General features: G+C 64.5%; 102 protein-coding genes and 1 tRNA gene (1 of these 103 only partly in view). 62 read left to right on the top strand and 41 right to left on the bottom strand.

The window, feature by feature from the left end:
* Positions 1-40 precede the first annotated feature (40 nt).
* A complete protein-coding gene (locus tag QUV11_RS01920; protein ID WP_300880271.1) occupies positions 41-604 on the bottom strand; it encodes a DUF3617 domain-containing protein in 564 nt (187 codons plus the stop codon).
* Positions 605-718: 114 nt separating this feature from the next.
* On the opposite strand from QUV11_RS01920, the gene uvrB reads away from it, so the two are divergent.
* The 4 genes from uvrB to katG all read left to right on the top strand — a co-directional run bounded on the left by uvrB (position 719) and on the right by katG (position 6,063).
* Positions 719-2,899, top strand: coding sequence for an excinuclease ABC subunit UvrB (uvrB, locus tag QUV11_RS01915; protein WP_300880270.1), 2,181 nt, complete (start codon positions 719-721; stop codon positions 2,897-2,899).
* A 72-nt stretch (positions 2,900-2,971) separates the two neighbouring features.
* Entirely contained in the window at positions 2,972-3,349 is a 378-nt protein-coding gene (locus tag QUV11_RS01910) for a type II toxin-antitoxin system RelE/ParE family toxin (protein ID WP_367279833.1), read from the top strand.
* Positions 3,324-3,614 (top strand): addiction module antidote protein, encoded by a 291-nt coding sequence (locus QUV11_RS01905; protein ID WP_300880269.1) that lies wholly within the window; start codon positions 3,324-3,326, stop codon positions 3,612-3,614. The genes QUV11_RS01910 and QUV11_RS01905 overlap by 26 nt, the downstream gene beginning before the upstream one ends.
* A gap of 205 nt (positions 3,615-3,819) precedes the next feature.
* Entirely contained in the window at positions 3,820-6,063 is a 2,244-nt protein-coding gene (gene katG, locus QUV11_RS01900; protein WP_300880268.1) for a catalase/peroxidase HPI, read from the top strand.
* Between the two features lie 67 nt (positions 6,064-6,130).
* On the opposite strand, the gene QUV11_RS01895 is transcribed toward katG, so the two are convergent.
* The 7 genes from QUV11_RS01895 to QUV11_RS01865 form a co-directional block, all read right to left on the bottom strand.
* Positions 6,131-8,266 carry an AsmA family protein gene (locus QUV11_RS01895; protein WP_300880267.1) on the bottom strand — a complete coding sequence of 712 codons (2,136 nt, stop codon included), beginning with the start codon at positions 8,264-8,266 and terminating at the stop codon, positions 6,131-6,133.
* A 160-nt stretch (positions 8,267-8,426) separates the two neighbouring features.
* The gene (locus QUV11_RS01890; RefSeq protein ID WP_300880266.1) at positions 8,427-8,711 is read right to left on the bottom strand and encodes a BrnA antitoxin family protein; all 285 of its coding nucleotides are present in this window, start codon (positions 8,709-8,711) and stop codon (positions 8,427-8,429) included.
* Positions 8,671-8,943, bottom strand: coding sequence for a BrnT family toxin (locus QUV11_RS01885; protein WP_300880265.1), 273 nt, complete (start codon positions 8,941-8,943; stop codon positions 8,671-8,673). Before QUV11_RS01885 ends, QUV11_RS01890 begins: the two co-directional genes overlap by 41 nt.
* Positions 8,944-8,987: 44 nt before the next feature.
* Positions 8,988-12,431 carry an AAA family ATPase gene (locus QUV11_RS01880; RefSeq protein WP_300880263.1) on the bottom strand — a complete coding sequence of 1,148 codons (3,444 nt, stop codon included), beginning with the start codon at positions 12,429-12,431 and terminating at the stop codon, positions 8,988-8,990.
* 109 nt (positions 12,432-12,540) lie between these two features.
* A complete protein-coding gene (locus tag QUV11_RS01875; RefSeq protein ID WP_300880261.1) occupies positions 12,541-13,287 on the bottom strand; it encodes a thioredoxin domain-containing protein in 747 nt (248 codons plus the stop codon).
* 206 nt (positions 13,288-13,493) lie between these two features.
* A complete protein-coding gene (locus tag QUV11_RS01870; protein ID WP_300880259.1) occupies positions 13,494-14,210 on the bottom strand; it encodes a thioredoxin domain-containing protein in 717 nt (238 codons plus the stop codon).
* Positions 14,210-14,875, bottom strand: a complete 666-nt coding sequence (locus QUV11_RS01865) for a DUF721 domain-containing protein (RefSeq protein WP_300880257.1) — start codon at positions 14,873-14,875, stop codon at positions 14,210-14,212. The genes QUV11_RS01870 and QUV11_RS01865 overlap by 1 nt, the downstream gene beginning before the upstream one ends.
* Before the next feature lie 14 nt (positions 14,876-14,889).
* On the opposite strand from QUV11_RS01865, the gene QUV11_RS01860 reads away from it, so the two are divergent.
* The 4 genes from QUV11_RS01860 (at position 14,890) to QUV11_RS01845 (ending at position 18,424) form a co-directional block, all read left to right on the top strand.
* The gene (locus tag QUV11_RS01860; RefSeq protein WP_300880255.1) at positions 14,890-15,993 is read left to right on the top strand and encodes an A/G-specific adenine glycosylase; all 1,104 of its coding nucleotides are present in this window, start codon (positions 14,890-14,892) and stop codon (positions 15,991-15,993) included.
* 44 nt (positions 15,994-16,037) lie between these two features.
* Entirely contained in the window at positions 16,038-17,336 is a 1,299-nt protein-coding gene (locus QUV11_RS01855; protein ID WP_300880253.1) for a serine hydrolase, read from the top strand.
* Positions 17,337-17,358: 22 nt separating this feature from the next.
* Positions 17,359-18,243 (top strand): NAD(+) diphosphatase, encoded by an 885-nt coding sequence (gene nudC, locus QUV11_RS01850; RefSeq protein WP_300880251.1) that lies wholly within the window; start codon positions 17,359-17,361, stop codon positions 18,241-18,243.
* Between the two features lie 107 nt (positions 18,244-18,350).
* A tRNA-Gly gene (locus tag QUV11_RS01845) sits at positions 18,351-18,424 on the top strand.
* A gap of 273 nt (positions 18,425-18,697) precedes the next feature.
* Here the strand turns inward: QUV11_RS01845 and QUV11_RS01840 are convergent.
* The 5 genes from QUV11_RS01840 to QUV11_RS01820 all read right to left on the bottom strand — a co-directional run bounded on the left by QUV11_RS01840 (position 18,698) and on the right by QUV11_RS01820 (position 25,616).
* Complete coding sequence (locus QUV11_RS01840) at positions 18,698-19,606, bottom strand: nitronate monooxygenase family protein (protein WP_300880249.1); 909 nt, start codon at positions 19,604-19,606, stop codon at positions 18,698-18,700.
* Complete coding sequence (locus tag QUV11_RS01835) at positions 19,603-20,754, bottom strand: beta-ketoacyl synthase N-terminal-like domain-containing protein (RefSeq protein WP_300880247.1); 1,152 nt, start codon at positions 20,752-20,754, stop codon at positions 19,603-19,605. Before QUV11_RS01835 ends, QUV11_RS01840 begins: the two co-directional genes overlap by 4 nt.
* Positions 20,751-21,812, bottom strand: coding sequence for a hypothetical protein (locus tag QUV11_RS01830; protein ID WP_300880245.1), 1,062 nt, complete (start codon positions 21,810-21,812; stop codon positions 20,751-20,753). The genes QUV11_RS01835 and QUV11_RS01830 overlap by 4 nt, the downstream gene beginning before the upstream one ends.
* Positions 21,809-23,296: a carotenoid oxygenase family protein gene (locus QUV11_RS01825; RefSeq protein WP_300880243.1), complete on the bottom strand. Its 1,488-nt coding sequence runs from the start codon at positions 23,294-23,296 to the stop codon at positions 21,809-21,811. Before QUV11_RS01825 ends, QUV11_RS01830 begins: the two co-directional genes overlap by 4 nt.
* Positions 23,297-23,363: 67 nt before the next feature.
* A complete protein-coding gene (locus QUV11_RS01820; protein ID WP_300880241.1) occupies positions 23,364-25,616 on the bottom strand; it encodes a TonB-dependent receptor in 2,253 nt (750 codons plus the stop codon).
* Between the two features lie 168 nt (positions 25,617-25,784).
* On the opposite strand from QUV11_RS01820, the gene QUV11_RS01815 reads away from it, so the two are divergent.
* From QUV11_RS01815 to QUV11_RS01770, 10 genes are all read left to right on the top strand, one after another.
* Positions 25,785-26,192: a nuclear transport factor 2 family protein gene (locus QUV11_RS01815; protein ID WP_300880239.1), complete on the top strand. Its 408-nt coding sequence runs from the start codon at positions 25,785-25,787 to the stop codon at positions 26,190-26,192.
* Positions 26,193-26,209: 17 nt separating this feature from the next.
* Positions 26,210-27,571 (top strand): MFS transporter, encoded by a 1,362-nt coding sequence (locus QUV11_RS01810; RefSeq protein ID WP_300880236.1) that lies wholly within the window; start codon positions 26,210-26,212, stop codon positions 27,569-27,571.
* The gene (locus tag QUV11_RS01805) at positions 27,568-28,788 is read left to right on the top strand and encodes an acetyl-CoA acetyltransferase (RefSeq protein WP_300880234.1); all 1,221 of its coding nucleotides are present in this window, start codon (positions 27,568-27,570) and stop codon (positions 28,786-28,788) included. The genes QUV11_RS01810 and QUV11_RS01805 overlap by 4 nt, the downstream gene beginning before the upstream one ends.
* A gap of 80 nt (positions 28,789-28,868) precedes the next feature.
* Entirely contained in the window at positions 28,869-29,297 is a 429-nt protein-coding gene (locus tag QUV11_RS01800) for a nuclear transport factor 2 family protein (protein WP_300880232.1), read from the top strand.
* Between the two features lie 14 nt (positions 29,298-29,311).
* On the top strand, positions 29,312-31,114 hold the full coding sequence (locus QUV11_RS01795; RefSeq protein ID WP_300880230.1) for an AMP-binding protein: 1,803 nt from the start codon (positions 29,312-29,314) through the stop codon (positions 31,112-31,114).
* The gene (locus QUV11_RS01790) at positions 31,111-31,641 is read left to right on the top strand and encodes a nuclear transport factor 2 family protein (RefSeq protein WP_300880228.1); all 531 of its coding nucleotides are present in this window, start codon (positions 31,111-31,113) and stop codon (positions 31,639-31,641) included. Before QUV11_RS01795 ends, QUV11_RS01790 begins: the two co-directional genes overlap by 4 nt.
* Entirely contained in the window at positions 31,641-32,405 is a 765-nt protein-coding gene (locus QUV11_RS01785) for an SDR family oxidoreductase (protein WP_300880225.1), read from the top strand. Before QUV11_RS01790 ends, QUV11_RS01785 begins: the two co-directional genes overlap by 1 nt.
* A 20-nt stretch (positions 32,406-32,425) precedes the next feature.
* Entirely contained in the window at positions 32,426-33,226 is an 801-nt protein-coding gene (locus QUV11_RS01780) for a DUF1295 domain-containing protein (protein WP_300880223.1), read from the top strand.
* A 13-nt stretch (positions 33,227-33,239) separates the two neighbouring features.
* On the top strand, positions 33,240-34,943 hold the full coding sequence (locus tag QUV11_RS01775) for a class I adenylate-forming enzyme family protein (protein WP_300880220.1): 1,704 nt from the start codon (positions 33,240-33,242) through the stop codon (positions 34,941-34,943).
* A complete protein-coding gene (locus tag QUV11_RS01770) occupies positions 34,940-35,353 on the top strand; it encodes a nuclear transport factor 2 family protein (RefSeq protein ID WP_300880218.1) in 414 nt (137 codons plus the stop codon). The genes QUV11_RS01775 and QUV11_RS01770 overlap by 4 nt, the downstream gene beginning before the upstream one ends.
* Before the next feature lie 3 nt (positions 35,354-35,356).
* Here the strand turns inward: QUV11_RS01770 and QUV11_RS01765 are convergent, their stop codons facing one another.
* From QUV11_RS01765 to proC, 4 genes are all read right to left on the bottom strand, one after another.
* Positions 35,357-36,295 (bottom strand): helix-turn-helix domain-containing protein, encoded by a 939-nt coding sequence (locus QUV11_RS01765; protein ID WP_300880217.1) that lies wholly within the window; start codon positions 36,293-36,295, stop codon positions 35,357-35,359.
* Between the two features lie 154 nt (positions 36,296-36,449).
* Positions 36,450-37,934, bottom strand: coding sequence for a sodium/proline symporter PutP (putP, locus tag QUV11_RS01760; protein WP_300880216.1), 1,485 nt, complete (start codon positions 37,932-37,934; stop codon positions 36,450-36,452).
* 51 nt (positions 37,935-37,985) lie between these two features.
* Positions 37,986-39,257 carry a glutamate-5-semialdehyde dehydrogenase gene (locus tag QUV11_RS01755; RefSeq protein WP_300880316.1) on the bottom strand — a complete coding sequence of 424 codons (1,272 nt, stop codon included), beginning with the start codon at positions 39,255-39,257 and terminating at the stop codon, positions 37,986-37,988.
* 54 nt (positions 39,258-39,311) lie between these two features.
* A complete protein-coding gene (gene proC / locus QUV11_RS01750) occupies positions 39,312-40,127 on the bottom strand; it encodes a pyrroline-5-carboxylate reductase (protein ID WP_300880213.1) in 816 nt (271 codons plus the stop codon).
* Positions 40,128-40,390: 263 nt separating this feature from the next.
* Here proC and proB point away from each other — a divergent pair, with 263 nt between their 5' ends.
* The 4 genes from proB (at position 40,391) to dut (ending at position 43,775) form a co-directional block, all read left to right on the top strand.
* Entirely contained in the window at positions 40,391-41,593 is a 1,203-nt protein-coding gene (gene proB, locus QUV11_RS01745; protein WP_300880212.1) for a glutamate 5-kinase, read from the top strand.
* A 146-nt stretch (positions 41,594-41,739) separates the two neighbouring features.
* Complete coding sequence (locus tag QUV11_RS01740; protein ID WP_300880210.1) at positions 41,740-42,063, top strand: hypothetical protein; 324 nt, start codon at positions 41,740-41,742, stop codon at positions 42,061-42,063.
* A 64-nt stretch (positions 42,064-42,127) separates the two neighbouring features.
* The gene (gene coaBC / locus QUV11_RS01735) at positions 42,128-43,324 is read left to right on the top strand and encodes a bifunctional phosphopantothenoylcysteine decarboxylase/phosphopantothenate--cysteine ligase CoaBC (RefSeq protein ID WP_300880208.1); all 1,197 of its coding nucleotides are present in this window, start codon (positions 42,128-42,130) and stop codon (positions 43,322-43,324) included.
* On the top strand, positions 43,311-43,775 hold the full coding sequence (gene dut, locus QUV11_RS01730) for a dUTP diphosphatase (protein ID WP_300880206.1): 465 nt from the start codon (positions 43,311-43,313) through the stop codon (positions 43,773-43,775). The genes coaBC and dut overlap by 14 nt, the downstream gene beginning before the upstream one ends.
* Positions 43,776-43,917: 142 nt before the next feature.
* On the opposite strand, the gene QUV11_RS01725 is transcribed toward dut, so the two are convergent.
* The 4 genes from QUV11_RS01725 to QUV11_RS01710 form a co-directional block, all read right to left on the bottom strand.
* Positions 43,918-44,607 (bottom strand): DUF4136 domain-containing protein, encoded by a 690-nt coding sequence (locus QUV11_RS01725; protein ID WP_300880205.1) that lies wholly within the window; start codon positions 44,605-44,607, stop codon positions 43,918-43,920.
* 169 nt (positions 44,608-44,776) lie between these two features.
* Positions 44,777-45,781, bottom strand: coding sequence for a tryptophan--tRNA ligase (trpS, locus tag QUV11_RS01720; RefSeq protein WP_300880204.1), 1,005 nt, complete (start codon positions 45,779-45,781; stop codon positions 44,777-44,779).
* A 42-nt stretch (positions 45,782-45,823) separates the two neighbouring features.
* Positions 45,824-47,401 (bottom strand): murein biosynthesis integral membrane protein MurJ, encoded by a 1,578-nt coding sequence (murJ, locus tag QUV11_RS01715; RefSeq protein WP_300880202.1) that lies wholly within the window; start codon positions 47,399-47,401, stop codon positions 45,824-45,826.
* 28 nt (positions 47,402-47,429) lie between these two features.
* A complete protein-coding gene (locus QUV11_RS01710; RefSeq protein ID WP_300880201.1) occupies positions 47,430-47,936 on the bottom strand; it encodes a protein-export chaperone SecB in 507 nt (168 codons plus the stop codon).
* A gap of 228 nt (positions 47,937-48,164) precedes the next feature.
* Between QUV11_RS01710 and QUV11_RS01705 the strand changes: the two genes are divergently transcribed.
* The 3 genes from QUV11_RS01705 to QUV11_RS17170 all read left to right on the top strand — a co-directional run bounded on the left by QUV11_RS01705 (position 48,165) and on the right by QUV11_RS17170 (position 50,797).
* Complete coding sequence (locus QUV11_RS01705; RefSeq protein ID WP_300880200.1) at positions 48,165-48,827, top strand: Tim44/TimA family putative adaptor protein; 663 nt, start codon at positions 48,165-48,167, stop codon at positions 48,825-48,827.
* The gene (locus QUV11_RS01700) at positions 48,827-50,164 is read left to right on the top strand and encodes an MltA domain-containing protein (protein ID WP_300880198.1); all 1,338 of its coding nucleotides are present in this window, start codon (positions 48,827-48,829) and stop codon (positions 50,162-50,164) included. Before QUV11_RS01705 ends, QUV11_RS01700 begins: the two co-directional genes overlap by 1 nt.
* Positions 50,165-50,407: 243 nt before the next feature.
* Positions 50,408-50,797, top strand: a complete 390-nt coding sequence (locus QUV11_RS17170; protein WP_367279832.1) for a Smr/MutS family protein — start codon at positions 50,408-50,410, stop codon at positions 50,795-50,797.
* Positions 50,798-50,902: 105 nt separating this feature from the next.
* Here QUV11_RS17170 and msrB read toward each other — a convergent pair whose 3' ends face one another.
* The 5 genes from msrB to QUV11_RS01670 form a co-directional block, all read right to left on the bottom strand.
* Entirely contained in the window at positions 50,903-51,301 is a 399-nt protein-coding gene (gene msrB, locus QUV11_RS01690) for a peptide-methionine (R)-S-oxide reductase MsrB (RefSeq protein WP_300880193.1), read from the bottom strand.
* 46 nt (positions 51,302-51,347) lie between these two features.
* On the bottom strand, positions 51,348-52,385 hold the full coding sequence (gene holA, locus QUV11_RS01685) for a DNA polymerase III subunit delta (RefSeq protein ID WP_300880191.1): 1,038 nt from the start codon (positions 52,383-52,385) through the stop codon (positions 51,348-51,350).
* The gene (gene lptE / locus QUV11_RS01680) at positions 52,382-52,879 is read right to left on the bottom strand and encodes an LPS assembly lipoprotein LptE (RefSeq protein ID WP_300880188.1); all 498 of its coding nucleotides are present in this window, start codon (positions 52,877-52,879) and stop codon (positions 52,382-52,384) included. The genes holA and lptE overlap by 4 nt, the downstream gene beginning before the upstream one ends.
* Before the next feature lie 148 nt (positions 52,880-53,027).
* On the bottom strand, positions 53,028-55,538 hold the full coding sequence (leuS, locus tag QUV11_RS01675; RefSeq protein WP_300880186.1) for a leucine--tRNA ligase: 2,511 nt from the start codon (positions 55,536-55,538) through the stop codon (positions 53,028-53,030).
* A gap of 24 nt (positions 55,539-55,562) precedes the next feature.
* Positions 55,563-56,006, bottom strand: coding sequence for a DUF3576 domain-containing protein (locus tag QUV11_RS01670; protein WP_289618334.1), 444 nt, complete (start codon positions 56,004-56,006; stop codon positions 55,563-55,565).
* Between the two features lie 305 nt (positions 56,007-56,311).
* On the opposite strand from QUV11_RS01670, the gene QUV11_RS01665 reads away from it, so the two are divergent.
* The 4 genes from QUV11_RS01665 to QUV11_RS01650 all read left to right on the top strand — a co-directional run bounded on the left by QUV11_RS01665 (position 56,312) and on the right by QUV11_RS01650 (position 58,925).
* Positions 56,312-57,046, top strand: coding sequence for a hypothetical protein (locus QUV11_RS01665; RefSeq protein WP_300880182.1), 735 nt, complete (start codon positions 56,312-56,314; stop codon positions 57,044-57,046).
* A 446-nt stretch (positions 57,047-57,492) separates the two neighbouring features.
* Positions 57,493-57,876 (top strand): hypothetical protein, encoded by a 384-nt coding sequence (locus QUV11_RS01660; protein ID WP_300880180.1) that lies wholly within the window; start codon positions 57,493-57,495, stop codon positions 57,874-57,876.
* Positions 57,873-58,073 carry a helix-turn-helix transcriptional regulator gene (locus QUV11_RS01655; RefSeq protein ID WP_300880177.1) on the top strand — a complete coding sequence of 67 codons (201 nt, stop codon included), beginning with the start codon at positions 57,873-57,875 and terminating at the stop codon, positions 58,071-58,073. The genes QUV11_RS01660 and QUV11_RS01655 overlap by 4 nt, the downstream gene beginning before the upstream one ends.
* Positions 58,074-58,154: 81 nt before the next feature.
* A complete protein-coding gene (locus QUV11_RS01650) occupies positions 58,155-58,925 on the top strand; it encodes a hypothetical protein (RefSeq protein ID WP_300880175.1) in 771 nt (256 codons plus the stop codon).
* A gap of 91 nt (positions 58,926-59,016) precedes the next feature.
* Here the strand turns inward: QUV11_RS01650 and QUV11_RS01645 are convergent, their stop codons facing one another.
* Positions 59,017-59,574: a thiamine phosphate synthase gene (locus QUV11_RS01645; protein WP_300880172.1), complete on the bottom strand. Its 558-nt coding sequence runs from the start codon at positions 59,572-59,574 to the stop codon at positions 59,017-59,019.
* Positions 59,575-59,603: 29 nt separating this feature from the next.
* On the opposite strand from QUV11_RS01645, the gene QUV11_RS01640 reads away from it, so the two are divergent.
* Both QUV11_RS01640 and QUV11_RS01635 read left to right on the top strand, forming a co-directional pair.
* Positions 59,604-60,269 carry a YggS family pyridoxal phosphate-dependent enzyme gene (locus QUV11_RS01640; RefSeq protein WP_300880315.1) on the top strand — a complete coding sequence of 222 codons (666 nt, stop codon included), beginning with the start codon at positions 59,604-59,606 and terminating at the stop codon, positions 60,267-60,269.
* Between the two features lie 92 nt (positions 60,270-60,361).
* Positions 60,362-61,336, top strand: a complete 975-nt coding sequence (locus QUV11_RS01635; RefSeq protein ID WP_300880171.1) for a glutathione S-transferase family protein — start codon at positions 60,362-60,364, stop codon at positions 61,334-61,336.
* 12 nt (positions 61,337-61,348) lie between these two features.
* On the opposite strand, the gene QUV11_RS01630 is transcribed toward QUV11_RS01635, so the two are convergent.
* Together QUV11_RS01630 and QUV11_RS01625 are read right to left on the bottom strand one after the other, a co-directional pair.
* On the bottom strand, positions 61,349-62,101 hold the full coding sequence (locus QUV11_RS01630) for a LuxR family transcriptional regulator (protein ID WP_300880170.1): 753 nt from the start codon (positions 62,099-62,101) through the stop codon (positions 61,349-61,351).
* A 185-nt stretch (positions 62,102-62,286) separates the two neighbouring features.
* Positions 62,287-63,303: a tetratricopeptide repeat protein gene (locus QUV11_RS01625; RefSeq protein ID WP_300880168.1), complete on the bottom strand. Its 1,017-nt coding sequence runs from the start codon at positions 63,301-63,303 to the stop codon at positions 62,287-62,289.
* 267 nt (positions 63,304-63,570) lie between these two features.
* On the opposite strand from QUV11_RS01625, the gene QUV11_RS01620 reads away from it, so the two are divergent.
* From QUV11_RS01620 to QUV11_RS01500, 25 genes are all read left to right on the top strand, one after another.
* Complete coding sequence (locus QUV11_RS01620; protein ID WP_300880167.1) at positions 63,571-66,126, top strand: cyclic nucleotide-binding domain-containing protein; 2,556 nt, start codon at positions 63,571-63,573, stop codon at positions 66,124-66,126.
* Between the two features lie 3 nt (positions 66,127-66,129).
* On the top strand, positions 66,130-67,041 hold the full coding sequence (locus tag QUV11_RS01615) for a hypothetical protein (RefSeq protein ID WP_300880166.1): 912 nt from the start codon (positions 66,130-66,132) through the stop codon (positions 67,039-67,041).
* A 43-nt stretch (positions 67,042-67,084) separates the two neighbouring features.
* Positions 67,085-68,956, top strand: coding sequence for a cytochrome c3 family protein (locus tag QUV11_RS01610; protein WP_300880165.1), 1,872 nt, complete (start codon positions 67,085-67,087; stop codon positions 68,954-68,956).
* A 44-nt stretch (positions 68,957-69,000) separates the two neighbouring features.
* Entirely contained in the window at positions 69,001-69,849 is an 849-nt protein-coding gene (locus QUV11_RS01605; protein WP_300880164.1) for a phosphodiesterase, read from the top strand.
* Between the two features lie 156 nt (positions 69,850-70,005).
* Positions 70,006-72,183, top strand: coding sequence for a M3 family metallopeptidase (locus QUV11_RS01600; RefSeq protein ID WP_300880163.1), 2,178 nt, complete (start codon positions 70,006-70,008; stop codon positions 72,181-72,183).
* A gap of 113 nt (positions 72,184-72,296) precedes the next feature.
* Positions 72,297-73,286, top strand: coding sequence for a cysteine synthase A (locus QUV11_RS01595; protein ID WP_300880162.1), 990 nt, complete (start codon positions 72,297-72,299; stop codon positions 73,284-73,286).
* A gap of 69 nt (positions 73,287-73,355) precedes the next feature.
* Positions 73,356-73,670 carry a hypothetical protein gene (locus QUV11_RS01590; protein ID WP_300880161.1) on the top strand — a complete coding sequence of 105 codons (315 nt, stop codon included), beginning with the start codon at positions 73,356-73,358 and terminating at the stop codon, positions 73,668-73,670.
* Positions 73,667-74,455 (top strand): hypothetical protein, encoded by a 789-nt coding sequence (locus QUV11_RS01585; protein WP_300880159.1) that lies wholly within the window; start codon positions 73,667-73,669, stop codon positions 74,453-74,455. Before QUV11_RS01590 ends, QUV11_RS01585 begins: the two co-directional genes overlap by 4 nt.
* 297 nt (positions 74,456-74,752) lie before the next feature.
* Complete coding sequence (locus tag QUV11_RS01580; protein WP_300880158.1) at positions 74,753-75,247, top strand: hypothetical protein; 495 nt, start codon at positions 74,753-74,755, stop codon at positions 75,245-75,247.
* 26 nt (positions 75,248-75,273) lie between these two features.
* Positions 75,274-76,248 carry a 16S rRNA (cytosine(1402)-N(4))-methyltransferase RsmH gene (gene rsmH, locus QUV11_RS01575; protein WP_300880157.1) on the top strand — a complete coding sequence of 325 codons (975 nt, stop codon included), beginning with the start codon at positions 75,274-75,276 and terminating at the stop codon, positions 76,246-76,248.
* Positions 76,245-76,853, top strand: coding sequence for a hypothetical protein (locus QUV11_RS01570; protein ID WP_300880156.1), 609 nt, complete (start codon positions 76,245-76,247; stop codon positions 76,851-76,853). Before rsmH ends, QUV11_RS01570 begins: the two co-directional genes overlap by 4 nt.
* Entirely contained in the window at positions 76,850-78,574 is a 1,725-nt protein-coding gene (locus QUV11_RS01565; protein ID WP_300880155.1) for a penicillin-binding protein 2, read from the top strand. Before QUV11_RS01570 ends, QUV11_RS01565 begins: the two co-directional genes overlap by 4 nt.
* 97 nt (positions 78,575-78,671) lie before the next feature.
* Positions 78,672-80,099, top strand: a complete 1,428-nt coding sequence (locus QUV11_RS01560; protein ID WP_300880154.1) for a UDP-N-acetylmuramoyl-L-alanyl-D-glutamate--2,6-diaminopimelate ligase — start codon at positions 78,672-78,674, stop codon at positions 80,097-80,099.
* 202 nt (positions 80,100-80,301) lie between these two features.
* Entirely contained in the window at positions 80,302-81,720 is a 1,419-nt protein-coding gene (gene murF, locus QUV11_RS01555; RefSeq protein WP_300880152.1) for a UDP-N-acetylmuramoyl-tripeptide--D-alanyl-D-alanine ligase, read from the top strand.
* Positions 81,720-82,790 (top strand): phospho-N-acetylmuramoyl-pentapeptide-transferase, encoded by a 1,071-nt coding sequence (gene mraY, locus QUV11_RS01550; RefSeq protein WP_300880150.1) that lies wholly within the window; start codon positions 81,720-81,722, stop codon positions 82,788-82,790. Before murF ends, mraY begins: the two co-directional genes overlap by 1 nt.
* Positions 82,787-84,112, top strand: coding sequence for a UDP-N-acetylmuramoyl-L-alanine--D-glutamate ligase (gene murD / locus QUV11_RS01545; RefSeq protein WP_300880149.1), 1,326 nt, complete (start codon positions 82,787-82,789; stop codon positions 84,110-84,112). The genes mraY and murD overlap by 4 nt, the downstream gene beginning before the upstream one ends.
* On the top strand, positions 84,109-85,341 hold the full coding sequence (locus tag QUV11_RS01540) for an FtsW/RodA/SpoVE family cell cycle protein (protein WP_300880147.1): 1,233 nt from the start codon (positions 84,109-84,111) through the stop codon (positions 85,339-85,341). The genes murD and QUV11_RS01540 overlap by 4 nt, the downstream gene beginning before the upstream one ends.
* Complete coding sequence (gene murG, locus QUV11_RS01535; protein ID WP_300880145.1) at positions 85,338-86,528, top strand: undecaprenyldiphospho-muramoylpentapeptide beta-N-acetylglucosaminyltransferase; 1,191 nt, start codon at positions 85,338-85,340, stop codon at positions 86,526-86,528. The genes QUV11_RS01540 and murG overlap by 4 nt, the downstream gene beginning before the upstream one ends.
* Positions 86,525-87,937: a UDP-N-acetylmuramate--L-alanine ligase gene (gene murC / locus QUV11_RS01530; protein ID WP_300880144.1), complete on the top strand. Its 1,413-nt coding sequence runs from the start codon at positions 86,525-86,527 to the stop codon at positions 87,935-87,937. The genes murG and murC overlap by 4 nt, the downstream gene beginning before the upstream one ends.
* Before the next feature lie 110 nt (positions 87,938-88,047).
* A complete protein-coding gene (gene murB / locus QUV11_RS01525; protein WP_300880143.1) occupies positions 88,048-88,974 on the top strand; it encodes a UDP-N-acetylmuramate dehydrogenase in 927 nt (308 codons plus the stop codon).
* 74 nt (positions 88,975-89,048) lie between these two features.
* Entirely contained in the window at positions 89,049-89,984 is a 936-nt protein-coding gene (locus QUV11_RS01520) for a D-alanine--D-alanine ligase (RefSeq protein WP_300880142.1), read from the top strand.
* Positions 89,968-90,861, top strand: a complete 894-nt coding sequence (locus QUV11_RS01515) for a cell division protein FtsQ/DivIB (protein ID WP_300880141.1) — start codon at positions 89,968-89,970, stop codon at positions 90,859-90,861. The genes QUV11_RS01520 and QUV11_RS01515 overlap by 17 nt, the downstream gene beginning before the upstream one ends.
* Positions 90,858-92,171: a cell division protein FtsA gene (ftsA, locus tag QUV11_RS01510; RefSeq protein ID WP_300880138.1), complete on the top strand. Its 1,314-nt coding sequence runs from the start codon at positions 90,858-90,860 to the stop codon at positions 92,169-92,171. Before QUV11_RS01515 ends, ftsA begins: the two co-directional genes overlap by 4 nt.
* Before the next feature lie 137 nt (positions 92,172-92,308).
* On the top strand, positions 92,309-93,763 hold the full coding sequence (gene ftsZ, locus QUV11_RS01505) for a cell division protein FtsZ (RefSeq protein WP_300880137.1): 1,455 nt from the start codon (positions 92,309-92,311) through the stop codon (positions 93,761-93,763).
* Positions 93,764-93,898: 135 nt separating this feature from the next.
* The gene (locus tag QUV11_RS01500; protein ID WP_300880136.1) at positions 93,899-96,196 is read left to right on the top strand and encodes an SPOR domain-containing protein; all 2,298 of its coding nucleotides are present in this window, start codon (positions 93,899-93,901) and stop codon (positions 96,194-96,196) included.
* Between the two features lie 24 nt (positions 96,197-96,220).
* Here the strand turns inward: QUV11_RS01500 and QUV11_RS01495 are convergent, their stop codons facing one another.
* From QUV11_RS01495 to QUV11_RS01485, 3 genes are all read right to left on the bottom strand, one after another.
* Positions 96,221-97,465 carry an AarF/ABC1/UbiB kinase family protein gene (locus tag QUV11_RS01495; RefSeq protein WP_300880134.1) on the bottom strand — a complete coding sequence of 415 codons (1,245 nt, stop codon included), beginning with the start codon at positions 97,463-97,465 and terminating at the stop codon, positions 96,221-96,223.
* Positions 97,466-97,642: 177 nt separating this feature from the next.
* On the bottom strand, positions 97,643-98,605 hold the full coding sequence (locus QUV11_RS01490) for a radical SAM protein (RefSeq protein WP_300880132.1): 963 nt from the start codon (positions 98,603-98,605) through the stop codon (positions 97,643-97,645).
* A gap of 45 nt (positions 98,606-98,650) precedes the next feature.
* Positions 98,651-99,634, bottom strand: coding sequence for a bile acid:sodium symporter family protein (locus tag QUV11_RS01485; RefSeq protein WP_300880131.1), 984 nt, complete (start codon positions 99,632-99,634; stop codon positions 98,651-98,653).
* Between the two features lie 99 nt (positions 99,635-99,733).
* Here QUV11_RS01485 and QUV11_RS01480 point away from each other — a divergent pair, with 99 nt between their 5' ends.
* Both QUV11_RS01480 and QUV11_RS01475 read left to right on the top strand, forming a co-directional pair.
* Positions 99,734-100,657: a glutaminase gene (locus tag QUV11_RS01480; RefSeq protein WP_300880130.1), complete on the top strand. Its 924-nt coding sequence runs from the start codon at positions 99,734-99,736 to the stop codon at positions 100,655-100,657.
* Positions 100,658-100,708: 51 nt separating this feature from the next.
* Positions 100,709-101,287: a hypothetical protein gene (locus tag QUV11_RS01475; RefSeq protein WP_300880129.1), complete on the top strand. Its 579-nt coding sequence runs from the start codon at positions 100,709-100,711 to the stop codon at positions 101,285-101,287.
* On the opposite strand, the gene QUV11_RS01470 is transcribed toward QUV11_RS01475, so the two are convergent.
* Positions 101,250-102,299 carry a CaiB/BaiF CoA-transferase family protein gene (locus QUV11_RS01470; protein WP_300880128.1) on the bottom strand — a complete coding sequence of 350 codons (1,050 nt, stop codon included), beginning with the start codon at positions 102,297-102,299 and terminating at the stop codon, positions 101,250-101,252. The genes QUV11_RS01475 and QUV11_RS01470 overlap by 38 nt on opposite strands.
* Positions 102,300-102,688: 389 nt before the next feature.
* Between QUV11_RS01470 and QUV11_RS01465 the strand changes: the two genes are divergently transcribed.
* Positions 102,689-105,178, top strand: a complete 2,490-nt coding sequence (locus tag QUV11_RS01465) for a TonB-dependent receptor (RefSeq protein ID WP_300880127.1) — start codon at positions 102,689-102,691, stop codon at positions 105,176-105,178.
* 133 nt (positions 105,179-105,311) lie between these two features.
* Here QUV11_RS01465 and QUV11_RS01460 read toward each other — a convergent pair whose 3' ends face one another.
* Genes QUV11_RS01460 through QUV11_RS01430 form a run of 7 tightly spaced genes read right to left on the bottom strand, consistent with a single transcriptional unit; the run spans position 105,312 to position 112,550 of the window.
* Positions 105,312-106,283 carry a type II secretion system F family protein gene (locus QUV11_RS01460; RefSeq protein ID WP_300880126.1) on the bottom strand — a complete coding sequence of 324 codons (972 nt, stop codon included), beginning with the start codon at positions 106,281-106,283 and terminating at the stop codon, positions 105,312-105,314.
* Between the two features lie 45 nt (positions 106,284-106,328).
* Entirely contained in the window at positions 106,329-107,300 is a 972-nt protein-coding gene (locus tag QUV11_RS01455) for a type II secretion system F family protein (RefSeq protein WP_300880125.1), read from the bottom strand.
* A gap of 58 nt (positions 107,301-107,358) precedes the next feature.
* Complete coding sequence (locus QUV11_RS01450) at positions 107,359-108,636, bottom strand: P-loop NTPase (RefSeq protein WP_300880124.1); 1,278 nt, start codon at positions 108,634-108,636, stop codon at positions 107,359-107,361.
* On the bottom strand, positions 108,633-109,274 hold the full coding sequence (locus QUV11_RS01445) for a CpaD family pilus assembly protein (protein ID WP_300880123.1): 642 nt from the start codon (positions 109,272-109,274) through the stop codon (positions 108,633-108,635). The genes QUV11_RS01450 and QUV11_RS01445 overlap by 4 nt, the downstream gene beginning before the upstream one ends.
* A gap of 29 nt (positions 109,275-109,303) precedes the next feature.
* Positions 109,304-111,004 (bottom strand): type II and III secretion system protein family protein, encoded by a 1,701-nt coding sequence (locus QUV11_RS01440; RefSeq protein ID WP_300880122.1) that lies wholly within the window; start codon positions 111,002-111,004, stop codon positions 109,304-109,306.
* A complete protein-coding gene (gene cpaB / locus QUV11_RS01435) occupies positions 111,001-112,035 on the bottom strand; it encodes a Flp pilus assembly protein CpaB (RefSeq protein ID WP_300880121.1) in 1,035 nt (344 codons plus the stop codon). Before cpaB ends, QUV11_RS01440 begins: the two co-directional genes overlap by 4 nt.
* Before the next feature lie 41 nt (positions 112,036-112,076).
* Positions 112,077-112,550: a prepilin peptidase gene (locus QUV11_RS01430; protein ID WP_300880120.1), complete on the bottom strand. Its 474-nt coding sequence runs from the start codon at positions 112,548-112,550 to the stop codon at positions 112,077-112,079.
* Positions 112,551-112,571: 21 nt separating this feature from the next.
* Between QUV11_RS01430 and QUV11_RS01425 the strand changes: the two genes are divergently transcribed.
* The 3 genes from QUV11_RS01425 (at position 112,572) to QUV11_RS01415 (ending at position 114,921) form a co-directional block, all read left to right on the top strand.
* Positions 112,572-113,555, top strand: a complete 984-nt coding sequence (locus tag QUV11_RS01425; protein ID WP_300880119.1) for an alpha/beta fold hydrolase — start codon at positions 112,572-112,574, stop codon at positions 113,553-113,555.
* Between the two features lie 15 nt (positions 113,556-113,570).
* Entirely contained in the window at positions 113,571-114,683 is a 1,113-nt protein-coding gene (locus tag QUV11_RS01420) for an FAD-binding oxidoreductase (RefSeq protein ID WP_300880314.1), read from the top strand.
* A 61-nt stretch (positions 114,684-114,744) separates the two neighbouring features.
* On the top strand, positions 114,745-114,921 hold the full coding sequence (locus QUV11_RS01415) for a YegP family protein (protein ID WP_300880118.1): 177 nt from the start codon (positions 114,745-114,747) through the stop codon (positions 114,919-114,921).
* A 139-nt stretch (positions 114,922-115,060) separates the two neighbouring features.
* On the opposite strand, the gene rnhA is transcribed toward QUV11_RS01415, so the two are convergent.
* Positions 115,061-115,343, bottom strand: the 3' portion of a protein-coding gene (gene rnhA, locus QUV11_RS01410; protein ID WP_300880117.1) for a ribonuclease HI. The gene runs 155 nt beyond the window's last position; the window shows 283 of its 438 coding nt (coding positions 156-438); the start codon falls outside the window, past its right edge; it ends in the stop codon at positions 115,061-115,063.

Below are 115,343 nucleotides of genomic sequence, written 5' to 3'. Positions count from 1 at the left end.
TGCGCGGGGGTGACGATGAAGGAAGCATGATGAACCGCGTTCAGCCCTTGCATTCGCCGATGCGCTTGGCGCTGTTCTTCGCCTTGATCGTCATCGAACCGCTCTGCGGAGAGGCCATTTCCATCGCCATCTGCATGTCATAGCTGGTCGAGGTATAGGTACCGGTCAGCTTGATATCGCCCTCTTGTCCGGCTTCCTCGCCCTTGCAGGTGATATCGGCATCGATCTTGCCGCCCGACAGGTCGAACTTCTTGTAGGTGCACTCGTCGTTTTCGGCACCGGCGAGGAAATCCGCGCCCGGCTTTTCAGCTTCTTCCTTGGTCAGGCAGTTCTTGGTGGTCTGCACCTGACCGACCATCTGCTTGACGATCGCCGCGGTCATGCCCTTGGCTTCGGGGGGCAATTTGCTCTCGTCGAACTTCACGTCGACGATCTCGACCTTGTTTTCCCACTCGCCCGCGCTGAACTTGATCGACGACGCTTCGGCAGCAACCTCTTCCTTGCTGATCGTGCCGTCGCCATCCTTGTCCGCGCCACCGCCGCTGCAGGCGGCCAGCGCCATCAGGGGGAGCGCCAGGATCGATACAGTCTGCAACACCTTCATCATCTCATCTCCAAGTATCGGTTCATGAATGCGCGACCGCATGTCCTGCCATCCACCCTTAAAGAGCCGCCCGGGCGATTGCAATTGCCCCCCACGCTGCGCATATCTTGCTGCATGGCAGAACTGGTAATCCGACGCGGGCTTGAAGAGCCGCAAACCGATGGCACGTTCGTGCCGCACAAGCCGCAGCGGCCCGAAAAGGCCGAGGGCGGGCGCGCGTTCAAGCTGGTCAGCGAATACACCCCCTCGGGCGACCAGCCGACCGCGATCAAGGAGCTGGTCGAGGGTATTCGCGCGCAGGATCAGGACCAGGTGCTGCTCGGCGTCACTGGCTCGGGCAAGACCTTCACCATGGCCAAGATCATCGAGGCGACGCAGCGCCCCGCGCTGGTGCTTGCCCCCAACAAGATCCTCGCCGCGCAGCTCTATGGCGAGTTCAAGAGCTTCTTCCCCGAAAACGCGGTCGAGTATTTCGTCAGCTACTACGATTATTACCAGCCCGAAGCCTATGTCCCGCGCTCGGACACGTACATCGAGAAGGAAAGCTCGGTAAACGAGGCGATCGACCGGATGCGGCACTCGGCCACCCGCTCGCTGCTCGAGCGCGACGATGTGATCATCGTGGCGTCGGTGTCGTGCATCTATGGCATCGGCTCGGTCGAGACCTATTCGGCGATGATCTTCGATATCAAGGCGGGCGAGAGCGTCGATCAGCGCGAGCTGATCCGCAAGCTCGTCGCGTTGCAGTACAAGCGCAACGATGCGAGCTTCACGCGCGGCAATTTCCGCGTGCGCGGCGATACGCTCGAGCTGTTTCCCTCGCACTATGAGGACGTCGCCTGGCGGATCTCGTTCTTCGGCGACGAGGTCGAATCGATCGTCGAGTTCGATCCGCTGACCGGCAGGCCGGGCGACAAATTGGAGCGGGTGCGCGTCTACGCCAACTCGCACTACGTCACGCCGGGTCCGACGATGCAGCAGGCGGCCGCCGCAATCCGTTTCGAGCTGACCGAGCGGCTCAAGGAACTCGAGATCGAGGGCCGGTTGCTTGAGGCGCAAAGGCTCGAGCAGCGCACAAATTTCGACCTCGAGATGATCGCGGCGACCGGAAGCTGCGCAGGCATCGAAAACTATTCGCGCTTCCTCACCGGACGTCTGCCCGGCGAGCCACCGCCGACGTTGTTCGAATATCTGCCCGAAAATTCGCTGCTGTTCCTCGATGAAAGCCACCAGACGGTGCCACAGATCGGCGCGATGGCGCGCGGCGATCACCGCCGCAAGCTGACGCTCGCCGAATACGGCTTCCGCCTGCCCAGCTGCATCGACAACCGCCCGTTGCGCTTCAACGAATGGGACGCGATGCGCCCGCAGACCGTCAGCGTCTCGGCAACGCCGGGCAACTGGGAGATGGAGCAGACCGGCGGGGTGTTCACCGAACAGGTCATCCGCCCCACCGGGCTGATCGATCCCCCGGTCGAGATCAAGCCGGTCGAGGAGCAGGTCGACGATCTGATCAACGAGTGCAAGAAGGTCGCCGCAGCAGGCTACCGCACGCTGGTCACCACGCTGACCAAGCGCATGGCCGAGGATCTGACCGAGTACATGCACGAGGCGGGGATACGGGTGCGCTACATGCATTCGGACGTCGAGACCTTGGAGCGCATCGAGCTGATCCGCGATCTGCGGCTGGGCGTCTATGACGTGCTGATCGGCATCAACCTGCTGCGCGAGGGGCTCGACATCCCGGAATGCGGACTGGTTGCGATCCTGGACGCGGACAAGGAGGGCTTCCTGCGCTCCGAAACCTCGCTGATCCAGACCATCGGCCGCGCCGCGCGCAACGTCGAGGGCCGCGTCATCCTCTATGCCGACAGGATCACCGGCAGCATGGAACGCGCGCTCAACGAGACTGATCGGAGGCGCGAAAAGCAGATCGCGTACAACGAAGAGCACGGCATCACGCCCACGACGATCAAGCGCAACATCGGCGATATCATCGCGCATGTCGCGAGCAAGGACAGCGTGCTGGTCGACACCGGCGATGAAAACCGCCCGCACATGGTCGGCCACAACCTGCGTGGCTATATCGAAGAGCTCGAAAAGAAGATGCGCGCGGCCGCGGCCGATCTCGAGTTCGAGGAGGCAGGCCGCCTGCGCGACGAGATCCGCAAGCTCGAGGCGGAGGAACTGGGGCTGCCACATGAGCAACGGGTTGCATCGCCCAAAGGCAGGGCGACCGAAGGCAAGCCTGGTACGCGCAAGATGCGCTACGGGAAGACGCAGCGGAAGTTTTGAGGATGGCTGAAAACGTTAAATAGCGACAGCCGACGAGGGAATGCATAAGCTTGGCTTTGCGGAGAAACACCGATGGCCAAGCCCAAGAACGCCCAAGTTGACGAAAGTCATTCTGTCCTTTATAGAGGACAGGCGTATAGCATCGAGCAAACGGCCCCGTTCGGAAAGTGGCTGAAGGCTTTGCGCGACGTCGAAGGACGAAGTCGTATCCTCAAGCGCCTGCGGCGGCTGGCAGACGGCAATTTCGGCGATTGCAAGTCAGTGGGCGACGGGGTGTCTGAGATCCGTATGTTCTTCGGCCCCGGTTACCGCGCGTATTTCATGATGCGCGGCGAAACGATCGTCCTGTTGCTGGCTGGCGGAGACAAGGATAGCCAGTCGCACGATATTGCACTGGCACAGGAACTCGCACGGAAGGTTCGAGATGACAGTGGAAACAAAGGCTTTTGATCCTGCCGAATTCCTCGAATCCGAAGCTGATGTCGTCAGCTATCTGAACGTCTGGATGGAAGACGGCAGCCCTCAGGAAATCGCCCGTGCCTTGGGCGATGTCGCTCGCTCAAAAGGCATGACCGAGATTGCCCGTCGCACGGGCCTCGGCCGTCAGGCACTTTACAATGCCCTGTCAGAAAATGGAAATCCGACATTGGAAACGCTGTTGGCTGTCGTTTCCGCCCTTGGCCTTCGTCTTTCTGTAACTCGCGACGCAGCCTGACTGATCACCAAATCTGGCCGCGATTGTGAACGTGCCAGCGCCCGGTCGCGCAGGGCGATTCAAACAACAGCAAACCTGCACCTCGGCCCCGCCTGATCTAGTTTGTCACTAACATAGATCATAAAAATCGGTTTTCTAAATCGGGCGGCTTGGGCTTAACCTCTGGTGAACGGCGAATTCGCCGATTTGCAGGAGACCTTCAGCCATGAACCGCACATCCGTATCCGTATTTGCCCTTATCGCCTTCAGCCTGTCCGCGCCCGCGGCGCTGGCTCAGGCTGACAGCGCACCCACCGTCACCGATGCCCCCGCGCGCTCGGCGGCGATGAGCAATCAGGATTGGTGGCCCGAGCGCCTCGACCTGACGCCGCTGCGCCAGCACGCCGCAGAATCGAACCCGATGGGCGATGACTTCGACTACGCAGCCGAATTCCAGACGCTGGATATCGCCGCGGTAAAGAAGGACATCGAAACCCTGATGACCACCTCTCAGGATTGGTGGCCGGCAGATTATGGCCATTACGGTCCGTTCTTCATCCGCATGGCCTGGCACAGCGCGGGCACCTATCGCGTGACCGATGGCCGCGGCGGTGCGGGCGGTGGCCAGCAGCGTTTCGAGCCGCTCAACAGCTGGCCTGACAACGTCAATCTCGATCGCGCCCGCCGTCTGTTGTGGCCGATCAAGCAGAAGTACGGCCGCAAGATCAGCTGGGCCGATCTGATGGTGCTGACCGGCAACGTCGCACTGGAATCGATGGGCTTCAAGACGTTCGGATTTGCCGGTGGCCGCAAGGACGACTGGGAAGCCGACAAGGTCTATTGGGGCCGCGAGAAGAAGTTCCTCGCCGCCGATCGCTATCATGGCGATCGCCAGCTCGAAAAGCCGCTGGCCGCGGTGCAGATGGGCCTGATCTACGTCAACCCCGAAGGCCCCAACGGCAATCCCGATCCGCTGGCAGCCGCCAAGGATATCCGTGAGACCTTCGGCCGGATGGCGATGAACGACGAGGAAACCGTCGCGCTGATCGCGGGTGGCCACACCTTCGGCAAGGCGCATGGCGCGCACAAGCCCGAAGAGTGCATGGGCGCCGATCCGGCAGGCTCTGCCATCGAGCAGCAGGGCATCGGCTGGGTCAACAAGTGCGGCACCGGCAAGGGTGTCGACACCATCACCAGCGGCCTCGAGGGCGCATGGTCGGTCAACCCGATCGCCTGGACCAGCCAGTATTTCGACAACCTCTACGCCTTCGACTGGGTGCAGACCCGCAGCCCCGCAGGCGCGATCCAGTGGATCCCCAGCGACAAGAACGCGGCCAACCTGGTCCCCGATGCGCATGACAAGACCAAGCGCCATGCGCCGATCATGTTCACCACCGATCTGTCGATGAAGATGGACCCGGGCTATGGCGCGGTGTCCGAGCGGTTCCACAAGGATCCGGATGCGTTCGCCGACGCCTTTGCCCGCGCGTGGTTCAAGTTGACCCACCGCGACATGGGACCGCGCACCCGCTATCTGGGAGCGGAAGCGCCCAAGGTTGATCTGATCTGGCAGGACCCTGTGCCTGCGGTCAATCACCCGCTGGTTGATGCGAACGATGTCGCATCGCTCAAGTCGCAGGTGCTCGCCAGCGGTCTGACCGGGCCCGAGCTGATCCGTGCCGCATGGGCGGCTGCGGCAAGCTATCGTGACACCGACATGCGCGGCGGCACCAATGGCGGCCGCGTCCGGCTCGCCCCGCAAAAGGACTGGGCGGTCAACAATCCGGCGGAAATCAGCAAGGTGGTGAGCAGGCTGGAGGCGGTGCAGGCATCGTTCAACAGGGCGCAGAAGGGCGGCAAGCAGATCTCGCTCGCCGATCTGATCGTGCTGGGCGGCAATGCCGCGATCGAACAGGCCGCAGCATCGGCCGGGCACAACATCACCGTTCCGTTCACCCCGGGCCGCGGCGATGCCACCCAGGTGCAGACCGATGTCAGCTCGTTCGTCCAGCTTGAACCGACTGCCGATGGCTTCCGCAACTACTACAGCCCGGCGAGCGAGATGGCTCCGGTGGACATGCTGATCGACCGGGCAAGCCTGCTCAGCCTCACCGTGCCGGAAATGACCGTGCTGGTCGGCGGGCTGCGCGCGCTGAATGCCAATACCGGCGGGGCAAAGCATGGCGTGTTCACCACCACGCCGGGCCAGCTCAACAACGCTTTCTTCGTCAACCTGCTCGACATGAACAACAAGTGGGCGAAGTCGGCGAGCGATGCGGGGCTTTATGAAGGTCGCGACATGAAGACCGGCACACTCAAGTGGACCGCTACCCCGGTCGATCTGGTGTTCGGTTCCAATTCGGAGCTTCGCGCGGTTGCGGAGGTCTATGCCGCGAGCGATGGCGACAAGAAGTTTGCGGACGACTTCGTGGCGGCATGGACCAAGGTGATGAACCTCGGCCTGATGTAAGCCTTGCTGACCTGAAACAAAGCGGCGGCGCTAGGATATTCCTGGCGCCGCCGTTTTTGTGTTCGGATCAGAAGATGCCGAGAAACTTCTTGCGCTTGGGCCGCTCTTCTTCGGTCGTGGCGGCCTTGCCGGTGCCGACATCGTCGCGCGGCTTGCCCTTGGTGGTGCGCTGGCCGGCGGCTCTCGCGCCCTGCAACACCGGTCCGCAGTCAGCCGATTTGGCATCGCCTACGTCAACGAATGCCAGCAGAGCAGCTGGCGGTGCGGCAAGAACCGCCAGCCCCAGACCGGCGCCGGCGCGGGTCAGCAGCTCGGGGCTGATCACGTTGAGCTTCGCAGTCGAGAACGTGCCGCCGATCTGCACCGGGGATTGCCCCGAAATCAGGCTGAACTTCTTGCCATCGGCGAGAAACGCGACATCCATCTGCTCGGTGTCGAAGCTGAAACCGCCGCGTCCGGTGATGACGTTCTTGGTGGTGTCGATCAGGATCGGATCGGCTGCCGCCGCCCCGTTGCGGACGGTGAACGCGACGAGCCCGCAGTTGATCTGTACCGGGTCCTTGAGCTTGTCCTCGAACATCTTCTGCACGAACGTTCCGAAATCGAGCTCGGCCAGTTGGACGTTGCGGGTCCAGAACGTGCCCTTGGGAATGACGAACGCCATGCGCCCGGTAGACGTGGCGAGCGAATCGTGCAGCGTGTCACCATCGCCGGTCAGCTGGACGCGGCCTTTGACCGTTCCCGTCGTTCCGGCTTCCGCCACGCCGAAGCCACCAAGCAATTGCGCCAGCGGGGTCGGGGAGAGGCGGATGTCATATTGCGTGCGCGCCGGGCGGCGGCGCCAGTCGATCGCGATATCGGAGGTCAGCTTGCCACGCGCCATGGTGAGCGCGAAGGGAGACAGCTTGAGCATACCGTCGTCGAGACCGACGGTGACCGAAAGGTCGCTCAGCGGGATGGCGTCCGACCGCAGCTTTGCCGCAGTGTAGCGCACATCGGCGTCAAAGGCGCGCAACCCTTCGGCGCGCAGGGTGGCATTGGGCAGCAGCCGGGCAGGAGCCGCTCCGCTGGCGGCGGCCGCAGCCTGCACTCCGCGCGCGGCGACGACGTCAGGGTTGTAACCGATAAACGGCGACACATCGATGATGTCGAGTGTCCTGGTCGCCAGGTCAGCATCGATGTGGACCCGCTCGCGGCCCATATCGACCGTGAACTTGCCGGCGATATCGCTCGCGCCAAACGTGCCCTTCAGGTCTGTAAAGCGATAGTAGCGGCCTTCCTTCACGAGTTGCGCATTGAGCTGGTATTTGCGCGTCTGCGGGATCACAACCCCGATGATGGCGAGCAGTTCAGCGGCATTGCGCCCACGCGCCTTGGTCGCCAGTGGTACGCCCTCGATATCGGCAAGGCTGGGCAGGGTGCCCGCGATGTCGATGATGTTATTGGCCGCACGCGCCTGCAGCTCAAGCTTGTTCTGGCCGCGCTGCACCGTCGCATCGGGGGTCAGCAGCGCCCCTTTGAGCGTGAAGGGGGTCTCGCGCAACGTGCCGTCGCCGGTGAAGCGCACCGCTTCGCCAATCTCGGCGTCGTTGGAGACGACCGAGGCGAAATCGAGATCGGTCAGCAGCTGCAGCACCGGATCGCGGTAACGGACCTGGGTGTCGCGCAATGACGCGCGATCGATCGTCGGTAGCTCGAGAGGTTCGGCGTCTCCGCTGTTGTCGAAGGTCCAGGTGTTCGCGGTGCGTGCCTCGTTCCATTCCAGATCGACCGCGGCATCGGTCATGTCGAGCCAGTAGAGGCGCCAGTTGCCGAACAATGCCGACAGCGGCGCGATGCGGGTGTCCACCCGTTGCGCAGTGAACAGATAGGGACGCGTGGCCCATCGCGGGTTCGATACGGTGAGGCCCTCGGCCAGAAACTTGATTCTGAATGGCGCGAAATAGAGCTGGAAGTCACCCTTTACGGCAACCTCGCGCTCGGTCATCGACGAAGCAATCGCTTCGACCGGGCTTTTGAGGAACCGTCCCTTGGTGATGAACAGGATCAGCCAAACCGCAATCAACGTGCCCAGCACACCGATGGCGACATTGCGCGCGATACGCAGCCTGCGTTTGCGGCGATCATCATCAGAGAATGGTTTTGCAACGCCGGGCGCTTCGGGGTGGGCCGGATCATTTGCGTCGTGCGGTGTTGGGGTCATTGTTGCGCCTAGCACGATTGGCCCAAGGCTCACCCCAGATTATTCCTTGCAGGAAAAATGGACGCGGCTGCGGACACCAGAAATTGGCTTTCCAAAGCATACCCACGAACGGTGATATCGTTGCTGCCGCCAGCGCAACGGCTGCGGCGAACGGGGCTGGTCAGCCGTCGAGCTTGAGCGCCTTGCGCAATTCCGCGTTGATCCGGCTCTGCCATCCCGGGCCCGTGGCGCGGAAGCCTTCGAGCACCGCACTGTCCAGCCGCAGGGTTACCTGCTGCTTGGGGTTGTCGGATTTTGGGCGGCCAGGCTTGGTGAGGGTGCCATCGGCGGGACGGATGAGTTTGCCGCCGATTCGGAACTCTGCGCGATCGAATTGATCGTCGGTCCATTCCGGCAGATCATCGTCATCCCAGTCGGCCGTTGAATTTTGCCTGTTCTCGCTCATTGCATTTCCTCATCGAAATGACGCGGACACCACCTCTTATGGGTGTCCAGGCTGCCATGACCAAGCGCCCGTCCAGCAGTCCATACGTCTGAAATCTCGGTTCGGGATAATCAAAGTGGGTGTCTTGCTGAGTAAATGTCGGGCCGTCGTTCAATTCACCGAACCGAGCAAAATCCAACCCTCGCTCCGCGAGCGTTACCCGTTGCTTGGTTTTGTCGAACTCGATGTTCATCGACAACCGGCCTTTATGTAACTACATAAACTCCTTGCGTCAACCTATTCCGCCGCCAGCAGATCGACAGCGCCGCCCAGATCCACCGACACCAGCCGGCTCACCCCCTGTTCGATCATCGTCACGCCAAACAGCCGGTGCATGCGGCTCATCGTCACCGCGTTGTGCGTGACGATCAGGTAGCGGGTGTCGGTAAGGCGGGCCATGTGGTCGAGCAGGTCGCAGAAACGGTCGATATTGGCGTCATCAAGCGGCGCATCGACTTCGTCGAGCACGCAGATGGGGGCCGGGTTGGTGAGGAACAGGCCGAAGATCAGCGCGACCGCGGTCAGTGCCTGTTCGCCGCCCGACAGCAACGTCAGCGACGACAGCCGCTTGCCCGGCGGCTGCGCCATGATCTCGAGCCCCGCCTCCAGCGGATCGTCGCTGTCGATCAGCTCGAGATGCGCCTTGCCACCGTTGAACAGCCGCGCGAACAGCTCGCGAAAATGCCCATCCACCGCCGCAAAGGCCGCGAGCAGCCGCTGGCGCCCCTCGCGGTTGAGCGCGCCGATCGAGCCGCGCAGCCGCGCGATCGCCTCGACCAGCTCGTCGTGCTCGGCGCGGATCGTCGCCATGTCGGTTTCCAGCGTGGCGAGTTCGTCGGCGGCGATCAGGTTGACCGCGCCCAGCCGCTCGCGGGCCTGTGCCAGACGGTCATGCTCGGAAGCTTCGGTCTCTGCGCTGTCGATGTCGGCGGGATCGAAGCCGAAGCGCTCGGGCAACACCGGGGGCGGGCACTGGAAGCGCTCGCCGCAACCCTGGGCTAGCTCGATGCGGCGCTGGTCCTGGTGCTCGGCGCGCGCCGTTGCGCCCGCGCGCTGCTCGCGCGCCAGCGCCAGGGTTTCGGCAGTGGCGGCGGCGATGCGTTCGGCTTCGACGAGTGCCTTTTCGGCATCGCCCGCGTCGATCTCGGCCTGCGCCTGGTTCGTGCGCGCCGCGTTCGCTGCCTGCTCCAGAGCAGCAATCTGCCCGCCTAGCGCCTCAGGCTTTCCGACGATGGCTTCGCGCTCAGCGGCGAGTTCGGCGGCGCGCATCTGCATGTCGCGCAGCCGCTGCGCCGCCTCGCCTGAGCGGCCCTGCCAGCCCCTGATCTCGGCGCGCACCGTGGCGCGGCGCTCGCGCAGCGCGGCCAGCGCCTGACCCTGTGCGGCCAGTGCGGCGTGGGCGGAGCGCAACGCGGTCTGCGCAGCCTGTGTCCGTTCGGCAAGCAGGGTCACCTGCTCACGCTGCGCGGCGCCATCGGGCAGGGCGGCCCGCGCTGCCTGCGCTGCGGCGTGCTCGGTCAGCGCCGCAGCAGCGTCCTGGCTCAACCGCTCGATCCGCTCGGCCAGATCGTCGCGGCGCTCGGCATCGCGGGTGAGCGCGTGCTCGGCCTGGTCGCGGTCGCGCAGCGCCTGGCGTTCGGCGACCTCGGCGGCGTTGAGCGCGGCGGTTCCGGAGGCGATCCGGGTCTGCAGATCTGCAAGCCGCTGCTGGCTTTCGGACAGCATTGCTTCGGCGGACTGCACGCTCGCTTCGAGCGCGGGCCGAGCCGCCTCGAGCTCGGTCAGCCGGGTGCGCCGTTCGAGCCGTTCGGCAGCGCCCGCGCCGTCGCCTGACGAAACGAAACCGTCCCAGCGCCGCATCCGCCCATCGCGGGTGACCAGCCGCATGCCAGCATCCAGCGGCTGGCCGGTATCGGTGTCGCACACCATGATCAGCGCCAGCCGGGCGTGCAGCGCACCAGGCGCGCGGACATGATCGCTCAGCCAGACGCAACCTTCCGGCAAAGTGCCATGCCCGGGCACATCAATACACCCGGTCCAGAAATGCCCGTCGCCCGTGGCATCGCCGATGACCGCGGCCAGATCGTCCCCCAAGGCCGCCGCCAGCGCCTTCTCGAAGCCCTTGTCGGCCTCCACTTGATCAAGCGCGCGGTCGCCGCTGCCCGACCGTTTGGCGAGGTCGCGCGCGAGCGCGTCGATCTCGCGGACCATCGCGTTGGTCTCCGCGCGCAAGGTGGCGAGATCGGACTGGGCGATATCGCGGGCCGATACCAGCGCGTCGCGGCCCGATTGCGCCTCGGCCAGCGCCCTGGCCGCGGCCTCGCGATCCGCAGTCGCGCGGGCGCAGTCCGCCAGCGCCTCGTCGCGCAGCCCGGCCAGCGCGGTCGCATCGCCAAGGTTGGCAAGCTGCGCGCGGGTCCGGTCGAGCTCTTCGGTTGCGCGGCGTTCGCGCGTCTGCGCGGTCACGAGGGCGGCGTCTGCCACCTTGATGTCGGCATCGGCGCGCGCCAGCTCGGCGCGGGCCTCGGCGAGCGCTACCTCCGCCTCGCGCACCGCGCGTTCGGCACCATCCTGCGCCTGGGCCAGCGCCGGACCGCGTGCCTCTTCGCCGGCAACGTCCGACTGGACGCGCGCGTTTTCGGCCTCAAGCCGCTCGAGCGCGGCGGTGGCATCGTGGGTGAGCCGGTCCTCGCGCGCGCTGTCCTCGGAGATGCGTGTCTGCTGCCGGTCAAGATCGGCCAGCCGCTGCGTCGCGGCATCGCGCTCTGCGGTCAGCGTCGTCAGCTGGTGCCCCAGCGACTGGCTGGTTTCGCGCGCGGTCTGCAACGTGGTGCGGACGGTCGCCAGCGTCTCGATCGCGGTTCGCTGGCTGGCCTGTGCGTCGGTCTGGGCCTGATGTGCGGCATGGACCTGTGCCTCTGCTGCGGCCGCCTCGTCGCGCGCCTGCTTGGCTGCCTCGGCTGCAGACCGCCAGCGCGCGAACAGCGCACGCGCTTCGGCGACCGCGATCTCGCGGCTGAGCGCACGATAGCGTTCGGCGGCGCGTGCCTGCTTGGCCAGCGTGAGCGCACGCGCCTCCATGTCGCCCAGCACCTGTTGCAACCGCTCGAGATTGGCCTCGGTCGCGCGCAGTTTTTGCTCGGCATCCTTGCGGCGGACATGAAGGCCCGCGATGCCGGCGGCTTCCTCGAGCATCTGGCGGCGCTCGGCTGGCCTTGCGGAAATGACGGCGGCAATCCGTCCCTGGCTGACCAGGGCCGGGCTGTGCGCGCCGGTGGCGGCATCGGCGAACAGCAAGGCGACATCCTTGGCGCGCACGTCGCGGCCGTTGGCGCGATAGGCGCTGCCCGCGCCGCGTTCGATCCGGCGGACCACTTCGAGTTCGCCGTCCTCGACCGAGACCGCCGCCAGCACCGGCTGGCTGACCTCGGTGAGCAGCGCAACCTCGGCGAAGTTGCGTGCCGGGCGGGTGGCGGTTCCGGCGAAGATCACGTCTTCCATGCCGCCGCCGCGCATCGACTTGGCGGAGCTTTCGCCCATCACCCAGCGGATCGCCTCGAGCAGGTTGGACTTGCCGCAGCCATTGGGGCCGACGATGCCGGTCAGTCCCGGCTCGATCCTGAGTTCGGCCGGTTCGACGAAGCTCTTGAAGCCGCTCAGCTTGAGCCGCTTGAACCGCATCGGCGCACTGATAACTTGGGGCGCACTGATGACCGGGGGGGCGCCGACCGTCGTGCCGGAAGTCGCCGCCCGGTCGTCGTCCGTGTCGATCAGCCCCCCTTGGTCCAGCTTAACGCGCTCCCATAGCCTGGATTTCTGCTTCCAATGCCGGCCAGCCGGTGAAGCTCACCTGACGGCCGTTGAGGAAGAAGGTCGGCGTGCCCTGGATATTGTCCTCGCGTGTCGCCTTGCCGGTAGCATCGGCCATCGCGCGTGCGGCGTCGATGTTGGTCAGGCACTGGTTGGACTGATCGCGCGAGATGCCGCGCTGGGCAAAAAAGTCGGTGAGGCCCGTGGCTTCGGCGAGCGCGACATAGCGCTGGTTGTCGGGGAGCGCCAGCACTTGATCGAAGCGCTGCTGGCCCATCGCCTGCGCCTTGGTGAAGATGTCCGCCTGGTTCTCGAGCACCTGCTCGGTGAGAGCGAAATAGCTTTCCTGCGGGCCGCAGCGAGTCAGCATCGATGCGGTGAGATCGAGCGGCTCACGGACGAAGTTGCGCAGTTCGAAGCTTACCCGGCCGCTGGCGACATATTTGTCGCGAATGGTGGCAAAGGCGGTCTCGGCAAAATCGGCACAATGGCTGCAGGTCAGCGAGGCGTATTCGACCAGCTTGATCGGGGCTTCGGGGTTGCCCAGAACATAATAGCCGTCGGGCGTCTTGGTGACCGTTTCGGCCCAGGCCTTGTCTGCGGGCGCCGGAATCGCCGCGATCGGCTCGCTGGTGGCGGCACCTTCCGCTGTCGTGTCCGCTTCGCCGCCACATGCGGCAAGCGACAGCATCAGGGGCAGGGCAATCAGGCTGGCAATACGCTTCATAGGGGCAGGGTCCTTGCGGTTTGGCTTGAAAATCCTCCCCGGTTACGGGGAGGGGGACCATCCGTCAGGATGGTGGAGGGGCAGCGGGGTCGCGCGCACATCTGCGATAGCAACCAGAACGCTTCCCCTCCGTCAGCCCTGCGGGCTGCCACCTCCCCGTTCCGGGAGAGGATTTTCAGGGTAGGAATATTCGATCTCGCCCCGCTTTAGCGGCTGGCCAGCAGCGGTTCCAGACTTTTCCAGTCATACACGTTCGGCAGCAATTTGCCGCCGAGCGTGAAGCTTGGCGTGCCTGTGACCTTGACCGTGTCGGTGGCGAACTTGGTCATCGCCAGCACCTTGGTCTGCTCGGCCTTGTTGGCAAGGCAGGCGTTGATCTGCGCATCGGTGGCGAGCGGCGCGTGACGGCGCAGTTCGTCGTAAAGGCCAAGATCGCTGGCGATGCGCTGCAGCCGGGTGTTGGTATCGCCCTGATACCAGGCGGCCTGGCCATCGCGGCCCATGCTGCCCGCCTTGCCCAGCCAGGTCTTCTGGCTGCCGAGCAGGCCCTTGTGGCGGCGGAAGAAGCTGCGCGGTTCGCCGCAGCGTGCCAGCAATGCGACGGTGAGGTCGACCGGATCGCGGATGAAATTGCGTACCTCGAGGCTGGTCTTGCCGCCCGCGATAAAGCCACTGGCCAGTGCCGGGTTCGAATCCTGCTCGAACGCCGCGCAGTGGGGGCAGGTATAGCTCATATACTCGACGATTTTCTGCGGTGCGGCGGTGTTGCCCAGCACATGGCCGCCGACATCCGACTGGCTGACCTTCTCGGTCCAGGCGGCGGTTGCGGTTTGCGCGCTCCCGGCCGTGCTCAGCAGCGCAGCAGAGGTAGCAGTGAGGGCAAAAACAGTCAAAGCGATCAGGGGGCGCAGGGGCGCGTTCATCAATGGGCCTCGTCGGATATTGGGGGCGCAAACAGGCGCACGGGTTTGAGATTGTCGCTTTTGATCTGAACCGGGGCTGCACGAGGCTTTTGCGCGGCATCCTCGCGCGCCTCTTTCTCGGCCATCGAGCGCGCCAGCGATTCGAGCACCGTCTGCAGTTCGGGATCGCCAATCGGCTTCAGCCCGTCGGCGGGGGCAATGCTGATCGGCTTGAGCGAGGGCGGCGCTGCGGGGCGCGGTTCGGGCCGCAGCGGACGGCTGAGCGCGCCGTGGCGGTATTTGACCCGCACCACCGCTTCATAGCCGAAAAAGCGGTTCACCCGGGATATGATCTCGGGCTCGGCATGCTGCATGAAGATCGCGGTCGCGCTGGTGACGACGAGGTTGAGCGTGCCTTGCGCCTTCTGGCCGCGCGGGAAGGCGATCGATTCGGGGCTGGCCATCGCGGCATAGCGGGGTCCGGCGATCTCCGCCCAGCGGCTGACCAGATTGCTCTGGACGAAGCCGAAGCGCCGGAAGCTGGTCTCGCCGATCGCCGGAATCAGGTCGGCGATGCCGCGCGCCTCGCCGCCGCGCCGTTTGACGGGGCGTGCGGGTGGCGGTGCGGCCTTTTTGCACGGCTTGGTAGCAAGGGGCTTATCGCGTTCCATATCGCTGCCGACCATGGCATAGCCGGACCATGCCCGTCGAGTGTCGCGAGAAAATTGTGGATGAGCGCAAGCCGTCGCCGATCGCGTCGGCGCTGCTCGCGCATTATGATCTGCACGCGCGCACGCTTGCCTGGCGCATAGCGCCGCAGCAGAGCAGGCAGGGCATCCGGCCCGATCCCTACCGGGTGTGGCTGTCCGAGGTGATGCTCCAGCAGACGACCGTTGCTGCCGTCACCCGCTATTTCAACGCCTTTACCGCTCGCTGGCCGACGGTGGCGGCATTGGCTGCCGCGCCTGCCGAGGATGTCCTCGCCGCCTGGGCCGGGCTTGGCTATTATGCCCGCGCACGCAACCTGATTGACTGCGCGCGTGCGGTCGCAGGCGATCATCAAGGGCACTTTCCGGATACCGAGGCAGGGCTGCGGCTGCTTCCGGGCGTGGGCGACTATACGGCCGCAGCCGTCGCGGCGATCGCCTTCAACCAGCCCTCGGCGGTGGTCGATGCCAATGTCGAGCGGGTGACTGCGCGGCTGTTTGCGATCCAAACCCCGCTCCCGGCTGCCAAATCCGCAATCCGCGAGAAAGTCGCACAGATGGTGCCTGCCGATCGCCCCGGTGACTTTGCCCAGGCGATGATGGATCTGGGCGCTACCCTGTGCACCCCGCGCGCGCCTTCGTGCCTGCTGTGCCCGCTGGCGTCGTACTGCGAGGCACGGGCGCGCGGCACCGCCGAATCTCTCCCGGTCAAGCCGCCCAAAAAGGCAAAGCCGCAGCGCACCGGCACCGCCTGGTGGATCGAGCAGGACGGGCATGTGCTGCTGGTCCAGCGCGGCGACAAAGGAATGCTCGGCGGGATGCGCGCGCTTCCCGACGATGGCTGGTCGGCACGCCGTGACGGCGATGCGGCGGCGCCCCTTGCTGGCCAGTGGACGCACGTCGAGGCCGCCGTCGCGCATGTCTTCACACATTTTTCGCTCGAGCTGTCATTGGCGCTTTATCGCGGCCCCCAAATCGATAAGGTTGCCATTGAAAACCTGAGTGGCGCCTTCTGGTGGCCGGTCGAACGGATCGAGGAGGCAGGATTGCCCACCGTGTTCGCCAAGGCCGCCCGCGCCGCCATTCAGCACCGATAAAGCCGCGTGGCCCGAGGTCGCGGCAAAATGAACCGGAGTAGATCATGTCGAAGCTATTAAACCTGATGCCCAACCTCAGCCGCCGCCATGTCCTGGGGTCTGCCGGACTGCTCGGCCTGTTCGCAGCGATGCCCGGCTATGCCCGTGCGATGGAAACCGGCGATTTCGCGGTCATCCGCAAGGAAGTGGAAGGCTATGTCTCCAGCAAGAAGGTCGCCGGGATGCTGGTGTCGCTGGGCTTCGGCGCGCAAGCCCCGGCGCTGATCGGTGCGGGCAATCTGGCGCTCGATATTCCGACGCCGGTCGATGCCAACTCTTTGTGGCGCGTCTATTCGATGACCAAGCCGATCGCCGGCATGGCCGCGATGCTGTTGATCGAGCAGGGCAAGCTCGGGCTCGATCAGCCGATCGCCGATTTCATCCCCGAATTTGCCAACATGAAGGTGCTGACCGATGTGGCCAACAGCCTGGATGCGGTGCCCGCCAAGACGATGATCACCCCGCGCCATCTGATGACGCACACCGCTGGCCTGGGCTACAACATCGTCACCAAGGGGCCGCTGCTCGAAGAATACAACCGTCTCGGCATCAACCCCGCGGCGGTCAGCAAGACGCCGATCCCCGGCTTCCCGATGCCCGCGCCGACTCCGCCGATCGACGAATTCGCCCGCCGCGTCGCCGCGCTGCCGCTGGTCGCCGAACCCGGCACGATCTGGAGCTATTCGATCGGGCTCGATCTTCTGGGCTATGTCATCCAGGTCGCCAGCGGCATGGAGCTGGGCGCCTATCTGCAGCAGAACCTGTTCGGTCCGCTGGGCATGACCAGCAGCTACTGGACCGTGCCGCAAAGCGAAGTGCCCCGGCTGAGCACCAATTACGTTCCCTTTTCGGGCGCCCTGATCCCGATCGACCCCGCGCAGGACAGCATCTTCTCCACGCCGCCGGCGTTTCCGTTCGGCGGGGCAGGGCTTGTCAGCAGCGCGCGCGACTACGACCGCTTCCTGGCGATGCTGGTGGGCAAGGGTCAGTTGGACGGCACCCGGGTGATGTCCGAGCGCACCGCGCTGATGGGCATGTCCAATCTGTTGCCGGATACCGCCGTCACCAAGGGCACCTGGGTGGAAGACCAGGGCTTTGGCGCGGGCGGACGCGTGGGCCTGGGCAATGCCAAGGGCCCGGCCGGGACCTATGGCTGGGGCGGCGCTGCCGGAACGGTGGCGTTCGTCGATCACATCCGCGGCATCCGTGCATCGGGCTATACCCAGTATATGCCGGCCGAAGCCTATCCCTTCCAGCGCGAGTTCCCCAAGATGGTCTATGACCAGCTTCAGGCGATGAGCTGATCCGTCGGTCGGGGAGAGCACAATGTCCTTGTCGCTGATTGCTCCGGCGCTGACCGGGGGGCGGATAGACCGCGCCGATCAGGTTCGCGTCGATCCCGAGCAGCTTGCCGGATACATCAACTGGAAGGCGCGGCTGCTCAGGCTCAACGGGCTTGAGCCCGAGGTCGGTATCGAGGGGCGGCTGGTCTGGCACAGCCTTGCCGATGCCGCGCCCGACAGCGAGCTGATCTTTCTGGGTCTGATGGACGGCAAGGCGCATTTTGCCGAGCTCAAGCGCAGCGAGCCGGGGTCGAGCCTGCATTACAACCCGCGCGTGTGGCAGATGCTCGCCAGCCTGCCTGCCGACGAACTGGCATTATATGGCGGTGCGCGCACTCTGGTCGATTGGCACGCCCGGCACCGCTTCTGCTCTTTGTGCGGCGCTGGCAGCACGATGTCCAAGGGCGGCTGGTCGCGCACCTGTTCGAGCTGTGGCGCCGAGCATTTCCCGCGCGTCGATCCGGTGACGATCATGCTGTCGGAATTTGACGGCAAGGTGTTGCTCGGTCGTCAGCCGCGCTTTCCCGCGCGCCGCCTGTCGGCGCTGGCGGGCTTCGTCGAGCCGGGCGAAAGCATCGAAGAAGCGGTCGCGCGCGAATTGTGGGAAGAAGCGGGAATCCGGGTGCGCAACGTGCGCTATGTCGCCAGCCAGCCCTGGCCGTTTCCGTCCTCGCTGATGATCGCCTGCACCAGCGAGGCGCTGAGCGACGAACTCACCCTCGACACCACCGAGATCGAGGAGGCCGCGTGGTTCAGCGCCGCCGAAGTCCGCGCCGCGATGGCGGGCGACGAGACCGCGCCGTTCATCGCTCCGCCGCCGTTCGCGATCGCGCATGATCTGCTCAAGCACTGGCTGGATGCGCAATAAGCGCAAGGGGCTGGGCGCTCGGTTCGGCGTTTTGCAGGCAAACCAGATATTGACGCTCCGATTGCCAAGTGGCATGAGCGCCTTCGCATCGCACACGCGACCTGAGCGCGGGTATAGCTTAGTGGTAAAGCTCCAGCCTTCCAAGCTGGCTATGAGGGTTCGATTCCCTCTACCCGCTCCAAGGCCTCTATCAGGAGGTCCGAAAGCGTCGCTCAAGCAGCTGTTGTTAGCGCTTTTGACGAGATGTGTTCCCAGACGTCCCAGTAATGTGCCGTTGCACACCGGTCATCGGATGGACCTGCAGCCGAACGTTGCTGTCGAAATGGCCATCATGATGGCGGGGAAAGCCGGGCAGGGGCCGCAGCGCCAAAGGTCTGGCATAACCCATCCCGGTGCGCGCCGCGCCGCATTGCAGCCCGGCCATAGGCAACGCCCCTTCCGGCCGGGATGGAGATCAGCTCTGCAGTCTTGCTGCAGCTTTACGAAATGCCGTGTCCAACTGATCGACGATTTCTGCAACCGGCTCGATCGCACGGACAGAGCCGACAGCTTGGCCTGCCGACCAGATGTCGCGCCACCGGCGATGCGCGTCGTTTGCCGATCCATAATCGCGTGCGGCGTCGGCAGTGTCCGGATCAAGATAGCCGGCTGCGGCAAGGCTTTCGCGCAGCCAGAGCGCCGTCGTCCCGGTGACCCGGTCGCTGGCGACAATATCGCCGATGGACGCGGCAACGACGGCCTGCTTGTATTCGTCCGATGCCAGGCTCTCACTGGCGCCTAAGAACCGCGTTCCCATACACGCGATATCGGCGCCTGCGGCGATAGCTGCCGCCACGCCCTCACCGTCGCTGATGCCTCCCCCGATCGACAGGGGGCCGCGGTGAAATGCGCGGACTGCCGAAATGAAGGCAAATGGAGACAAGTGTCCGGTATGGCCACCTGCACCCGTTGCAAGGCAGGCGAGCCCGTCCGCGCCTGCTGCAAGAGCCTTTTTGGCGAGTGCAGGATCAGGCACGTCGGCCATGACCATGCCGCCATAGGCATGGACCCGGGCAACGACCGGGGCCGGGCTGCCCAGCGCCGTGATGACCATGGCCGGTTGATATTTCTCGAGGATCGCCAGATCGTCACCCAGCCGCGCATTGGTCGAATGGGTGATCAGATTGACCGCCCATGGTCGACCCTCGACCCGGGCGTTGATCTGATTCATCCAGTCATCGAGTTCGGCTGGCGTGCGGCAATTGGGGGTAGGGAAGGCGCCGAGTATGCCGGCGTGTGCGGCCGCCACCACCATCTCGACACCGGACACCAGGAACATCGGCGCAACCAGTACCGGCAGTCGCAGATCGCGGGTGATCTTCATGCGGCCAGCCGTTCGACGATCATGGCCGCCCCTATTCCCGATGCCCCGGTCACAACCACCATCCCGAACCGGCCGTCACGCGCATCCAGTGCATCGAGCAGGCTGGAGAGCAGGATCGCGCCGGTCGCACCCATCGGATGCCCTTTGGCAAGATGACCGCCGCCTATGTTGACCCGCGCAGGATCGACATCCCGGTCGCGCAGGAATTTGGCGATCACCACGGCGAATGCCTCCATGAACTCGACCACATCAATGTCGGATAGGCTCAGGCCCGCATCAGCGAGCGCGCGGTCCATTGCCGTGAAGCCGGCGAGCAGCGAGTCCTCGACCGAGCCTCCGGCCTGGGCATAGGCGACGACCCGCGCGCGTGCGCCTGCGCTGTCTGCCGACACCAGCGCCAATCCGGCGCCGTCGCACATCGGTGGCGCATGGGCCACGGTCAGCCGCGGTTCGACAGTCTCCCCGCCCATCGCCTCACGATAGCCGGCATGCATTTCGGCGAAAGCGGGCGGCATCGCGGCGAGCTTGGCCTCGGTCATGCCGGCACGGATGCATTCGTCTTGCGACAGCTCGCCCACCGCTATGCGCGACCGTATCAGCGCGGGCGAATCCTCAGCTGCAGCGCTTGCGGTTTGCGAGCGGAACGCGGCTGCGTCCAGCGCGGCCCGATCGATGGCCTCACGTCCGGCAAGCCGGTCGGCGGCCAGTGCAACCGGGATATAGCGGGCGGGTGGCTCGAACGCGGTGTCGGTGTAATAGCTTGCTCTGTCCGCCATGAAAGGCACCTGCGACATCATCTCGACACCGCCGGCGAGCGCGTTCTTGGCGACTCCGGCCTCGATCAGCGCAGCGGCCTGGCCGATCGCCATGAGTCCCGATGCGCAATAGGAGTTGATGGTCTGCGCGGCAACGGCATCAGGTAGCCCCGCGGCCAGCTTGGCAACTTCGGCGATGTTTCCGCCCTGGGCACCGACCTGGCCGACACAGCCAAGGATCAGCGCCTCGGCATCATCGGTCTGCGCGCCGCGCGCCTTGAGCGCATCGACCAACGCTGCAATCAGCCCATGCGGGGTGTGAGCCGCCAGCCCGCCATCGGGCCGGGCCTTGCCGCGCGGCGTGCGCAGCGCATCCTGGATGAAAACGTTCATGCGGAAGGCTCCGTTAATCTGGCTCGCCATGCGGGAGGGTGGGGATAGGCGAAAAAGCCCTGCGGCGCCCGCACGACATGCGGAATGGCGGCGATCGCCACCGCGACGGTGGCGTCGGTCAGTGCCCGCGCGCGCGGCATCGCAGGATCGGCTTCGTCAATCGACAGGGTCAGCGTGACATTGGGCCGTCCTTCGATGGCGATGGTCCAGTGGGCTGCGCCCAGCTCGGGGTGCAAAGCCGGATCCGCGGTCCACAGGATCGTCAGATCGATCGTCGGCCCGGTGTCGAGCGTCGCGATCCAGCGCCAATGCGTCGCGGCCACCGTGCCTTCGGCAATGGTGCCTGCGGCGGTCTCGATCGTGCGCGGCGCAGGTGTCAGTGTGTGCGCGGGCTCGATCGCCAAGATGTTCGCGCCGAGTCCCTGCGCTGCCAGATGGAGCACCTCGGAAAACAGCTGCGTATACAGCTCGGCGAGCGGCCCCTTGGTGATGTCATTGGCGATTGGATCGCTGCCAAAGCCCATCAGCCCGAACACAAACCCCTTCGACGCCATGGACGATGCGTCGACAGTTTCGTGCACCGCAATCCGGTCGATGTGCGAGCAAAGCCCGGAGGCGGCGAGCGCGATCCGCTCGACGATCACCCCGGGATTGACCCCAAGGCCGGCAAGCGTGGCATGCCCCTCGGCACATGCGGCGCGCAGCGGTTCGCAATACGCCGCATCCTGCGCCCATGGCGCGTGGAAGCCGGCCAGCGAGATGACGTTCTTGCCCGCGGCCAGCAAGCGTTCGACATCTCGGTTAAGCGCCGAATAGGGCAGGCTGATACGCGGCATGTGCAGCACGACATCGGCATCCAGTGCCAGGATGGCCTCGATATCGTTGGTTGCGATAACCCCGGTGCTTTCGCGCCCGGCAATCGCCCCGGCATCCTGACCCGCCTTTTTGTCCGAATAGACATAGCAGCCGACAAGCTCGAGATCGGGATGATCGATCGTCCGGCGCAAGGCGGTGCGGCCCATCGATCCCGTCGCCCATTGCACTACGCGGAAGGTCATGCTTGGCTGGCGGCCTTGCCGGCGTCGATGATGCTGCGATCAGCCCATACCGAATGGGTGCCGCTGCTGATCTTGTGCGGCAGCGCGATGCGGCAGACCGGTCCCGCGGCGAAATTCTTGGCGTCGATCAGGATGCACTCGGACGTTCCGCTGTTTTCGTCGATGACGAAGCTGACCAGATAGCCGTCGTCCTCTTCGGTCGATCCGATCCGCGGTGCGAACGGCGCCTCGCTGGCAAAGCAGCCTTCGCCGAGCGTCAGCTCGGTCGATTCACCGGTCTCCAGATCGTGTTTGACGAAGCTGTTGAACAGGAACCAGCCGGGCTTGGCCCCCACCGAATAGACGTAGCGATAAGGTTTGCCGGCAAGGCGCGTGTTGATCATGCCGAACTCGACAATGCGATCGCACAGCCGCTCTTCGCGCGTCTCGCCGGTCTTCAGGTTGAAGCGCCAGCGGTGCAGGCGGCTGCGGAAGCTGTGCATGTCGAGATAGGCCATCAGATGTTCATAGCCTTCGACCGCGCCTTCGCTCAGCGGTGGCGGCGTCGGGTCTTCCTGGAAATAGCCATCGACGATCAGTTCGTCGCCATCCTCAAAGGCGTTGACGAAGTGCAACGCGTAGCAGGGCGCTGCTTCGAACCAGCGAATGTCCTCGGCGGTGCCGTGGCGGGGGATAATGGCAAAACGCGACGGCAGATCCTTGCGGAACCGCACCGCATGGATGTTGCGCTCGAGCAGTTTCTCGTCCCAGAACACGGGCATGTCGTTGAGGATCGAGTAATTCTCGCTGAATGCCATGTCGTGCGGCAGCCGCGGGCCGGGCAGTTCGACCGGGACGTAGGATTTGAGCCGCCCATCGGCGCCGACCACGCCGTAATGCATGTAGGGCGCGTGCTTGGAGTAATTGAAGAACATCAGTTCGCCGGTCGACTCGTCGACCTTGCAGTGCGCAGACACCCCGTCGATCGGTACCCAGGGGGCGACGCCGAGCCCGTCGAGCGTGTCGGGATCGACCTGATACGCCTCGCCGCACTGATAAAAGGTCGCGAGTATCTTGCCCGCGTGCACAACCACATCGGTCGATGCGCTGTCCTTGAGCGCGCCGTGGGCGCCGAACCCGGGGCGCTTGGCGGTCTGGACCGGGTCGGCCAGCCCACCCCAGAGCGAGGCGCCGGCTTCCTGCTCTGCTGCAAAGCAGCGGGTGCGCACGAAGCGGTTGCCATACCGCACTTTGCCGTTGGAAAATTCGATCCGGTGCACCATCGCATCGCCATCGAAGGGGTGGTGGCTGCCCAAGGGTTGATGCACTTGGTTTTCGGTATTCCGCACATAGATGCCGGCGATGTCAGACGGCACCGTGCCCTCGATCACCTCCAGATCTTCTGCATCGACTTCTTCGTGCAGCGGAGTCCAGGGACCCGTCAGATAGGGGTGATTGGTCGGTCCCAGACTGGTGACAACCGGCGGATGGCGAAACAGCTTCATATACTTCCCTTGCTTGTGGGGCCCCGCTGTCGGCACGCGCCGACAGCGGGGGTTCTCGGCGCCAACGTCAGAACCGGCTCGCGAGGCGCACGCCATAAGTGCGCGGGGTCCCGTACAGCGACGCTTCGTCGCCGAGGAACGGGATCACGCTGACACGGTAGAGGCGGTTGGTAAGATTCTTGCCCCAGAGCGATACCGTCCAGCTGCCGTCCTCGGCACCGATGCCGATGCGGGCGTTGAGCAGGCCATAACCCGGTTCCACATTGGTGTTGTCGGGACCGTAGAAGAACGAGTCCTGATAAACATAGTCCACATGCGACTTGATCGCGAGATCTTCTCCCACCGGCAAGACATGATCGGCCGCGATCGAGAACTGGTAATCGGACGTTCGCGGCAGTTTGTTTCCGGTAAAGTCGAGCCCGCGGCCCACGTCGATGTATTCCAGATACTTTGCGTCAAGGATCGAGCCGGAACCGGAAAGCGTCAGTCCTTCGGTGACGGCCAACGTCAATTCGCCTTCGACACCGCGGATCTTGGCATTGGCGGCATTGGCGACGACCGTCGTCAGCAGCACGTCGTCCAGCTGTTCGACCTGGAGATCCTTGAAGTCCATCTGGAAGACGGACAGGTTCAGGCGGACCCGACGGTCGAAGAAGTCACTCTTCACGCCGGCTTCGTAGTTCCAGGCGGTTTCGGGGTTGAACGCCAGCAAGGCGGTCGCCTCGTCGGGGGTTGCCGATTGCCAGCCGCCGCCCTTGAATCCGCGTGCCGCCGATGCATACAGCAGCACATCGGGCGTGGCGCGGAATTCGAGCGCAAAGCGAGGCGTCAGCTTGCGCCATTTGCGTTCGACATCGATCGAATATGGCGACCTGAGCGGCGCGGGCGACAGGATATCGCCTGCCGGCCCGAAGCTGAGAATCCGCGCAGAGGCTTCCATCTGCTTGTCGTCGATCGTGTAGCGGGCACCTGCCGACAACGTCAGCTGCGGCGTGATCTCATAGGAGACTTCGCCGAAGGCAGCATAGTTCTGCACGATGCCAAGCTGTTCGAAGATGTTGTCGCCGTCCAGGCTGTCGCGCGTGCCGCCCGGGCCACCGGCCAGGAAGCTGTTGGCGGTGTTGCGCGAACTGCGATCGGTTTCTTCGCGAAGGTAATACAGTCCGGTCAACCAGCGAAGCGGCCCCGTGCTGTTCGAGGCGATACGCAATTCCTGCGTGATGCCCTGATACTCTTCTTGCTGGGTGAGCACCGAGTCGGTGAAGGAAGGCGGAGAGCCCGCGCCTGCCTGGCTGTAACGTTGCCCCGAATCGCCGCCGCGCAGCGCTGCGAGATAGGTGATGCTGGCGAAGCTCGTCTCGTAGTCGGCTCGCGCGGTGATGCCGTAGGTCTTGCGCCGATTGAACTGCTGGAATGGCGTCTCGGTTGTCCGCGGATCCTTCGAAATCTGGCCCGTGGTGATCGGGCCTACGCCCGGCCGGGTCGGATCATCGACCGCATGCCGCGCCTGGCCACCGCCACTGTCGTTGCTGTAATCGGCGATCAGGCTGAGCGTCAGATCGCTGCTCGGCTGGGCGAGCAGCGAGATGCGGCCGGCATAGCTATCGAGATCGTCGAGTTCCTGGCCGTTGACGACATTGCGGCTATAGCCGTCGTGCCGGTTGGTCATGAACGACACGCGCGCCGCGACGGTATCGCTCAGCCCGCCGGTGACATGGGCTTCGGTCAATATGCTGTCGTAATTGCCTAGCGACAGCGAGACGCCGCCGCCCGTGGTGAAGCTGGGTTTCGCGGTGACGAGGCTGATTGCGCCACCCACGACGTTCTTGCCGAAAATGGTGCCTTGCGGGCCGCGAAGCACTTCGACACGCTCAAGGTCGAAGATCGGCGGCGAGGCAGAACCGCGGCGGCCGACATACACTTCGTTCAGAAACAGGCCGATCGACGGATCGGCGGTCGCGCTGTTGAGGCGCAATGTGCCGACACCGCGGATAAACGCTTCCTGCTCGAGCGAGCTTTGCTGCTGGAAGGTGAAGCTGGGCGTGCGCCCGGCAAATTCGGAGAGATCGACGATCTGGGCATCGCGAATAGCGGCCCCGTCATAGGCCGTGATGGCGATGGGCACATCCTGCAGGCTTTCTTCGCGTTTGCGAGCGGTCACGACGATGTCCACGATCTGCGGGCCGCTGGCCTGTGCGGTGGCCGTTTCACCGGAAACTTCGGCATCCTGCGCAATGGCGGGCGCCGCCAGTGTTGCCAGCGCAAGGCCGGTTGTCGTCAACAGTGCCCGAGTCAACGTCGTTCGCAATCCGTTAGCCATTATAGTTTTTCCCTCTCCAGTTCACCCGGCATTTTGCCGTAGCACGCTTTAAGTCGCGTTATGCAAGTATGATCGGGGCAGGTCGCTTGCATGTCAAGACTTACTTGTTGACAGACCCGATCGAAGAACGCAACTTGCTTGCATAAACAGACCAAGGAGAGAGATGTGATGGCTTCGGACGAGACGAAGATTGCGGTTGGGCGCGCGATGATCGACGCCTGGAACGCAATGGATTGGGATCTGGCAGCATCCATGCTCACCGAAGATTCGGTGCTGCATTCGATGATGATCGATCCGATCGAGGGGCGCGATGCGATCCACAAACGCATTTCCGGACTCGGGGCGCTGGCCGAAAGCATCGACCTGAAACTGAACAACATCGGTGTGATCAACGGAACGCTTTATATGGAGCGTCTCGATACCTTCGTGTGCAATGGCAAGCCGGGCGCCACGCCGGTGTGCGGCGCGCTTGAATTCGAGGGCGACAAGATCAAGGTCTGGCGCGAATATTACGACCGCCACCATCTGCTCAGCGAGATGGGTATTGCGCAGGATTTTGATTCGGGAACACGTTGAGGATGGTGCGTTAGGTCATGGCCACCGTCCCGCTCCCCGCCACACCGCAGGCCGACTGGCCGAGTTCAGGCCGCAGCTGGTTCGCGGTGGCTGTGCTGACTTTGGGGTATGTGTTTTCGTTCATCGATCGCACGATCCTCAGCCTGATGGTCGATCCGATCAAGGCGGATCTTGGGCTCAGCGATACCGAGATCGCCTTGCTGCAGGGGCTGGCCTTCGGATTGTTTTTCACGGTGATGGCATTGCCGATCGGCTGGCTGGTTGATCGCGTATCGCGCAAGCGGGTGATCGGGGCGGGTGTGACGGTGTGGTGTCTCGCCACTGCGGCATGCGGGCTGGCAAGCAGTTTCTGGCATTTGTTCTTCGCCCGGATGGCAGTGGGCGCGGGCGAGGCCTGTCTGTCGCCGTCGGCGATCTCGATGATCGGCGACAATTTTCCTCCGGAGAAGCGCGCGTTCCCGATCAGCGTGTATTCGACGGCGAGTTCGGTAGGTGCCGGCTTGGCCCTGATGGTCGGGGGGACGGTGATCGGACTGATCGATTCGAGCCCTGAAGTGACCTTGCCGTTCATCGGCGCGGTTGCGCCCTGGCAGGCGACCTTCATCATCGTCGGGCTCGCCGGGCTTGTCGTGGTGCTGCTGTTGATGCTGGTCACCGAACCGGTGCGCCGTGAAATCCCGATCAAGGGCGAGGTCGGTGGCGGGATGATTGCGCATGTCAGGCGTCATCCGGCATTTCACATGCGGCATCTGGGCGGCATGGCGCTGTATTGCGTGCTGATTTACGGCGTTCTTTCGTGGATGCCGGCCTATTTCATGCGCAGCTTCGGCTGGGGCGCTGCCGAAGTTGGCCTGCGCTACGGCTTCGTCGTCCTAGTGTTCGGCGGTTTCGGGCTCTCCGCGGCGGGATGGCTGGCGTCGCATCTGGCGCTGCGCGGAGTGCAGGCGGCTGCCCTGAAGGTCACCGGCTGGTCGATCCTGCTGGTAACCCCGTTCATGATCGCGGCGTGTCTGGCCCCATCGGGATGGATCGCGCTTGCAATATTGGCGCCCGGCATGGTGTTATTTACCGCTTCGGGCGGGATAGCGGTCGCCGCGCTGTGCGAGGCCGCGCCAGGGACGCTGCGGGGCCAGGTGGCGGCGCTGTATTTCTTCACGCTCGGCGTCGTCGGGCTGTCGATCGGTCCGGTCAGCGTTGCGCTGATCACGGAATATGTGTTCGATGATCCCGATGCGCTGGGCGCGGCGATCGCGGTCGCAGCAGGCATTTTCGGGCCGCTCGCAGGCTTGCTCGTTCTCTCGGCGATCAAGCCGTTCAATCGTGCGGCGCTGGCGCTTGCGGCGAGCACCACCACCAAAACGCAAGGAACTGTGCAATGACTTACATCCTCGGCGGCTGGCAGAGCGATTTCTCCGAGAACTGGGCGCGCGGCGACGAAGACATGGCCGCCGCCTTCGGGCGCACGCTGCACTCCGGCCTCGCGGCAACCCAGCTCGATGCGGATGAAATCGAAGTCGGGCATGTCGGCAATTTCGTCGGCGAGCTGTTTGCCGGCCAGGGGTTGATGGGTGGCTTGTTCGCTCAGGTCGACCCCGCGCTCAACGGCGTTCCCACCTCGCGGCACGAAGCGGCCTGCGCCTCGGGGTCGGTGGCGATCATGGCGGCGATGGCCGATCTCGAATCGGGCCGGTACGATCTGGCGTGCGTGCTGGGGCTCGAACTGATGCGCAACGTGCCGGGGCTCACCGCCGCGCAGCATCTGGGCGCTGCCGCCTGGGCGGGGCACGAGCTGGGCGATGCGACCTATGTCTGGCCGCGCGCCTTCTCGAACCTGACCGACGAATATGATCGCCGTTATGGCATCGATCCGCGCCATCTGTGGCGGATCGCCGAAATCAACTTCGCCAATGCGCGCAGCAATCCCAACGCCCAGACGCGTGGCTGGCAGTTCGGCCCCGAAAGCTTCACCGCCGACGATCAGGCCAATCCGGTTGTCGAGGGCCGCATCCGCAAGACGGATTGCGGGCAGGTGACCGACGGCGCGAGTGTCATCTTCCTGGCATCGCCCAAACGCGCTGCGGAATATGCTGCCAAGCGCGGGATCGCGGTCGACCAGCTGTCGCGCATCACCGGCTGGGGGCACCGCTCCGCGCCGATTTCCTACGCCACCAAGATCGCCGATTCGGCTGCCGAGAGCCACGTGTTCCCGCAGGTGAAGCACACCGTCGATCAGGCGCGGGCGCGCGCAGGCCTCGCGCTCGACGCCATCGATGCCTTCGAGGTCCATGACTGTTTCACCACCACCGAATATATGGCGATCGACCATCTTGGCCTCACCGCACCGGGCGAGGCGTGGAAGGCCATCGAATCGGGTGCGATCGAGCGCGGTGGAGCAACTCCGGTCAATCCATCAGGCGGGCTCATTGGCTGCGGGCATCCGGTGGGCGCCACCGGCATCCGCATGGCGCTCGACGCCCACAAACAGGTCACCGGGACCGCAGGCGATTATCAGGTCGAAGGCGCCCGCGCGCTGCAGACGCTCAACATCGGCGGATCCACCACCACGACGGTCAGTCTGATCGTCGAGCGCGGATGATCAATCGCAGAAGAATGATGATCGGAAGCGCCGCAACTGTCGTTGTGTGCAGCGTTCCGGCACTAGGAGAGAACAATATCATGACGGACCATATCGCAACGCTCAAGCGCGTGATCGAAAGCTGGCATCGCAGCGATGTCGAGGGCGTGCTCGCCTGTCTGCACGAGGATGTCATCTGGAACAATTCGGGGGGCATCCGCGCGCCGATCATGGGCCGCGAAGCGATGCGCGCGGCGCTGGAATCGATGAAGGGCCGGATCACCAACAATCGCTGGCGCCTGTTCGATTTCGCGCAGGCCGGCGACACCGTATGGATGGAGGGCGTCGACGAATTCGACTCCACCGACGGCATCCGCGTCGCCATCCCCTATTGCGGTATCCTCGAATATGAAGACGGCGTGATCCGCCACTGGCGCGAATATTTCGATGGCCGGCTGCAGGAAGACCAGCTCGCGGGGAAGGGTGTCAGCCCGCATGTCGATGCCATGCTCGATCGCCCGACGGTTTGACGATGGCTAGCGTTTTGCCAACTGAAAACCCCGCAGCGCCGCCGCCCTATCGCGAAGCCAAGCTGATGGACGTCGATCTTTCGGTCGATCGGCGTGACGACGGCAGCATCATACTTGCGACCAATATCCCGCTGGCCGATTTCGATCCTAATCTGCCCGCCGCCTTTGCGCGGATGGCGACCGAAAAGGGCGATAAGGCTGCGCTGGCGTGGCGCGAAGCAGGGCGCGAGGGCTGGCGCACGGTCAGCTATGCCGAGCTGAAGGCGCAGGTCGATTCCGCCACCCAGTGGCTGATCGATCATGCGCCTGCCGCGCGGCCGCTTTTGTTGATCGCGGACAACAGCCTCGCGTTCGTGGTGATGAGCTTTGCCGGCTGGGCCGCAGGGCTGCCGGTGGTGCCGGTGAGCAGCGCTTACGCGTCGCTGGGGGGGGATTACGGTCGCCTGGCCCATGTGATCGCCAAGACCCGCCCGGGCGTCGTGGTCGCCGGCAAGGCCGCGCGCATGGCGCCAGCGCTGGCCGCGCTGGATCTGGGCGACGCGCGCATCGTGACCGATGATCCATCGGCGGTCGAGGCTGATGCGACCTCGCTCGAGACATTGTACGGCACCCCCGCAACCCAGGCGGTGCAGGCCGCCATCAACGCTATCGGTTCCGACGATATCGCAGCGTTCATGCTGACCTCCGGGTCGACCGGAATGCCCAAGCTGGTGGAAATCACCTTCGACAATCTGGGCACCAATTCGATCCAGTGCCGCCAGATGGTCGGCGAGGCGGCGGGCTGGCAGGATGCCATGCTCGACTGGCTGCCGTGGCATCACGCCGCGGGGGCTTCGGTGCTGCGCACCACCCTGACCGAAGGTGGCACGCTGTATATCGACGACGGCAAGCCGGTGCCCGGCCTGTTCGACGAGTCCATCCGCAACATGCGCGAGGTCGCGGTCGGCTTCTATAACAACGTGCCGATGGGCTATGGCATGCTGGTCGAGGCGCTGGAGAGCGATCCCGTCCTGCGCAAGCGCTTCTTCTCCAAGCTGCGCGTGATGCTCTATGGCGGCGCCGGGCTCAGCCAGCCGGTGTACGACCGGCTTCAGGCAGCCGCGATCGCCGAAACCGGGCATCGCATCATGCTGACATCGGGCTATGGCGCGACCGAGACGGTGTCGGCGTTCATGGCGATCTATTTCGAGACCGAGCGCGTCGGGATCGGGCTTCCCGCCCCGGGCGCAACGGTCAAGCTGGTGCCGCAGGGCGACCGCTATGAGGTCCGCGTCAAGGGCCGCATGGTCACTCGGGGCTATCTCGACGAACCCGAAAAGACCGCCGAAGCCTTTGACGAGGAAGGCTTCTACAGAACCGGCGACATGGCGGTGTTCAACGATCCCGATCGGCCTGAGGCCGGGCTGGCATTTGCCGGCAGGCTTGCCGAGGAGTTCAAGCTATCCAGTGGCGCGTGGGTCTATGGCGGCGCGTTGCGCGATCAGCTGATCAAGGCGCTGTCGCCGCTGGTGCAGGATGTTGTGCTGTGCGACGCCGACCGACCCTATCTGGGTCTGCTCGCCTGGCCTGCCAAGGGCGCAACGCGGGCGCAGGTCGCCGATGCGCTGGCGGCCTTCAATGCCGGCCAGCAGGGAGGATCGTCGCGCATTCGCCGCGCGCTGCTGCTGAGCGAACCGCCAAGCGCGAATGCACACGAAGTGTCGGACAAGGGCACGATCAATCGGCGGGTGGTGATTGATCGCCGCGCTGACGAGATCGCGCGCCTGTATGCCGAAACGCCCGATTCCGAAATCATCGACCTTGGAGAGAACACGTGACCGAAGCCGCCATACAAGCCCTGATCGACAAGCAGGCGATCACCGATGTCATCAACCTGTATCTCCGCGGGGCAGACCGCGCCGACGCCGACCTGATCGCGGCGGCCTATCATCCCGATGCGATCGAGGACCATGGCGGGGTGTATAACGGCCCGGCCAGCGATTATGTCGCGCTGATGGCCAAGATGCTGCCCAAGGCAGGCATCATGAACCATCTCGCCACCAACCTCGTGATCGAGCTCGATGGCGATGTCGCGCATGCCGAACATTACATCCTCGCCTTTGCGCGGATGAAGAAGGACGGTGAGAAGTTCGACACGCTGACGCTGGCCCGCGCGATCGACCGGTTCGAGCGCCGCGACGGCGCATGGAAGATCGCGCACCGCCAGCTTGTCTGGGAATGGAACCACGAAATGCCGCTGGCCGAAACCTGGGGCCGCGGCACGATGTTCCCGGCGGGCACCGAACTGGTGATGGGCGCAAAGAAGCCCGACGATCTGGTCTATGCCGCGCGGGCTGCCGGCTGATGGCGACCGAGATTGCAGGGTCGGTCGCGCTGGTCACCGGCGGGAATCGCGGCATCGGCGAAGCCTTCGTTCGCGCCTTTCTCGCCGCCGGCGCCGCCAAGGTCTATGTCGGCACGCGCGATCCCGACAATGCGCGCCATCTGGCCGAAGAGGGCGGCGACCGCGTCGTCGTGCTCGCGCTGGACGTCGCCGACCCGGCGCAGATCGCAGCGGCGGCCGCAGTGGCGCAGGATGTGTCGGTGGTGGTCAACAACGCGGGCGCATTCCTCAACCAGCGGTTGATCGGTGCCGAAACCATGGACGCGGCCCGCGCGGAAATGGAGGTCAATTTCTTCGGCCTGCTCGGCATGTGCCGCGCGTTTGCGCCGATCCTGAAAGCCAATGGCGGCGGCGCGATCGTCAATGTGCTGTCGTCGGGCGGTGTCGTCGCTGTTCCGGCAATGGGCGGATACAGCCCATCCAAGTTCGCCGCGCGTGCTGCCAGCACCTCGATCCGCGCCGAGCTTGCCAAGCAGGGTACCTCGGTGACCGCGCTGATCGTCGGCTCGGTCGACACGCGGATGGCGGCGCATGTGGATGGCGCCAAGGAGCGGCCAGAAGACATCGCGCGCATCGGCCTGTCTGCGATCAAGCGCGGTGCCGACGAGATCGATACCGACCGGATGGCGATGGAAGTCCGCGCCGCTATGGCGCGCGACCCCAAGGCGCAGGAACGCGCGCTGGCGCGGATGCTCGACATGGAAACAATTTCGACCGGGCGATGATCCGGCGAGGGGAGAGGTAGATGGACGTGTTGCAGATTCTGGCGATCGACGCGGTAACCGTGGTGATCGCTTTCACATTGCTCTGGGCGATTTGCGCATCGATCCGCGATGTCACGATGGTCGATGCGTGGTGGGCGCTGGGCATGGCGCTGCTTGCGCTGGCGACTTTTGTCCAGGTCGGCGGAGGCACCGACCGACGGGTGCTGCTGCTGTCGCTCAGTGCGCTGTGGGCGCTCCGGCTGGGCGGCTATCTGTTCTGGCGCTGGCGCGACCACGGACCCGATCGGCGCTATGTGCGGATGATGGAAAAGGCGCTCGAAAAGCGCGGCTGGTCCTATGGCAAGGCCTCGTTCTGGCTGGTGTTCGCCACCCAGGCGCCGCTGCAGTTCATCGTTGCACTGCCGGTGATGCTGGGCCAGATCCAGGCCGACCCGGTGGAATTGGGGACATTGGCCTATATCGGTGCGGGCCTGGCGGTCTTCGGGATCCTGTTCGAAAGCATCGGCGATTACCAGCTGACGCGCTTCCGCAAGAACCCCGCCAATCAGGGCCAGGTCCTGTCCACCGGGTTGTGGCGCTACACCCGGCACCCCAATTACTTCGGCGATGCCTGCGTATGGTGGGGCCTCTTCATGATCGGCGCGGAGACGCAGCTGGGATGGCTGGCGCTGCCAGGGCCGCTGTTGCTGACCTGGACGCTGATGAAATGGTCGGGCGCACCGACGCTTGAGTTCCGCATGCGCAAGACCAAGCCCGGCTATGCCGAGTACATCGCGCGCACGTCGAGCTTCGTGCCTTGGCCACCCAAGCGCGCCCGCTGAACGGAGAGCCAGCATGCAACTGACGCCGCAAGACCGTATCGACGATTATACTGCCAAGGGCTGGTGGGGCGAGCTGACGCTAGACGATTGGCTCCAGCGCAACCGGCGCGAGGTGGGTGACCGCACCGCGCTGGTTGACCCTGCCAATCGCGCCGATCTCGACGGCACGCCGCCTCGTCGCTTGAGCTGGTCGGCGCTGGGCGACGATGTCGATCGCGTTGGCGCCGCGTTGCTCGACTGCGGGCTGAAGAAGGACGATGTTCTCACCTACCAGTTGCCCAATGTCGCCGACACGGTGATCCTGGCGCTGGCGGCATCGCGCATCGGGCTGATGATTTCGCCGGTGGTGACGCCCTATCGCAAGCACGAGCTTTCGTACGTGGTCGACACCGTCCGCCCGCGCGCGATCGTCACGCTGGCGCAGTTTGCCGGGTTCGATCATGCGGCGATGGCGCTGGATGTGGCCCAGGGTCGCGACTGCCAGGTGTTGATCATCGGCGGCAACGTGCCCGATGGGGCCGTCGACTTCGATGCCGCCATCGCGGCCGCCGATCCGAGCCGCGCCGCAGCCTATCACACCGCGCAGCCGAGCGGGCCGGGCGAAGTCTTCACGATCTTCTGGACCTCCGGCACCGAAGCCCGGCCAAAGGGTGTCCCGCGCGATCACAGCCAGTGGATCGTCAACGGCCAGATGGTCGCCGAAGCCGCCGACATTCGCGAAGGCGAAGTGCTGCTCAACCCGTTTCCGCTGGTGAACATCGGATCCTTCGGGCTGGTGACACCGTGGCTGATGCACCGCGGCACATTGGTGCTCCACCACCCGTTCGACCTCGAGCTGTTCCTGCGCCAGATCGTCGAGGAGCGCGTGAACTACACCATCGCCGCGCCTGCGATCCTCACCGCGCTGCTCAAGGCGCCGGGATTGCTCGACAGCATGGATCTTTCCTCCCTGCGCGCGATCGGGTCGGGCTCGGCGCCGCTATCCCCGTTCACGATCAAGGGCTTTGCCGAGGATTACGGGATCGAACTGTGCAACATCTATGGGTCCAACGAAGGCGCGTCGCTGTTCAGCGACGCCCGCTCGATGCCCGACCATACCGAGCGCGCCCGCTATTTTCCGCGCATGGGTGTCGAAGGGATCGAGTGGCCCGACAGTCTGGCGAGCACCATGATCCAGACGCGCCTGGTTGATCTGGAAACCGAGCAGGACATCACCGAACCCGGCAAGCCCGGCGAGCTGCGCTTTCAGGGTGCGGCGACGTTCGGCGGCTATTGGGAGAACCCCGAAACGACCGCCAATGCGTTCGATGCGCAGGGCTTCTATCGCACCGGTGACCTGTTCGAGATCGCCGGTGACGGTCCGGTGCCGCGCTTCTATCGTTTCGTGGGACGGTGCAAGGAGATCATCGTGCGGGGCGGCGTGAACATCTCGCCTGCCGAAATCGACGATATGCTGGCCGGCCATCCGGCGATCCGTGAAGCGGCCGTGGTCGGCGTGCCCGATGACCGGCTGGGCGAACGGATGTGTGCGGTTGTGGTGCCGGTCGACGGGGAAGCGGTCGAACTGTCTGCGCTCACCCAATGGCTGGAGAATCTGGGTCTCGCGCGGTTCAAGCTGCCGCAACAGATGGTCACGATGGACGCGCTGCCGCGCAATGCGATGAACAAGGTCTCGCGCCGTGAGCTGCGCGAGCAGGTGCTGGAGATGCTCGGATGAGCCGGATCGCCATATTCGAGCAGCTGGTCCAGTGGTGGAATGCCGGAGAGATCGACGGCGTGCTGGACCTGATGACCGACGATGTCCGCTGGCATGTCGCCGCCGGGGCGTTCGGCCCGATATCGGGAAAGCCTGCCGTACGCTCGTTTCTGGCGCAACTGCGCACAGACATGGCCGAAACGCAGTGGCGGATCCTGCGTCACGCCGAGGCCCCCGGGCTGTTGTTCGTCGAGGGCGTCGACGGCTACCGCATGCACAGCGGCGTCACGGTTGAAATGCCCTATGCCGCGGTGATCGAATTTGACGGCGACTGCATCGCAGCATGGCGCGATTATCTCGATACGCGGCGGATGGAAAAGCTGCGCGAAGGCAAGCCCGCGCCCGATCACGTGCGTGCACTGGTCGCCTGATCCTCAGCCGATCCTGGTCGAGGTCACCGTGACCACTTCGTGGCAATGGTCGCAGGTGATCCGCGGCACCAGCGGCTGACCGCACGGTCGATGCGTCAGGATCTGCGGCGGCCCCTTGTCCGTTGCCAGCCAACGGTCGCCCCAACGGATCAGCTCGACAATCAGAGGGAACAGGTCGCGTCCCACCGGGGTCAGCCGGTATTCGAACCGCTCGGGCTTTTCCTGATAGCGCTGCCGCTCGAATATGCCCAGATCGATCAGCCGCGCCAGACGCTCCGACAGGATATTGGGGGCGACCCCCAGCTCGCTCTGGAAGGCGCCGAAGCGCCGCACACCGGTAAAGGCTGATGCGATGGTATGAGTGATCCAGCGATCGCCGATCACCTCGAGCGCGCGCTCCAGCATCTTCTCGTGCGGATCGGGATCGATCCGCGCCACGCGCGAGCGACGCTGGACGCGCGGCATTTGCGGCGGATCGAACCCGGCACCGGGGCCATCCTCGGCAACGACGTCGCGGGCGACCACCTCGCGATCGCACGCGCTGCAGCGCAGTTCGGGAAGGAACACGTTGCCGCATGCGTGTTCCAACCAGTGGATCGGGGCCTCGGGATCGGGGAACCACAGTTTTTCCCATCGAATGATCATCAGCGACGCGCCGAACAGGTCTAGGCCCATCGGGGTGAGGCGGTATTCATGGCGCACCGGCCGCTTTTGGTACTCGACGCGGCAAAAAACGCCGACATCGACGAGGCGCGCCAGCCGGTTGGCCAGCAGGCTGCGCGCCATCTTGGTGCGGGTCTGGAACACGTCGAAGCGGCGGACACGGTCGAAAGCCAGAAACAGGATCATCAGCGTCCAGCGATCCCCCAGAACGTCGAGCGATCGCCTGGCCGAGTTTGATGGCAGCCGGTGGGGCTGCTTGTCGTCGGTCGGCAAGTTCACAGATAAGCATCCAGAGGCATCTAGAAACTTGGTAACGACAAAGTCTATTAATGCAACCAGCCCGTCGCGACCAACGGCCGTCTGGCGGGCGGCCCAGAGCGGGTCTCACCTGTGCCCCGCACCCCCTTAGGCCCCGCGCCCTAGGACGTCCCGGTTATTGTTCGGCGAGCATCGCGGTGAAGTTCTTTTCCAGCGTGGTCGGTGCAGCCTTGCCGAAATGGCTGACCGCGACTGCCGCGATCAGGCTGACGAGGAAGCCGGGGACGATCTCATAGATCACATCGCTCGGGGCCTGACCGCCGATGGTGAACGGTGCGTAGAGCCAGATCAGCACCGTTGCAGCGCCGCCGACGATCCCGGCCAGCGCACCCTGGCGGGTCATGCGCCGCCAGTGCAGGCTGAGCAGGATGACCGGGCCGAACGCCGCGCCGAAGCCTGCCCAGGCATTGCCGACCAGCGAAAGGATGCTGCTCGACCGGTCGAGCGCCAGGAAGATCGCGACGATCGCCACCACCAGCGTAGCTGCCCTGCCGACCATCACCAGCTCGGTCTGGCTGGCGGACTGGCGGTAGAACGTCTTGTAGAAATCCTCGGTCAGCGAACTCGACGACACCAGCAGCTGCGAAGAGATCGTGCTCATGATCGCCGCCAGAATCGCCGCCAGCAGGAAGCCGGTGATGTACGGGTGGAACAGCGTCTGCGACAGGACGATGAAGATCGTCTCTGGATCCGCCAAGGCGATGTTGTTCTGCGCCACATAGGCAAGCCCGCCGATGCCGCACAGCACCGCACCGATGACCGTGACGATCATCCAAGACATGCCGATCCGGCGGGTCGCGGGCATGTCCTTGACCGAGCGCACCGCCATGAACCGCACGATGATGTGCGGCTGGCCGAAATAGCCCAGCCCCCAAGCGAGGCTCGAGATGATTCCCAGCGTACCGATCCCTGCGAACCAGTCGAAATAATCCGGATGGATGGCGGTCGCTGCGGCCTGGGTGTCCGACCAGCCGCCCACCGCGGCAATCGCCACGATCGGCACCAGCACCAGGGCGATGAACATGATGCAGCCCTGGACGAAATCGGTCAGGCTCACAGCCAGAAAGCCGCCGAACAGGGTGTAAAGCACCACCACCGAGGCGGTCAGCACCAGCCCGAAGCGGTAATCATAGCCGAACGAGGCTTCGAACAACTTGCCCCCGGCGACGAGGCCGGCTGAAGTGTACAGCGTAAAGAATATCACGATCACCAGCGAGGCGATGACCCTGATGTTGCGGCTGCGATCATCGAAGCGCTTTTCGAGATAATCGGGAATGGTCACCGCATCGTCGGCTATTTCGGTATAGGCGCGCAGCCGCGGCGCGACGAGGCGATAGTTGGCCCACGCGCCGATGGTCAGCCCGACCGCGATCCACACCGCGCTGAAGCCGCCGAGAAAGACCGCGCCCGGAAGCCCCATCAGCATCCAGCCGCTCATGTCCGACGCGCCGGCCGAGAGCGCCGCGACCGCGGGCGGCAGGTTGCGCCCGCCCAGCATGAACTCGGACACGTTGCTGGTCGATTTGCGCCAGGCATACAGGCCGATGCCGATCATCAGCACAAAATAGGCGCCCAGCGAAACGGCGGTTTCCGAGTTCATGGCAGTATTCCGTTCGGCGTGGGGTTGCGGTCAGGGGCAGGAGCGACGGGGTCAGTCGCGAATCTGGCCGTCACCATGGACGAGATATTTGAAGCTGGTAAGCTGTTCGAGACCGACGGGGCCGCGCGCATGCATTTTTCCGGTCGCAATGCCGATCTCTGCGCCCATGCCGAACTCTCCGCCGTCCGAAAACTGGGTCGAGGCATTGTGCATCACCACCGCGCTGTCGATCGCCACCAGGAACGTGCGGGCCGCATCGGCATTGCGCGTGAGAATGGCATCGGTGTGCCCCGAGGAATGTTCGGCGATAAAGTCGATGGCGGCATCGAGCCCGTCGACCAGCTTTACCGAAGCGATGGCATCGAGATATTCGGTGTTCCAGTCCTCAGTGCTGGCGGACGACAGCCTTGGCTCGATGGCGATCGCGTCGGAATCGCCGCGCAGTTCGCAGTCGGGGAGGGCGTCGGCCAACGCAGGCAGCACCTGGGCGGCGATCGCACGGTCGATGACGATGCTTTCGGTCGCGCCGCATACGCCGGTCCGCCGCAATTTGGCGTTGCGGATGATCCGCACCGCCTGATCGATATCCGCATCGGCATGGACATAGCTGTGGCAGTTGCCGTCAAGATGCAGCAGCGTCGGTACGCGCGCCTCGCGCCGGACCAGCTCGACAAGCCCGCGTCCGCCCCTTGGAATGACGAGATCGACATGATCGACCGCGTGCAGCAGTTCTGTCACCGCCGAGCGGTCGGTGGTGCCGACGGTCTGCACGCAATCGGGAGACAGGCCGGCCTCGACCAGTCCCGCCTGCATGCACCCGACGATCGCCGCGGTCGAACGGATGCTTTCGGATCCGCCGCGCAGGATGATGGCATTGCCCGACTTGATGCACAGAGCGCTGGCATCCGCGCCGACATTGGGGCGCGATTCATAGATCATCGCGATCACGCCGATCGGCACCGCGACCCGGCGGATATCCAGGCCGTTGGGGCGATCGAAATGCGCAAGCTCGCGCCCTACCGGGTCGGGCAGATCGGCGATCGCGTCAAGCGCGTCGGCCAGCGCGGCGACCCGGCCCTCGTCCAGCCGCAGCCGGTCGATGAACGAGGCCGGCTTGCTGTCTCCCAGGCTCGCGATATCCGCTTCATTCGCCGCGATCAGTTCGGGGCTGGCGGCGCGCAGTGCCCGGGCAGCCGCGCGCAGCGCCGTGTTCTTGGTCGCGGTATCGGCGGTGGCAAGCTGGCGGGTGGCGGCCTTGGCCGATGCGCAGAGCGCAGCGATATGGGCGCCGACATCGCCCGAGGTTTTCTCGATCGGTTGCATCAGGGTCATGGTTCGTCTTTCCGGCCACGCGGGCCAATAGGATAAGGGGGGCTCTCAGCGCAGCTCGACCGCGCGGTCATACGCAGCATCGAGGGTCGCCCGGAAGCGTTGCCCGAGCGCGCCATCGCCGTTGAGCGCATCGAGGCCAGCTGCGGTGGTGCCGTTCTTGCTGGTGACGCTGGTCCGAAGGTCCTCGAGGCTCGAAGACGACCCCTGCGCCATGGCGATGGTGCCTGCCATGGTGCCCAGCACGAGCTGGCGCGCCTCGGCGGGCGAAAAGCCCAGCTCCTCGGCCGCAGCGACATAGGTGCGGGCGATTTCGAAGACATAGCCCGGACCCGATCCAGCGACCGCGGTCAGCCGGTCGAGCATGTCCTCGTCCGGCACCCACAAGGTGGTTCCCACCGCTGCCATCAGCGCTTCGATGGTTGCGCGCTGCTCCGGTGTTGCGCTGTCGTCGGCGCACAGCCCGCTGACGCCAGCTCCTATCGCCGCCGACAGATTGGGCATCACGCGCACCACGGGCGCGCCGCCCGACAGGGCGCTGAGCCGCTCGATCGAGCAGCCTGCTGCAATCGAGGCGACAAAGCCGTCCGGGGCCATCCGTGCAGCATAATCGGGCAGAACCTCGGCCACCACCTGCGGCTTTACCGCGACGATCACCAGATCAAAGCCACACGCCTCCACCGGCGGTGGTTCGCGCAGATAAGCAACCCGGTCTGACTGTTCCAAAGAATCGCCATCGCTCATCGGATCGATGACAAAAAATCTCGTATCCGGAAAGTCCCGTGCAGCGACAGCACGCCATTGGGTGAGCAAAGCTCCACCCATCTTACCATGACCAACCAATGCAATACGCAATTCTATCACCTTCTATTTCATTCATCAGCGATGCCCATGTTCGCGATGATTCAGCAGGATTGGAGCGCGAGCCTGTCTGGGGCGCAAACAGCCCGGAATGAGCCGACAACAGGATGGAAACCTCTGCGGGTTGCCATATGTTAATGTCATCGATATACGGCCCTATGTCAAAATTGGTTTGGAGTGTCAAACCGATGGGCGATTCACAGCATGGGCATTGCCTTTGGAAAATCCCCATGCGCTGTTCTGTTAATAAAAGAGTTGAATAAATCGTGAGTAAAACACAACGTATTGTTATAAAAGTCGGATCGAGTCTTTTAACCGATCAGAATAAGCTTGTCCCAAGATGGGCATTTCTTCAACGACTGATGGAAGATATTGGAGTTTTGACGGCAAGAGGGTATGAAGTTATCCTGTGCTCGTCGGGGGCGGTGTCGTTGGGCATGAAGATGATCGGCCTCACGCCCGCGACTGCGGGTCTGCGCGACAAGCAGGCAGCGGCGGCCTGCGGAATGCCGTTGCTGCTCAACGCCTACAAGCAGATCGGGCACGAGCATGATCTCAACATCGCGCAGATTCTGGTGACGCTGGGCGACTTTGGCGACCACCGCCGTTTCCTCAACACCAAGAACACGCTGCACCGGTTGCTCGAGTCGGGTGTGCTGCCGATCATCAACGAAAACGACACGATCACCACCGAAGAAATCCGGGTCGGGGACAACGACCGACTGGCCGCAAAGGTCGCGCAGATGGTTCAGGCGCAGCATCTGGTCATCCTGACCGGCGTCGATGGCCTGTACGACCGCAATCCGTCCGAGCCCGGAGCGCAACTGGTCGAAACGGTGCACGATGTCAGCCAGTATCTTGCGGTGACAAGCGAAGTGAGCACGCTGGGTACCGGCGGTATGCTGACCAAGATGCAGGCGGCCAACATGGCGCAGAACGCTGGCTGCACGACCCTGATTGCCAATGGCGAGGCCGACAATCCGATCACTTCAGTGCTCGATGGTGCACGCCCCTGCACGACCTGTGTCGCGCATGCCGAGCCCGCCGACAGCTGGGCGGCGTGGCTGACCGATCGTCTGCAGATGGACGGCAGCATCGTCATCTCGAACAAGGCCGCCGATGCCATGGCCGACAGCGGACAGGGGATCGATCGCAACGCCGTGATCTCGATTTGCGGCAGCTATGTGAAGGGTGATGTGATCCACATCTATGACGAGACCGGGACCGAGCGGGCCCGCGGGATGACCGATTTCTCGTCCGAGGAAACCGCGATCCTGGTCCGCAACCGCGACATTCCGGTCAAGCAGCTGATCGGCTATCACTCGCGCGCGACACTGGTCGAGTTCGAGAACCTGATCTGCCTCGATGATCGCCATATCCTGTGGGAACCGCAGGAGGCGGAGGCACCCGATACCACGCACGCCCGAGACAATTCCCGTGCCAGTAGCCACGCGATGCAACCTGCCTGACGCCTGACGCCTGACACCTGACGCCTGACGCCTGACGCCACGGCCCGATGGCGGCTCGCCGAAGGTGCGCATGCAGACAGCGTTTTTCTGCCGAACTGCGATCTGTCGCACAGCGCAGGCAGTTCGGTGGATGTAAGGCGGGTGGCATGACCCGACATGGCATCACCCCCAGGCTACGCGACCATCTGGCGGCTTTGCTCGCCGCTCTTGCGTCGGCCTATGCCATCGGACTTGCTGATCTGGCGGGATATCTTCCGCAAGGCGTCGCTGCATTGGACCGGCCATCGGGACAGATCATCGGTACGGCAGTGTGCCTGCTGGTCTACGCCCTGGTGCTGACGTGGGCCTGTCGGCGACGGCTGGTGGCCGGGCCGCTATACCATTGCGGCGAGAGCCGGCCTGCGAGGGATTATGGCTCACGCTACGAGCCCGGCCCCGACCGCCTGCTGGAAGGCTGGCAATATCGCTGACCGGCAGCTGCCAGGCTGCCAGCGTCGTTGACCGGGGGGCGCGCAGCAATTACCGCTGCTGCCCATGAAACAACCCCATATCCTGCTGGTCGTCGGCGGCGGCATCGCGGCCTACAAGGCGTGCGAACTGATCCGGCTGATCCGCAAGGCGGGGATGACCGTGCGCTGCGTGCTGACCGACGGTGGCGCGCAGTTCATCACCCCGATGACGCTGGCCGCCTTGAGCGAGAACGAGGTGTCCACGACCCTGTGGGACCTCAAGAACGAAACCGAGATGGGGCACATCCAGCTCAGCCGCGAAGCCGACCTGATCGTGGTCTGCCCGGCGACCGCCGACCTGCTCGCCAAGATGGCGGCGGGAATTTCGGACAGCCTGGCGACCACCGTGCTGCTGGCGACCGACACACCGGTGCTGGCCGTGCCTGCTATGAACGTGCGGATGTGGCAGCACACCGCGACGCAGCGCAATGTAACGCGGCTGCGCGGCGACGGGGTGACCGTGATCGATCCCGACGACGGCGCGATGGCGTGCGGCGAGTATGGCCCGGGCAGGCTGCCCGAGCCGGTGGCGATCATGGAGCGCATCGAAGCGGCGCTGTCTTTCCCCTCCCGCCTGCGGGAGGGGTTGAAAGGCAAGCGTGTGCTGATCACCGCAGGCCCCACGCACGAGCCGATCGATCCGGTGCGGTATATCGCCAACCGGTCGAGCGGACGCCAAGGCTTTGCGATCGCCGCCGCTGCCGCGCAGATGGGCGCCGAGGTGCATCTCGTCGCAGGGCCGGTCCACTTGCCGACACCGCCGGGGGTGACCCGGATCGATGTCGAGACCGCGCGCGACATGGCCGCCGCGGTCGAGGCTGCGTTGCCCGCCGATATCGCAATTCTGGTCGCAGCGGTGGCCGACTGGCGTACCGCCGATGCTGCAAATCAGAAGATCAAGAAGACCGGCGGGGCGCTGCCCGCGCTGCAGCTGGCCGAAAACCCTGACATTCTCGCCGGTCTTGCCCGCGACCCTCGCCGCCCGGCGGTGCTGGTCGGATTTGCCGCGGAAACCGAGAATGTGATCGAACACGCTCAGGCCAAGCTGGCCCGCAAAGGCTGCGACTGGATCGTCGCCAATGATGTGTCGGGTGAGGTCATGGGCGGCGCCGACAACGCGGTGCATATCGTCACCGCCGACGGCGTGGAAAGCTGGGCCAACCTGCCCAAGGATCAGGTTGCGCGCAAACTCATGGAGAAAATCGCAGATGCCGTCCGCTGAACACCCACCCGGGCCCATCACCATCCGGCTCAAGCGGCTCGAGCATGGTGCAGGCTTGCCGGTACCCGCTTATGCGACCCAGGGCGCGGCGGGGATGGACGTCGTCGCAGCCGAGGAACTCGACCTGATGCCGGGGCAGCGGCATGCGATCGCCACCGGCTTTGCGATGGCTATTCCCGATGGGTATGAGGTGCAGGTGCGTCCCCGCTCGGGCCTCGCGCTCAAGCACGGCATCACCGTGCCGAATACGCCGGGCACCATCGACAGCGACTATCGCGGCGAACTCAAGGTGATCCTGATCAACCATGGCGATGCGCCGTTCCCGATCCGACGTGGCGACCGCATCGCGCAACTGGTGGCGGCGCCCGTGCAGCGCGCAGCGTTCGAAGAGGTCACCGATCTCGAGGCTACCGCGCGCGGGGCAGGGGGATTCGGCTCGACGGGGGTGTAAGCTTGCACTTTCCCCTACCGCTTGCGGGAGGGGTGGCCGAAGGCCGGGGTGGGCCTGAAGTTCCAGAGGTTACAGGCCCACCCCGGCTTCGGCTTCGCCTCAGCCTCCCCTCCCGCATGCGGGAGGGGAGAAGAGCGCACTATCACCGCCGCTGGCGAGCAGGCCTGACAGTCTTTTCGCCTTCAGGAGCGATCGAGATCTGGACGGCTTCGCCTGAACGGCCCGGGAAATCGGTGAAGATTGCCTCGACCAGATTGGGTACCAGATACTGCAGGTTCTTGCTGCGTGACTGGGCTTCGGCGCGGCCTTCGAACAGGCGCGAATTATCGGCGGTGCGATCGATCTTCAGATCTATCTCGCTGGTATAGACCGTGTAGCTGCGAACATCGTTGTTCCAGCCATTGCCGAAGATGAACGGGTCGTTGAACCCCCAACCGAAGCCACGGCGACCATAGAAACCACCGCGTCCCCAGGGACCGAACCCGCCACCAAAGCCGCCGCCGAAATTGTCCGAGACGACCTTTTCACGGCCGTTGTCGACGGTGTAGGCAAAGCTCACCACCATATCGGCGCGGGACGGATCACTGGCGGGCACATAGCCGAGCTGCGACATTTGCTGGGTGACGAGGCCGGCATACTGCCCAAATTCCAGCCCGCCCTGCAGGCGAGGATCGGAGGCAGTGACGACGAAGCTTTGTCCCTGGGGAGCGGGCAAAGCCTGGAAGCGGGCGACGTCCGCCTTGAAAGGGGTGGCACATGCCGAAAGCGCGAGCGCCAGCGCAGGCACCGCAATCAAGGCAGCACGGCGTGAAAAGCGGCTGCGAACAGTCATGAATATCTCTCCATCGCGGACCCGCGCGACTCTGCGCGGTCCGTGTAATGGATATAGGTCTAGTCTGTCGCGAATGAACCCCGTTTGAACGCATTTGCGATGGTCGGACTCAGATTGCCCGCAATGTTAGCATGGATCAATTGCAACCAAACTCCGGAATCGGGGTGGCTCAGCGCATCAACCCCAGCGCGTCATAGGCACGGGCCAGCGTCGGCGCGGCCACCGCGCGGGCCTTGGCAGCACCCTTGTCGAGAATTGCATCGAGCGCCACGTCGTCGTCCTTCAAGGCGACAAAGCGTTGCCGAATCGGGCGGAGCGTTTCGACCAGAACTTCGGCCAACGCTGGCTTGAACGCGCCGAAACCCTGGCCTGCAAACCGTGCGCACACCGAATCCGGGGTCGCTTCCGTCATCGTCGCGTAGATTCCGACAAGGTTGAGCGCCTCGGGACGGCCTGCCAGATCGGCCGCGACCTCGGGAAGCGGCTCCGGATCGGTCTTGGCCTTGCGCACCTTCTGCGCGATCGCGTCGTCGTCGTCGGTCAGGCTGATCCGGCTCATCTCCGACGGGTCCGACTTAGACATCTTGGCGGTACCATCGCGCAAGCTCATGATCCGCGCCGATTCCTTGGGAATGTATGGCTCCGGAAGGGCGAACACCTCGACCCCGAAATCGGTGTTGAACTTGGTGGCGATGTCGCGGGTTAGTTCCAGATGCTGCTTCTGGTCTTCGCCCACCGGAACGTGCGTTGCCTGGTACAGCAGAATGTCGGCGGCCTGCAGCACCGGATAGACGAACAGGCCGATGCTGGCGCCTTCGCGGTTCTTGCCGGCCTTGTCCTTGAACTGGGTCATCCGGTTGAGCCAGCCGATGCGGGCGGTGCCGTTGAGCAGCCAGGCAAGTTCCGCGTGCGCAGGCACCCGCGCCTGGTTGAACAGCACGCTGCGGTCCGCGTCGATGCCGCAGGCGATCAGCGCGGCGGCCATCTCGCGCACGTTGCGGATGCGGGTCTCGCGTTCTTCGTGCACGGTGATCGAGTGCAGGTCGGCGAGGAAGAAGAAGCAGGCGCTGTCGGCATCCATCTCGTCCTGCATCTTCACCCAGTTGCGGATCGCACCCAGATAATTGCCCAGGTGCAGATTGCCGGTCGGCTGGATGCCGGAAAGGACACGCATGATGATCTTCTCTTTCGCTTTTGCGGGAGGGGGTTAAGCTGGCTACGCCTTGCGGCGCAGCATCGCCTTGATCTCGCCGGGCCGGTAGGTCCCCAGCGCCAGCGCCGCCAGCCCATACAACGCTGCGCCGCCGCCGCACAAGACGGCAAGTGCCGCGATCCGCTCGATCAGCCTGCCATCCATGAAGCTGTCCGCCAGCCGCGAACCCAGCCACAGCCCTGCGCCCATGATCGCAGCGGCCACCAGCATGCGCCACAGCTTGGCGATCAGCCGGGGATCTGGCTGGATATGACCGCGCTTGTAGAGCACGCCGAACAGCAGGGCGACATTGACCCAGGCCGAAATCGCCGTCGCCACGCCAACCCCGACATGCCCCAGCGGCCAGATAAGGATGAGGTTGCCCACCAGATTGACCACCATCGCGATCAGCGCCAGCCGCACCGGGGTCTTGGTGTCGGCGCGGGCGTAAAAGCCCGGGGTCAGCACCTTGATCAGCACATAGGCCGGCACCCCGCACGAGAAGGCCGCAAGCACCCGCGCGGTTGCGATGGTATCAGCGGCGCTGAACGCGCCATACTGGAACACGCCGTGTATGATCGGCACGGCCGCCACCACCAGCGCAACGGCGGCTGGCAGCGCCAGGAACAGCGCCAGCTCCAGCGCGCGGTTCTGGGTGTTGTGGGCCGCCGTGGGATCGCCGCTGCCGATCTGACGCGAGAGCAAGGGCAGGATGACGGTGCCGACGCCGATACCGATCAGCCCCAGCGGCAACTGGTTCAGCCGGTCGGCATAATAAATCCACGACACCGCGCCTTCGCCCAGATAGCGCGCGGCGAGCGAGGTCGAAATCAGCAGGTTGAACTGGATCGCGCCCTGGCCGATCGCGGCCGGCGCGATCAGCACCAGCATCGCCTTGACGTCGGGCGAGAGCCGCGGGCGCGAGAGCTTGAGGACGACGCCGCTCTGGCGGCAGGCCAGGATCAGCCACGCCAGCTGCAGCACGCCAGACACGGTCACGGCGACTGCCTGGGTTACCGCAGTGTCCGCCTCGCTCTGTCCGCGAAACAGCACCAGTGCCGCGATCATGCAGATGTTGAGCAGGATCGGCGCTGCAGCATTGACCCAGAAGCGGTTGATCGAATTGAGGATCCCGCCGAGCAGCGACACCAAAGAGATCAGCCCCAGATAGGGGAAGGTGATGATCGTCAGATGCCGGGCGAGCGCGAACTTCTCGGGCCCGCCATCGGGGAAGCCGCCGGTCATCGCATAGACCACAGGGCCTGCTGCCAGCATCATGATCGCGGTGAACACGATCAGGAAGGGGACGAGCACCGAAAGCACCTGGCCGGCAAAGGCACGCGCGACGTCCATGCCGCTGCCGGGCTCGGCGATTTCGCCCTCCGCCAGCTTGCGGTTGAACATCGGTACGAAGACCGCTGCGAACGCGCCTTCGGCAAACAGCGCGCGGAACAGATTGGGCAGCCGCCAGGCGATCAGGAAGGCGTCGGCGGCCATCCCCGCGCCGATATAGCGTGCCATCAGCATGTCGCGCGCCATACCCAGCACACGGCTTACCAGAGTGAGGCCGCCGATGGTGGATACGGCGCGGAGCAGGTTCATGCCGGATGCGCCCTAGCGCTGCCGGGCGTCAGGCGTTGCCTTCTGCCGGGGGCATCGGGGCGCCGAAATTGGGGTCTTGGCTCTGCTGTTCGTAAAGCGCGGCAAAATCGATCGGCTCGAGCACCAGCGGCGGATAGCCGGCATCGCGGATGACATTGCCCAGGATCAGCCGGATGTTGGGAAAAACCATCCGTGGGGTATCGGCAAACAGGAAACGGCGAACCTGTTCCTCATCCATTCCGCGAATGCCCAGCAACGCGCCATAGGCCAGCTCGACCAGATAGGCGGTGCCCTGCTCGGCCTTGGCCGCGATGGTATAGGTGCAGATCATCTCGTGCACTTCTTCGCTCAGCTGGCGCGATTCGGCGCGGAACTGCACATCGAACGCCAGCTGGCCCGGCCACTGATAGCTGTCGGGCGCATTGGGGTTCTCGACCGAGAGGTCTTTGACATATTGCGAGATCAGGCCCGCCTGGGGGCCGGATGCGCCATTCAGCGCCGGGTTCTGCGAGCTCACGGTGCCGTCTTCGGCCATGGATAATCCCTTTCATTGATCGGCGCTGCCAGCGCGTCTTGCGCGGCGCTCTAATGCCGCTTCCCGTGCGGTGCAAGCGCCGCGAATGCACAGCGCCCAACGACTCCGCGATGCAAGTTTTTGTCCCCCAAAGCAATTTGCATATTGGCCGACATGCCCTATGTTAGGCATTCGCGCTGACCTTTTAGCAGCATTGTGGTTGAAGCGGGCGGGCAAACGGGAAGACTTGTGACGGTAGAAATCATCATCTTGGCCATGGTTGCAGCGTTTTTGGGCCTTCGCCTCTATTCGGTCCTGGGTAAACGCACCGGGCACGAGCAGGAACCCCTGACGCGCGGCATGGACACGCCGGTGGCCAAACGTCCGACCTCGATCGAGCGCCCGCAGCTTGACGACAAGCCTGCTGCGATGACACCTGGCACGTCGACCGTGTTCGACATCGCCGCCGAGCCCGGCATCCGCCAGATGCTCGCTGCCGACCGGACCTTCGACGTCGCACGCTTCCGCGATGGCGCCAAGGCGGCCTATGGCATGATCCTCGAAGCCTTTTGGGCGGGCAATCGTGAAGACCTGCGCACTTTCTGCGACGACGAAGTCTACGAGAGTTTCTCGAGCTCGATCGAGCAGCGCACCACGCGCGGCGAAACGCTGGAAAACCGTCTCGTGCGGATCGATGAGGCACGGATTGTCGATGCCGAATACGATGCCCCGATGGCGCGGATCACGGTGCGTTTCGATGCGGACATCGCAGCTGTCGTTCGCGGCCCCGATGGCGAACTCGTCGCCGGGTCGCTGACCGATGCGGTTGCCACCCACGACCTGTGGACCTTTGCCCGCGACCTGCGCAGCAATGATCCCAACTGGATTCTGGTCGAAACCGATCAGGCCTGATGTCGGCTCGCCGGGGGATCGTCACGCGCCGGCTCGCGATCGGTCTGCTGCCGCTGGCGCTGGCCGGCTGCGCAGGCGTAGTCCCCTCGGGCGGCGCCAACTCCACGCAGCCACCATCGCGGCTTCCCTATGAGAACGAGCCTCCTGCAGCTGGTCCGGTTCGGCCGGCGCCAGCCCCGACGCCTTCGGGCGCATCTTCCAGCTATGCGATCCCTCGTGCGGTGCCGCTGCCGGCGCTGACCGGGTCTGCAATCACCGCGAGCGCGGATAGCACACAGGCTGCGGGCCAGATGCTGCGGCGCGGCCCCGCCATCGCCAGCCTGCCGATTGCCCCGGATGATGCCCGCGCAGCGCTGGTCGCCTTCCGCCTGACCTGTCCTGCGGTCACCAAGCGCACCGATGCCAGCGGCCTGACCCGGCCCGAGGACTGGCGCGGCGCATGCGATGCTGCGGCGCGCTGGTCTGACAGCGATGCCGCGCGGTTTTTTGCAGATCAGTTCGAGGCGGTGCAGGTGGGCGAGGGGGCAGGCTTTGCCACCGGCTATTTCGAACCCGAAATCGCCGGATCGCGCACGCGCCGCCCGGGCTTCGAGGTGCCGGTCTATGGCCGCCCATCGGACCTGGTCGATGTCGACCTGTCGCCATTTTCGTCCGAATGGGCTGGCAAGCGCGTGCGCGGCAAGCTCAAGGGCACCGATCTTGTCCCCTATGATGATCGCACCCAGATCGAACAGGGATCGCTTGATGGTCGCGCGCCGGTCATCGCCTGGGCGGCGGACGCGATCGATTTCTTCTTCCTGCAGGTGCAGGGATCGGGCCGGTTGCGCGCGGCCGACGGATCGGTGGTGCGGATTGGTTATGCCAGCCAGAACGGCCGCGACTATACCGGCATCGGCGCGCTGATGCGCGACCGGGGATTGCTCGCGCCGGGGCAGGCCAGCATGCAGGGCATCGTCGCCTATTTGCGCGCCAACCCCGAAGAAGGCCGCGCGATCATGCGCGAGAACAAGAGCTTCGTGTTCTTCCGCGAACTCACCGGGCCTGGCCCGTTGGGCGCATTGGGCTATCAGGTCGAAGCCGGCAGCAGCGTTGCCGCCGACCCCAAGTTCGTGCCCCTGGGCGCGCCAGTGTTCCTTTCGATGGACCGCGCCGAGCCCAACGGGCTGTGGATCGCGCAGGACACCGGCGGCGCAATCAAGGGGGCGAACCGCTTCGACACCTTCTGGGGCGCGGGTGAGCAGGCCAAGGTTATCGCCGGCGGCATGTCCGCGCGCGGCCTCGCGCTGATCCTGCTGCCGCGCGGCAGCTACGACCGGCTGGCGCGGCAGGCGCGCTGACTCATGAGCCGACGGCCGCTTTCTGATGCGGAAGCGGCCCTGTGGAAGCGGGTGATCGCCACCGTCGAGCCGTTCAAGGACAAGGTGCAACCTTCTCCCCTTCCGCCTGCGGGAGGGGCAGGGATGTCCGGCAAGGCCGGTCAGCCCGGGGGTGGGCCTGTAAAGTCCGGCTTGCCGATCAGGCCCACCCCCGGCGCAAAGCCTGCGGCTTTGGCCGACCCCTCCCGCTTGCGGGAGGGGAGAGTGACCAAACCCACGCCATCCTGGACCTTCACCGAGGCCCCGCGGCCCTCGGTCGCGGGCAATCTCGATGGTCACTGGGACCGGCGGATGGCCAAAGGCGGGGTGCAGCCGGATGTGACGATCGACCTGCACGGCCATACCCTGTCGAGCGCCTATGCGCGGCTCGACATGGCGCTGGGCCAGGCCAAGGCGGCGGACATGCGGCTGATGCTGCTGATCACCGGCAAGGCGCGTGCGCCCGACAGCGGTCGCGGCGCGATCCGCGGGGCGGTATCAGACTGGCTGCAATCCTCGCGCCACGCGGGCGACATCGCCGCAGTGCGCAATGCCCATCCCCGGCACGGCGGGGACGGGGCCTTGTACATCGTGCTGAGGCGGCGGCGGGGCTGAGTTCACAACCCTAAGTCGTCACCCCCGCGCACGCGGGGGTCCCGCTGCTTCCTGTAGGTCAGCGCAAAAGCGGGATTCCCGCGTTCGCGGGAATAACGAAGATGCTCAATCCTCCTTGGGGTCGAACTCGAGCGACGCGCTGTTCATGCAATAGCGCAGGCCTTCGGGTCCCGGACCATCGGGGAAGACATGGCCCAGATGCCCTTCGCAGCGCGCGCAGCGCACCTCGGTGCGGATCATGCCGTGGCTCGAATCGACGATCTCGGTGACCGCCTCGCCTTCGACCGGTGCGGTGAAGCTGGGCCAGCCAGAGCCGCTGTTGTACTTGGCGTCCGATTCGAACAACGGCGCGCCGCAGCCTGCGCAGCGGTACATGCCGTCGCCCTTGTGGTCGTTGTACTTGCCGGTGAAGGCGCGCTCGGTGCCGCCTTCGCGCAGCACGTGATATTGCTCGGGGCTGAGCTTTGCGCGCCAATCGGTTTCGCTGTTTTTGCTGTCTGCCATGGGTCTCTCCTGGGGAGCTAACAACATGGGCCGACTGCAGGCACAGTCAAGACGCGCGAGCGGCGACCCGCGCGATTTCCAGCAGTTCCTGCTCCAGCAGCAGCGCCGGGCCGGGGGTGGCCCGCATCATCGCCTGCTGCAGCGCGAGCAGCCGTTCGATCAGCCGCGCCATATGCTGCGGCCGGCCCCAGGCGCGCAGCTGGCGGGTCCAGTCCTGCTGGCTTCCACCGCCCCATAAGCGGCGGCTGCGCATTTCCTGGGTGACCCAGCCACCAACGTCGCGCGCATTGCCCATGCGCTGCGCGGCGGCGGCCAGCTGCATCACCTGCCGTTGCATGACGATGACGAGACCGACTTCTGACACCGCCTGTTCCCGCATCCGCTTGAGCTCTTCGGGAAGGCGCTTCAGATCACCCGACAGCGCAGCAGAGATGATCGGTTGCATCGCATCGTCTTCGGCATCGGCGCGCAGCGCGGCGATCGCTTCGCGGGTCACTGCCTTGGGCTCCTGAACGCTTGAATCGAGATACAGCGAGAGCTTCTCGATCTCCTGCGCCGCCAGCCTGCGATCGGCGGCGGTGAACCCCGCGATGACGTGCGCCAGATCGGGCTCGATGGTCAGTCCGGCCTCGCGCCCCAGTTCGATGACGATTTTTGCCATGTCGTCGGGCCCGGGCAATTTTGTCTGTACCGCCAGAGCGTTGGGCGCGGCGAGCACCGCCTTGGCGATGCGTGATTTCTCGCTGATGCCGCTTGCCAGCATGACCACGGGGTTGATCGCGTTGTCCGACGCCAGCAGCGCCTCGACCGCGGCCAGGCTTTCCTCGCCGCTGGTGGTGACTCGGATATAGCGAGTGTCGCCGAACAGCGACATCGAGGCAGCTTCTCCCGCCAGCAGCGAGGGGTCGCGCGACAGTTGCGGTCCGTCGAGTTCGGTACGCTCGATGCCCTTGCCAAAGCCCGCGATCAGGTCGGCTGCGAGCGCGGCATTGCCGCCGTCATCGGTGCCGAAGATCAGGTACAGGCGGATTTCGGGGCGCGGCCTGCGCGCCAGGGCACGGATCGATGCGGCGTCCGCCTTCATTGCGCGGGCGCAACCTCACGCGCGAACAGCGACAGCCGGGTGACGATCTGGTCGGCGATCTCGAGCGACAGGTTCTCCAGAGCGCGGTTTTCCGCGGCGATGGTTGCATACTCGCTGCTGACGATGTCGATACCTGCGTCCGATGCGGCGGTGGCATCGAGCACCACTTCACCGGTGGCAGCTTCCACCAGCTGATAGCGCGCGCGCAATGTCCGCCGCTCACGCGTCACCTGGTCGTTCGCGAGCAGGCCGAACCCGGTGATCTGGTCATCCAGCACCACCTGCAGCTGGAACCGGCTGGTGCCGCCGCCCAGTGCGTCGAGTCTGTCGTCGAGCGCGTTTCTGACCAGCCAGCCGGCACGGCCCTGGATCGGCGCGACGCTGACATCGCCGAGCGTCGTGGCGACGGCGCCCTGCGTGCCCGAGGAATACAGCGGCTGCATTCCGCAGGCGGACAGCGTGGCGAGCAGCGCGAGCGGCAAAAGGCGGCGCATCATCAAAATCCTCCCCTGCAAGGGGAGGGGGACCACGAAGTGGTGGAGGGGTGACACCCCATCGCCGAAGGGGACACCCCTCCGTCAGCCCTGCGGGCTGCCACCTCCCCTTGCTGGGGAGGATTTGAAAGGGCATTCCACATCACCATCACACCACCAGATTGACCAGCCGGTCAGGCACCACGATCACCTTGCGGATCTCGGCGCCGTCAAGGCTACGCTGCACTTTGTCGGATGCCAGCGCAAGCCGTTCGAGCTCCTCGTTGGGCAGCCCCTTGGCCACGGTCAGCGTATCGCGGAGCTTGCCCTTGATCTGCACCGCAATGGTGACCTCGTCCTCGACCAGCAAGGCCGGATCGACCTCGGGCCAGCTCGCATCGGCGACCAAGCCATGGCCTTCCATCAGGTTCCAGGCCTCTTCGGCCAAATGCGGCACCATCGGCGCGACCAGCTTGGCCAGCGTGCGGATCGCGATGTTGCGGCTGGCGGATTTCTCGGCCTTTTCGATGGCGTTGGTGAGCTCGTACAACCGCGCCACCGCCTTGTTGAAGGCCAGCGCCTCGATGTCCTTGCCGATCAGATCGATCGTCTGGTGCAGCTTGCGCTCCAGAGACTTGTCTTCGCCTTCGGCCGCCTCGATCGAGTTGAACACCCGCCACAGCCGCTGGACGAAGCGCCAGCAGCCTTCGATGCCCGCCTCGCTCCACGGCAGATCGCGCTCGGGCGGGCTGTCCGACAGCATGAACCAGCGCACCGCATCCGCGCCATACTGGTCGACGATGGCATCGGGATCGACCACGTTCTTCTTGGACTTGGACATCTTCTCGACGCGCCCGGCAACCGCCGCCTCGCCGGTGTCGGTGATGATCCAGTCGTCGCCGCGCTTTTCAACCTGATCGGGGCTCAGCCATTTGCCGCTGGTATCCTGCCAGGTCTGGTGCGTGACCATGCCTTGGGTGAACAGGCTGGCAAACGGCTCGGTGACATCGAGCTTGCCGATCCGCGCGAGCGCACGGGTCCAGAAGCGGGCGTAGAGCAGATGCAGAATCGCATGCTCGACCCCGCCGATATACTGGCCAACCGGCATCCATTTGGCGATCTCGTCGCGGTCGAACGGCTTGTCGTCGGGCTGGCTGGCAAAGCGCAGGAAGTACCAGCTGGAATCGACGAAGGTATCGAGCGTGTCGGTCTCGCGCAGCGCAGCCTTGCCGCATTTGGGGCAATCGACATGCTTCCAGGTCGGGTGGCGTTCGAGCGGATTGCCGGGGATGTCGAAGCTGACGTCCTCGGGCAGCACCACTGGCAACTGGTCCTTGGGCACCGAAACCACGCCGCAATCCTCGCAGTGGATGAACGGGATCGGCGTGCCCCAGTACCGCTGGCGCGAGACGCCCCAGTCGCGCAGCCGCCACACGGTGGTGCCTTCGCCCCAGCCTTCGCTTTCGGCGCGTGCGATCACCGCGGCCTTGGCCTCGTCGACACCCATGCCGTCGAGGAACGACGAATTGATGATCTTGCCGGGGCCGGTATACGCCTCGCTCTGGATCGGGATGGCTTCGTCACCTTCGGCTGCGACGACGCGGGGCACCGGCAGCATGTATTTGCGCGCGAAATCAAGATCGCGCTGGTCGTGCGCGGGCACGCCCATCACCGCGCCGGTGCCATAGTCCATCAGCACGAAATTGGCGATGAACACCGGCAGTTCCCAGGTGATGTCGAACGGATGCAGCGCGCGCAGCCCGGTGTCGAAGCCCAGCTTTTCCGCGGTTTCCAGCTCGGCGGCGGTGGTGCCGCCGGCCTTGCAGCGTTCGATGAATGCGGCAGCTTCAGGGTTGTCCGCTGCAATCTTCTGCGCGATCGGATGATCCGCCGCGATCGCGACAAAGCTCGCGCCGAAGATGGTGTCGGGGCGGGTGGAATAGACGGGGATCGTCAAAGAGCCCGTCACGTTGAAGCTGAACGTGAGTCCTTGCGACTTGCCGATCCAGTTGGCCTGCATCGAACGGACCTTTTCGGGCCAGTCGCCCAGCGTATCGAGGCCCTCGAGCAGCTCGTCGGCAAAGTCGGTGATCTTAAGGAACCACTGGCTCAATTTGCGGCGCTCGACCTGCGCACCCGAGCGCCAGCCCTTGCCGTCGATGACCTGTTCGTTGGCAAGCACGGTCTGGTCGACCGGGTCCCAGTTGACCGCGCTCTCCTTGCGATAGACCAGACCCGCTTCATACAGATCGACGAACAGCGCCTGTTCGTGGCCGTAATATTCGGGCTCGCAGGTGGCGATCTCGCGGCTCCAGTCGAGCGCGAAGCCCAGCCGCTTCAGTTGCTTGCGCATCGATGCGATGTTGTCGCGGGTCCAGCCGCCCGGATGCACGCCCTTTTCCATCGCGGCGTTCTCAGCCGGCATGCCGAACGCGTCCCAGCCCATCGGGTGCAGCACCTCAAAGCCCTGCATCCGGCGATAGCGCGCGATGACATCGCCCATGGTGTAGTTGCGCACATGGCCGATGTGGATGCGTCCCGATGGATAGGGAAACATCTCGAGCACATACGCCTTCTTCTTGGCGCTGTTGCTGTCCGCCTTGAAGGACTGACGTTCTTCCCACACCGATTGCCAGCGGGAATCGGCGGCCAGCGGATTGAACCGCGTTGTCTCGTTCATGGTATCGCCTCTGGAACTCGCAGGTTATTCGCGAATAGCGGACTGGCGCAGATCGCGGGCCTTGGTGAGGATGATTTCTTCCAGCTTCTGCACCGTGGCAGCGCCGACTGCGGCATCGACCCACTGGCCGTTCTGGCTGACCTGGCGGCTGGCGGCGACGCGCAACGCATCGGCGCGCAGATCCTGGTCGAGGATCGACACCGTGACCTTCATCCGCTCGCCCGGAGTCTGCGGGTTGGCATACCAATCGGTGACGATGACGCCGCCGGCGCTGTCTGCCTGCAACAAGGGCATGAACGACAAGGCGTCGAGTGAAGCGCGCCACAAATAGCTGTTGACGCCGATGGTGGTGACCTGGCTGGCGGCGATGTCCGCATCTGCCCGCTTGTTGCCGCCGCCGCATGCGGACAGCAATGCCAAGGTGCCGACAGCGCAGATCGCGGCGCGGGCGAAAGGAAGAACAGGCATGGCGGAATCCTTACACAACTGACGCATGAAACAGCGGCCTTCTATAGTTGCTTTGCAGGCTTGGGCAAGCACTTGCGCGCGGGCGTCAGCGTTCATGCAGCAGCAAGTTGGAGCGCGCTATTATCTTCATCGGGGAGTCACCCCTCAGGCGCTGGGAACCAAAGCCGGGGTGCTATGTAAGCTTCCTATTGTGGATTGTGTGCAACGGTTTCAGATTATTTTTGCTGGACCTGCCTAGGGGCATTCAAGCCCCCGGAATTGTGGTAACACTCCAGGCAAGGGACAGGTGGGGTCGGAAAAAAGACATGAACGCGGGAGTTGTTAAAAAACTGGCGATTTCGGGGCTTTTGCTCGGGGCTGCGGCATTGGTGCCGTCGATCGCCCTGGCATTTTCCTCCGGGTTCGACTCGCGTCCGGTATCGATTGATGCGCGTGGCGGCATCGGGTCGTTCACCCCTGCGTCGGTTGATCCGCGGCTTGCCGAAAGGCTCAAATTCTCTGCGCTGCGCGGAGACAAGATGTTCCGCTTCACGCCCGCCGCCTCCGCTGCCAACGGCACCCGCGCGTTGACCATCGCGGTCCGCGTGCGTCCCGACTCGGCCAAGGCGATCAACATCCGTCCTGATCTAGCCAGCGATGGCGGTCAGGGTGCTGGTCTGGTCCAGATCACGCCGACCGCGTTCAGCCTGGGCGTCGCCAAGGGCTTCACCAAGTTCGCTCTGCCTTCCAGCATCCGCCATCAGGATGAATCGCTGCCCGATCTGGCCCAGCTTGGCCAGGGCAAGGCCTCCGGCCGCAAGAGCCGCTTCAGCCCGCGGATCGAGCTGGACGAAATTCAGGCGCCCACCACCCGTGCGGTCCGCCCGTTCAACGACCAGGGCAGCTATTCGCTCGACGTTGGCGGCGCTTACAAGGTCACCCGCAATCTCGACGTCACTGCCGGCATCCGCCTGCGCAGCGAGCGCGACCGCCTGACCGGCCTCACCAACGAGCAGTTTGACAGCCAGGCTGTCTATGTCGGAACCGAATTCCGCTTCTGACCCCGTTGGTCTACCCAATTCCCCGGTAACGGATCCCCTGTGAAGGCAGGGGCCCATCTCCTGTGGCCAGTGTTCGGCGCGCCCGTATATGCGCGCGCCGAACCAATCCCCTTCGTGCAGGTTGAGCCCGTCGCAAGTCCCTCGGCAGCTTCCACACGCACTCGCTCCCCGGCAGTCGCGGGTGTCGAGGGGCCTCGGTCCGCACACACCATCTTCGCGCCATCGCGTCTTCGGGTGTAGCATTCCAGCGCACGCGAAGCCGCGAAGGGCAGGGGGACATGCCGGACGCAACCCCGTCTGGTTTCCGACACTCGTGGCAAGGCAAAGCGCCGGCAAACCGGATTGCGCTGATCACCGAATGTTAAAAGAGTTTGACATTTTTTGTAAAATGTCAAAAGGTCTGAACATCTGTCGTGATCAAGGGGCCGCGGACCGTGTCTTATCGAATGAAATATTGGTCGTTGTTCGCCCTGGCGATCGGCGTGGCGGCGTTGGCCGGAATCGTTATCGGCAAAGCGGTCCCCACCCAGACAGGCGTTGGGAACCCTGTGGTGATGGCTCCGCTTTTGCTCGGTGTGTGGGGCCTTGTCTTCGCCTCGACCTGGCTTTGGTGGAAGCGCACCGACGATCTGCAGCAGCAGGGCCAGCTCGTCAGCTGGTGGTGGGGCGGCATGTCCGGCACCGTTGCGATAATGGTCTATCTGCTGATGTTCTATGGTCGGCACAGCGAACTCACCCTTGGAGCGAGCTACTTGGTCTTTGGGCAAGGTGCCGGCTTCGTCATGGCGTGGCTGATCTGGCGCTTTCGCGGTCGAGGCGAGCCAGAGTGAAGAACTGTCTGAAAGACCTGCGCAAGGAGCGTGGCCTCAGACAGGCCGAGCTTGCCGATGCGCTCGAGATATCCCGCCAGACGATCATCGCGATCGAGGCCGACAAATATGATCCGTCACTGCCGATGGCGTATCGGCTTGCGGCCTATTTCGATGTGCCCGTCGAAGCGATTTTCTTCAATCCATGGCGCGAATGACCTGCGTCAACCTTATCCAATGGCGGTTCAAGCCCCGTCTCTGCGATCCCATGCGTGGCGCAGCAAGCAGAGGATTGCACAGTGCTGATATCCGACATCAAATCGATTTACCGCTGGGCGTGGGCGTTCGCCTTTGCCTGCCCCATCCTGTTTTGCATTCCAGTGCTGGTCGAATTCGCGCAGCATGTGGCCGAGATGCAAGGCGGCATGTACGCCAGTCCGGCAGGCGCTGCGGCCTTTGCGGATGACCCGCTGCGCATGCAGTTCGGCTTTGCCAAGGTCTTGGTACTGCTGCTGCCCGGTTACTGGCTGACACGCTTCGTGTTGTTCGGGAATGATGCGGCCGCAGCGCGGCGTGTGGAATGGCCCGCCGCCGGACTTTGGTCGGTGATTTTTCTGCTCAGTGCCGGACAGGCCTATTGGGGGCTGTTCGGATCACCATGGAGCGAACTCCTCGGTGTGACCGATGAAGCGATTGCTAGCGCGGTCGATGTATCAATCGGCCTGGTTGGCAGCGTCCTGGGCATCTATCTCGTGGCATGGGGCGTGGCCTGGGCATTGGGCAACGCCGCCATCGGCCCCTTGCGGTCGATCCGCATCATGCACGGGTCGTTCTGGCGAACGGTGGTGTTGATGATCGCCGGCGCGCTCCCGTTGATGGCGTTACACTATGCCCTTGGATATGCCGCAATCCATTATGGTGCCTCCGCTTTCGATTGGACCGTCATGGTCGTGGATTCGATCGTGACCGGCTTCCTGGCACTTACCATAACGGGGAGTTGGGTCGCAGCTGTCCGACACGCAGCCGCAAAGTCGGGGGTGTCGCTGCTGCCAAACGGCCATAGCGGATAGACCATGGCAATCGGCGTCCCGATCGGTTTCTGATCGGGGCAGTCCCGCACAAGGGCCCTGCCGTCTGCGGATCCGTGACCGGCTGGGCGGCTTAACCCGACAGACCGTCGATCGCGGCCCAGCCGTCGATGGTATGTGCGATCTGCCGGGCACGGGTGCGGGTCATTCCGCCCAAGGCGATGACGGGCAGGCGCGACAATCGCGCCAGCGCTGCAAATCGCGGCACACCCAGCGTTGCGCCGCCTGGATGGGTTTGTGTTTCGAATGCGGGCGAGATCAGCGCCTGGGTGCCGCGACTGTGCAACGCATTTGCCCGTCGCAGTTCGCGCAGGTCGTGCACCGTGACCAGACGGATCAGCGTGCCGGCTGCCCCGCCACAGGGCGCGCCATACCATCCATCCGCCCGCCAGCGCCGTGCGGCCCCGGCATCGCCTGCTAGCACGATCACGCCGTCGCGCATGCGGATCAGCCTTGCCAGCCGGTCAAACCGCGCGCGCCGTTCCTCCGGCGGCAGGTGGTAGTGGCGGAACACCAGCCCTGATCCGCTGGGCATCCGGGCAATCGCGCGCTCCAGAACCGCATCGTTGCGCGCGTCGCTGATCAGCCACAGGCGGGGCGGGGCTGATTTTCCGGGCTGGCGGCGGCGCATGACCGGGCTTATAGCCGCGACCCATGAATATGCCCAGCCACACCACCGCAACGCCGCTGACCACGATCCGCGCCGCCATCGCCCAGTCCGAAAAGATCGCCGGTCGCCCGGCAGGATCGACCACGCTGATCGCGATTTCCAAGACCAAGCCCGTCGAGGCTATCGAGGCGCTGGTCGGCGAGGGCCAGAGGGTGTTCGGCGAAAACCGGGTGCAGGAGGCCGAAGCCAAGTTCCCCGATCTGCGCGCGCGCTACCCCGATCTCGAACTGCACATGGTTGGCCAGTTGCAGTCGAACAAGGCGGATGAGGCGGTCGCGCTGTTCGACTTCATCCATTCGCTCGACCGGATGTCGCTCGCCAAGGCGCTGGCCACCGCGATGGACAAGGCGGGGCGGCAGGTGCCGTGCTTCGTCCAGGTCAACATCGGCGAAGAAGAGCAGAAGGGCGGCTGTGCGATCGCCGATCTGCCGCAGTTTCTGGAACAGGTACGCGCGCTTGGTCTTCCGGTGATCGGCCTGATGGCGGTGCCGCCCGCCGATGTCGAACCCGCCCCGTATTTCGCGTTGCTGGCCAAGCTGGCGCGCGAGGCAGGGCTCGAGCAGCTGAGCATCGGCATGTCGGGTGATTTCGAGACAGCGGTGCGCATCGGCGCGACGCATGTCCGGATCGGCTCCGCGCTGTTCGGCGCACGATAGCTGCCGACGCAAAGAAACCGCGCCAGGAGGGAACACAAACGCGCGCGCTTCGCTCTTTGTCTGAACACAGATCAAGCAAGGGTTGATACGCGATGGGTTTTCTCAAGGACGGCAAATGGCACGACGGATGGGATTATGGCGACGGCGATGACGGCGCGTTCGAGCGCGACGACAGCATTTTTCGCAACTGGATTACGCCCGATGGAGCGCCGGGGCCCACCGGCGAGGGCGGCTTTGAAGCTGAGCCGGGCCGGTATCGGCTGTATATCAGCCTGGCCTGTCCATGGGCGCACCGCGCCAATATTGCACGCCATCTGAAAGGACTGGCCGGCGCGATCGAGCTCGTGGTGGTACACTGGCGGATGCAGGAAGGCGGCTGGTCCTTCCGCGAGGGTGAGTGCGTGACCCCCGATCCGCTGTGCGGCGCGGACAATATGCACCAGATCTACACCCGGGCCAAACCCGACTATTCGGGGCATGTCACGGTGCCGGTTTTGTGGGACACCAAGACCGGAACGATCGTCAACAACGAGAGCGCGGATATCCTGCGCATGCTCGGTACCGCCTTCGATGCCTGCGGCGCAAACGATCTCGATCTCTATCCCGAGGGCCATCGCGACGAGATCGACGCGCTCAACGACCGGGTCTATGACGCGGTGAACAACGGCGTCTACAAGGCGGGCTTTGCCACCACGCAAAAGGCATATGAAGACGCGGTCGTACCGGTGTTCGACATGCTCGACGAGCTCGAGACGCGATTGGAGGGCAAGGACTGGCTGGTCGGCGAGCAGCTCACCGAAGCCGATATCCGGCTCTGGACCACGCTGATCCGCTTCGACCCGGTGTATCACGGCCACTTCAAGTGCAACATCCGCCGGATTGCAGACTACCCCAACCTCGCGGCCTTTACGCGCCGACTATACCAGCTCGACGGTCTATCGGAGACGGTGAACTTCAAGCACATCCGGCATCATTATTATGAAAGCCACGACACCATCAATCCGACTGGGGTGGTCCCTGTGGGTCCAGATCCCATGATCCCGGGGTGGCAGGCGCAACGGGCATAGCCAGCGGCCTGCCTATTCGGTGACATCGTCCAGCGTGAAATAGCCCTGCTTCAGTGCCTTGAGCACCAGTTGCGCGCGGTTGGATACGGCAAGGCGGCGGCGGGCGTCGGTCAGGTATTCGCTGACGGTCTGGTCGGATATGCCCAGCACGCTGGCGATTTCCCAGCTCGTCATGCCGCGCGCCACCAGCTTGATGCAATCGACCTGACGCGGCGATAGTTTTTCGGCCAGTTCGGCCGCGGCGTCGGGCAGCGCCGATTGCCACAAGGAGCGTGCCTGTTGTCCTGCGGCGGTGCCGAGCAGGATCGCCAGCATGAACGCGCGCGGGTTGAGCGCGCCGTTGTCACGAACCACGAAATGCACCGAAACGGTCGGCCTGTCGGGCATATGGCTGGCGACGGTGCACCCCGAGGCCAGGCCCAGCCTGCGCAGTTCGTCGAGATATTCGCGTTGGATGCGGGTGAGCGGGATGATGGCGTCGAGCTCGCTCCAGCGGATCGCGCCGCCCCTGCGCTGGCACGCGGCCAGAATGGGGCTGGACAGGCTGTAGTCGCGGCGCCGGAACACGTCCTGCCATTCGGTGGGATAGTTGCTTTTGATCTCAGGCAGCATCAGCCCGGATTGCACATGGACGTGACGCGCAACGGCTCCGTATTCGAACCCGATATGGCGCGCGGCAGCCACCATCACGTGCAGCAGAAGGTCGAGCGTCGACGCAGACTCGATCGCGCGCCAGCTCTGCTCGATATGATCCAGCTCCGGCATAAAGCGTCCCGGCTTAGGTTGATGGGTAAGATAGGGTGCGCCAGAGACGCGAGCGCCCATGCCACGACTTGGCTAATGGCGTGCAAACCATTGAGAGCAAACTATTTGCTCCCCACGTTTCAAGCAATCATTATACGGTTACATTGGTCCAAATCGGAGCCATTGGTGACTCCTTAGCCCCAGGGTCAGGCCCCCGGTACGCCCAGTGCCGACGCCGCTTCGCGCACGCGGCGCTGATCGGCGGCGTTGTTCTTCAAAGCTGCGGTCGCATCGCGCAACGCGGCCTGCGCCTTTCCGGTCTCACCCAACTGCATCCGGCTGCGCAGCAGCATGATCCAGCCATCGGTATCGCCCGGCTCGCGCTTCAGCCGATCGGCAAGGCCGTCGACCATCTGTGCGACCATCATATCCTGCTGGCCCTGCGGCAGCGCTGCGGCGGCGGCCATCTGGTCAGGGCTTGGGCCGGGGATGCCTGCGGTCGCGGCCTGCGCCCCATCGGTCTGGAACCCGCCTGCGGGCGGTGCAAACTTCGCCGAGGCGAGCCGCTTCTCGACCTCGATCCCGCGTTCCTTGCCGACATTGCGGATCACGTCGCGGATGTCGTTGGCGTAAGGCGCATCGGCAGGGGTCTCGGCGAGCAGCCCGAACCAGTCCTCGATCGCCTCGGCATGCTGGCCGTCGATGTCCTTGGCGGCGGCAAGGAAATACCGTGCACGCGCATCCTTGGGGTCGATCTCCACCGCGCGCTTGAATGCAGCGCGGGCATCGGGGCTGATCGCCGAGTCCTTGCTGGCCATCACCAACGCCTCACCCAACATCGAGTGAAACTCCGAATTGCCCGGAGCCAACTGGATCGCTCGCCGCATCGCGGTGGCGGATTCAGCAAAGCGCCCGGTTTCGAAATATGACCAGCCCAGCATCCGCCAGCCTTCGGCGTCATCGGGATTGTCCTGCAGCTTGACCTCGAGCGCGGCGATCACCTGATCGACCGAGGCGGGTGCGCCATCGGCGGCGAGGGGCGCAGTTGGCGCGGCGTTGGTCGGCGCCTGATCGGTGTAGACCTTGTAACCCACCGCTCCGGCGGCGATCAGCGCCGCAGCAAACAATGCGATGCGGGCGATGCCGAATCCTCCGCGCGGGCGTGCTGCCGGGGCGGGGCCCTCGGGCGGCGCGGCGGGAGATATCGGAGTGCTCTGGGTCATCTGGGTGTCTCTTCGTCCGCGTGTCAGGGGCTCATGCTAGCCGATCACCCGAAATTTCCAATTTCTAAGTGGTAAAGATCACATTCTTTGCTAGAAATATCGGCATAGGGTTCGCAACCGAATTTTGGGCAAGTTCTTGCGGCTGCGGAGCAATCTGGCGTTGGCGGTACCGATCGGGGAGAGATCGGGCAGCACGATGCCAGGCTGGTCTGCCACAGCCATGCAAGCGCGGACGCGTGTGCGTCCGCAAATGGGGGACGCGAACCTGTGAGCGAGATTTTCCGCGTTGCTATCATCGGGTCGGGCCCGGCGGGCAAGAGCGCCGCCGGTCGCGCCGCGAGTCTTGGCTTGAGCCACATCCTGCTCGAAAAGACCGACCACCTTTCCGATACGATCTACAAGTACCAGAAGGGCAAGCACGTGATGGCGACGCCATCGCAGCTCGTCCTGCGTTCGGACCAGGAATTCGAGGCCGGCAAGCGCGAGGCGATTCTGGAAAATTGGAACCAGCGCACCAAGGAACTCGGCGTCAACGTCAAGTTCAATGCGGAAGCCAAGGCGATCCGCGGCACCGGCCCCGCCATCGAGGGCAGCGTCCATGTCATCGAGATGCGCGGACGCGATGGCACGATCACCAAGAAGGAAATCCAGCGCTACGCGCCGCCGTACGAGATCGAGCTGACCAACGGCGAGAAGATCATGGCGGAAAACGTCGTGTTCGCGATCGGCACCCAGGGCAACCCCAACCGCATGCGCTGCCCCGGCGGCGACCTGCCGCATGTCCAGTATCAGCTCGACGATCCCACCGAATATGTCGACGAGCATATCGTGGTCATCGGTGCGGGCGATGCGGGGATAGAGAACGCGCGCGGCCTTGCCGAGGATGCGGCGCAGGGCAATGTCGTCACCATCGTCAGCCGTGGCCCCGAAGCGCCAAGCCCCAAGGAATCCTTCCCCACCGCCAAGGAGGCCAACGCGCTGGCGCTGCTCGGCGATCGCAATGCCGGCAAGCTATTCATCCGCTTCGAGACCGATACTGCCAGCGTCGAGCCGGGCTGGATTACCTTCAGCACCCGCGATGGTGAGGAACGCGTGCGCTGCGACCGGATCATCGCCCGCATCGGTTCTGCCCCGCCGCGCGCCTTCATCGAGGAATGCGGCATCGCGTTCACCAGCGCGGATCGCCTGGCATTTCCGCAGCTGTCGCCGGTGTTCGAATCGACCGCGCCGGGAATCTTCGTCATCGGCGCGCTGGCGGGCTATCCGCTGATCAAGCACTGCATGAACCAGGGCTATGATGTCATCGAGTTCATCAACGGCAACACCGAGCTGAAGCCGGCGGACGAGCCCATCCTCGAAGCCAAGTTCAGGGACCTTCCGGGGCGCAAGTCGGTTGCCGAGTGGCTCGACCTGCTGCGCGAGAACGTCACCATCCTCAACGGCATGAACCCGCTGCAGATGCGCGAATTCATGCTCGATTCCGATGCCAAGTTCTACCGCAAGGGGGATGTGATCTTCGAACGCGCCGCGCCCGGATCATCGCTGTTCGCGATCGCGCAAGGTTCGGTCGCGGTGCAGATCGATCCCAGTGACACCAGCAAGATCGTTCCGATCGGGCAGGGATCGATCTTCGGCGAAGTCGGGCTGATCTCGGGGCGGCGGCGCGGGGCGACCGTGGTGGCGGCCGAGGACACGATCTGCGTCGAAATCTCGCGCAATGCGGCGCTCAAGCTGCAGAGCCAGGTGCCGACCGCGAAAAAGGCGATCGAGCGGATTTCGACCGAGCGGCTGCTGCTGCAGATGTTCGGTTCGGGCCTGAAACCGGACGACATCGCCGAAGTGGTCGAGACCAGCAAGATCCGTCAGGTCAAGCCGGGCGAGGCGATCCTCAAGGAAGGCGACGAGGGCAACGAGATCTATGTGATCCGCGTGGGATCGATGATCGTCGAGAAGGAAATCGGCGGCAAGCCGGTGTTCCTGTCGTATCTGCCGGCAGGCAGTTACGTCGGCGAAATGGCGCTGATCGCGGGCGGAAGGCGCACCGCAACGGTGAAGGCCGCGATCAAGTCCGAGGTCATCCGTATCGACGGCGATGCCTTCAAGAAGGTGCTCGAGGCCAATCCCGAACTGCTCAAGCGCGCCAAGCGCGACATGGCCAGCCGCCAGGACATCAACGCTTTCATCGAGGCCAAGAAGGACAGCTTCTCGGGCGTGGTCGACATGTATTCGGGCGTCGCCAACTTCCTCGTCGAGAACGGCATCGGCGAGGCGACCGACGTGCTGCTGATCGACGAGAGCCTGTGCGTGGGCTGCGACAATTGCGAAAAGGCGTGCGCCGACAGCCATGACGGGCTCTCGCGGCTCGACCGCGAGGCCGGGCGGTCCTATGCCCATCTGCACGTGCCGACCAGTTGCCGCCATTGCGAGCACCCGCACTGCATGGCCGATTGCCCGCCCAACGCGATCAACCGCGGTCCCGATGGCGAGGTCTATATCAACGACACCTGCATCGGTTGCGGCAACTGCCAGCGCAACTGCCCCTATGGCGTGATCCGCATGGACAAGGTGCCGCCCAAGAAGCCCAGCCTGCTCTCCTGGCTGTTCTTCGGCTTCGGCCCCGGCCCGGGCGAGCCGAGCAAGAAATGGGCCTATGCCAACAGCGATCCCGGTGTCGAGAAGCCCAAAAAGGCGATCAAGTGCGACATGTGCGCCGGGATCGAGGGCGGTCCGAGCTGTGTGCGCGCCTGCCCGACGGGAGCGGCGATCCGCGTCGCGCCCGACGAATTCCTGACCGTCGCACGGCTCGAGCAGGAAGAGGCTTAAGCCATGGCCACCCAAGCACAGCCCGCTGCACCTGCGGTCCGCAAGAAGACCACGGGTCGCCAGCGCAATTCGATGCACGATGGCTTTCTGCGGCATCGCAACTTCCGCTGGATGAAGATCGCCACGGTGCTGTCGATCACCTGTCTGGTGAGCTATTTCCTGGTCGATGTGCAGCCGCGCCACAATGGCGGCTCGTGGTACGGCTATACGCTGGGCACCATCGGTGCGCTGCTGATCCTGTGGTTGACCTGCCTGGGCCTGCGCAAGCGCGCGATCACGCCGGGGGGCTGGTCGCTCAAGGCCTGGACCAGCGCGCATGTCTATCTGGGCCTGAGCCTGATCGTCATCGGCACACTGCACACCGGCTTCCAGCTCGGCTGGAACGTCCACACACTGGCGTGGTCGCTGATGATGATCGTGATCATATCGGGGATCTTCGGCATCTATTTCTATGCCACGCTGCCCGACAACCTGTCGAACAATCGCGCCGACAGCGATGGCGCGGTGACCGAGCGGATGATGATCGAGCAATTGCGCTCGCTCGACCGGCAGCTGCACGATGCTGCACAGCCGCTCGATCCGGCGCAGGCGGCGCTGGTGCAGGCCTCGCTCGAGCAGGACCCGTTCGATGGCAATTTCTTCCAGCGCATCGGCAACAGCTATCGCGGCTGCGAGACTCGCGCGGCAATCGCCGAATTGCGGCGGATGCGCGCCTATCAGCCACGGATGGGAGACGATCCGCTCGACAAGGTCGACGGACTTTTGCAGCGCAAGGAATCGACGCTGGCCCGGCTGCGCAAGCATCTGCAGATCAAGTCGATGCTCCAGGTGTGGCTGTTCGTCCATGTGCCGATGACATTCGCGCTGCTCGCAGCCTTGTCGGCGCATATTTTCAGCGTGTTCTTCTATTGGTGACGCGCCACCGGGGGCAGGGTTTACGGGTTTTGGGGGCAGTTGAATGATGTTTATCGTCCGCCAGGTCGCCTTGAAGGCAGATGGCAGCGAGATTGTCCGCCAGACCGAGGTGGCGGGCGACGAGATCTTCATCGGTCGCAATGCCAGCAATGGCGTTCACCTGCCCGATCTGGCGGTGAACCCGGTTCACGCGCGGGTTGATCGGCGCGGCAACGACCTGATCGTGACCGCGCAATCGCAGCAGCCGTTCGATGTCGACGGTCGCAGCGTGGAAACGGCGACGATCGACATCGCGCGCGGTGCCGAGCTGCGCTTTGGCGGCCATATCATTGCGGTTGGTTCCGAGGGCGAGGGGGTCACCCTTACCGTGCGCCGGGTCGAGGCGGTGTCCGACAGCGCCGAGGACAAGGACGAGGGTGCGATCTATTCGCTCAAGGGCCTGCTGCCCGGCAAGCGGATGAGCGCGTGGGGCTTTGCGTTGCTGATCCTGATCGCGTGCCTGGCCTGGCCGATCTATACCTGGTCGAGCTACAAGGACCTGGCGTACAAGGAAAAAGTCTCGCGCCCTGATGGCTTCCACGCCGACAGCCTGTGGTCGTCGGGCAAGCTGAGCCTCGCGCACAAGACGCTCAAGGACGATTGCCAGTCGTGCCATGTCGATGCCTTCGTCTCGGTCCGCGACAACGCCTGCATGACCTGCCACGAAAAGGATGCAGGCCCTCATGCGCCGATGCAGCGCCAGCTCACCGCGCGCGGCGACCCCACCGGATTTGCCGCCTTCACCCGATTCGTGGCCGCCAGTTTCAACAAACCGGCAGGACGCTGTGTCGAATGTCACACCGAGCATGAGGGGGCAGGTGCTATGCAGGCTACTCAGCAGCGATTCTGTGCTGAATGCCATGACGGGATGGACACGCGCTTGACCAACACCAAGCTCGACAATGCCGCCGATTTCGGCACTGCGCATCCGCAGTTCCAGCCCGCCGTGCTGGTGCGTCCGCTCGCGGGCGACGATGCCAAGGCGCCGCGCAAGCGCATCTCGCTCGACAAGAAGCCGAAGGAAAACAACGGCCTCAAATTCCCGCACGACCTGCACCTCAACAAGACCGGCGGTGTTGCGCAGATGGGGCGGCGGCTCTCGGCGAAATACGATTTCGGTGATGCCCTCGAATGCTCCGATTGCCATGAGGCGGACAAGAACAACGTCGGTTTTGTCGCGGTCGACATGGAGAAGAGCTGTGCGATGTGCCACAGCCTGTCGTTCGACAAGGTCGGCGGCACCTTCCGCACGCTGCGCCATGGCGAACCCGAGCAGGTGAAGGCCGATCTTCGCGCCTTCTATCGCTCGACCGCGCCGACCCGGCCGATCAACCTGGGCAGTCTGGCGCGCCAGCGGCCTGGCATCGTCAATTCCAGGCGGACCGCGGCGGACTATGCCCGCGCGGTGAACTTCCGCGGCACCCGCGCCGATCAGGCGATCCGCCAGGTCTTCAGCCGCGGCGGCGCCTGCTATGATTGCCATGTCGTCGTTCCGCCATCGTCTTCGGGCGGAATGGACTACAAGATTGCTCCGGTCGCGCAGACCAGCCGCTATCTGCAGAAGGGCTGGTTCACGCACGACGCGCACGACAAGGAAGAGTGCACCAGCTGCCACCTTGCCGAAAAATCCAGCGCGGCGTCCGACCTGCTGCTTCCCGGGATCAAGGATTGCCGCACCTGCCATGTGGGTGAAACCGGTGATGCGCTGATCAAGGTCAAGAAACCTGTCGAATCCACCTGCGCAATGTGTCACGATTACCACGCCGACAAGGGGGCTCCATGGCTGCTTCGCGAGCAAGACAAGAAGAAAAAGCGGCCAGAGAACACGGCGGCCATGGCACATCCAGCGGTCGCAATGGCCCGATTGCGACCATAGCCGGCGAGACCGACCTGACCCACAATCGAGGACCAGCACGCCGGATGTTGATTGCCCAGATCACCGATATTCATCTGGGCTTTGATCCGGACAATCCTGCCGAATTCAACCGCAAGCGGCTGGATCAGGTGGTCAACATGCTGTGCGACCTCGATCCGCTGCCCGATATGCTGCTGGCGACCGGGGATCTGATCGACCGGGGTGACGAGGACAGCTATCGCCGGCTGAAGAATGCGCTCTCGGTATGTCCGTTCCCGGTGCATATGTGCCTGGGCAATCACGACCAGCGCAACACGTTCCGCGCGCAATTCCCCGACGTCCCGGTCGTCGACGGATTCGTCCAGTATGAGGTCGACGCCGGCCCGATCCGGTTGCTGGTGCTCGATACGCTGGAGGACGGGCGCCATGGCGGGGCTTTCTGCGAGGTTCGGGCGCGCTGGCTGCGAGCGCGGCTGGCCGAGCAGACCGATCGCCCGACGCTGATCGTTCAGCACCATCCGCCGATCGAGGTGGGGATCGAATGGATGAACACCCATCCCGAGGAACCCTGGGTCGAACGGCTGCGCGACTGCTTTGCGGGCCACTCGAACATCATCGGCATGGTCTGCGGCCATATCCATCGCGCGATCGTCAGCAGCTGGAGCGGTTTTCCGGTCGCGATCTGCCCGTCGAGCGCGCCGCAGGTGGCGCTCGAGCTCGCGCCGATCGACCCCGATGTGCCCGATGGCCGCAACATGATCATCGCCGATCCGCCCGCCTTCGCGCTGCACTGGTGGAACGGTCGCGAGCTGATCACGCATTACGAGACAGCCGACGACCATGTGATGCTGGCGCGTTACGACGAAAAGATGCAGCCGCTGGTGCGCAGCCTGCTGGCCGAGCGGCCGGCTTAACCGGGCGCGGTTGGTCGCCTGCCGCTGGCAATTCGATAGAGGACATGCCAACACGCTCCATCGGCACGGGGCGCGCACGCTTGCGCCTGCCCCTTGCGACCAACTCCGCGCTGCCCACATGGGAAAGCAGCGGGGGCCAGAGACAAAGGGAACAAGATGGTAAAGACAGTTCTGCTGATGGCGGCATCGGCGCTTGCAATGGGTTTGGCAGGGGGTCCGGCGATGGCACAACAGGCTGCCCCGGTCTCCGCGGATGCACAGGCGAAGCTGATCTATCAGGAGTGGTCCGGCCCCTATGAAGGTGTTCCGCCTTGGGATCAGGTCAGCACCGAAGCGTTCCCCATGGCGATCCAGGCTGCGATGGACGAACTCAAGGCCGAGTATGAAGCGGTTGCCAGCAACACGGCTGCGCCGACCTTCGAGAACACCAACCTTGCGCTCGAGCTGGCCGGCGACCGGATGAACCGCGTGTTCGCGATGTGGGGTGTCTATACCAGCAACCTCGCCGACAAGCAGGTTCGCGCGATGCAGGCCGAATGGGCGCCCAAGATATCCAAGTTCTACAACGAACTAACGCTGGACCCGCGCATCCTGGTACGGATCAAATCGGTCTATGACCGTCGCGACCGTTTGGACCTCGATGCGCAGCAGAAGCGGCTGGTCGAGCGCAATTATGACAGCCTGGTGCGCGGCGGCGCGCTGCTCGACGATGCCGCCAAGGCGCAGTTGATCACGATCAACGGTCAGCTGGCCGGGCTGTATTCGACCTTCAACGAAAAGCTGCAGGCCGATGAGGAAAAGTACATCGTCGTCACCGACAAGGCGGAGTTGGCCGGGCTTCCCGACAGCTTCGTCGGTTCGCTCAAATCGGCGGCGGAAGAGCGCAAGGTCGATGGCTGGGTGCTGGTCAACACCCGCTCGGTGATGCAGCCGGTGCTGGAGAACGCCACCAACCGCGCGCTGCGCGAGAAGGTGTACCGCTCGTATGTCATGCGCGGCGACAACAACGACGCCAACGATACCAACGCCACGATCGCGCAGATCCTCAAGCTGCGCCAGCAGCGTGCCGAACTGCTGGGCTTCAAGACCCACGCCCATCTGCGGATGGACGACACCATGGCCAAGGACCCCGAACGGGCGATGGACCTGATGATGAAGGTCTGGCCCGCTGCGGTGGCACGCGTCAACCAGGAGGTTGCCGACATGCAGGCGGTCGCGGATGCCGAAGGCGCGGGTCTGAAGATCGAGCCCTGGGACTATCGCTTCTATTCGGAGAAGGTTCGCAAGGCAAAGTACGATCTCGACCAGAACGAGATCAAGCCTTACTTCCAGCTTTCCAAGATGATCCAGGGCATGTTCGACGCTGCGGGCAAGCTGTATGATCTGGAGTTCAAGGAAAACACCGGCGAGGTGCCGGTCTTCCACCCCGACATCACCACCTATGTCGTCACCAACAAGCTGACCGGCGAGAATGTCGGGCTGTTCTACATGGATGCCTATGCGCGCACCGGCAAGCGGTCGGGCGCATGGGCGACATCGTACCGCGCGCAGCAACGGCTGGGCGGGGATCGCAACGTGCTGGCCTCGAACAACAACAACTTCGTCAAGCCTGCGGCTGGCGAGGTCGCGCTGATCAGCCTCGACGATGCTGCCACCCTGTTCCACGAGTTCGGCCACGCGCTGCATTCGCTGGTGACCGATGTCGAGTATCCCGGCCTGCGCGGCACGCCGCGCGATTTTGTCGAGTATCCCAGCCAGGTCAATGAGAACTGGCTGCTGACGCCCTACATCCTGGAAAACTACGCAACGCACTATCAGACCGGCAAGCCGATCCCGGCGGAGCTGGTGCAGAAGATCAACGCCAGCGAGACCTTCAACCAGGGCTTCTCGACAGTCGAATATCTCGCCTCGGCAATCGTCGACATGAAGCTGCACTATCGGACCGACCCGGTCGCCGATCCGCGCGCTTTCGAGAAGGATACGCTGGCGGAAATCGGCATGCCTTCGCAGATGGTGATGCGTCACCGTCTGCCGCAGTTCGGGCATCTGTTCTCGTCGGACAGCTATTCGGCGGGCTATTACAGCTATCTGTGGTCCGAGACGATGGACGCGGACACCTGGGCAGCGTTCGAGGAATCGGGTGACGTCTGGAACCGCGAGATCGCAGACCGCTTCCGCAAGGAACTGCTGTCGACCGGCAACGAGACCGAGCGGGTCGAGGCGTACCGTGCGTTCCGGGGCCGCGATCCCGACGTGAATGCGTTGCTCAAGCGGCGCGGCTTCCCGACCGGGGTGGCGGCTGTCGGCGGAACACCATCGGGCGATCGCGATTGATCACCGGTTAATGAGGTCGGACCGGTGCGGGTGTTATCCTGCCTGCATCGGTCCGTCCTGCCGCGGCACACCAATGCTTGCCGCTGCGCAGCCGCATAGCTATCTAGCGTGCGATGAAAACGACACCCAGCACGCTCGACCTGATCGGCAACACCCCGCTCGTGCGGCTCGCAGGCCCCAGCGAGGCGGCTGGGTGCGATATCTTCGGAAAATGCGAGTACGCCAATCCCGGCGCGTCGGTGAAGGATCGCGCTGCACTTTACATCGTGCGCGATGCCGAGGAGCGCGGCACGCTGCTGCCCGGCGGCACGATCGTCGAAGGCACCGCGGGCAACACCGGGATCGGGATTGCGCTGGTCGCCAATGCCAAGGGCTACAAGACGATCATCGTCATGCCCGAGACCCAGTCCAAGGAAAAGATGGACACCTTGCGCGCTCTGGGGGCCGAGCTGGTGCTGGTGCCAGCCGCGCCCTATTCCAACCCCGGCCATTTCGTCCACACCTCGCGCCGCCTGGCCGAGGAAACGCCGGGCGCGGTGTGGGCGCAGCAGTTCGACAACATCGCCAACCGCCGCGCGCATATCGAGGGGACGGCGGAAGAAATCTGGGCGCAGATGGAAGGCCGCATCGACGGCTTCACCTGCGCAGCGGGCACCGGCGGCACGATTGCGGGCGTCAGCATGGGGCTCAAGGCCAAGGACGAGAACGTCACCATCGCGCTCACCGATCCGCATGGCGCGGCGCTGTTCAATTATTACGCCACCGGCGAACTCAAGGCCGAAGGATCCTCGGTCGCCGAAGGCATCGGCCAGGGTCGGATCACCGGCAACCTCGAAGATGCGCCGATCGATACCCAATTCCGCATTTCCGACGAGGTCGGATTGTACTGGGTGCAGCGGCTGCTCAAGGAAGAGGGGCTTTGCCTCGGCCTGTCGTCGGGAATAAATGTCGCCGGCGCGGTCGAACTGGGGCGGACGCTGGGACCCGGCGCGCGCGTCGTCACCATCCTGTGCGATACCGGCTTTCGCTATCTGTCGACATTGTACAATCCCGAGTGGCTGCGCGCCAAGGGATTGCCGGTCTTCCCCTGGCTGGCGGATTGACCTATATTGCCCCGCATGGTCGCTGAAAAAGCTCGCAATCCGGCCCGCAATCCAGCGGGCAACCCTATCATGCACCGCCTGCAGATCGGCATTGCAGGCATCTTCGCCGTGCTGGTGATGGTGGCATTGGCCGATATGCTGCTGCAGCGCGCCGGCGGCGACGTCCCTGTGGAAGATGTCGCAGCGACGGTGCCAGGCACGCTCGAGCCCGCAGCGCCCCCCGTGGTGCAGGCACCGGCAGCCAGCGAGCCGTTGGTCGATCTGGGCGTTGTGCCCGACCTGCCTGCAGAAGGCACGCAGCACAGCGCTGGCGGACAGACCCCGGTGGTGGGCGAATTGCAACCCGATCCGCAATCCGGGACCCGCCCCGCACCCCAACAGTGATCAGTCGGACGCTTGCCGCCTGTTTGGCGGTGGCCCTGGCGACCGGCTGTTCGGCTGCGCCCTCGGCCGAAGCCGACAGTCCGCAGCCTGCGCCGGAGGCCGCGCCACTGGTGCCGGATATGCCCCGCATGCGCGTGGTGCTGATGAGCAGCCTGCCGCTGGTGCACGGCGATGGCGTGGATATGACCGCCATGCTGGCGGGGCAGAGCAATCCCCATCCGTTGCATGAAGAACTGAACGCGGCGCATGATCTGGTGGTCGCCGATGCGCTGGCGGACGAGACGCTGGCAGGCGCGGACCTGGTGATCCTGGTGCAGCCGCGCATGTTGCCTCCCGAAGCTCTGGTTGCGCTCGACGGTTATGTTCGGCGCGGCGGAAGGCTGTTGCTGTTCACCGATCCGGTGCTCGATTGGCCTGGCGGCAAAGGGCTTGGCGATCCGCTGGGCCCGCAGCGCACCGGCCTGCTCTCGCCGCTGCTCGCACATTGGGGACTCGTGCTGGTCGATCCGGTGATTGAATCGGTCCGGCTGCAGCCATCGGGGGCGCTGCTCGCGCATCCCGGGGTATTCACGCCTGCGCCGGGGAAAATTGGGGACGTGGCATGCCGTATCGAACGCGAGGGCCATGTTGCACACTGCCAGCCGGGCGAGGGCAGGGCCATTCTGGTTGGCGATGCCGATGTGCTTGATCCGGCATTGATCAGCCAATCCGCCGATTCGGGGCGTGCCAACCGGCGTTTCGTATCTGTTCTGATCAGCGACCTGATGCGCAAGGATACATCATGACCAGCAGCAGTGCGGCATCTTCGGTTCGTCCCGCTTTTCAAGTAATGACCCGGCCAATGCCCCTCTAACCCCAAAAAAACCCTTTCATCCCCAAATCTCCCCTGTTAAGGATGTCCTTAATCGGGGTTCATATCATTTGTCATGCCTGACCGGCCTGCAGCGCGTCCGCGCGGTGGGTGGCTGACGCCTTTGCCCTTTTCCGGCTGGCCGGAGGGAGAGGCAGGGTCAGGCAGGTGATCGGGAACCTCGAAACGGTCAGGGAAACGCAACGGCGCGGCACAAGGGGTTCATTTACTAGTGGCGGAAATCAGTGCCTTTCTCGGTTCTGCACTGACGACCATCGACCCCAAGGGCCGGATGGCCATCCCTGCCAACTTCCGCAATCCGCTCATTCACGGCAGCAAGGGCGAGAGCATCGCCGTGCTCAGCTTCAACGCCGATGGCCAGTGCCTGCAGGGCTGCGGCACCGCGCGGCTCGATTCGCTGCTCGCCCAGATGCAGCACCGCGAGGACCTGGCGAGCGAGCAGGGCAGCGAGTTCCGCACCGAACTGTTCGGCGGACCCCGCTTCAACACCACCTTCCGCATCACCTTCGATGGCAGCGGCCGGTTGATCCTGCCCAAATTGCTGGTCGCGATGGCGCGGATCGACAAGCACGTGTTCTTCAGCGGCAACGGCACCGATTTCAGCGTCTGGGGCGTCGAGCACCTGTTGTCGCTCGACGATACGCGCCTGGCCTCGCAGCAATATGTCGCCCGTTTCATGATGGACGAACTGGGGGGCAAGGCGTGATGGCGCGCCGCGAAGCTCCATCGCCCATGATCGGCGCCGATGACGCCCCGCACGTCCCGGTGCTGCTCGCCGAGGTCCTCGAAGGTCTCGCCATCGCCGACGGCGAAGTGCATGTCGATGCGACCTTCGGCGCGGGCGGATACAGCCGCGCGATGCTCGCTGCTGGTGCAAAGGTCCACGGCCTGGACCGCGATCCTGATGCGGCGCCAGCGGGCGCTGCGCTTGTCGCCGAGAGCGACGGCCGCTTTGCCTTCCACGCCGCACGTTTTTCGCAGCTCGCGCAGGTGCTGCGTGATGCCGGGGTTCCCCAGGTCGATGGCATCGTCTTCGATATCGGCGTGTCGTCGATGCAGCTCGATCAGGCCGAGCGCGGCTTCTCGTTCCAGTCGGATGGACCGCTCGACATGCGCATGGGGCAGGAAGGGCTGAGCGCGGCGGACTTCGTCAACACCGCCGACGAAGCCGATATCGCCGACATCCTGTATCTCTACGGCGAGGAGCGCCAGTCGCGGCGCATCGCCCGCGCGATCGTTGCCGCGCGCCCGCTTGTGCGCACGCTCGAGCTCGCAGCCGTGGTCCGCAAGGCTTTGGGCTATCGCCCTGGGGCACCCAAGGACCCGGCAACCCGCACCTTCCAGGCGATCCGCATCCATGTGAACGGCGAACTCGACGAACTGCGCGAGGGTTTGGTCGCAGCCGAAGCGATGCTCGCGCCCGGCGGAAGGCTTGCCGTGGTCTGCTTCCACAGCCTCGAGGACCGCATCGTCAAGCGCTTCCTGAAGGCGCGCAGCGGCAGCGAAGGCGCCGGATCGCGCCACCTTCCCGATTTGTCCGACCAGCGCCGGACCCCCAGTTTCGAGAAACCCGCCAGGCCGACCCGGGCGGGCGAGGCCGAATGCGCGCGTAACCCCCGCGCGCGTTCGGCCACCTTGCGGGTCGCAGTTCGCAGCGAAGCGCCGGCCTGGGGCCGTGACGACGACGCGGAAAGGCGGGCAGCATGATCCTGGCCGTCAAGCGCCTCAAGACCATCGGCTGGATCGCGCTGATCTTCATCGTGGCGATTGCGCTGTATCCTTTGTCGCTGTCCGTGGCGACGCTGCGCAGCGACCTCACGCGTACCGAGCGTGAGATCCTCAACACCCGTGCCGAAATCCGGTATCTCGAAACCGAATTCGCCACCCGCGCCAGCCTGACCCAGCTCGCGATGTGGAACGATCTGGAATATGGCTATGAGGCGCCGAGTGCCGCGCAATATCTCGATGGCGAGCGCGAGCTGGCCAATCTGGGGGATGACATGCGTCAGCTCGACAGGCCGGTGCGGGTCGCGGCGATGACCATCAAGCCGCAGGCCGAGCCCGAAGCGATCAAGCCTGCCGAGCTCGCGGCCTCCACCGTCCGCACTCCCGAGCCTCTGTCGGTTTCGGCGAGCGTTGCGATCATCAGTCCGGCGCGCGCCGCCACCGCGGCGACGACCTCGCCCAAGGCTGCAATCAGCGGCGCAGGCGCGACCGAAAGCAAGTCCGAAGGACGCCGCCTGCTCGACGACCGGCTGCTCGACCGGATCAACAAACAGGCCGAGGCCGAAATGAAGAAGTCAGGCCAATGACCGCGCTCGCATCCGGTAGCCACAGGGTCCGCCTCGCCAGCAAGCGCCAGCATATGACGCTGACCGCGCAGGTGCGGCTGGTGGCCGTGCTCGCACTGTTCGGCATCGGCGTCGGCGCCATCCTGCTGCGGCTGACCTTCATCGGCGTGTTTGGCGAACAGGCGCAGGCGGCAACCCGCTCGGCGCTGGTCGATCCGGGCCGGGGTGACATCGTCGATCGCAACGGCGTGCCGCTGGCGCGCACGATCGACGGCTATGCCATTCGCGTGGTGCCCGAACGGCTGATCGGCGACCGCAAGGTGCTGGCCGGCGAACTGGCGCAGATTTTCCCCGACACCAGCGAGGCTCGCTTCTTCGAGCTGCTCAGCCGCAAGAAGCCGACCTACCTGCGTCACCGTGCGGTGCCCGAAGAGGTCAACCGCGTCCATGCGCTGGGTGAAGTGGGGATCGAGTTTCCGCGCGAGAAGGAACGCTTCTACCCGCAGTTGCAGCTTGCGGCGCATGTGCTGGGTTATGTCCACCCCGATGGCCACGGCGTTTCGGGAATGGAGCGCGCGCTCGATGCCGAATTGATGGATCCCAAGATGCGGCTGACGCCTTCGGCGCTGTCGGTCGATATCCGCGTCCAGGCAGCCCTCGAGGACGAGCTGGGCCGCGCGATGAAATCCTATGATGCCAAGGCCGCGGCAGGGATCGTGCTCGATGTGGAAACGGGCGAGGTGATGGGAATGACATCGCTGCCCAGCTTCAACCCCAATCAGTTCGACGCCAGCAGCGCCGCGTTCGAGGCGAACCAGGTCACCTACCGCTTCTTCGAGCTCGGATCGACGTTCAAGCCGCTGACGGTCGCCGCAGCTATCGATGCCGGCACCGTCACCAGCATGGCGCGCCGCTATGATGCCAGCCGCCCGCTCAGAGTCGCCGGCTTCCAGATCCGCGATTCCCACTCGTCGGGCCGCTGGCTCAATGTGCCCGAGACTTTGGTGCACAGCTCGAACATCGTTACCGCACAGATTGCCGATGAGCTGGGCCCCGAGCGGCTGCAGGCGGTGATGCGCAAGCTGCACTTCGACCGTCCCGCCGAAATCAACCTGCGCGAGACCGTCAAGCCGCTGTGGCCCGCGAACTGGGGTCGTCTGACCAACATGACCGTGGGCTATGGCCACGGCATCGCGGTCAGCCCGCTGCATCTGGCCAGCGCCTATGCCGCGATGGTCAACGGCGGGGTGTATCGCCCCGCAACCCTGGTCAAGCTCAAGCCCAACGAAGTGCCCCGCGGCGAGCGGGTTTTCAAGGCATCGACCAGCGCGCGGATGAACCAGTTGCTCCGGATGATCGTGCGCGACGGTACCGGGCGCAAGGCCGAGGCTCCGGGCTTCCGCGTTGGCGGCAAGACGGGCTCGGCGGAAAAGCCGGGTGCCGGCGGATACAAGCGCAGCTCGGTGGTCGCGACCTTCGCCGCCGTGTTCCCGATGGATGCCCCGCGCTTCGTGGTACTGATCATGATCGACGAGCCCGCAGGCAACCAGGCCTCGTCGTTCCAGCGTACCGCCGGGTGGACGGCAGCACCGGTGGTGGCACGGCTGGTGCCGCGCATCGGCCCGATGCTGGGAATCATCCCCGACGATCGCCGCGATGTCGATGTGTCCGAACTGATGCCGCTGCTCTGGAAGGCCCCGGTCAAGGCCGCGAGCAAGTCCAAATCGGACGATCCGGCATAGGCGATTATACAATCTGACGCGCAGCAGGGGTCTTGCATCTGCGCAGGGCAGACATAGAGGAGGCAGGAATTTACAGGGTCGGCAAAAGGGTTGAGCAATGAAACTGGGTGAACTGGCCTCTGGCCTTTCCGGCGCGGATTCCGCCCGGACTGTGACCGGATTTGCCATCGATCACCGCAAGGTTGCCCCTGGCACTGTGTTCGGTGCCTTTGTCGGTGCGCGCTTTAATGGCGAGGATTTTATCGCCGACGCGATCGCCGCTGGCGCTGTCGCCATCGTCGCTGCGCCTGGCGCGGTCGTGAATGGTGCGGTGCACATCGCCGATGTCGAGCCCCGCCGCGCCTTCGCGCAGATCGCCGCGCGCTTCTTCACGCCCTTTCCCGCCCATGTCGCTGCCGTCACCGGCACCAACGGCAAGACCTCGACCGCCGAAATGACCCGCCAATTGTGGCGGATGGCGGGGCACAATGCCGCCTCGATCGGTACGCTGGGGGTCACCACCTCGGTGGATCAGGCCTCTACCGGGCTTACGACGCCCGACATCGTCACCTTTCTCGGCAACATGTCCGGCCTGGCGCGCGAGGGTGTAAGCCATGCGATCTTCGAGGCATCGAGCCACGGCCTGTCGCAGTTCCGCACCGAGGGGCTGCCGGTGCAGGTGGCTGCGTTCACCAACCTCAGCCGCGATCACCTCGATTATCACGGCACGATGGAGGCCTATTTCGAGGCCAAGATGCGGCTCATCGACGAGGTCGTCGTCGAGGACGGCGATGTTGTCGTCTGGGCGGATGATGCCTGGTCCGACAAGGTGATCGAGCGTGCGCAGGCGCGCGGTCTCAACGTGATGACCGTCGGCGCGGCAGGCGAGGCGATCCGGCTGATCAGCCGCACCCCGACGCAACTGGGGCAGTCGCTCGTGCTGCAGCACGACGGCAAAGAGGTAAAGGTCACCCTGCCGCTGATCGGCGCGTATCAGGCCGCCAATGCTTTGGTGTCGGCCGGTATCGTCATCGCTGCGGGTGGCGACGCCAAGCAGGTGTTCGATCATATGGGCCGGTTGCAGCCGGTGCGCGGACGGCTCGAGCGCGCGGTCATCACCCGCGCCGGCGCGCCGGTCTATGTCGATTACGCGCACACCCCCGATGGCCTGCAGGCCGCGATCGAGGCGTTGCGCGCGCATGTCACCGGAAGGCTGATCACGCTGTTCGGCGCGGGCGGCGACCGCGACACCGGCAAGCGCCCCGAGATGGGCAAGGTGGCCAGCGACCTGTCCGATGTCGTGATCGTCACCGACGACAATCCGCGGTCTGAAGATCCTGCCGCGATCCGCGCCGCAATCATGGCCGCAGCGCCGGGTGCGACCGAAATCGGCGGGCGCCGCGAGGCGATTGCCGCCGCGGTGGCGATGGCGGGCGCGAACGATATCGTGCTGCTCGCGGGCAAGGGTCACGAACAGGGCCAGATTGTCGGAGACCGCGTTCTGCCGTTCGACGATGTGCAGGTCGCACGGGAGTGTGCGGCGTGACGCCTATCTGCTCGATCTTTCCCTCTCCCTTGACGGGAGAGGGTTGCGCAGACTTGGCAGCTTTGCTGCCTAGTCGAAGCTGGGAGAGGGTGAGTGCGCGCAAGCGCAAATGTCGTGTTGCTCTCGCTCCCCCCTCTCCAAGACTTGCTAGGCAGCAAGCTGCCAAGCCAAGTCTTTCCTCTCCCGCAAGGGGAGAGGATACATGACTCTCTGGACCTCTTCTGAAATCGCGGCAGCGACCGGCGGCACGGCTTCGGCTGACTTCACCGTCACCGGGGTGGCATTCGATTCGCGCGAAATCATGCCCGGTGATCTGTTCATCGCGATGCGCGGCGAGGAGACCGATGGCCACCGGTTCATCGACCGCGCGGTGGCAGCGGGTGCTGCAGGCGTGATCACCGAGCAGCCGATCGATCAACCCCATGTGCTGGTGGCCGACAGCGCCGCTGCACTCACCGCGCTGGGCCGCGCCGCGCGCGCACGCAGCAGCGCAACGATCATCGGCGTCACCGGCTCCGCGGGCAAGACGGGGACCAAGGAGGCGCTGTTCCACGCGCTCGACCGGATGGCGCCGGGCAGCGCGCACCGCTCGGTCAAAAGCTACAACAACCATGTCGGCGTGCCACTGAGCCTCGCCCGGATGCCGCGCGACGCGCGCTTCGGCGTGTTCGAGATGGGGATGAACCACAGCGGCGAAATGGCCGAACTGACCCGCATCGTCCGCCCGCATATCGCGATCATCACCACCATCGCGCCAGCGCATATCGGCAACTTCGTCCATGGCGAGGAAGGCATTGCCGATGCCAAGGCCGAAATCTTTGAAGGGCTGGAAGCGGGCGGCGCTGCGATCCTGCCGCACGACAACCGCCATTTCGCGCGCCTGTACGCCGCAGCGAAGGACTGCACCGATGCCGTCGTTCGCTTCGGCACCCAAGCCGACAGCGAGGCACGGCTGATCGACAGCATCTCGGCGATCGAGGGCGGTTCTTTGGTCACCGCGCAGATCGGTGAGGGCCGATTGTGCTTCCGCATCGCCGCGCCCGGCGAACACTGGGTCATGAACGCACTGGCGGTGATGGCCGCGATCAATGCGGCAGGCGGCGACCTTGCAATCGCAGGGCTTGCGCTTGCCAACTTGCCCGGCCTTGCGGGACGCGGCGAGCGGCAGACGGTTGCCACGCCCGATGGCGGCACCGCGCTGCTGATCGACGAGGCGTATAATGCCAACCCTGCCTCTATGGCGGCCACCCTTGCGCAACTGTCCAAGGAAACGGCCCCGCGCCGCATCGCTGTCCTCGGCGCGATGAAGGAGATGGGCGAGACGTCCGACCAGTATCACGCGGCGCTGGCTGGTCCGGTGATCGCGGCCAAAATCGCCTCGGTCATTCTGGTCGGCGATGAAATGGCACCCCTTGCCGATGCGCTTACCAATTCGCTTGAGTGGCACGGGCAGATCGCGCATGTGCCCGCCGCCGATGCGGCGCTTGCAGCGTTGCAGGCACAACTGACCGATGGCGACGCGGTGCTCGTCAAGGGGTCCAATTCCGTGGGATTATCTGCGCTGGTGCGCGCGCTGGCACAGCCGCCAGCAGGCGCCGCTGTGGCGCAGAAGGGGGTTTGATGCTGTATCTTCTGGCGCAATATCTGGATTTTGAGGGTCCTCTGAACCTCATCCGCTACTTGAGCTTCCGCTCGGGGGCTGCGATCGTCACGGCGTTGCTGATCGGGCTGCTCATCGGCCCGCGCTTCATCCTGATGCTGCGCACGCGCCAGGGCAAGGGTCAGCCGATCCGCACCGATGGCCCGCAGACGCATCTCGCCAAGCGCGGCACGCCGACGATGGGCGGGCTGATGATCCTGATCGCCCTCACCATATCGGTGCTGTTGTGGATGGACCTTTCGAGCAGCTTCGTCTGGGCGTGTCTGGCCGTCACGCTGGGCTTTGGCCTCATTGGCTTCCTCGATGACTTCGACAAGGTGCGCAAAGCCAGCCACAAGGGTGTGTCGGGCAAGGTCCGCCTGCTGGGCGAGTTCGTCATCGCAGGCGTCGCCAGCTGGATCATTCTTCGCGAGACCGGCACGTTGCTCTATGTGCCATTCATCAATTATCCGCCGTTCGACCTTGGGCTGTTCTACATCCCGTTTGCCGCGTTCACCATTGTCGCGTTTGGCAATGCGGTGAACCTGACCGACGGTCTCGACGGTCTCGCTACCTTTCCGGTGATCATCGCCAGCCTCACCTTCCTGCTGATCGTCTATATGGTCGGCAACGCCAGGTTCGCAGACTATCTCGGCATCCCGCACGTCCCGGGCGCGGGCGAGCTGGCGATCTATTGCGGGTGCATCATCGGGGCATGCCTCGCCTTCCTGTGGTTCAACGCGCCGCCGGCGGCGGTGTTCATGGGCGATACCGGTTCGCTGGCACTGGGCGGCGCGCTCGGCGCGATCGCTGTCGCATCGCACCACGAGATCGTGCTCGGCATCGTCGGCGGGCTGTTCGTGGTCGAAGCGATGTCAGTGATCATCCAGGTGTTCTTTTTCAAGCGTACCGGCAAGCGGGTGTTCCGCATGGCGCCGATCCACCACCATTTCGAACAGCTGGGCTGGCCCGAATCGACCGTGGTGGTGCGCTTTTGGATCATTGCGCTGGTGCTGGCGCTTGCCGGTCTTGCGACGTTGAAGATCCGTTGATCGTTTCGCCCGCCTTTGCCGCGAAACGCTATTGCATCCTCGGGCTGGCCCGCTCGGGGCTTGCCACGCTCGACGCGCTGATGGCCTCGGGCGCGCAGTGCACCGCGTGGGACAACCGCGAGGAAGCGCGCGAGACGGCGATTGCCAGCCATCCCGATGTCGCAATCGGCGATCCGATGGAGATCGATCTTGCAGGCTTTGACGGGCTGATCGTCTCGCCCGGGGTTCCGCTCAACCGGCATCCGGTCGCGGACCGCGCGCGCGCTGCCAATATACCGATCATCGGCGATATCGAGCTGTTCGCGCTCGCCCGCCCCAGCCTGCCGCCGCACCGCGTGGTCGGCATCACCGGCACCAACGGCAAGTCCACGACCACCGCGCTGATCCACCATATCCTGCGCGAGGCGGGTGTGCCGACGATCATGGGCGGAAATATCGGCCTGCCAATCCTGTCGCAGCCGCCGCTGCCAGAAGGCGGCGTCTATGTCCTCGAGCTGTCGAGCTATCAGATCGACCTGACCTTCAGCCTCGATTGCGACGTCGCGGTGCTGCTTAACATCACCCCTGACCATCTTGACCGCTATGACGGCTTTGCCGGCTATTGCGCCGCCAAGGCGCGGCTGTTTGCGATGCAGGGCACAGATCATGCCGCGGTGATCGCGACGGACGACGCGCAGACCCGCGCGATTGCCACAGGCCTTGCGAACGCGATCGAGGTTCACGCCGCCGATATTCCCGCCGCCGACCAGTCCGCCTGGCCGACGCTGCAGGGCCCGCACAACGCGCAGAACGTCGCGGTGGCGCTCGCCGTCGCAGCCGCGCTGGGGCTGGACGAGGCCCAGACCCGCCGGTCGCTCGCCACCTATTCCAGCCTGCCGCACCGCATGGAGCAGATCGCGCAGCACAAGGGCGTGCTCTATGTCAACGACAGCAAGGCGACCAACCCCGCCTCGACCGCGCCTGCGCTCGGTGCTTTTGCGCGCATCCACTGGATCGTCGGCGGACTGCCCAAGGGCGACAGCCTCGAGGAATGCGCCGAGCACTTCGATCATGTCGTCCACGCCTACACCATCGGCGAGGCGGGTCCTGTCTTTGCAGACCAGCTCGAAAAGGTCATGCCGGTCACCCGCGCCGAGATGATGGCCAACGCCGTCCGCAGCGCGATGGCCAATGCGCATGGCGGCGATGTCGTGCTGCTGTCGCCAGCCTGTGCCTCTTTCGACCAGTTCCGCGATTTCGAAGCGCGCGGCGATTCCTTCCGCAAGATCGTCGATGCGTTGATCGCCAATGATCACACACAGCAGGAGGAAGCCGCGCAATGAGCGATCTGGCCGCCACAGCTCCCGCCGCCGCCCCTTCGGCCCCGCGCGCCTACAAATTGCCGCGCAACCTGAGCCGACGCCTGGGGCGCAGTGACCGCTCGCAGCTGGCGATCTGGTTCTGGGAACTCGACCGCGTCCTGCTCGCGCTGATGCTGATGCTGATCGCGATCGGATTGATCGCGGTGCAGGCGGCTTCGCCCGCCACCGCGCGGCGCCTGTCCACAGCAACCGAAATCCTGAGCCCGCTGTACTTCTTCTATCGCCAGCTTGGCTGGGTGATCGTCGGGCTGGGCTTTATGTTCGTGGTCTCGATGTTGCCCAAGCGCGAGGCACGGCGGCTGGCGATCATCATTGCGTGCGGCTGCCTCGTGCTGCTGATGCTGGTGCCGATCTTCGGCAACACCGTCAACGGCGCCAAGCGCTGGATCGGTTATGGCATCGGTATCCAGCCGTCCGAGTTCCTCAAGCCTGCATTTGCCGTGACGCTGGCGTGGATCATCTCGCTCAGGATCAAGGACCCGACGCTGCCGGTGCTGCGCCTGTCGATGCTGCTGACCGGATTTATCGCCTTCCTGCTGATGCGCCAGCCCGATCTGGGTCAGACGATCATGTTCATCGGCATCTGGTTCACGCTGATGCTGCTGGCAGGGCTGTCGATGCAGGTGGTCGCAGCCGGTATCGGTGCGGGCGCGCTGGGCATGACGGCAGCGTATTTCTTCTATCCGGTTGCGACCCAGCGCATCAACGGCTGGCTGTTCGGCGCGGGCGAATACGACCAGGTGATGTTCGCGCACAAGACGCTGACCGGCGGCGGCCTGATCGGCACCGGGCCGGGATTGGGCACGCACAAGTTCAACCTGCCCGAAGCGCACACCGATTACATCTTCTCGGTAATCGGCGAGGAATTCGGCCTGCTCGCCTGCGCGGCGATCGCCTTGGTCTATTTCGCGATCATCGTGCGGGTGTGCATGCGGCTGCTCGACGAGCGCGATCTGTTCACCATCCTCGCGGTGACCGGCCTGACGGCGCAATTGGGCGGTCAGGCGTTCATCAACATTGCCGTGAACCTGCAGCTTTTCCCGTCCAAGGGCATGACCTTGCCGTTCATCAGCTATGGCGGATCGTCGATGATCGCGCTGAGCATCGGCGCGGGATTGCTGTTGTCGCTCACCCGGCGTAACCCGTTCGAGGACCGTACTCTGCTCGGTCAGGACTGGAGCCGGACATGACCGTTTCACGCCATTATGTGCTCGCAGCAGGCGGCACCGGCGGGCACCTGATTCCTGCCTTCGCGCTCGCGCGCGAGCTGCAGCAACGCGGGCATCACATCGCCCTGGTCACCGACGAGCGCGGCGCCAAGATCCCGGGAATCTTCGAGGGCGATCAGGTTCACATCCTGCCGCCGGGACGGATCGCAGGCGGGCCCCTGGGCTGGCTGCGGGGCATCAAGGGCATCTGGGCCGGACGCGCTATGGCGCTCAACCTGTTCGAGACCTTCCAGCCGAGCGCGGTGGTCGGCTTTGGCGGCTATCCTGCCTTGCCGACGCTGCTGGCCGCGCAGAAGGCCGACATTCCCACGATCATTCATGAACAGAACGCCGTGCTGGGCCGGGTCAACCGCTTCATGGCGGGCCGGGTCAATGCGATCGCCACCGCCTACAAGCAGGTCGACCGGTTGAACCCCAAGCTGGCCGACCGGGTGCACATCGTCGGCAATCCGGTACGCGAGGAAGTGCTGGCGCTGCGCGGCGAGAATTATCCGCCGCTGCTCGAGGACGGCATCTTCCGTGTGCTCGTCACCGGCGGCAGCCAGGGCGCGCGCGTGCTGTCCGAGGTCGTGCCCGATGGTCTGGCGATGCTGCCGGTCAATCTGCGCCGCCGGCTGCAGGTCGTCCAGCAGTGCCGCGAGGAAGACATCGAGGGCGTCCGCGCCAAATATGCAGAGCATGGCATCCCGGCAGAGCTCGCCACCTATATGAACGACCTGCCCGAAAAATTGGGCTGGGCGCACCTGTTCATCGGCCGCGCTGGCGCCTCGACGATTGCCGAGCTGACCGCCTCTGGACGCCCCGCGATCCTGGTGCCGCTGCCAATCGCCACCGATGACCACCAGACCGCCAACGCGCGCGAGATGGTCAAGGCCGGCGGCGCACGCTCGATCCGGCAGGAAGGGTTCACCCCCAAGGAGCTGGCCAAGCAGATCCAGAAGATGGCGCTCGACCCGCACGCGCTCGAGAACGCCGCGCTGGCCGCGCACAAATGCGGCTATCCGCACGCGGTGCGCGATCTGGCCGACCTGGTCGAAAGTTTTGGCGGTGCGCCGCTGGTCGATGTCATCCGCGTGGCGCCTGCCGCCAAGGGCCATGCCATCGGCGGCGAGGCGCTCGCGCGCGATACGGAAAGAGCAGAAGCATGAAGGGCGTCGGAGTCGACATCGGGACCATCCATTTCATCGGTATCGGCGGCATCGGCATGTCCGGTATCGCCGAGGTGATGGCCAATCTGGGCTACAAGGTGCAAGGGTCCGACATCGCCGAAAGCTATGTCATCGACGGCCTGCGCAAGCGTGGCATCAAGGTGATGATCGGCCACAAGGCGGAGAACCTGGGCGATGCGGCGGTGGTGGTCACCTCGACCGCGATCAAGCGCGGCAACCCAGAGGTCGATCTGGCGCTCGAAACCCGCGTCCCCGTGGTCCGCCGCGCCGAGATGCTCGCCGAGCTGATGCGGCTCAAGTCCACCGTCGCGGTCGCCGGGACGCATGGCAAGACCACGACCACCTCGATGATCGCCGCGATGCTCGATGCCGGTGGTATCGACCCCACCGTGATCAACGGCGGTATCATCAACAGCTATGGCTCGAACGCGCGCCTCGGTGCGAGCGAATGGATGGTGGTCGAGGCCGACGAAAGCGACGGCAGCTTCCTGCGGCTCGACGGCACGATCGCGGTCGTCACCAACATCGATCCCGAACATCTCGACCATTATGGCAGCTTCGATGCGGTCAAGGATGCGTTCGTCGAGTTCGTCCAGAATGTGCCTTTCTACGGCGCGGCGATCCTGTGTCTCGACCATCCCGAGGTCCAGGCGATCTTGCCGAGGGTCAAGGACCGCCGGATCGTCACTTATGGGTTCAGCGCGCAGGCCGATATCCGCGGCGACAATGTCGTCTCGATCCCCGGCGGCAACCGCTTCGACGTCACGGTGCGCGAGCGCGATGGCTCGACCCGTCAGATTTCGGGCATCGAGCTGCCGATGCCGGGCCGGCACAATGTGCAGAACGCCATCGCCGCGATCGCGGTCGGGCTGCAGATGGGGATGGACGACAACGACATCGTCACCGGCTTTGCCAAGTTCGGCGGGGTCAAGCGCCGCTTCACCAACGTGGGCATCGTCGACGGCGTCACGATCATCGACGATTACGGCCATCACCCGGTCGAAATCCGCGCGGTGCTCGCCGCCGCGCGCGAGGGTGTGCAGAACCGCATCATCGCGGTGGTCCAGCCGCACCGCTATTCGCGCCTGGGCGATCTGATGGACGAGTTCCAGCAGGCGTTCAACGATGCCGATATCGTCTATGTCGCGCCGGTCTACGCCGCGGGCGAGGACCCGGTCGAGGGCGTCAGCGCCGAGGCTCTGGCCAGCGGGTTGAAGGCACGCGGCCACCGCCAGGCGCGCACGATCAGCGGGCCGGATGAGCTGGCTGATTTGCTCGCGGACGAAGCGCAGGACGGCGACATGGTCGTCTGCCTGGGCGCGGGCGATATCACCAAATGGGCGGCGGGCCTCGCCGATGCGATCGGGTCGCGGAGGGTGCCTGCGTGAGCGTTTCCGCACCTTCTCCCTCTGTACCAGATGCCCCCCATCCGTTTGTCCCGAGCGAAGTCGAGGGACGTGTGCACGACGTCCCTCGACTTCGCTCGGGACAAACGGGGGTGGCGGTGCGGGGGAAATTGACTCCTGATGCCCCTCTCGCTCCGCTGTTGTGGTTCAAAACCGGAGGCGCGGCCGACTGGCTGTTCGAGCCGAAGGATGCCGACGATCTGGCGCAGTTCCTGGCAGCGCTCGACCCGTCGGTCCCGGTGATGGCACTCGGATTGGGATCGAACCTGATCGTCCGCGATGGCGGCGTTCCCGGCGTCGTCGTGCGGCTGGGCAAGGCGTTCGCGCAGGTCGAGCGCACAGACGACATGATCCTGCGCTGCGGGGCAGGGGCCTCGGGCATCCTCGTTTCCTCCACCGCGCGCGATGCAGGCATCGGCGGGTTGGAATTCCTGCGCTCGATCCCCGGCACCGTCGGCGGTTTCGTACGCATGAACGGCGGCGCCTATGGCCGCGAGGTCAAGGATGTGCTGATCGACTGCGACGTGGTGCTGCGCGATGGCTCGCGGCGCACGCTCGCGCGCGCCGACCTGCAATACACTTATCGCCATTCCGAATTGCCCGAAGGCGCGATCGTCATCGGCGCGACCTTCAAGGGATCGCCCGCCGAACCTGCTGCCATCCAGGCCGAGATGGACCGCATCGCCGCCTCGCGCGAGGCGAGCCAGCCGCTGCGCAGCAAGACCGGCGGATCGACCTTCAAGAACCCGGAAGGGCACAAAGCCTGGCAGCTGGTCGATCAGGCGGGCTGCCGCGGTCTGACGATCGGCGGCGCGCAGGTCAGCGAGAAGCACACCAATTTCCTGATCAACACCGGCACCGCCACCAGCGCCGACATCGAAGCGCTCGGCGAGGAAGTCCGCGCGCGGGTCAAGGCGCAGTCGGGTGTCGAGCTCGAATGGGAAATCCAGCGGATAGGCAATGAATCTCCCTCTCCCCTTCAGGGGAGAGGGCCGGGGAGAGGGGGAGTCATTTCATGACCACCTCAATACAATCCCCTCTCCCTTCGCCGCTGCGCGGCTCTTCCCTCTCCCCTGAAGGGGAGAGGGGGCGGTTGCACATCGCCGTCCTCATGGGCGGCTGGTCGGCCGAGCGCGAGGTCTCGCTGATGAGCGGCGCGGGCGTCGCCAAGGCGCTCGAATCGCGCGGGCACACCGTGACCCGCGTCGACATGGACCGCAATGTCGCAGCCGTGCTCGCCGGTATCCGTCCCGATGTGGTGTTCAACGCGCTGCACGGAACGCCCGGCGAGGATGGCAGCGTGCAGGGCATGCTCGATCTGATGCAGATCCCGTACACGCATTCTGGCATGGCGACCTCGGTGATCGCGATCGACAAGGTGCTGACCAAACAGGCGCTGCTGCCGCACGGCATCCCGATGCCCGGCGGGCATATCGTGCGCTCCGAAAGCCTGTACACGGGCGATCCGCTGCCGCGCCCCTATGTGCTCAAGCCGGTCAACGAAGGTTCGTCTGTCGGCGTCGCCATCGTCAAGGCCGAAAGCAACTACGGCGATCCGATCAGCCCCGACGCCACCGGCCCCTGGCAGAAGTTCGACGAACTGCTCGCCGAGCCCTTCATCAAGGGCCGCGAACTGACCACTGCCGTGCTGGGCGACCGCGCGCTGGGCGTCACCGAACTGCAGACCAAGTCGGGCTTCTACGATTACGACGCCAAGTACACCGATGGCCTGACGCTGCACATCTGCCCGGCCGATATCCCCGAGGATATCGCCGCGATGTGCATGGACCTCGCCTTGCGCGCGCACGCCATCCTCGGCTGCAAGGGCGCATCGCGCTCCGACTTCCGCTGGGATGACGAGAAGGGCGCCGACGGGCTGTATCTGCTCGAGGTCAACACCCAGCCGGGCATGACACCGCTCAGCCTGGTTCCCGAACAGGCGGCGCAGATCGGCATCAGCTATGCCGATCTGGTCGAGATTATCGTTGAACAGGCTTTGGGGGGCACCCGGCATGACGACACGGATTAAACGCGGCACATCGGCCAAGCGCGGATCGACGCGCGCCAAGCCGCGCACCGCGCAACGATCGCGCGCCAACGCGGCGCTGGCGCGTCTGCCGTTCACCGAAGCGCAGCTGCAGAAGGGCGCGACCATCGGCGTGCTCGGGCTGCTCGCGCTCGCGGGCGTGATCACCGCGCAGTTCATGGGGCTGCCCGGAATGGTGCAGAACGAGATGGCGCTGGCGGCTGGACGCGCGGGCTTCGAGGTCAAGAAGGTCGAGGTGCGCAACGTCGACAAGATGAACGAGCTCAAGGTCTACGAGATTGTTCTGGCCCAGAAGGACCGCTCGATGCCGCAGGTCGATCTCGAGGAATTGCGGCGCGAGCTCACCGCGTTCTCGTGGATCGCCGATGCGCGCATTTCGCGCCAGCTGCCCGATACGCTGATCGTCGACATCGTCGAGCGCGAACCGCTGGCGGTGTGGGAGGATCGCGGCAAGGTGATGCTGGTCGATGCCGAGGGCGTCGCGCTCGAGCCCAGCCCCGGCCAGATCGATCCCAAGATGCTGCGCATCGTCGGCAAGAGCGCCAACGCAAAGATCGGTGATCTCACCGAACTGCTCGATGCCGCCCCTGCGCTCACCCCGCAGGTGCGCGAGGCCGAATGGGTCGGCAACCGCCGCTGGAACCTGACCTTCCACACCGGCGAGGTGCTGGCTTTGCCCGAGGGCGAGCAGCTTTCCGAAGCCGCTTTGGTCAACTTCGCGCGGATGGACGGAGTCAACCGGCTGCTCGGCAAGGGCGTAACCTATTTCGATTTGCGTGACCCAGAACGCGCGTACCTGCGCAAACCGCGCAACCCGGCCAAGCCTGAAGGCGATGCGATCGCATCGGCTGCACAATGAGCGGCAAGGCGCGCAAGGGCGGGGCCGCTGTCCCGCGGATCGAAAAGACCTTCGGCGCGCTCGATATCGGTTCGTCCAAGGTCTGCGCGATGATTGTCGGGCGCACCGAGACCGGCGAACTGCTGGTGCTGGGCACCGGGCAGCGCGCCAGCGACGGGGTCAAGCGCGGCTACATCACCGACATGCAGGCGACCGAGCTCGCGGTGCGCGAGGCGGTCGAGCAGGCCGAGCGGATCGCCGGGCTGAACATCGATCATGTCCATGTCAGCTGCTCTTCGGGCGGCCTGACCAGCACGATTGCGCGCGTCGAGATCGATCTGGGCGGCGGCCGTATCGACGAGGATGATGTCGATCACCTGCTCGCCGCCGGACGCGAGACGATCCAGCCGGGCGGCCGGATGGTGCTGCACGCGCAGCCCGCGCTCTACACGCTCGACGGCGCCACCGGGGTCAAGAAGCCGATCGGGCTCCACGCCGAGCGGCTGGGGGTCGATATCCACGTCGTGTTCGCCGATGGCGCGCCGGTGCGCAACATCGACCAGACCGTGGCAGCGGCGTATCTCGGCGTCAGCGGCATCGTTGCAGCACCCATCGCGGCGGGCACCGCGTGCCTCGGCGAGGAAGAGCGCGAGCTTGGCGTTGCGCTGATCGAGATGGGTGCGGCGGTCACCAACATCTCGCTGTATGCCGGCGGCATGCTGGTCGGGCTGTTCACCATCCCCTTTGGCGGCGCGGACATCACCGATGCGATCGCGTCCGCCTTCGGACTGCGGCGGGCAGAGGCTGAGCGGATCAAGTGCTTCCACGGCGCGGCGACCTCGTCGCCGCGCGATAACCACGACATGATCGACCTGCGCCTGCCCGAAGAGGACAGCAAGCTGGTCGGCGCTGGCGGACGCGCGCCCGATGACAAGCATTCGATCAGCCGCGCGCAATTGGTCTCGGTGATCCGCCAGCCGCTCGATTATCTGATCGGCGAGATCACCAAGGGATTGAAGGAGCTGGGCTTTACCGGCGCGCAGGGCCAGCGGATCGTGCTGACCGGCGGGTGCGCGGAATTGCGGGGTCTTGCCGATCACATGCAGGTGGCATTGGGCCGCACGGTGCGGATTGGACGGCCTTCGGGGCTCGCGGGTCTGCCCGATGCGCATGCCGGGCCTGCCTTCTCGACGCTGGCCGGGCTCGCGCTGTTTGCCGCCGACGAACCGGTCGATATCCGCAGCATCGCCTCAAGCTATCAGCAGGTTCACAAGCACTCGGGTGCGGCCGTGCTGCAGCGGCTATGGCGTGCCTTGGTCGGCAATTTCTGATCATGGACGGCCAAAGGCGCGATGAACCGCATGAAGTGGTGGAAAAACCCGATTTTTTACGTGAATTCGCGAATCAATCTGTGCAATGTGCACTATGTAATTTGCTTCAAATTTATGAAGCAGGGGAGAATTAAGGCATGAGCATCACCATTGGACCGCCCACCGTCGACGAACTGCGTCCGCGGATCGCGGTGATCGGTATCGGCGGCGCGGGCGGCAACGCGATTGCCAACATGATCGCGGCGCATGTGGAAGGCGTCGATTTCATCGTCGCCAACACCGACGCGCAGGCGTTGAACTCGTCGACCGCCGAACAGCGGATCCAACTGGGTCCCGATGTCACCCAGGGTCTGGGCGCGGGATCGCGGCCCGAAGTAGGCCGCGCGGCGGCGGAAGAAACCGTCGGTGATATCGAGGCGATCCTTGAAGGCACGCATATGTGCTTTATCGCCGCGGGCATGGGCGGTGGTACCGGCACGGGCGCCGCGCCCGTCGTCGCCAAGGCGGCGCGCGATCGCGGTATCCTGACCGTCGGCGTCGTCACCAAGCCGTTCACCTTCGAAGGCACCCGCCGCATGCGCGCGGCCGAGGCCGGCATCGCCGAGCTGCAGAAGAACGTCGACACCCTGATCGTCATCCCCAACCAGAACCTGTTCCTGGTCGCCAACCCCAACACGACCTTCAAGGAAGCCTTCCAGCTCGCCGACGAAGTGCTGCAGCAGGGCGTTCGCTCGATCACCGACCTGATCGTCAATCCCGGCCTGATCAACCTCGACTTTGCCGATATCCGTTCGGTGATGCGCGAGATGGGCAAGGCGATGATGGGCACCGGCGAAGCCGAAGGCGATGGCCGCGCACTCGAAGCTGCCGAGCGCGCGATCGCCAATCCGCTGCTCGATGGCGTGTCGATGAAGGGCGCCAAGGGCGTCATCGTCTCGATCACCGGCGGCGACGACATGCGCCTGATGGAGGTCGACGAAGCCGCCAACCACATCAAGGAACTGGTCGATCCCGACGCCAACATCATCTGGGGAAGCGCGTTCAATCCCGATCTCGAAGGCAAGATCCGCGTCTCCGTGGTCGCCACCGGCATCGATGGCGAAGCGCTGCAGAACACCGAGGACAGCCGCCCGTTCTCGCTGGCGCAGGGTGGAACCCGCAGCTTCACCGCTCCGGTTTCCGCGCCGGCTCCAACCCCTGCATCGACTCCGACACCATCGTTCACCCCTGCACCGGCGCCTGTCGCGGCAGACCCTGCCGATGCGCTCGATCTGGGTGTGGCGGCGCAATCGCTGGATGATGACGATACTGCGGGCGACGAGCTTCTGCTCGACAACGCCAGTGTCGACGACGAGAGCTCCAACCGGGCCAGCCAATCGGCGCCTGCACCTGCTGCGGCGCAGGCTGCCGAGCCCGCCGCGCCCGTTGCCAAGGCGCCCCGGGTATCGACCGGTGGCGGCACATTGTTCGAGCGCATGTCCAGCCTGTCGCGGGGCGGGGCCCGCAGCGAAGAAGACGAAGAGGGCGAAAACAACGCAGACGCGCCGCCGCTCAACATTCCGCGCTTCCTGGGCCGTCAGAACAATCAGTAACACCTCTGGCCGACTGCCGCTACACGGCGGTCGGCCCAAGGTTCCCGCAAGCTGTCGAATACCCGCCACGCTCTGCCGTGGAGCGTCAATCGTTACGCTTGCAATCAGCCGTTCAAGCGCCGACTGACGGGACATATGGCTTTGATCCGTTATTCCCGTCTGCGCTGCTTCACTTCGGTCACGGCCCTGCTGGTGGCAATCACAACAGTGGGGCCCACGCCCGCTTATGCGCAGGAAGAAGGCCCCGATGCACCCGACACGGGTGACACGGGCTATTCCTCGCTCAATGTTTCGCAGCCTCGAGGCACCCGCGAGCTGCAGAACGCCCTGCAGCGTTTGGCGCTCAACCCTGCCGATATCGATGCGCTGATCGATGGCGGCAATGCGGCGTTGCTGCTGGGCGATCCGCAGGCGGCGATCGGCTTTTTCGCGCGCGCCGACGAGATGTCGCCGGGCAATGGCCGGGTCAAGGCCGGGCTGGGTTCGGGTCTGCTGCTCAACGAAAACCCCTATGAGGCGCTTCGCCTGTTCGAAGAAGCCAAGAAGCTGGGCGTTCCGGAAACGGTGTTCGCCGCAGATCGCGGGCTGGCCTATGATCTGGTCGGCAATTCCGGGGCCGCGCAGGCGGACTACGAGCTCGCGCTGCGGCGCGGCAACGACGACGAGACGATCCGGCGCTATGCCTTGTCGCTGGCGATCGCTGGCGATCGCACTGCCGCCGAGGCCCAGCTTGATCCGCTGCTGCGCCGACGCGACGCCGCCGCCTGGCGGACGCGTGCCTTTGTGCTGGCGGTGTCGGGCGACCCGCAGGGCGCCATCGCAATCGCCGATGCGACGATGCCCAAGCGCATGGCGGCATCGATCGAACCCTTTTTCCGCTTCATGGGACGGCTGACGCCAGCGCAACAGGCAGCGGCCGCGCATTTTGGCCAGTTTCCGCAAACGGCTGCGATCGGCAAGGACGATCCACGCAACCGTCAGTACGCTTCCGCCGGGGTGCCTCGCGTGAGAGCTGGCCGTGCGGATTCCGGCCTGATCCCCGCGGGCGACCCCCTCGGCCCGACAACCGAGAGCAAGACGCGCAAAACAGCGCAGGTCGACAAGTCGAGCCGGCGCAGGCCTGGCAAGCTGTCCAAGAAAGAACGCGCCCAGATCGCATCCGCGCAGGCGGCGGCGGCAGCCGCACCGGTGCCGGTCGATACCCGTCCGCCAGGACCGGTGCCGCCGCCGGATCTGCTGATCCCCGGTCGCGGCGTGGCGACACAGTCCGCATCCGCGCAGCCTGCGCCCGGGACCGTGCAACCGCTCCCCGGAGCATCGCAGCCGAGGCTGGGAACCGTGCAGGCTCTGCCCGGATCAGCGCCGCGATCGGTGGCCACGGTGCAGCCGCTGCCAGGGGCAACCGCGCCAACGAGCAGCGGTCAGAGTGCACCGCTCGTCCAGCCGACCCCGCGCGCCGATGTCGCTGCGTCGCGGCAGGCAGCCGCCACTGCAACGCCTCCTGTCGCCGTCACGCCGCCTACTTCGGCATCGCGCACGCCATCTGTCGGATCTCCGCTTATTCCGGACGGAACCACGGCGGTGGTGCTTGCCGGAGTGACCGAATTGCCCCGGCCGGGGTTCAGGTCGGTTCCGCCTGTGAGCAACGGTGCATCGGCAGCCTCTGCCGGTGCCGGTCCTGCTCAGCCGTCACGAGGTCCAGCTCAGGCGATACCTCAAGGCCCGCCTCCCGCCACGGGATCGGGTGCGCCTGGACAAACGGTGCAGACCGTCCAAGCGGTGGAGACTGGCCAGCAGACCCCGCCGTCGGCGCGTGCGCCTGCTGATCTTCGACCCGGGTTCGACCTCGCGCAGGTCGGGCAGCCGTCCGCACCGTCGCCCGCGCCCAGCCCAGTGGCAACGGCGAGCGCCGCCAGCAGCCAAAGCGGCGCATCGGTTGGCTCCGCACCGCCCGCACCCGAGCGCATCACCCTTTCTGCCGTCATCGCCGGCATCAAGGTTCCGCCGCAGGAACTGGCGCCCGACGAAAATGCGGTCGATATCACCAAGATCACCCCGGCCGCACCCAAGCCGCCCGAGGTGAAGAAACCCGAGGACAAAAAGGCCGAAGCGAAGAAGGCAGAGGCCAAGAAGGCCGCGGCCAAGCCTGCACCTCCCAAGCACCCCAAGCGCTATTGGGTGCAGGTGGCAGGCGGGGCAAACCGCGCCGACCTTGCCAAGGAATGGAAGCGGCTGACGGGTGAGGCGCCTGCGGTGTTCAAGGGCAAGCAGGCCTGGTGGACGCCGCTCAACGCCACCAACCGATTGCTGGCAGGGCCCTTCTCCGGTCCCAACGAGGCGCAGACGTTCGTCAACACGCTGGCCAAGAACAAGCTGTCGGGCTTTGCCTTCACCAGCCCCGAAGGGCAGGAAGTCACCAAGATCGGCGGCTGAGCGCCCGGGCAGTTTTTGGTACCGTTACAGCGCCGCGCGGATCAGCCGGTTGACATTGGTGTTGGCCTTCAACCGGCTGCCCAGCAGGAACATTCCGCCGATCTTGCGCTGGATGAACAGCGTGTCGACCGGGGGAATCTGCCAGAACGTTCTTTCCTTGGCAAAGGCCATGCCCTCGTCGCGCAACTCCGTCGTCACCTCGTTGGAGGTGAAGTCGAACGGCCCGTCGAGACGAAGCGGTTCGAACGCGGTGTCGAACATGCCCAGAACCGCGACCTTGTGATTCTCGGGCGCATCGGGGTGCAGCATCCCCAGCGCCAGCCCCGCCTCGCGCATCTGGGCGAGATCGCGGCCCAGCCCGCCGCGCAACAGGGTGCGGTAGCTGTTCGACACCGCCTCGCTCACCACCCGCGTTGCGCCGAAATCGAGCAGCACCAGCCGCCCGCTGACCGGATCGAAGCGGTAGTTGGCGAAATTGGGGTCGGTCTGCATCAGCCGGAACTCGAACAGCTCGCGCAGCAGCAATTCGACCACCAGCCGCACGATCCGGTTGCGCGTTTCGACCTCCATCGCGACGGTGTCCTCGATCGCGATGCTCTCGATGAAGTCCATCGCCAGAATGTCGGTTGTCGTGAAGTCGGGGTGCAGCGCGGGGACGATGAAGTCGGGGTGGTCGGCGAGCAGCGCACCAAAACGCCCCAAATGCGCCGCTTCATGACCGTAATCGGCCTCTTCGTGCAGCTGCGCCTTGGCGTCGGCCAGCATCGGATCGATGTCGAGCTCGGGCGGCAGCATTTTGGTGAGCTTGATCAGCGAGGCGACATTGTCGACATCGCTGTCGATGCTCTGGCGTACGCCGGGATATTGCACCTTGATTGCAAGGTCGCGGCCATCGGTGGTGCGGGCGCGGTGGACTTGGCCGATCGACGCGGCCGCGATCGGCTTGAAGTCGAAGCTGGCAAAACGCTTTTCCCAGCCGCGCCCCCAGTTCTGGTTGAGCACATTGCGCAATTGCCCCTGCGGCATATGCTGCGCATCGGCGCGCAATCGGCCCATGATCTCGGCCAGCTCGGGAGGGAAAAAGTCGCCGGTGTCCATCGACATCAATTGGCCCAGCTTCATCGCCGCGCCGCGCATGGTCGCCAGCTTGTCGGCGATCTTGCGCGCGTTGGCGGGGGTCAGCAGCAGATCGCCGACGCTCGGGCGCTTGCCCTGCGCCCATTGCTTGGCGCCATCGACCAGCATCGTGCCCGCGATGCCGCCGGCCATGCTGCTGAAGCCTGCAAACCGGGCAATCCGCCCGCTGGGCACGGCCTGCCCGGACGATGTGCTGGATGGCGAGGACTCGGAACGCGATTTGGGGGGAAGCATGCGGGGTGATGACCTGTGCGCGGTGGCTGCCTCGGGATAGAGGCCCGTCCTGCTGCTATGTAGGTTCGCAGCCCGCTAGCTGCAACTCGCCCCACCCAGAACGCAGAAGCGCGCGCAATGCGGGTGGTTGAGCGATACGCTGCGCGAAGCTTCGCCCAGCGTCGCGCCCATGTCGAACTGCGGATCATAAGGCAGCAGCGTGCAGGCCGCCACCGTGGGCCGTTCAGCGCCCTTGTGCTTCACCACCATGCGGCTGGTGGCGCACATCATTGCATCGGGGCTTTTGCCCAGAATGTCCCAGCATCCGGTGCTGATCTCGGCGATGTCGGCTTCGGCATCCATTTCGGGGAACATGACAAAGCTCTGCGGATCGTTCACCCTGATCGGAAGCCCGTGCCGCGCGAACAATGCGGCAAAGCCGGCGCGCGCCTGCGCGTCGCTCTCATGCGCCAGATGCCGTCCGGCGACGGCGATGGCAAAGCCGTTCTCGGCGAGCCATGTCAGGCCGCTGATCGCCTTGTCCCAGCTGTTGCCGCCGCGCTCGGCCTCGTGCACGTCTTGCGTATAATGGTCGAGGCTCACCCGGATGGTGAGCTGATGGCTGAACCGCGCGTTCATCGCCAGCAACGCATCCTCGTGGCGGCGCATTGGCCGCATCGCGTTGGACAGCACCAGGGTGGCAAAGCCGCGCGACAGGCATAGCTCCAGGATCGCGATGATGTCGGGGTTCATGAATGGCTCGCCACCGGTGAACGCGATCTCGCGGGTGGGCAGGCCCGATGCAGCGATTTCGTCGAGATAGGCGGTGACCTCGGCGAGGGTCAGATAGACAAGCGCGTCATTGCGCGGCGAGCTTTCGATGTAGCAACTCTTGCAGGCAAGATTGCACAGGGTGCCGGTGTTGAACCACAACGTTTCCAGCGCGGTCATCGCGACGCTGGCGCGGCGCTCGCCTTTTGCGGTGATCAAGGGATCGCGGAACTTTGCAGGATCGAGCGGCGGAGCATCGGCGACGGCAAAGGGGCTGGTGGAATCCATCCTCCATCTATCGCGGGGCCGAGGCCTCAGGCAAAGCGAAAATCGTCAGCCGTCCTGGCCTTTTGCCAGTTTTGCCGCGAGGGGGGCGGATACGATCAGCTGGATCTGGTGATAGATCAGCGCCGGCAGGATCGCGAGGCCCGCCAGCGGCCCAGTAAACAGGATGGCCGCGAGCGGTGCCCCGGTGGCGATGCTCTTGTGCGATCCGGCAAACAGCAGGCTGATCCGGTCCGCACGCGACAGGCCGATAATCCCGCCCAGCGCCCATGCAGACACAAATGCAATGGCCAACATCGCACAGATGATTGCGGTCAGCACGCCCAGCACGCGCCAGTCCAGCGCCTGCATCTGCCCGCCCGCGACTGCGGAGCTGAACGCGACATAGACCGCGAGTATGATGGCGGTGCGATCGAGCAGGGTGAGCATCGGCTTGTTACGGACGGCCCAGGCGCCCAGCCATCCCTGCGCCATCTGGCCGAGCGCGAAGGGCAGCAGCAGGATCGCAACGATGCGCAGCACCGTATCGCTCCCGATTGCCGCGCCGCCGCTCGCGCCGATGAGCAACGCCACCAGCAGCGGTGTCATGAAGATGCCCGCAAGATTGAGCAGCGCCGACGCCATCACCGATGCGGCGATGTTGCCGCCCGCCAGCGAGGAGTAGCTGATCGCCGACTGGACGGTGGAGGGCAGGATGCCGAGGAAGAGCAAGCCGACGACCAGTCCCTGGGGCAAGCCCCCGGCTATCAGCCCGCCCTGCGCCGAGGCTGCGCCGAAGGCGAGAAGCGGCATGAACGCAAAAACGAAGGCGAACATGATCGCTTGCAGCCGCCAGTTGCGCATCGCCACGAGGACTTCGGCGCGGGGCAGGCGCAGGCCGTGCAGGAAGAACAGAAAGAAGATCGACACCGAGACCGCATGGCCCGCATACACCGCTGCGACACCGCTCACCGGCAGCAGCGCCGCTACCAATATGGTCAGCATCAGCATCAGGACGAACCGGTCGGGGATCAGGGTTGAGATAATCGACATAGGCGTTCCCCCTGCTATGTTTCTGCTGGCGGCGCAACGCCTTGCTTGGCAGCCTGCGGGATGCGACACAGAGGCCAGGACACAACCGGGGGCGAAGCAATGAACTGGCAGGCGATCACCGCACGGATCGAGACAGCGGTTGCGCCCCATATCGGCAGCGGCAAGGTGGCGGATTACATTCCCGCGCTCGGCAGGGTCGATCCGCACAAGTTCGGGTTGGCGATCGTGCAAGGCAATGGCGAGATGGTCACGCTGGGTGACAGCCATGAGCTGTTCTCGATCCAGTCGATATCCAAGGTGTTCACGCTGTCGATGGCGCTTCGGCACTATGGCGAGGATGTGTGGGGCAGGGTGGGCCGCGAACCTTCGGGCAGCGCGTTCAATTCGATCGTCCAGCTGGAAAACGAAAAAGGCATTCCCCGCAATCCGCTGATCAACGCCGGCGCGATCGCAGTGACCGACATGCTGGTCGCCGCAAGCAACCGCGACGCGATGCTGGACGAACTGCTGGCGCGCTTTCACCGGCTGTCGGGCGATGACACGATCGGAATCGACGAAGAGGTGGCACAGTCGGAATCGGCCACCGGATCGCGCAACCGCGCGCTGGCCTATTTCATGGCGGCGTTCGGCAACATGGCCAACCCGGTGGAAGACGCGCTGCATGCCTATTTTCGCCAGTGCGCCGTGCAAATGAGCTGCCGCCAGCTGGCGCGCGCTGCCCTGTTCCTGGCGTTCGACGGGCGCGATCCAATCAACCGCGAGCAGCTCGTCACGCCCGAGAACTGCCGCCGGATCAATGCGGTGATGATGAGCTGCGGCCATTACGACAACAGCGGCGACTTTGCCTATCGCATCGGCCTGCCGGGCAAGAGCGGCGTGGGCGGCGGCATCCTGTGCATCGCGCCGGGCCACGGCGCGATCGCGGTCTGGTCGCCCGGTCTCAACGCCTTCGGCACCTCGCTGGTTGGCGCGATCGCGCTCGAAGAGCTGGTGGAAGCGACCGGGTGGAGCGTGTTTGTGTGACAACAATTCGAGGAAACGAATTGGAAAGAGAATAAAGATAGCTTCGTTCATATGAACGCGATTACTTGGAATCTCGCCGAAGAGGCCGCCTGTGGTTGGGAACCGGTTGAAGACACGGTCCATATATGGCGCGCAAAATGTATGAGCTGCTATTCCGAGGCGGAGTATGCCATTTCCGAAACGATCGCGCTTTTGCGAAAGGTGACAGGCAAAAGCTCTGGGTCGAAGACGGGGCACCTCTTCGGGCACAAGGTTGCCGAACTGGCTGCACGCTTTTCCCAGCCCGATATCAAGGCTCTCAAGCGGGCTCGCAAGGCATCGCAATCATTAGACAAATTTCAGTCTCAGGGAGCATGGCGAAACATCCTCAACCATAGTGCTATGACGGTATACGCAAGCAGAGAAGGCTCTTGGCTGGCCGAGTTCAAAATGATTACGTTGTCAGAAGCCAATTCCACGACAAGTCGTACTTTTATCGATGAAGCCATGGCTCAAGACATGCTGCTTGGATTACGTTCTGCCGTGCAAAGCCTTGCCACCAATCTCCAGCATTTTAGGACAGAATTAGCCGCAGAGGGCAAGGCCCCTTCCGTCACCCCATCCGCACCGGGGGCGCAGGGGTCTCGCTGAACCTTGGCGCGGGCGCGGGTTGCAGCAGGCCGCCGGCCTCGACGAACGTGCCGCGCTGCTTGTTGTGCGGATGGTCGGGCGCTTCGGTCAGGCTCAGCACCGGGGCGAAGCAGATGTCGGTATGTTCCATGATGGCACACCATTCGTCACGGGTCTTGGTCAGGAACAGCGCAGTGAGCTTTTCCTTGAGCGGGCCCCATTGGCGGGGGTCCATCTGCGCGTCGAACGCCGGGTCGGTGAGGCCTGCCTTTTCACGGAGCAGCGCATAGAACTGGGGCTCGATCGACCCGATCGAGACATATTTGCCATCGGCGCATGCATAGGTGTCGTAGAAATGCGCGCCGGTATCGAGCAGGTTGACCCCGCGCTCGTCGCGCCACTGGCCGTTGCCGAGAAAGGTGTAGGTCATTGCCGACAGGATCGCGGCACCATCGGTCATTGCGCAGTCGATCACCTGGCCCTTGCCGGTGCTGCGCGCCGACAGGATGCCCGCGAGCATGCCGAACGCCATCATCATGCCGCCACCGCCGAAGTCGCCCACCGCATTGACCGGCGGGGTCGGCTTTTCGCCCGCGCGGCCATAGCTGTGCAGCGCGCCCGACAGCGCGATATAGTTGATGTCGTGCCCGGCCAGCGGCGCATAAGGTCCGGTCTGGCCCCAGCCGGTCATCCGGCCGTAAACCAGTGCAGGGTTATCGGCGAGCAGCACATCGGGTCCCAGGCCCAACCTCTCCATCACACCGGGGCGGAAGCCTTCGATCAGGCCATCGGCGGCGCGCGCCAGGTCGCGTACCTGGGCCACCCCCTCGGGCGACTTGAGATCTGCGGTCACGATCTCGCGGTTGCGGTTGAGGACATCGCGATTGCCCGCATCGCCCACCGTTGAGCGGTTCGACGCGCGTTCGACGCGAATCACCCGGGCACCATGATCGGCGAGCATCATCCCGGCAAATGGACCGGGACCGATGCCCGCCAGTTCGATGATCGTAACCCCTGCAAGCGCTCCAGCCATGTCACTCTTCCGTTTAATTAATCGATTAAAACGGGGGACGCTAACGTCCGGGGCGGGCTTTGCAAGCGTGTTTTTGGCAGCATTGCTGTTGCACCGCCGCACCAGCCGGTAATGACGACTGACAACAGCAACTTACCGTAACGTCAAGTCGATGTTGCACTGCAGTATAGCCATAAAGCCCGGATTTCTGCGCGTTAGATAAACATGCAAAATGCACACTACTGCATTAAAAAATTGCAATGCGGCACGTGTTGTGACAATTTTCTGACTGCACCTTGCATCGCCTGAAGAGTGATGGGGGCAAAAGAGCAAGAACAACACTTTGCTTGTGGGAGAAGAGGATGCGCACTTCGTGGAAGCCCGTTCTAGGCTTGCTTTGCACTGTCTCAATGACATCGATGGCTCAGGCGCAGGATGCGCAAGACAGGGAAGCCCCTGAGCGGGATGTGATCATCGTCACCGCGACGCTGCGCGCCGCCGACGTGCAGGACATTCCGATCGCGGTGACCGCGGTCAGCCCCGAGCAGCTCGACCGCCAGAACGTTCAGGACATCAAATCCCTGACCTCGATCTCGCCAAGCTTCAACGTTCAGTCGTCACAGACCGAAAGCCAGGGCACCTCTATCCGCATCCGCGGTGTCGGCACCACCGGCAACAACACCGGGCTGGAAAGCTCGGTCGGCGTGTTCATCGATGGCGTCTATCAATCGCGTCCCGGCATCGCGCTGGGCGATCTGCTCGATCTGGAGCGGCTGGAAATTCTGCGCGGGCCGCAGGGTACCTTGTTCGGTCGCAACACCTCGGCCGGTGCGCTCAACCTGACCACCAAGCGCCCCAATCTGACCAAGGTCGAAGCCTTCGGCAACTTCACCTACGGCAATTATGATTTCTTCAACGTCCAGGCCGGGGTCAGCGTCCCGCTGGTCAGCGATCAACTCGGCTTGCGGGTGTCGGGCGCCTATCGCAAGCGTGACGGCTTCCTGAAAAGTGTCGGCGTCCCGGGTGCGGAAAGCAGCAATCGTGACCGCTATGTCATCCGTGGCCAGTTGCTGTGGGAGCCTTCGCCCGACATCAGCCTGCGTCTGATCGGTGATTACGCCAAGGCGAACGAGAATTGCTGCGATGCCGTGATCGTGCGCGAAACCGAACTGCAGCCGTTCTTCGCGTTCAACGGTCTTCCCAATGACGGCGTGGCGGTGTCCGGCCCTCAGGCGCTCAGGGACCTGCAGACCAACAGCCAACAGTTCCTCAACAACACCGAACAGTATGGCTTTTCGGGCGAACTGAAATGGGATCTCGGCCCCGCGCAGATGACGTATATCGGCTCGTTCCGCCATTTTGAGGCGGAATCGGCGCAAGAATCCGATTTCGTCAGTCTCAACCTGTTCAGCACCGGGCGCGGATCGACCTCGGCTCCGGGTTTCCCGCGTACCGGTGGTCCGATCGAAACGATGACCCACGAACTGCGGTTCCAGGGCAGTGCGTTCAACGATGCGCTCGATTTCCTCGTCGGCGTCTATTATTCGGACGAGCAGATCGACGAAGTGCAGTCGATGACCCTGGGCACCGACTATCAGCGGGCCGTCAGCGCGGGCAACTTCGGCAACCTCGCTGGCGTCAATCCGCTGTTTGCGCTGACCGCGCTGGGCAATGGCGGGGTTCCGGTCAATGCAGCGGGCAACTTTGCAGTCAACCGCTTCCAGCAGGATGCCGAGAGCTTCTCGATCTTCACGCATAACGTCATCAATTTCACCGACAATCTGAGCCTGACACTCGGTGCACGCTATGTCGACGAGAAGAAGCGGGGCAGCTTCGACCAGCTTGCAGCATCCTCGCCTGCCTGCCAGGCGATCACCAACGGCGTGATCACCGGTGCCATCCCGGCTGCGCTCCGGGCAGGCGCATTGGGTGCCACCTGCTTCCCGTTCGCCACATCGGTGGGCATTACCGTGCCCGGTACCGGCGGGACCGTGCTCGCAAGCTCGATCCCGGGACTTCCGCTGCCGCGCGAGTTCAACGAGGTCTTCAAGGACGACGAGCTGACCTATACCGCGCAGCTGGCCTATAACAGCAACAACGGTTTCCTGGCCTATGCCGGGTTCAGCCGCGGCTTCAAGTCGGGTGGTTTCAACCTCGATCCCGCTGCAGCGGCCAATGGCAATGATCCGCGCTTCAATTCGGAAAAGGTCGATGCCTATGAGGCAGGGATCAAGACCGAGTTCGCCAATGGCCGCATCCGTGCCAACCTGGCGCTGTTCCACATGGACATGACCGATTTCCAGGTTCTCGAGTTCACCGGCGTCCAGTTCCAGACGTTCAACGTCGCGGCCGCCAAATCGACCGGTGCCGAGCTTGAAATGTTCGGCCAGTTCGACTCGGGCATCTCGGTCAACGTTGCCGTGACCTATGCCGATGCACGCTATCCCGGCAATTGCGCCAATGGTGTGGTCGGCAATGCCGCGACCCTGCAGACGGTGCGCAGCCTGTGCGGTGCGGACCTGACCAACGCGCCCAAGTTCAACGGTGTCGCCGGCATCACCTATGACAACCAGATCACCGATTCCGGTTGGAAGATGCTGGCCAACTTCAACATCAACTATTCGGACGACCGGCGCACCAGCACCTCGCCGCTGGATACCAATGGCCTGCCGATCCCGCTCGACATCCAGCAGAGCTATTTCAAGATGAACGCGCGGCTTGGCTTCACTACGCCCGATGACCGATTCTCGTTCGAACTGTGGGGCACCAACCTCAACAACGAGATCACCCGCGGCATCACCGCCAACACGCCGCTTCGCGGTGGCGCAGGCACCCGCTCGCGCATCGGCTTTGTCGAAGAGCCGCGCATGTACGGTCTCACGGTGCGTGCGAAATACTGATCTAAGGAATTGATGGGGGACACCGCCTGATCGCCAGCCTGCAAGGGCGAACCTTCAAGCGGTGTACATCAGTGGACTGGGGCGATTCCGTTTGGCGGGATCGCCCCTTTTTTTGGTGGCTGTGCCGCCGGCGTCACTGCTTGGCGAAGGCGTCCGCGATCGAACAGGCGGCCGGGCCCAGGATGACGACGAACAGCGTCGGCAGGATGAACAGGATCAGCGGCACGGTCATGATCGCCGGCAGACGGGCGGCCTTTTCCTCCGCGCGCATCATGCGCTCGTTGCGGAATTCGGCGGACAGGACGCGCAGCGCAGAGGCCAGCGGCGTGCCGTATTTCTCCGTCTGGATCATCGTCGTGACCACCCCGCGCACCGAATCCAGCGCCACGCGATAGGCCAGGTTCTCGAACGCCTGCCGCCGCTCGGTGAGGAAGGCGAGTTCGATCGCGGTGAGCGCGAATTCGTCACCGAGTTCAGGATAGGCGCGGCCCAGTTCCTTTGCGACGCGGTTGAAGGCGGCATCGACCGTCAGGCCTGCTTCGGCGCAGATGACCAGCAGATCGAGCGCATCGGGCAGGCCCTTGCGGATCGCGTCGGTGCGCTTGGTGATGATGTTCTGAACGAACAGATCGGGCGCCTTGTAGCTGAGCAGCAAGATCGTCGCGAACAGTCCGAACTTCTTCATCGGCGTCCAGTCGGGCACCAGGATGCCAAAGCCATAGATCAGCAATGCAGCCCCGCCGCCAAGCACGATCGGCATGACCATGCGGCCGAAGATGATCGCGACCGCGACATCCTTGGACCGGATGCCTGCCTGCGCCAGCTTCTGCTGCGCCGCCTTGAGCTGTTCGTCCTGCAGCACCCGCAAGGATTGCAGCGTGCTGCGCATCTTGTCGGTGGTGTCGCTCTTGTGGACGATGCGCGTGCGCTTCTTGGCGGTGGACGCGGTAATTCCGGCCTTGAGCTGCTCACGCCGTTCGCTCAGCGCCTTGACCCGCTTGGCCATGGGGTCGCGAACGGTGGTGGCGGCATAGATCGCGATCAGGACAGCCAGCGTCGCAACCGCGGCCAGCATTGTCGCGACGAAGATAACGTCGATTCCCATCAGGGTCGGATTGGCTGCGTCAGGCACGGTTTCGTCTTCCCCCGATCAGATTTCGAAACTGACCATCTTGGCCATGATGAAGACCCCGATGCTCATCCACAACAGCCCGCCAAGTCCCGCGATCATCAGGCGTTCTTCGCTGAAGAAGCCGGCGAGATAATCGGGGTTGACCCACCAGATCATGATGAAAACCAGAAACGGCAACGAGCCCACGATATAGGCCGATGCTTTGGACTCGGACGACAGCGCGCGGATCTTGAGCTTCATCTGCGCGCGCGAGCGGAGCACGGCTCCCAGATTGGACAGGGTTTCGGCCAAGTTGCCGCCGGTTTCCCGCTGGATCGCCAGAGTGATGCAGAAGAAGTTGAACTCGGGCGTCTGCAGCCGGTTGGCGCTTTCCTGCAGCGCATCCTCCATCGAGCGACCGATCTTGATCCGCTCGGTGACCAGCTTGAACTCCTCGCCCACAGGCCCGGGGATTTCCTTGGCGACGACCTGCAGCGTCTCGGTGACCGGAAGGCCCGAGCGCAGGCCGCGCACCAGCAGATCGATCGCGTCGGGGAAGTTCTTGGTAAACCCGTTGAGGCGGCGCTTGATGAAGTGGCCGACCACCATGTGCGGCAGCCCAAAGCCGAGCGCCGAGCCGATGAACAGGCTCATCACGAGATGGCCCGACCGCAAATAAACGAGCAGCGCAACGGCGAGACCCAAGCCGATCACCATCTGGGCAAACTGCATCACCGTCCAGTTCTTGCCGGTCATGGCCAGCCTGCGGGCGAGCATCTGAACCTTGGTCAGATCCTCGCCGGTCTGGTTGAAGCGCGGCTTGCGGTTGGCGATTGCCTTGCGCATCTGGGCCTCGACCTTGGCGCTGGCGTTTTCGCTGTAGCGTTCGCGCACGGCGAGAATGCGCCGCTGGAGTTCCTTGCGCGGCGATGGCCCGACGAACGCCATGGCCAGCAGTCCGAGCACCGTCATCAGGCCCGCGGCCAACAGCAATGTCTGCACCATGTTCATGCGCAATCCGTCCGCATTGTGGGCCTGCCTTCCTCCCGCAGGGAGGCAGCAGCGCCGGTTACTTTCTGGCGGGCTTGACCGGCAGCAGCGATTTGAAATCACCGAACTTGCCGAGAAGCGACTTCTTCGCTCCGCCCTTGTCCTTTTCGACCATGACCTCTTCTTCCGCCATGCCCAGGCAACGATCGGTCAGCGACTTCATCACCGCGCCGGCCTTGGTCGTCTTGCCCGCCTCGCAGAACGGCTGGCCAAGCTTCGCGGCCTGGGCTGCGGTCTTGGGGTCCGAGGGGATCAGGAAATCGATCTTGCGTTCGATCGTGGTCTCGAAATCGGCGCGGCTGATCTCCAGGGCGGTCGGCTGCACCTTGTTGGCCACCACCAGAACGCGCGCGGCCGGCGCATTGCTTTTGAGCCAGGCCAGCAGACGGATGGCATCGCGGGCGGACGCTAGGGTCAGTTCGGTCACCAGAACCGCGATGTTGGTTTCGGAAACGAGATGCGGATAGTCGATCAACATCTGGCGCGGAAGGTCGACCACGGTGTTCTCGAACGCGTGGCGGAATTCCTCCTGCAACTGGAAGAAGGCAGTCCCATCGGTGATCAATGGCGAACTGATCGGCGCTTCGGCCGAGAGGATCGACAGCTTGTCGTTCGCCTTGATCATCGCCCGTTCGATGAACAGACCGTCAATGCGGCTGGGGTTGTCGATTGCATCGGTCAGGCCGCGGCCCGGCTCGAGATCCATCGTCAGCGCACCGGTGCCGAAATGCAGGTCGAGATCGAGGAGCGCGGTCGAATGTCCGGCATTCTTGCTGAGCTGCCAGGCAAGCGAAGTGGCAACGGTAGACGCGCCCACGCCGCCGCGCGTGCCGATCACCATGATCCCGACATGCGCACGCTCAGCCACCACCTCGCCAGCCTTGGGTGCGTTCAGCATCGCTTGGGCCTGCAGGATGGTGTCGCGGATCTGATCGGGCCCGACGGGCTTGAGCAGATAGTCGTGCAACCCGCTCGAGATCAGGTCGCGGTATAGCCGGACATCGTTGACCTGGCCCATCGCGATCACGACGGTGCCCGGCTCGCAGACTTCAGCCAGCGCGTTGATATCGTTGAGTGGATCACCCGATTCGGACAGGTCCACCAGCAGGATGTTGGGGCTGGCCGTGATCGACAGCGACTGGACGGCGTTGCGCAGGCCGCCCTTGTTGCACTTCTCGGGGGGCCAACCCATGTTGATCGCCGTCGCGCGGACTATGTCCAGCGTGGGCTCGTCGCAAATATACGCGGCAAACTGGTCGCGGGTGGCGGCCATGCCTGGCTTCCATGGTGCGTTCACTGCGATCCTCCCTGTGCGGTAGAGCCTTGCTTCAGACCGTCAGCTCCGGTGGGTGGCGCCTCGCGATACTGCTTGATAGCCGTGTTGGAACGCTGGGTTTCCACCGTGCCGGAGCCGGGCTCCCCGCGCACCAGATCTTCCTTGTTCGCCACCATGGCGGCGAGGTTGGAGTTGGTCGCACAGCCGTAATTGCTGCTCGTCGCGTTGCGGTAGTTCATCTCGAGCTTGGTCTTCCAGTCGGGACAACCCGGAACCTCGGCGGTGGTGCGGGTCACGACGACGCGCACGGTGCCAGGAGCGATATCGCCGGTGGTAACCGGGGCGACGTCGCCGACCAGCAGGCCATGGCGCGATGCCACCGCCTCGACCGAAGACTTGACCACGACATTGCGGCCGGCGGGATCGTCGATCGCGACGCGGTCACCATAGCCCAGATCCATCGCCTGGAACCATTCGGCCAGGCGACGCTGTTCCTGCGTGGGCAGCGAACCGCCCTGCGCGTTCAGATCGAGCGTGTAGTTCGATCGCGACACGATCGGCTGGTGGACGCTCTCCACCGACCGGTTGCTCGACATGTTGCCGCAACCGGACAAGGTCAGGACGGCCGCGGCTGCGATGGCTGCATGATAAGCGCGCATTGTAAGTCTCCTCGGGGCGGACGCTGGCCTCACTCGAATGAAAAACCGGGGGTAGCGGCGGCCATGGCGCCGTCCTTGCCTTTTTTCCTGGACGATCCCTTGTCCGCCTTTGCGTCGCGTTGCGGCTTGGCGGCTGACGATGGCAGGGCACGGGGCTGGGCGGGAAGCGCACCGAATTCGGGGCCGCCGCTGCCGCCTTCGGCAGGGGCAACGCGCGGCATGGGCCGCTCGCCGCCGGAAATGCCGTCGGATTGCTGGTGGTTGATCAGCCGCTCCAGCTCACCGGGCGTCTGGAAGCCATCGGTGGGCATCTTGATCTCGTTGGCGTTGACCGGCTTGACCAGATACGGGGTCACCACGATCACCAGCTCGGTTTCCCCGCGCCGGAAGCTGGATGACTTGAACAGGTTGCCGAGCACGGGGACGTCGCCCAGGCCCGGTGCCTTGTCGACCAGGTTCTGCGTGTTGTTGCTCAACAGTCCAGCGATCATGAAGCTTTCGCCCGATCCCAGCTCGATGGTCGTTTCGGCACGCCGCGTGGTCAGCGCAGGGATCTGGTTTCCGCCCAGAGTGACAGCCCCCTGGGTCGACAGCTCCGAGACTTCCGGACGAACGCGCATCGAAATGCGCCCGTTGGCAAGCACCGTGGGCGTATACGCCAGGCTGACACCGAAGTTCTTGTACTTCACCGTGACGTTGCCCAGCCCCTGGGGCACCAGGATGGGATATTCGCCCCCTGCCAGGAACTCGGCAGTTTCGCCCGAGAGCGCCGTCAGATTGGGCTGGGCGAGGGTCGACACAAGGCCGACCTGTTCACCCAGATCGAACGCACTCGCGACGTCTACGCCGAACAGCCTTCCGGCCAGCTGAATTGCTGTCTGGGCTCCATTGGCGGGCCCGAAGGTCGTCGTGGTATTGCCCGTGACGAACTGGCCCTTTGCCGGATCGAACGGGAGAAACAGCGAACCTTCGGGCAAGCCGAACTGCGAGGACGCATCGAGACGTGGCAATGACCCAACGTTCGGGACCCTGCCAAGCTTGTCGCCGAAACTGCTTGCGGCTGGGTTGCCCCGGCCGATACCGAACTGAAAGCCTCCCGTCGTGTCGCGAGTCAGCAGGTTGGAGCCGATTTCCTTGACCAGCGAGCGGCTGACCTCGGCAATCCGCACCTGCAGGTTGACCTGCATGGGCGTTGCGGTCTGCAAGCGGCTGATCACCTTGACGTCGTCACCGACAAACGCCTGTACCAGGCGTTCGGCTTCGGCGCTGTCGACCGGTGCCCCGACAACCCCGGTCAGCAAGACCACGCCGTTGAGCGTGCTCACGCGAACCTTGGCATCGGGCATGGCCAATGTCAGCATCTGGTCGATCGAATCGAGGTTCGATCCGACCCGCACCGTGGCGGAATAGACGACCTGACCGGCCGCATTGCTGGCATACAGCGTCGTTTCACCGCCGGCCTTGCCGAAGACATAGAGCTGCTGGGACGATTTGACCTGGACATCTGCGACGCCGGTATCGGCGACGAACAGATCGGTCATCGATCCGGGGAGCTGGATGAGCTGGCCGCGTCCGATGGAAAGGACCAGCGTTTCAGCGGGGCGCTGCATCGACGACTGTGCGCTGGCCGGGCTGCCCGCGAAGGGCGCAATTCCGGTCAGCAGGCCTGCCACGGCAACGCCGCCGCACAGCAGTGCACCCTTGAGAATATTGGAAAAACGCATGGTCATTTCCCTCCGACCGGAACAACGGTCACTTCATTGCCACGCGAGACCCTGACGACCGGACCCATGGGAACGGCGGGAGAGCTGGCGATCGTTGCGGGCGCGCCGGCAGGCATCGGCTGACCGGAATATTCGGCCTGACGGCGACCGCTGGACTGCGGCGGTACGGTGCGACGCTGGAACCGCGAGACATCACCGCCGGTGACATAGGTCACGTCGGTATCGACCGGGCGGGTGGCGAGCGCTTTGAGGATCTTGTTCTCGGTCTTGCGATCGGCGCCTTCGGGCAGCGTGACGTCACCTGCAGCCATCGAGCGTTCAAGCTCGGCCTCGTTGTCGGCGATCGAACGCAGCGACAGGCTGAGCGTGCCGATGGTCTGTGCGACGGCGATCTTCTCGGCCAGCTTGGGCGTGGCTTCGACCGTCACGGTGGAAAAGGCGATGACCTCGGTGTTCCCCTCGGCGTTCTCGGCATTGACCCGCTGGTCGGTGGCAAGCACGCGAAGGTTGCGAATGATCGTCTCGGACGCCTTGAGCGCCGGGCCGCCATCGCCGTCAACTGACTGGGTCAGGACCAGGTCGACGCGGTCGCCCGGAAAGACAAAGCCCGCCACGCCGGTGCGGGCGGACACGGGGACGGTAACGGCACGCATGCCGGGGCCGAGCGCTGCCGCCAGAAAGCCGCGATCGCCGGGCTTGACCAGCGACCCTTGCGTGACCGGCTGGCCGGCGGTGATCGCGTTGCGCACCACGGTGCCCAGCAGCGTTTCAACCTTGGCGCCGTCTTCCAGGAAATAGGCATTGCTCACCAGCTTGGCGGGCCAAGGCTGGAAGGCGACGCTGTCAGGCGTGATGATGGTTCCGACGGGGAGCGACCGGTTGGCCACCAGCACGCGCGGGCCGTTGGGCTCGGCCTGCTGCACAGCCGCCGTGACCTCGGGCGCGGCCGAGCCGGTGAAGAGGCTTCGGGCCAAAAATGCCGTGCACAGCGCGACCAGTAGCGCGCCTGCCAGCAGGATGACTTTCCGTTTATCCATGACGTTGATGGCCCCCAAAGTCCTTCAGAATGTGTGTGTTTTCAGGCAAAATGGTTAAAAAACCGTTCGCCAACCGGCCAAAGCGCCGCAATTGCGATGGCAACGCCATATGGCACCTCGGGTTGGCCCAGTTTTCGATGCAGCTTGTGCTCGGCAACGATGATCACGGTGAGCACCGCGCCAATCAGCGACATCGCGATCGCGACCTTGGCCATCACCTGCCAGGGGAACCACAAGGCCAGTGCGCCCAGCAGCTTGACGTCGCCACCGCCCATCGCGCCAAGCGCGAACATGGCCGCGAAGAACACGAACACCCCGACGCCCAGCGCCAGTTGCACGGCAATATCGGGCCACAGCGAAAGCCCGCAGGCCCACCAGAAAAACGGGGCGGTCAAGGCGATGCCGGCATTGAGCCAGTCCTCGATTTCGCGGCGCACGATATCGGTATACGCCGCGTGCAACAGCGCGATTGCCAACATGGCCAGCAGACCGTAGACGAAGAGGCTGTTTTCCATGGGGTCTGGCGTATAGCGACGATGACTTACCAAACAGTAACCATAGACCGGCGCGCCATTCCGCACGATGCGATCGAAGCCACCTGGACCGCCGCCGATGGCTGGCCGCTGCGGCGGATCGACATGATGGCGCACGGGGCCGAGCGCGGATCGATTCTGTTCATGCCGGGCCGCGGCGACATCTATGAAAAATATCTCGAAACGCTGGCGCATTGGCAGGCTGCGGGCTGGAACGTCACATCCGCCGACTGGCGCGGGCAGGGCGGCAGCGGCCGCATGTCCGACCATCAGTATGTCGGGCATATCGAGGATTTCGCCCACTGGATCGACGATATCGCCGGATTCTGGGCCGATTGGACCGCATCGCGGCCCGGGCCGCATGTCGTGGTCGGGCATTCGATGGGCGGGCATCTGATCGCGCGCGCGATTCAGGACAAGCGGATCGCCCCCGCCGCAGCGGTTCTCAGCGCGCCGATGCTGGGATTGAAGGGGTTGGGCCTGCCGATGTCCTTCGGCCATCTCGTCACCCGCATGATGCGTCGCCTCGGCCCGCCGGAACGCCCTGCCTGGAAGGTCAGCGAGAAACCCGCATCGCCGCTGGCGATCCGCCAGACCCTGCTCACGCACGACAATGCACGCTATGCCGATGAATTGTGGTGGTGGGAGCAGCGCCCCGAACTGGTGATGGGCCCGGCGAGCTGGCATTGGGTCGAGCGCGCGTATGAATCGAACATCCGCCTCAATGCCCCGGGCAGGTGGGAATCGATTCGCACGCCGATGCTGCTGATCGGCACCAGTGCCGACCAGTTGGTCGACAACAAGGCGACCATCGCGGCGGCTGCGCGCATTCCCGGTGCCGAATTGCTCTCGTTCGGTCGTGAGGCGCGGCACGAGGTGCTGCGCGAGGTCGACGCTATCCGTGACCGGGTGCTGCAGGCGATTGACGATTTTCTGGCGCGCAAGGTCGCCGGAGCTGCGACCGAAAGGGTCGGAGCCGCCGCCTGATGCCCGATGTCTGCCATGCCTGATTACGACGTCGTCATCATCGGCGCCGGGATCGCCGGGGCGAGCCTGGCTGCGGAAATCGCGCCGCATTGCCGGGTCGTGATCGCCGAGGCGGAGGATAGGCCCGGCTATCACGCCACCGGTCGGTCTGCTGCCTTCTGGGCGGAAAGCTATGGCGGACCCAAGGTCCAGCCGCTGACCACCGCGTCGGGGCCGTGGCTGCAATCGCCACCGCCCGGCTATGGCGATCGCAGCTTCCTGGCGCCGCGCGGCGCTCTGACGCTGGCCCGCGCCGACGAACTGCACCTGCTCGACGCGTTTGAGGCCGATTTCGATGGCTCGGGGGTGCGCATGGAGCGCCGCGGCCGCGCCGCGCTCGAGGCAATGGTGCCCGGCCTTGCACCCGATATCGTCGCCGGATCCTTCGAGCCCGATTGCCGCGATATCGATGTCGGCGCGCTGCACCAGACCTACCTTGCCGCTGCCCGCCGGGCAGGCGCGGCGATTGCGCTGCGCAGCCCGTTGATCCGCGCTGAACGGGATGACGGCGTCTGGACACTGTCGCTGGGCATCGAACGGGTGTCGGCCACGTATCTGGTGAATGCAGCGGGGGCATGGGCGGACCGCGTCGCGGAGCGGGCACAGGTGCGGCCGCTGGGCGTCCAGCCCTTCCGGCGCACCGTGCTGCAGCTTCGCACGGCGCCCCAGCCGCCCGCCGACCTGCCGCTGACGCTGGGCGTGCGCGGCGATTATTATTTCAAGCCCGAAGCGGGCCGGCTGTGGCTGAGTCCGCATGACGAGACGCCGGAAGATCCTGCCGATACCGCGCCCGACGAACTCGATATGGCGATCGCGATCCATCGGTTCGGCGAGGTCGTGGACTGGACGATCGAGGCGGTTGAACACCGCTGGGCCGGCCAGCGCAGCTTTGCGCCCGACAGGCTGCCGCTGATCGGCTTTGCTTCCGATTGCCCGAGCTTTTTCTGGTTTGCGGGGCAGGGGGGCTTCGGCATCCAGACCGCGCCGGCTGCGGCCAAGCTTGCCGCTGCCATCCTGTTGGGCATCACCCCCGATGCGATGCTGCGCGATGTCGACGCACAATTGTATAATCCCGCACGCCTGGGGTGAGAATGCTGGCTTGCCCTTAACGTGCGTTATATTCTCGCTCCGGTTTCAGGGAGGCGAATCGATGGCGCACAGTTTTGAGATCTACAAGGACAAGGCCGGCGAGTTTCGGGTGCGGTTCAAGTTCAATTCGGAAGTCATGTTCTCGACCGAGGGCTATGCCAGCAAGGCTTCCGCCAAGAATGCGATCGAATCGATCAAGAAGAACGGTCCCGAAGCACCGGTCGAGGACAACAGCTGACTGAACCTAACGTCCCTTTTGCGTCATTCCCGCGAAAGCGGGAAGCCCGCTTAGAGCAACGGCCGAGCAGAAGCGGGACCCTCGCCTGCGCGGGGGTGACGTCGATCGTTGTTCGAAGTGTTGCCCGGCAAAGGCGCCGTCAGCGCCCCACCGCCATCGCCGCGGCGCTAGCGAGCTGGTCGGCGCGCTCGTTTTCGGGGTGGCCGGCATGGCCCTTGACCCAGCGCCAATCGATCTGGTGGCGGGCCACGGCGGCGATCAGTTCGTGCCACAGATCGGCGTTGCGCACCGGCTTCTTCGAGGCGGTCTTCCACCCGTTGCGCTGCCAGCCATCGACCCATTTGGTGATGCCGTCCTTGACATAGGTGCTGTCGGTATACAGCACGACGATGCACGGCTCGATCAGCATGTCGAGCGCGCGG

The sequence above is a fragment of the Blastomonas sp. genome (assembly GCF_030373265.1).
Lineage (GTDB): Bacteria > Pseudomonadota > Alphaproteobacteria > Sphingomonadales > Sphingomonadaceae > Blastomonas.
The sequence above is the reverse complement of the archived record's forward strand: the minus strand, read 5'-3'. Positions and strand labels throughout refer to the sequence as shown.

Coding starts and splice junctions, on each gene's coding strand:
- QUV11_RS01495 (WP_300880134.1), bottom strand. CDS start 97,465: ATGGCCGGCGGCATCGCGGGCACGATGCTGGTCGATGGCGCCAAGCAA.
- mraY (WP_300880150.1), top strand. CDS start 81,720: ATGCTGTATCTTCTGGCGCAATATCTGGATTTTGAGGGTCCTCTGAAC.
- QUV11_RS01560 (WP_300880154.1), top strand. CDS start 78,672: ATGAAACTGGGTGAACTGGCCTCTGGCCTTTCCGGCGCGGATTCCGCC.
- QUV11_RS01625 (WP_300880168.1), bottom strand. CDS start 63,303: ATGACCCAGAGCACTCCGATATCTCCCGCCGCGCCGCCCGAGGGCCCC.
- QUV11_RS01885 (WP_300880265.1), bottom strand. CDS start 8,943: ATGAACATCGAGTTCGACAAAACCAAGCAACGGGTAACGCTCGCGGAG.
- QUV11_RS01565 (WP_300880155.1), top strand. CDS start 76,850: ATGACCGCGCTCGCATCCGGTAGCCACAGGGTCCGCCTCGCCAGCAAG.
- QUV11_RS01415 (WP_300880118.1), top strand. CDS start 114,745: ATGGCGCACAGTTTTGAGATCTACAAGGACAAGGCCGGCGAGTTTCGG.
- QUV11_RS01475 (WP_300880129.1), top strand. CDS start 100,709: ATGAACGCGATTACTTGGAATCTCGCCGAAGAGGCCGCCTGTGGTTGG.
- katG (WP_300880268.1), top strand. CDS start 3,820: ATGAACCGCACATCCGTATCCGTATTTGCCCTTATCGCCTTCAGCCTG.
- QUV11_RS01910 (WP_367279833.1), top strand. CDS start 2,972: ATGGCCAAGCCCAAGAACGCCCAAGTTGACGAAAGTCATTCTGTCCTT.
- QUV11_RS01610 (WP_300880165.1), top strand. CDS start 67,085: ATGATGTTTATCGTCCGCCAGGTCGCCTTGAAGGCAGATGGCAGCGAG.
- msrB (WP_300880193.1), bottom strand. CDS start 51,301: ATGGCAGACAGCAAAAACAGCGAAACCGATTGGCGCGCAAAGCTCAGC.
- QUV11_RS01470 (WP_300880128.1), bottom strand. CDS start 102,299: ATGGCTGGAGCGCTTGCAGGGGTTACGATCATCGAACTGGCGGGCATC.
- QUV11_RS01830 (WP_300880245.1), bottom strand. CDS start 21,812: ATGACCTTCCGCGTAGTGCAATGGGCGACGGGATCGATGGGCCGCACC.
- QUV11_RS01825 (WP_300880243.1), bottom strand. CDS start 23,296: ATGAAGCTGTTTCGCCATCCGCCGGTTGTCACCAGTCTGGGACCGACC.
- QUV11_RS01785 (WP_300880225.1), top strand. CDS start 31,641: ATGGCGACCGAGATTGCAGGGTCGGTCGCGCTGGTCACCGGCGGGAAT.
- ftsZ (WP_300880137.1), top strand. CDS start 92,309: ATGAGCATCACCATTGGACCGCCCACCGTCGACGAACTGCGTCCGCGG.
- QUV11_RS01665 (WP_300880182.1), top strand. CDS start 56,312: ATGAACGCGGGAGTTGTTAAAAAACTGGCGATTTCGGGGCTTTTGCTC.
- QUV11_RS01755 (WP_300880316.1), bottom strand. CDS start 39,257: ATGCAACCGATCGAGAAAACCTCGGGCGATGTCGGCGCCCATATCGCT.
- QUV11_RS01635 (WP_300880171.1), top strand. CDS start 60,362: ATGGGTTTTCTCAAGGACGGCAAATGGCACGACGGATGGGATTATGGC.
- murJ (WP_300880202.1), bottom strand. CDS start 47,401: ATGAACCTGCTCCGCGCCGTATCCACCATCGGCGGCCTCACTCTGGTA.
- QUV11_RS01600 (WP_300880163.1), top strand. CDS start 70,006: ATGGTAAAGACAGTTCTGCTGATGGCGGCATCGGCGCTTGCAATGGGT.
- QUV11_RS01805 (WP_300880234.1), top strand. CDS start 27,568: ATGACTTACATCCTCGGCGGCTGGCAGAGCGATTTCTCCGAGAACTGG.
- QUV11_RS01660 (WP_300880180.1), top strand. CDS start 57,493: ATGAAATATTGGTCGTTGTTCGCCCTGGCGATCGGCGTGGCGGCGTTG.
- QUV11_RS01500 (WP_300880136.1), top strand. CDS start 93,899: ATGGCTTTGATCCGTTATTCCCGTCTGCGCTGCTTCACTTCGGTCACG.
- QUV11_RS01490 (WP_300880132.1), bottom strand. CDS start 98,605: ATGGATTCCACCAGCCCCTTTGCCGTCGCCGATGCTCCGCCGCTCGAT.
- QUV11_RS01860 (WP_300880255.1), top strand. CDS start 14,890: ATGCCCGTCGAGTGTCGCGAGAAAATTGTGGATGAGCGCAAGCCGTCG.
- QUV11_RS01865 (WP_300880257.1), bottom strand. CDS start 14,875: ATGGTCGGCAGCGATATGGAACGCGATAAGCCCCTTGCTACCAAGCCG.
- QUV11_RS01800 (WP_300880232.1), top strand. CDS start 28,869: ATGACGGACCATATCGCAACGCTCAAGCGCGTGATCGAAAGCTGGCAT.
- QUV11_RS01895 (WP_300880267.1), bottom strand. CDS start 8,266: ATGACCCCAACACCGCACGACGCAAATGATCCGGCCCACCCCGAAGCG.
- QUV11_RS01460 (WP_300880126.1), bottom strand. CDS start 106,283: ATGGGAATCGACGTTATCTTCGTCGCGACAATGCTGGCCGCGGTTGCG.
- murG (WP_300880145.1), top strand. CDS start 85,338: ATGACCGTTTCACGCCATTATGTGCTCGCAGCAGGCGGCACCGGCGGG.
- trpS (WP_300880204.1), bottom strand. CDS start 45,781: ATGCGTGTCCTTTCCGGCATCCAGCCGACCGGCAATCTGCACCTGGGC.
- QUV11_RS01835 (WP_300880247.1), bottom strand. CDS start 20,754: ATGAACGTTTTCATCCAGGATGCGCTGCGCACGCCGCGCGGCAAGGCC.
- QUV11_RS01670 (WP_289618334.1), bottom strand. CDS start 56,006: ATGCCTGTTCTTCCTTTCGCCCGCGCCGCGATCTGCGCTGTCGGCACC.
- QUV11_RS01890 (WP_300880266.1), bottom strand. CDS start 8,711: ATGAGCGAGAACAGGCAAAATTCAACGGCCGACTGGGATGACGATGAT.
- QUV11_RS01445 (WP_300880123.1), bottom strand. CDS start 109,274: ATGCGCGCTTATCATGCAGCCATCGCAGCCGCGGCCGTCCTGACCTTG.
- murF (WP_300880152.1), top strand. CDS start 80,302: ATGACTCTCTGGACCTCTTCTGAAATCGCGGCAGCGACCGGCGGCACG.
- QUV11_RS01615 (WP_300880166.1), top strand. CDS start 66,130: ATGGCCACCCAAGCACAGCCCGCTGCACCTGCGGTCCGCAAGAAGACC.
- QUV11_RS01875 (WP_300880261.1), bottom strand. CDS start 13,287: ATGAAGCGTATTGCCAGCCTGATTGCCCTGCCCCTGATGCTGTCGCTT.
- QUV11_RS01740 (WP_300880210.1), top strand. CDS start 41,740: ATGACCCGACATGGCATCACCCCCAGGCTACGCGACCATCTGGCGGCT.
- QUV11_RS01710 (WP_300880201.1), bottom strand. CDS start 47,936: ATGGCCGAAGACGGCACCGTGAGCTCGCAGAACCCGGCGCTGAATGGC.
- QUV11_RS01700 (WP_300880198.1), top strand. CDS start 48,827: ATGTCGGCTCGCCGGGGGATCGTCACGCGCCGGCTCGCGATCGGTCTG.
- QUV11_RS01425 (WP_300880119.1), top strand. CDS start 112,572: ATGACTTACCAAACAGTAACCATAGACCGGCGCGCCATTCCGCACGAT.
- QUV11_RS01640 (WP_300880315.1), top strand. CDS start 59,604: ATGCCCAGCCACACCACCGCAACGCCGCTGACCACGATCCGCGCCGCC.
- QUV11_RS01870 (WP_300880259.1), bottom strand. CDS start 14,210: ATGAACGCGCCCCTGCGCCCCCTGATCGCTTTGACTGTTTTTGCCCTC.
- QUV11_RS01920 (WP_300880271.1), bottom strand. CDS start 604: ATGAAGGTGTTGCAGACTGTATCGATCCTGGCGCTCCCCCTGATGGCG.
- uvrB (WP_300880270.1), top strand. CDS start 719: ATGGCAGAACTGGTAATCCGACGCGGGCTTGAAGAGCCGCAAACCGAT.
- QUV11_RS01540 (WP_300880147.1), top strand. CDS start 84,109: ATGAGCGATCTGGCCGCCACAGCTCCCGCCGCCGCCCCTTCGGCCCCG.
- nudC (WP_300880251.1), top strand. CDS start 17,359: ATGTCCTTGTCGCTGATTGCTCCGGCGCTGACCGGGGGGCGGATAGAC.
- putP (WP_300880216.1), bottom strand. CDS start 37,934: ATGAACTCGGAAACCGCCGTTTCGCTGGGCGCCTATTTTGTGCTGATG.
- QUV11_RS01630 (WP_300880170.1), bottom strand. CDS start 62,101: ATGCCGGAGCTGGATCATATCGAGCAGAGCTGGCGCGCGATCGAGTCT.
- QUV11_RS01605 (WP_300880164.1), top strand. CDS start 69,001: ATGTTGATTGCCCAGATCACCGATATTCATCTGGGCTTTGATCCGGAC.
- QUV11_RS01855 (WP_300880253.1), top strand. CDS start 16,038: ATGTCGAAGCTATTAAACCTGATGCCCAACCTCAGCCGCCGCCATGTC.
- cpaB (WP_300880121.1), bottom strand. CDS start 112,035: ATGGATAAACGGAAAGTCATCCTGCTGGCAGGCGCGCTACTGGTCGCG.
- QUV11_RS01840 (WP_300880249.1), bottom strand. CDS start 19,606: ATGAAGATCACCCGCGATCTGCGACTGCCGGTACTGGTTGCGCCGATG.
- QUV11_RS01905 (WP_300880269.1), top strand. CDS start 3,324: ATGACAGTGGAAACAAAGGCTTTTGATCCTGCCGAATTCCTCGAATCC.
- leuS (WP_300880186.1), bottom strand. CDS start 55,538: ATGAACGAGACAACGCGGTTCAATCCGCTGGCCGCCGATTCCCGCTGG.
- QUV11_RS01810 (WP_300880236.1), top strand. CDS start 26,210: ATGGCCACCGTCCCGCTCCCCGCCACACCGCAGGCCGACTGGCCGAGT.
- QUV11_RS01485 (WP_300880131.1), bottom strand. CDS start 99,634: ATGTCGATTATCTCAACCCTGATCCCCGACCGGTTCGTCCTGATGCTG.
- QUV11_RS01775 (WP_300880220.1), top strand. CDS start 33,240: ATGCAACTGACGCCGCAAGACCGTATCGACGATTATACTGCCAAGGGC.
- QUV11_RS01815 (WP_300880239.1), top strand. CDS start 25,785: ATGGCTTCGGACGAGACGAAGATTGCGGTTGGGCGCGCGATGATCGAC.
- QUV11_RS01420 (WP_300880314.1), top strand. CDS start 113,571: ATGCCTGATTACGACGTCGTCATCATCGGCGCCGGGATCGCCGGGGCG.
- holA (WP_300880191.1), bottom strand. CDS start 52,385: ATGAAGGCGGACGCCGCATCGATCCGTGCCCTGGCGCGCAGGCCGCGC.
- QUV11_RS01725 (WP_300880205.1), bottom strand. CDS start 44,607: ATGACTGTTCGCAGCCGCTTTTCACGCCGTGCTGCCTTGATTGCGGTG.
- QUV11_RS01455 (WP_300880125.1), bottom strand. CDS start 107,300: ATGAACATGGTGCAGACATTGCTGTTGGCCGCGGGCCTGATGACGGTG.
- QUV11_RS01440 (WP_300880122.1), bottom strand. CDS start 111,004: ATGACCATGCGTTTTTCCAATATTCTCAAGGGTGCACTGCTGTGCGGC.
- QUV11_RS01820 (WP_300880241.1), bottom strand. CDS start 25,616: ATGGCTAACGGATTGCGAACGACGTTGACTCGGGCACTGTTGACGACA.
- rsmH (WP_300880157.1), top strand. CDS start 75,274: ATGATCGGCGCCGATGACGCCCCGCACGTCCCGGTGCTGCTCGCCGAG.
- QUV11_RS01645 (WP_300880172.1), bottom strand. CDS start 59,574: ATGCGCCGCCGCCAGCCCGGAAAATCAGCCCCGCCCCGCCTGTGGCTG.
- QUV11_RS01590 (WP_300880161.1), top strand. CDS start 73,356: ATGCACCGCCTGCAGATCGGCATTGCAGGCATCTTCGCCGTGCTGGTG.
- murC (WP_300880144.1), top strand. CDS start 86,525: ATGAAGGGCGTCGGAGTCGACATCGGGACCATCCATTTCATCGGTATC.
- QUV11_RS01780 (WP_300880223.1), top strand. CDS start 32,426: ATGGACGTGTTGCAGATTCTGGCGATCGACGCGGTAACCGTGGTGATC.
- QUV11_RS01465 (WP_300880127.1), top strand. CDS start 102,689: ATGACATCGATGGCTCAGGCGCAGGATGCGCAAGACAGGGAAGCCCCT.
- QUV11_RS01595 (WP_300880162.1), top strand. CDS start 72,297: ATGAAAACGACACCCAGCACGCTCGACCTGATCGGCAACACCCCGCTC.
- QUV11_RS01515 (WP_300880141.1), top strand. CDS start 89,968: ATGACGACACGGATTAAACGCGGCACATCGGCCAAGCGCGGATCGACG.
- ftsA (WP_300880138.1), top strand. CDS start 90,858: ATGAGCGGCAAGGCGCGCAAGGGCGGGGCCGCTGTCCCGCGGATCGAA.
- QUV11_RS01770 (WP_300880218.1), top strand. CDS start 34,940: ATGAGCCGGATCGCCATATTCGAGCAGCTGGTCCAGTGGTGGAATGCC.
- coaBC (WP_300880208.1), top strand. CDS start 42,128: ATGAAACAACCCCATATCCTGCTGGTCGTCGGCGGCGGCATCGCGGCC.
- QUV11_RS01480 (WP_300880130.1), top strand. CDS start 99,734: ATGAACTGGCAGGCGATCACCGCACGGATCGAGACAGCGGTTGCGCCC.
- QUV11_RS01570 (WP_300880156.1), top strand. CDS start 76,245: ATGATCCTGGCCGTCAAGCGCCTCAAGACCATCGGCTGGATCGCGCTG.
- QUV11_RS01880 (WP_300880263.1), bottom strand. CDS start 12,431: ATGCGGTTCAAGCGGCTCAAGCTGAGCGGCTTCAAGAGCTTCGTCGAA.
- dut (WP_300880206.1), top strand. CDS start 43,311: ATGCCGTCCGCTGAACACCCACCCGGGCCCATCACCATCCGGCTCAAG.
- lptE (WP_300880188.1), bottom strand. CDS start 52,879: ATGCGCCGCCTTTTGCCGCTCGCGCTGCTCGCCACGCTGTCCGCCTGC.
- QUV11_RS01430 (WP_300880120.1), bottom strand. CDS start 112,550: ATGGAAAACAGCCTCTTCGTCTACGGTCTGCTGGCCATGTTGGCAATC.